109 protein-coding genes, 1 other RNA gene, 2 pseudogenes and 1 riboswitch (2 of these 113 only partly in view) are annotated in these 110,116 nt (G+C 64.7%); of the genes and pseudogenes, 46 read left to right on the top strand and 66 right to left on the bottom strand.

The genetic code is table 11. The features are described from left to right. The 14 genes from ftsA to rsmH form a co-directional block, all read right to left on the bottom strand. A protein-coding gene (ftsA, locus tag IVB42_RS27465) for a cell division protein FtsA (protein ID WP_018454244.1) crosses the window boundary here: on the bottom strand, window positions 1-1,240 show its 5' portion. It extends 83 nt beyond the left edge of the window; the window shows 1,240 of its 1,323 coding nt (coding positions 1-1,240); its start codon is at window positions 1,238-1,240; its stop codon lies beyond the left edge, outside the window. Further along, complete coding sequence (locus IVB42_RS27460; protein ID WP_026232695.1) at window positions 1,237-2,265, bottom strand: cell division protein FtsQ/DivIB; 1,029 nt, start codon at window positions 2,263-2,265, stop codon at window positions 1,237-1,239. The genes ftsA and IVB42_RS27460 overlap by 4 nt, the downstream gene beginning before the upstream one ends. A 350-nt stretch (window positions 2,266-2,615) precedes the next feature. Further along, complete coding sequence (locus IVB42_RS27455; RefSeq protein WP_085349138.1) at window positions 2,616-3,602, bottom strand: D-alanine--D-alanine ligase; 987 nt, start codon at window positions 3,600-3,602, stop codon at window positions 2,616-2,618. 22 nt (window positions 3,603-3,624) lie between these two features. Further along, window positions 3,625-4,545 (bottom strand): UDP-N-acetylmuramate dehydrogenase, encoded by a 921-nt coding sequence (gene murB / locus IVB42_RS27450; RefSeq protein WP_247471374.1) that lies wholly within the window; start codon window positions 4,543-4,545, stop codon window positions 3,625-3,627. Window positions 4,546-4,549: 4 nt separating this feature from the next. After that, window positions 4,550-5,953 (bottom strand): UDP-N-acetylmuramate--L-alanine ligase, encoded by a 1,404-nt coding sequence (gene murC, locus IVB42_RS27445; RefSeq protein ID WP_204513990.1) that lies wholly within the window; start codon window positions 5,951-5,953, stop codon window positions 4,550-4,552. A 138-nt stretch (window positions 5,954-6,091) separates the two neighbouring features. Continuing rightward, a complete protein-coding gene (murG, locus tag IVB42_RS27440) occupies window positions 6,092-7,192 on the bottom strand; it encodes an undecaprenyldiphospho-muramoylpentapeptide beta-N-acetylglucosaminyltransferase (protein WP_085349085.1) in 1,101 nt (366 codons plus the stop codon). Between the two features lie 111 nt (window positions 7,193-7,303). Continuing rightward, on the bottom strand, window positions 7,304-8,455 hold the full coding sequence (gene ftsW / locus IVB42_RS27435) for a putative lipid II flippase FtsW (protein WP_018454238.1): 1,152 nt from the start codon (window positions 8,453-8,455) through the stop codon (window positions 7,304-7,306). A gap of 238 nt (window positions 8,456-8,693) precedes the next feature. Next, window positions 8,694-10,094 carry a UDP-N-acetylmuramoyl-L-alanine--D-glutamate ligase gene (murD, locus tag IVB42_RS27430; RefSeq protein ID WP_018454237.1) on the bottom strand — a complete coding sequence of 467 codons (1,401 nt, stop codon included), beginning with the start codon at window positions 10,092-10,094 and terminating at the stop codon, window positions 8,694-8,696. A 7-nt stretch (window positions 10,095-10,101) separates the two neighbouring features. Next, window positions 10,102-11,205, bottom strand: coding sequence for a phospho-N-acetylmuramoyl-pentapeptide-transferase (mraY, locus tag IVB42_RS27425; protein ID WP_007600847.1), 1,104 nt, complete (start codon window positions 11,203-11,205; stop codon window positions 10,102-10,104). 163 nt (window positions 11,206-11,368) lie between these two features. Continuing rightward, entirely contained in the window at window positions 11,369-12,748 is a 1,380-nt protein-coding gene (murF, locus tag IVB42_RS27420) for a UDP-N-acetylmuramoyl-tripeptide--D-alanyl-D-alanine ligase (protein WP_204512073.1), read from the bottom strand. Further along, window positions 12,745-14,217 carry a UDP-N-acetylmuramoyl-L-alanyl-D-glutamate--2,6-diaminopimelate ligase gene (locus tag IVB42_RS27415; protein ID WP_247337756.1) on the bottom strand — a complete coding sequence of 491 codons (1,473 nt, stop codon included), beginning with the start codon at window positions 14,215-14,217 and terminating at the stop codon, window positions 12,745-12,747. The genes murF and IVB42_RS27415 overlap by 4 nt, the downstream gene beginning before the upstream one ends. 84 nt (window positions 14,218-14,301) lie before the next feature. Continuing rightward, a complete protein-coding gene (locus IVB42_RS27410; protein WP_166517606.1) occupies window positions 14,302-16,056 on the bottom strand; it encodes a penicillin-binding protein 2 in 1,755 nt (584 codons plus the stop codon). Further along, complete coding sequence (locus tag IVB42_RS27405; RefSeq protein WP_247294869.1) at window positions 16,053-16,445, bottom strand: hypothetical protein; 393 nt, start codon at window positions 16,443-16,445, stop codon at window positions 16,053-16,055. Before IVB42_RS27405 ends, IVB42_RS27410 begins: the two co-directional genes overlap by 4 nt. A 3-nt stretch (window positions 16,446-16,448) precedes the next feature. Beyond that, window positions 16,449-17,438 carry a 16S rRNA (cytosine(1402)-N(4))-methyltransferase RsmH gene (rsmH, locus tag IVB42_RS27400; RefSeq protein ID WP_162496556.1) on the bottom strand — a complete coding sequence of 330 codons (990 nt, stop codon included), beginning with the start codon at window positions 17,436-17,438 and terminating at the stop codon, window positions 16,449-16,451. Window positions 17,439-17,961: 523 nt separating this feature from the next. Between rsmH and IVB42_RS27395 the strand changes: the two genes are divergently transcribed. Next, entirely contained in the window at window positions 17,962-18,744 is a 783-nt protein-coding gene (locus tag IVB42_RS27395; protein ID WP_085349089.1) for an N-acetylmuramoyl-L-alanine amidase, read from the top strand. A 120-nt stretch (window positions 18,745-18,864) separates the two neighbouring features. Here IVB42_RS27395 and IVB42_RS27390 read toward each other — a convergent pair whose 3' ends face one another. Next, on the bottom strand, window positions 18,865-20,097 hold the full coding sequence (locus tag IVB42_RS27390; protein ID WP_247294871.1) for an RNA polymerase sigma factor: 1,233 nt from the start codon (window positions 20,095-20,097) through the stop codon (window positions 18,865-18,867). Window positions 20,098-20,119: 22 nt separating this feature from the next. Next, complete coding sequence (locus IVB42_RS27385; RefSeq protein ID WP_018454229.1) at window positions 20,120-20,473, bottom strand: YciI family protein; 354 nt, start codon at window positions 20,471-20,473, stop codon at window positions 20,120-20,122. 149 nt (window positions 20,474-20,622) lie between these two features. Between IVB42_RS27385 and rnpB the strand changes: the two genes are divergently transcribed. After that, window positions 20,623-21,102: RNase P RNA component class A (gene rnpB, locus IVB42_RS27380), an RNA gene on the top strand. 55 nt (window positions 21,103-21,157) lie between these two features. Here the strand turns inward: rnpB and IVB42_RS27375 are convergent. Beyond that, entirely contained in the window at window positions 21,158-21,871 is a 714-nt protein-coding gene (locus IVB42_RS27375; RefSeq protein WP_247294873.1) for an alpha/beta hydrolase, read from the bottom strand. 72 nt (window positions 21,872-21,943) lie between these two features. Beyond that, window positions 21,944-22,378, bottom strand: coding sequence for a DUF983 domain-containing protein (locus IVB42_RS27370; RefSeq protein WP_231190417.1), 435 nt, complete (start codon window positions 22,376-22,378; stop codon window positions 21,944-21,946). A gap of 79 nt (window positions 22,379-22,457) precedes the next feature. On the opposite strand from IVB42_RS27370, the gene IVB42_RS27365 reads away from it, so the two are divergent. After that, window positions 22,458-23,828, top strand: a complete 1,371-nt coding sequence (locus tag IVB42_RS27365; RefSeq protein ID WP_247294875.1) for a PLP-dependent aminotransferase family protein — start codon at window positions 22,458-22,460, stop codon at window positions 23,826-23,828. A 7-nt stretch (window positions 23,829-23,835) separates the two neighbouring features. Here the strand turns inward: IVB42_RS27365 and IVB42_RS27360 are convergent, their stop codons facing one another. Further along, window positions 23,836-24,093: a hypothetical protein gene (locus IVB42_RS27360; RefSeq protein WP_018454225.1), complete on the bottom strand. Its 258-nt coding sequence runs from the start codon at window positions 24,091-24,093 to the stop codon at window positions 23,836-23,838. Between the two features lie 230 nt (window positions 24,094-24,323). Here IVB42_RS27360 and IVB42_RS27355 point away from each other — a divergent pair, with 230 nt between their 5' ends. Continuing rightward, window positions 24,324-25,067 carry a sulfite exporter TauE/SafE family protein gene (locus tag IVB42_RS27355; protein ID WP_085349094.1) on the top strand — a complete coding sequence of 248 codons (744 nt, stop codon included), beginning with the start codon at window positions 24,324-24,326 and terminating at the stop codon, window positions 25,065-25,067. Here the strand turns inward: IVB42_RS27355 and IVB42_RS27350 are convergent. The 5 genes from IVB42_RS27350 to IVB42_RS27330 form a co-directional block, all read right to left on the bottom strand. Then, window positions 24,971-26,332 carry an O-antigen ligase family protein gene (locus tag IVB42_RS27350; RefSeq protein WP_247294877.1) on the bottom strand — a complete coding sequence of 454 codons (1,362 nt, stop codon included), beginning with the start codon at window positions 26,330-26,332 and terminating at the stop codon, window positions 24,971-24,973. The two genes, IVB42_RS27355 and IVB42_RS27350, sit on opposite strands and share 97 nt — an antisense overlap. A 69-nt stretch (window positions 26,333-26,401) precedes the next feature. Then, complete coding sequence (locus IVB42_RS27345; RefSeq protein WP_247471372.1) at window positions 26,402-27,808, bottom strand: MATE family efflux transporter; 1,407 nt, start codon at window positions 27,806-27,808, stop codon at window positions 26,402-26,404. 64 nt (window positions 27,809-27,872) lie between these two features. Next, entirely contained in the window at window positions 27,873-29,672 is a 1,800-nt protein-coding gene (locus tag IVB42_RS27340; RefSeq protein WP_247294880.1) for an ABC transporter ATP-binding protein, read from the bottom strand. Between the two features lie 326 nt (window positions 29,673-29,998). Further along, entirely contained in the window at window positions 29,999-31,585 is a 1,587-nt protein-coding gene (locus IVB42_RS27335; protein WP_085349098.1) for a DHA2 family efflux MFS transporter permease subunit, read from the bottom strand. A gap of 25 nt (window positions 31,586-31,610) precedes the next feature. Continuing rightward, a complete protein-coding gene (locus tag IVB42_RS27330; RefSeq protein ID WP_085361417.1) occupies window positions 31,611-32,927 on the bottom strand; it encodes an HlyD family secretion protein in 1,317 nt (438 codons plus the stop codon). 193 nt (window positions 32,928-33,120) lie between these two features. Here IVB42_RS27330 and IVB42_RS27325 point away from each other — a divergent pair, with 193 nt between their 5' ends. Together IVB42_RS27325 and IVB42_RS27320 are read left to right on the top strand one after the other, a co-directional pair. Then, window positions 33,121-33,756: a TetR/AcrR family transcriptional regulator gene (locus tag IVB42_RS27325; RefSeq protein ID WP_085361418.1), complete on the top strand. Its 636-nt coding sequence runs from the start codon at window positions 33,121-33,123 to the stop codon at window positions 33,754-33,756. A gap of 53 nt (window positions 33,757-33,809) precedes the next feature. Further along, the gene (locus IVB42_RS27320; protein WP_085361419.1) at window positions 33,810-34,145 is read left to right on the top strand and encodes a DUF6665 family protein; all 336 of its coding nucleotides are present in this window, start codon (window positions 33,810-33,812) and stop codon (window positions 34,143-34,145) included. 152 nt (window positions 34,146-34,297) lie between these two features. Here IVB42_RS27320 and IVB42_RS27315 read toward each other — a convergent pair whose 3' ends face one another. The 9 genes from IVB42_RS27315 to IVB42_RS27275 form a co-directional block, all read right to left on the bottom strand. Next, on the bottom strand, window positions 34,298-35,083 hold the full coding sequence (locus tag IVB42_RS27315; protein ID WP_085361420.1) for a potassium channel family protein: 786 nt from the start codon (window positions 35,081-35,083) through the stop codon (window positions 34,298-34,300). A 227-nt stretch (window positions 35,084-35,310) separates the two neighbouring features. Then, window positions 35,311-35,499, bottom strand: a complete 189-nt coding sequence (locus tag IVB42_RS27310; protein WP_085385390.1) for a hypothetical protein — start codon at window positions 35,497-35,499, stop codon at window positions 35,311-35,313. Between the two features lie 285 nt (window positions 35,500-35,784). After that, window positions 35,785-36,513, bottom strand: coding sequence for a Crp/Fnr family transcriptional regulator (locus tag IVB42_RS27305; RefSeq protein WP_018454215.1), 729 nt, complete (start codon window positions 36,511-36,513; stop codon window positions 35,785-35,787). Between the two features lie 32 nt (window positions 36,514-36,545). After that, window positions 36,546-37,940 (bottom strand): amidase family protein, encoded by a 1,395-nt coding sequence (locus tag IVB42_RS27300; protein WP_247294884.1) that lies wholly within the window; start codon window positions 37,938-37,940, stop codon window positions 36,546-36,548. A gap of 62 nt (window positions 37,941-38,002) precedes the next feature. Further along, window positions 38,003-39,013, bottom strand: coding sequence for an ABC transporter substrate-binding protein (locus tag IVB42_RS27295; protein ID WP_085361535.1), 1,011 nt, complete (start codon window positions 39,011-39,013; stop codon window positions 38,003-38,005). A gap of 29 nt (window positions 39,014-39,042) precedes the next feature. After that, entirely contained in the window at window positions 39,043-39,882 is an 840-nt protein-coding gene (locus IVB42_RS27290) for an ABC transporter permease subunit (RefSeq protein WP_085361422.1), read from the bottom strand. Next, a complete protein-coding gene (locus tag IVB42_RS27285; RefSeq protein ID WP_085361423.1) occupies window positions 39,879-41,177 on the bottom strand; it encodes a M20 family metallopeptidase in 1,299 nt (432 codons plus the stop codon). Before IVB42_RS27285 ends, IVB42_RS27290 begins: the two co-directional genes overlap by 4 nt. A 320-nt stretch (window positions 41,178-41,497) precedes the next feature. After that, window positions 41,498-42,703, bottom strand: coding sequence for an extensin family protein (locus IVB42_RS27280; protein ID WP_247294886.1), 1,206 nt, complete (start codon window positions 42,701-42,703; stop codon window positions 41,498-41,500). Between the two features lie 305 nt (window positions 42,704-43,008). Then, on the bottom strand, window positions 43,009-43,857 hold the full coding sequence (locus tag IVB42_RS27275; RefSeq protein ID WP_247294888.1) for a DUF2147 domain-containing protein: 849 nt from the start codon (window positions 43,855-43,857) through the stop codon (window positions 43,009-43,011). Window positions 43,858-44,050: 193 nt separating this feature from the next. Here IVB42_RS27275 and IVB42_RS27270 point away from each other — a divergent pair, with 193 nt between their 5' ends. After that, window positions 44,051-44,821 carry a DUF2147 domain-containing protein gene (locus IVB42_RS27270; protein ID WP_247471369.1) on the top strand — a complete coding sequence of 257 codons (771 nt, stop codon included), beginning with the start codon at window positions 44,051-44,053 and terminating at the stop codon, window positions 44,819-44,821. Window positions 44,822-45,110: 289 nt separating this feature from the next. Next, window positions 45,111-46,496, top strand: a complete 1,386-nt coding sequence (locus IVB42_RS27265) for a FecR domain-containing protein (protein WP_094183504.1) — start codon at window positions 45,111-45,113, stop codon at window positions 46,494-46,496. Between the two features lie 189 nt (window positions 46,497-46,685). Here IVB42_RS27265 and IVB42_RS27260 read toward each other — a convergent pair whose 3' ends face one another. Next, window positions 46,686-47,252: an NUDIX hydrolase gene (locus tag IVB42_RS27260; protein ID WP_247294934.1), complete on the bottom strand. Its 567-nt coding sequence runs from the start codon at window positions 47,250-47,252 to the stop codon at window positions 46,686-46,688. 67 nt (window positions 47,253-47,319) lie between these two features. Further along, window positions 47,320-48,183, bottom strand: a complete 864-nt coding sequence (gene asd / locus IVB42_RS27255; protein WP_247294936.1) for an archaetidylserine decarboxylase — start codon at window positions 48,181-48,183, stop codon at window positions 47,320-47,322. 35 nt (window positions 48,184-48,218) lie between these two features. Between asd and IVB42_RS27250 the strand changes: the two genes are divergently transcribed. Continuing rightward, complete coding sequence (locus IVB42_RS27250; RefSeq protein ID WP_026232679.1) at window positions 48,219-49,883, top strand: aminotransferase class III-fold pyridoxal phosphate-dependent enzyme; 1,665 nt, start codon at window positions 48,219-48,221, stop codon at window positions 49,881-49,883. A gap of 221 nt (window positions 49,884-50,104) precedes the next feature. Here the strand turns inward: IVB42_RS27250 and IVB42_RS27245 are convergent, their stop codons facing one another. From IVB42_RS27245 to IVB42_RS27235, 3 genes are all read right to left on the bottom strand, one after another. Beyond that, on the bottom strand, window positions 50,105-50,764 hold the full coding sequence (locus IVB42_RS27245) for a hypothetical protein (RefSeq protein WP_085349114.1): 660 nt from the start codon (window positions 50,762-50,764) through the stop codon (window positions 50,105-50,107). 124 nt (window positions 50,765-50,888) lie between these two features. Then, on the bottom strand, window positions 50,889-51,578 hold the full coding sequence (locus IVB42_RS27240; RefSeq protein ID WP_085349115.1) for a methyltransferase domain-containing protein: 690 nt from the start codon (window positions 51,576-51,578) through the stop codon (window positions 50,889-50,891). 30 nt (window positions 51,579-51,608) lie between these two features. Beyond that, on the bottom strand, window positions 51,609-52,661 hold the full coding sequence (locus tag IVB42_RS27235) for a glycosyltransferase family 1 protein (protein ID WP_247397501.1): 1,053 nt from the start codon (window positions 52,659-52,661) through the stop codon (window positions 51,609-51,611). A 273-nt stretch (window positions 52,662-52,934) separates the two neighbouring features. Between IVB42_RS27235 and IVB42_RS27230 the strand changes: the two genes are divergently transcribed. Beyond that, window positions 52,935-53,642: a L,D-transpeptidase gene (locus tag IVB42_RS27230; protein ID WP_085385382.1), complete on the top strand. Its 708-nt coding sequence runs from the start codon at window positions 52,935-52,937 to the stop codon at window positions 53,640-53,642. Between the two features lie 113 nt (window positions 53,643-53,755). Continuing rightward, a complete protein-coding gene (locus IVB42_RS27225) occupies window positions 53,756-54,166 on the top strand; it encodes a c-type cytochrome (RefSeq protein ID WP_039799008.1) in 411 nt (136 codons plus the stop codon). Here the strand turns inward: IVB42_RS27225 and IVB42_RS27220 are convergent. Together IVB42_RS27220 and IVB42_RS27215 are read right to left on the bottom strand one after the other, a co-directional pair. Continuing rightward, the gene (locus tag IVB42_RS27220) at window positions 54,142-54,435 is read right to left on the bottom strand and encodes a hypothetical protein (protein WP_039798961.1); all 294 of its coding nucleotides are present in this window, start codon (window positions 54,433-54,435) and stop codon (window positions 54,142-54,144) included. The two genes, IVB42_RS27225 and IVB42_RS27220, sit on opposite strands and share 25 nt — an antisense overlap. After that, window positions 54,428-55,222 (bottom strand): DUF899 domain-containing protein, encoded by a 795-nt coding sequence (locus tag IVB42_RS27215; protein WP_247397504.1) that lies wholly within the window; start codon window positions 55,220-55,222, stop codon window positions 54,428-54,430. The genes IVB42_RS27220 and IVB42_RS27215 overlap by 8 nt, the downstream gene beginning before the upstream one ends. A gap of 147 nt (window positions 55,223-55,369) precedes the next feature. Between IVB42_RS27215 and IVB42_RS27210 the strand changes: the two are divergent. From IVB42_RS27210 to IVB42_RS27175, 8 genes and pseudogenes are all read left to right on the top strand, one after another. After that, a pseudogene (locus IVB42_RS27210) lies at window positions 55,370-56,589 on the top strand (helix-turn-helix domain-containing protein). Between the two features lie 30 nt (window positions 56,590-56,619). Continuing rightward, entirely contained in the window at window positions 56,620-57,258 is a 639-nt protein-coding gene (locus IVB42_RS27205) for a PQQ-binding-like beta-propeller repeat protein (protein WP_085385379.1), read from the top strand. Between the two features lie 137 nt (window positions 57,259-57,395). Further along, window positions 57,396-58,964: a DUF4403 family protein gene (locus tag IVB42_RS27200; RefSeq protein ID WP_247397507.1), complete on the top strand. Its 1,569-nt coding sequence runs from the start codon at window positions 57,396-57,398 to the stop codon at window positions 58,962-58,964. 135 nt (window positions 58,965-59,099) lie between these two features. Then, window positions 59,100-60,239 carry an ABC transporter ATP-binding protein gene (locus IVB42_RS27195; protein ID WP_085385378.1) on the top strand — a complete coding sequence of 380 codons (1,140 nt, stop codon included), beginning with the start codon at window positions 59,100-59,102 and terminating at the stop codon, window positions 60,237-60,239. A gap of 87 nt (window positions 60,240-60,326) precedes the next feature. Further along, entirely contained in the window at window positions 60,327-61,376 is a 1,050-nt protein-coding gene (locus IVB42_RS27190; protein WP_085385377.1) for an ABC transporter substrate-binding protein, read from the top strand. Between the two features lie 33 nt (window positions 61,377-61,409). Then, complete coding sequence (locus tag IVB42_RS27185; RefSeq protein ID WP_247294943.1) at window positions 61,410-62,672, top strand: ABC transporter permease; 1,263 nt, start codon at window positions 61,410-61,412, stop codon at window positions 62,670-62,672. Continuing rightward, window positions 62,669-63,499, top strand: coding sequence for an ABC transporter permease (locus IVB42_RS27180; RefSeq protein WP_018454162.1), 831 nt, complete (start codon window positions 62,669-62,671; stop codon window positions 63,497-63,499). Before IVB42_RS27185 ends, IVB42_RS27180 begins: the two co-directional genes overlap by 4 nt. A gap of 157 nt (window positions 63,500-63,656) precedes the next feature. Beyond that, entirely contained in the window at window positions 63,657-64,868 is a 1,212-nt protein-coding gene (locus tag IVB42_RS27175; RefSeq protein ID WP_018454161.1) for an ABC transporter substrate-binding protein, read from the top strand. 101 nt (window positions 64,869-64,969) lie between these two features. On the opposite strand, the gene IVB42_RS27170 is transcribed toward IVB42_RS27175, so the two are convergent. Continuing rightward, window positions 64,970-65,515 (bottom strand): PRC-barrel domain-containing protein, encoded by a 546-nt coding sequence (locus IVB42_RS27170; RefSeq protein ID WP_018454160.1) that lies wholly within the window; start codon window positions 65,513-65,515, stop codon window positions 64,970-64,972. Window positions 65,516-65,887: 372 nt separating this feature from the next. Then, on the bottom strand, window positions 65,888-66,103 hold the full coding sequence (locus IVB42_RS27165) for a hypothetical protein (protein ID WP_018454159.1): 216 nt from the start codon (window positions 66,101-66,103) through the stop codon (window positions 65,888-65,890). 235 nt (window positions 66,104-66,338) lie between these two features. Here IVB42_RS27165 and IVB42_RS27160 point away from each other — a divergent pair, with 235 nt between their 5' ends. From IVB42_RS27160 to IVB42_RS27125, 8 genes are all read left to right on the top strand, one after another. Then, window positions 66,339-66,887 carry a lytic transglycosylase domain-containing protein gene (locus IVB42_RS27160; protein ID WP_247294945.1) on the top strand — a complete coding sequence of 183 codons (549 nt, stop codon included), beginning with the start codon at window positions 66,339-66,341 and terminating at the stop codon, window positions 66,885-66,887. Between the two features lie 53 nt (window positions 66,888-66,940). Next, a riboswitch (TPP riboswitch) is annotated at window positions 66,941-67,069 on the top strand. After that, window positions 67,057-68,082 (top strand): FAD-dependent oxidoreductase, encoded by a 1,026-nt coding sequence (locus tag IVB42_RS27155; protein ID WP_247294948.1) that lies wholly within the window; start codon window positions 67,057-67,059, stop codon window positions 68,080-68,082. (Overlaps the previous riboswitch by 13 nt.) Beyond that, window positions 68,073-68,270 (top strand): sulfur carrier protein ThiS, encoded by a 198-nt coding sequence (gene thiS / locus IVB42_RS27150; RefSeq protein WP_085349129.1) that lies wholly within the window; start codon window positions 68,073-68,075, stop codon window positions 68,268-68,270. The genes IVB42_RS27155 and thiS overlap by 10 nt, the downstream gene beginning before the upstream one ends. 175 nt (window positions 68,271-68,445) lie before the next feature. Continuing rightward, window positions 68,446-69,228: a thiazole synthase gene (locus IVB42_RS27145; RefSeq protein ID WP_247361152.1), complete on the top strand. Its 783-nt coding sequence runs from the start codon at window positions 68,446-68,448 to the stop codon at window positions 69,226-69,228. Next, complete coding sequence (locus IVB42_RS27140; RefSeq protein ID WP_085349131.1) at window positions 69,215-69,823, top strand: thiamine phosphate synthase; 609 nt, start codon at window positions 69,215-69,217, stop codon at window positions 69,821-69,823. The genes IVB42_RS27145 and IVB42_RS27140 overlap by 14 nt, the downstream gene beginning before the upstream one ends. A gap of 202 nt (window positions 69,824-70,025) precedes the next feature. Then, on the top strand, window positions 70,026-71,924 hold the full coding sequence (gene thiC / locus IVB42_RS27135) for a phosphomethylpyrimidine synthase ThiC (RefSeq protein ID WP_247294956.1): 1,899 nt from the start codon (window positions 70,026-70,028) through the stop codon (window positions 71,922-71,924). Between the two features lie 123 nt (window positions 71,925-72,047). Then, on the top strand, window positions 72,048-72,356 hold the full coding sequence (locus tag IVB42_RS27130; protein ID WP_247294958.1) for a hypothetical protein: 309 nt from the start codon (window positions 72,048-72,050) through the stop codon (window positions 72,354-72,356). A 296-nt stretch (window positions 72,357-72,652) separates the two neighbouring features. Continuing rightward, window positions 72,653-73,171, top strand: a complete 519-nt coding sequence (locus tag IVB42_RS27125) for a mismatch-specific DNA-glycosylase (protein WP_247471363.1) — start codon at window positions 72,653-72,655, stop codon at window positions 73,169-73,171. A 164-nt stretch (window positions 73,172-73,335) separates the two neighbouring features. On the opposite strand, the gene IVB42_RS27120 is transcribed toward IVB42_RS27125, so the two are convergent. After that, window positions 73,336-73,773 (bottom strand): VOC family protein, encoded by a 438-nt coding sequence (locus tag IVB42_RS27120; RefSeq protein WP_085349134.1) that lies wholly within the window; start codon window positions 73,771-73,773, stop codon window positions 73,336-73,338. Between the two features lie 266 nt (window positions 73,774-74,039). On the opposite strand from IVB42_RS27120, the gene IVB42_RS27115 reads away from it, so the two are divergent. Continuing rightward, a complete protein-coding gene (locus IVB42_RS27115) occupies window positions 74,040-74,693 on the top strand; it encodes a glutathione S-transferase family protein (RefSeq protein WP_247294961.1) in 654 nt (217 codons plus the stop codon). Here the strand turns inward: IVB42_RS27115 and IVB42_RS27110 are convergent. Together IVB42_RS27110 and IVB42_RS27105 are read right to left on the bottom strand one after the other, a co-directional pair. Further along, window positions 74,690-75,418 (bottom strand): SDR family oxidoreductase, encoded by a 729-nt coding sequence (locus IVB42_RS27110; RefSeq protein WP_085351856.1) that lies wholly within the window; start codon window positions 75,416-75,418, stop codon window positions 74,690-74,692. The genes IVB42_RS27115 and IVB42_RS27110 overlap by 4 nt on opposite strands. A 117-nt stretch (window positions 75,419-75,535) precedes the next feature. Next, the gene (locus IVB42_RS27105) at window positions 75,536-75,970 is read right to left on the bottom strand and encodes a hypothetical protein (protein ID WP_018454147.1); all 435 of its coding nucleotides are present in this window, start codon (window positions 75,968-75,970) and stop codon (window positions 75,536-75,538) included. Window positions 75,971-76,418: 448 nt separating this feature from the next. Here IVB42_RS27105 and IVB42_RS27100 point away from each other — a divergent pair, with 448 nt between their 5' ends. Together IVB42_RS27100 and IVB42_RS27095 are read left to right on the top strand one after the other, a co-directional pair. After that, window positions 76,419-76,805 carry a RidA family protein gene (locus tag IVB42_RS27100; RefSeq protein ID WP_247294963.1) on the top strand — a complete coding sequence of 129 codons (387 nt, stop codon included), beginning with the start codon at window positions 76,419-76,421 and terminating at the stop codon, window positions 76,803-76,805. Window positions 76,806-76,956: 151 nt separating this feature from the next. Continuing rightward, a complete protein-coding gene (locus tag IVB42_RS27095; RefSeq protein WP_007613673.1) occupies window positions 76,957-77,217 on the top strand; it encodes a hypothetical protein in 261 nt (86 codons plus the stop codon). A gap of 229 nt (window positions 77,218-77,446) precedes the next feature. Here the strand turns inward: IVB42_RS27095 and IVB42_RS27090 are convergent, their stop codons facing one another. After that, window positions 77,447-77,989, bottom strand: coding sequence for a transposase (locus tag IVB42_RS27090; RefSeq protein ID WP_085351857.1), 543 nt, complete (start codon window positions 77,987-77,989; stop codon window positions 77,447-77,449). A gap of 61 nt (window positions 77,990-78,050) precedes the next feature. Continuing rightward, complete coding sequence (locus IVB42_RS27085; protein WP_018454143.1) at window positions 78,051-78,536, bottom strand: molecular chaperone DnaJ; 486 nt, start codon at window positions 78,534-78,536, stop codon at window positions 78,051-78,053. 111 nt (window positions 78,537-78,647) lie between these two features. Between IVB42_RS27085 and IVB42_RS27080 the strand changes: the two genes are divergently transcribed. The 3 genes from IVB42_RS27080 to IVB42_RS27070 all read left to right on the top strand — a co-directional run bounded on the left by IVB42_RS27080 (window position 78,648) and on the right by IVB42_RS27070 (window position 80,510). Then, window positions 78,648-79,415 carry an SDR family oxidoreductase gene (locus IVB42_RS27080; RefSeq protein WP_247294965.1) on the top strand — a complete coding sequence of 256 codons (768 nt, stop codon included), beginning with the start codon at window positions 78,648-78,650 and terminating at the stop codon, window positions 79,413-79,415. A 217-nt stretch (window positions 79,416-79,632) separates the two neighbouring features. Next, window positions 79,633-79,881 carry a helix-turn-helix domain-containing protein gene (locus IVB42_RS27075; RefSeq protein ID WP_018454141.1) on the top strand — a complete coding sequence of 83 codons (249 nt, stop codon included), beginning with the start codon at window positions 79,633-79,635 and terminating at the stop codon, window positions 79,879-79,881. A gap of 113 nt (window positions 79,882-79,994) precedes the next feature. Then, window positions 79,995-80,510 (top strand): collagen-like protein, encoded by a 516-nt coding sequence (locus IVB42_RS27070; RefSeq protein ID WP_247294967.1) that lies wholly within the window; start codon window positions 79,995-79,997, stop codon window positions 80,508-80,510. Window positions 80,511-80,519: 9 nt separating this feature from the next. Here IVB42_RS27070 and IVB42_RS27065 read toward each other — a convergent pair whose 3' ends face one another. Both IVB42_RS27065 and IVB42_RS27060 read right to left on the bottom strand, forming a co-directional pair. Next, window positions 80,520-80,735, bottom strand: coding sequence for a hypothetical protein (locus IVB42_RS27065; protein ID WP_018454140.1), 216 nt, complete (start codon window positions 80,733-80,735; stop codon window positions 80,520-80,522). A 96-nt stretch (window positions 80,736-80,831) separates the two neighbouring features. Further along, window positions 80,832-81,098: a DUF2277 domain-containing protein gene (locus IVB42_RS27060; RefSeq protein WP_018454139.1), complete on the bottom strand. Its 267-nt coding sequence runs from the start codon at window positions 81,096-81,098 to the stop codon at window positions 80,832-80,834. 125 nt (window positions 81,099-81,223) lie between these two features. Here IVB42_RS27060 and IVB42_RS27055 point away from each other — a divergent pair, with 125 nt between their 5' ends. The 4 genes and pseudogenes from IVB42_RS27055 (at window position 81,224) to IVB42_RS27040 (ending at window position 83,719) form a co-directional block, all read left to right on the top strand. After that, window positions 81,224-82,315, top strand: a complete 1,092-nt coding sequence (locus tag IVB42_RS27055) for an alpha/beta fold hydrolase (protein ID WP_247294969.1) — start codon at window positions 81,224-81,226, stop codon at window positions 82,313-82,315. Between the two features lie 145 nt (window positions 82,316-82,460). Beyond that, window positions 82,461-82,805 (top strand): hypothetical protein, encoded by a 345-nt coding sequence (locus IVB42_RS27050; RefSeq protein WP_085351861.1) that lies wholly within the window; start codon window positions 82,461-82,463, stop codon window positions 82,803-82,805. A 67-nt stretch (window positions 82,806-82,872) separates the two neighbouring features. Further along, window positions 82,873-83,065 (top strand): annotated as a pseudogene (locus IVB42_RS27045) (hypothetical protein); the annotation flags it as partial. Between the two features lie 51 nt (window positions 83,066-83,116). Next, window positions 83,117-83,719, top strand: a complete 603-nt coding sequence (locus IVB42_RS27040; protein WP_026232674.1) for an MSMEG_1061 family FMN-dependent PPOX-type flavoprotein — start codon at window positions 83,117-83,119, stop codon at window positions 83,717-83,719. A gap of 83 nt (window positions 83,720-83,802) precedes the next feature. Here the strand turns inward: IVB42_RS27040 and bfr are convergent, their stop codons facing one another. The 3 genes from bfr to IVB42_RS27025 form a co-directional block, all read right to left on the bottom strand. Further along, entirely contained in the window at window positions 83,803-84,291 is a 489-nt protein-coding gene (gene bfr, locus IVB42_RS27035; RefSeq protein ID WP_018454135.1) for a bacterioferritin, read from the bottom strand. Between the two features lie 133 nt (window positions 84,292-84,424). Next, a complete protein-coding gene (locus IVB42_RS27030; protein WP_026232673.1) occupies window positions 84,425-84,697 on the bottom strand; it encodes a (2Fe-2S)-binding protein in 273 nt (90 codons plus the stop codon). Between the two features lie 161 nt (window positions 84,698-84,858). Next, entirely contained in the window at window positions 84,859-85,155 is a 297-nt protein-coding gene (locus IVB42_RS27025; RefSeq protein WP_143274228.1) for a hypothetical protein, read from the bottom strand. Between the two features lie 136 nt (window positions 85,156-85,291). Between IVB42_RS27025 and IVB42_RS27020 the strand changes: the two genes are divergently transcribed. Beyond that, window positions 85,292-85,636, top strand: coding sequence for a hypothetical protein (locus IVB42_RS27020; protein WP_018454132.1), 345 nt, complete (start codon window positions 85,292-85,294; stop codon window positions 85,634-85,636). Window positions 85,637-85,848: 212 nt separating this feature from the next. Beyond that, window positions 85,849-86,133: a hypothetical protein gene (locus tag IVB42_RS27015; RefSeq protein WP_007613695.1), complete on the top strand. Its 285-nt coding sequence runs from the start codon at window positions 85,849-85,851 to the stop codon at window positions 86,131-86,133. Between the two features lie 87 nt (window positions 86,134-86,220). Here IVB42_RS27015 and IVB42_RS27010 read toward each other — a convergent pair whose 3' ends face one another. Beyond that, window positions 86,221-87,447 carry a lytic murein transglycosylase gene (locus IVB42_RS27010; protein WP_085351863.1) on the bottom strand — a complete coding sequence of 409 codons (1,227 nt, stop codon included), beginning with the start codon at window positions 87,445-87,447 and terminating at the stop codon, window positions 86,221-86,223. A gap of 7 nt (window positions 87,448-87,454) precedes the next feature. Beyond that, the gene (ettA, locus tag IVB42_RS27005) at window positions 87,455-89,104 is read right to left on the bottom strand and encodes an energy-dependent translational throttle protein EttA (protein WP_018454130.1); all 1,650 of its coding nucleotides are present in this window, start codon (window positions 89,102-89,104) and stop codon (window positions 87,455-87,457) included. Between the two features lie 232 nt (window positions 89,105-89,336). Between ettA and IVB42_RS27000 the strand changes: the two genes are divergently transcribed. Further along, window positions 89,337-89,552, top strand: coding sequence for a hypothetical protein (locus IVB42_RS27000; protein ID WP_018454129.1), 216 nt, complete (start codon window positions 89,337-89,339; stop codon window positions 89,550-89,552). Window positions 89,553-89,656: 104 nt separating this feature from the next. Continuing rightward, window positions 89,657-90,619 (top strand): D-2-hydroxyacid dehydrogenase family protein, encoded by a 963-nt coding sequence (locus IVB42_RS26995; RefSeq protein ID WP_247294971.1) that lies wholly within the window; start codon window positions 89,657-89,659, stop codon window positions 90,617-90,619. A 4-nt stretch (window positions 90,620-90,623) separates the two neighbouring features. Here IVB42_RS26995 and IVB42_RS26990 read toward each other — a convergent pair whose 3' ends face one another. Continuing rightward, window positions 90,624-91,592, bottom strand: coding sequence for an NAD-dependent epimerase/dehydratase family protein (locus IVB42_RS26990; RefSeq protein ID WP_247361146.1), 969 nt, complete (start codon window positions 91,590-91,592; stop codon window positions 90,624-90,626). Between the two features lie 156 nt (window positions 91,593-91,748). Beyond that, on the bottom strand, window positions 91,749-92,939 hold the full coding sequence (locus tag IVB42_RS26985) for a L,D-transpeptidase family protein (RefSeq protein WP_247294976.1): 1,191 nt from the start codon (window positions 92,937-92,939) through the stop codon (window positions 91,749-91,751). Window positions 92,940-93,260: 321 nt separating this feature from the next. Between IVB42_RS26985 and IVB42_RS26980 the strand changes: the two genes are divergently transcribed. Then, window positions 93,261-94,103, top strand: a complete 843-nt coding sequence (locus IVB42_RS26980) for a hypothetical protein (protein ID WP_018454124.1) — start codon at window positions 93,261-93,263, stop codon at window positions 94,101-94,103. 2 nt (window positions 94,104-94,105) lie between these two features. On the opposite strand, the gene sseA is transcribed toward IVB42_RS26980, so the two are convergent. The 3 genes from sseA to IVB42_RS26965 form a co-directional block, all read right to left on the bottom strand. Beyond that, entirely contained in the window at window positions 94,106-94,957 is an 852-nt protein-coding gene (gene sseA, locus IVB42_RS26975; protein WP_018454123.1) for a 3-mercaptopyruvate sulfurtransferase, read from the bottom strand. 222 nt (window positions 94,958-95,179) lie between these two features. Then, window positions 95,180-95,593 carry a rhodanese-like domain-containing protein gene (locus IVB42_RS26970; protein ID WP_018454122.1) on the bottom strand — a complete coding sequence of 138 codons (414 nt, stop codon included), beginning with the start codon at window positions 95,591-95,593 and terminating at the stop codon, window positions 95,180-95,182. Window positions 95,594-95,635: 42 nt separating this feature from the next. After that, window positions 95,636-96,811: a VWA domain-containing protein gene (locus tag IVB42_RS26965; protein ID WP_018454121.1), complete on the bottom strand. Its 1,176-nt coding sequence runs from the start codon at window positions 96,809-96,811 to the stop codon at window positions 95,636-95,638. 248 nt (window positions 96,812-97,059) lie between these two features. Here IVB42_RS26965 and IVB42_RS26960 point away from each other — a divergent pair, with 248 nt between their 5' ends. Continuing rightward, on the top strand, window positions 97,060-97,902 hold the full coding sequence (locus tag IVB42_RS26960; protein WP_007600695.1) for a MoxR family ATPase: 843 nt from the start codon (window positions 97,060-97,062) through the stop codon (window positions 97,900-97,902). A gap of 408 nt (window positions 97,903-98,310) precedes the next feature. Here IVB42_RS26960 and IVB42_RS26955 read toward each other — a convergent pair whose 3' ends face one another. The 4 genes from IVB42_RS26955 to IVB42_RS26940 form a co-directional block, all read right to left on the bottom strand. Then, entirely contained in the window at window positions 98,311-99,957 is a 1,647-nt protein-coding gene (locus IVB42_RS26955) for a GMC family oxidoreductase N-terminal domain-containing protein (RefSeq protein ID WP_018454119.1), read from the bottom strand. Window positions 99,958-99,973: 16 nt separating this feature from the next. Beyond that, a complete protein-coding gene (locus IVB42_RS26950; protein WP_018454118.1) occupies window positions 99,974-100,567 on the bottom strand; it encodes a GNAT family protein in 594 nt (197 codons plus the stop codon). Between the two features lie 117 nt (window positions 100,568-100,684). After that, the gene (locus IVB42_RS26945) at window positions 100,685-101,611 is read right to left on the bottom strand and encodes an SMP-30/gluconolactonase/LRE family protein (protein WP_085395672.1); all 927 of its coding nucleotides are present in this window, start codon (window positions 101,609-101,611) and stop codon (window positions 100,685-100,687) included. Between the two features lie 135 nt (window positions 101,612-101,746). Further along, a complete protein-coding gene (locus tag IVB42_RS26940; RefSeq protein WP_162496389.1) occupies window positions 101,747-102,580 on the bottom strand; it encodes an AraC family transcriptional regulator in 834 nt (277 codons plus the stop codon). A 177-nt stretch (window positions 102,581-102,757) separates the two neighbouring features. Between IVB42_RS26940 and IVB42_RS26935 the strand changes: the two genes are divergently transcribed. Then, on the top strand, window positions 102,758-103,861 hold the full coding sequence (locus tag IVB42_RS26935) for a mandelate racemase/muconate lactonizing enzyme family protein (protein WP_085395674.1): 1,104 nt from the start codon (window positions 102,758-102,760) through the stop codon (window positions 103,859-103,861). Between the two features lie 9 nt (window positions 103,862-103,870). Here IVB42_RS26935 and IVB42_RS26930 read toward each other — a convergent pair whose 3' ends face one another. Next, window positions 103,871-104,227, bottom strand: a complete 357-nt coding sequence (locus tag IVB42_RS26930; RefSeq protein WP_085395675.1) for a hypothetical protein — start codon at window positions 104,225-104,227, stop codon at window positions 103,871-103,873. A gap of 182 nt (window positions 104,228-104,409) precedes the next feature. Between IVB42_RS26930 and IVB42_RS26925 the strand changes: the two genes are divergently transcribed. After that, window positions 104,410-104,634, top strand: coding sequence for a hypothetical protein (locus tag IVB42_RS26925; RefSeq protein WP_018454113.1), 225 nt, complete (start codon window positions 104,410-104,412; stop codon window positions 104,632-104,634). A 279-nt stretch (window positions 104,635-104,913) separates the two neighbouring features. On the opposite strand, the gene IVB42_RS26920 is transcribed toward IVB42_RS26925, so the two are convergent. Then, window positions 104,914-105,570, bottom strand: coding sequence for a glutathione S-transferase family protein (locus tag IVB42_RS26920; protein ID WP_085395676.1), 657 nt, complete (start codon window positions 105,568-105,570; stop codon window positions 104,914-104,916). Window positions 105,571-105,739: 169 nt separating this feature from the next. Between IVB42_RS26920 and phaZ the strand changes: the two genes are divergently transcribed. After that, complete coding sequence (gene phaZ, locus IVB42_RS26915) at window positions 105,740-106,963, top strand: polyhydroxyalkanoate depolymerase (protein WP_018454111.1); 1,224 nt, start codon at window positions 105,740-105,742, stop codon at window positions 106,961-106,963. Window positions 106,964-107,090: 127 nt separating this feature from the next. On the opposite strand, the gene IVB42_RS26910 is transcribed toward phaZ, so the two are convergent. Further along, window positions 107,091-110,116 carry the 3' portion of an adenylate/guanylate cyclase domain-containing protein gene (locus tag IVB42_RS26910; protein ID WP_247294985.1) on the bottom strand. Its footprint extends 304 nt past the window's final position, so only the last 3,026 of its 3,330 coding nucleotides appear in the window; the start codon falls outside the window, past its right edge; it ends in the stop codon at window positions 107,091-107,093.

Genomic DNA, 110,116 nt, shown 5'->3' with positions numbered 1-110,116 from the left:
GTTCGACATGTTCGTGGTGAACATATTGCGGGTAGACGAGCAGTCCGGCCGGCACCGCGAAGGCGGCGTTCTTCGCCTCGTTGGGCAGCCGGCCGAAACCGAGCGGACGTCCGACCCGCACGGGCCGGCCGAGAATCTGCGTTCCGAGCTCAACGAGACCCGTGAGCTGCGAGGCCCCGCCCGAGAGCACGACGCGGCCGTTCGGCTCCGAGGCGAAGGGCGAGTCCTTCAGCTTGTCCCGAACCATTTCGAAGACTTCCTCGGCACGATGCTTGACGATGTTGGCGATGGTAGCGCGGGAGACGATCTGCGGCAGATCCTGCTCGTCACCGGCTGTCGGTACAGACATCAGCTCACGCGAGTCCGATCCGCCGGTGATGACGGTCCCGTATAACGTCTTGATTCGCTCGGCATCGGCAATGGTCGCGGAGAGTCCGCGCGCCAGATCCATCGTGATGTGTTGCCCGCCGACCGCAAAACCCGCGGCATGCACGAAGTGGCCGCCGGAAAAGACCGCGATCGTGGTGGTGCCCGCGCCCATTTCGACCACGGCGGCGCCGAGATCGGCCTCGTCGTCGGTCAGCACCGACAGGCCTGCCACATAGGGGCTTGCCGCCATTGCTTCGACGTTGATGTGGCAGCGTTCGACCGCCAGCATCAGGTTCCGCGCCACCGTGGCGTCGCAGGTGACGACATTCATGTCGATGCCGAACTGATGCGCAACCATGCCGCGGGGGTCGCGGATACCTTTGACGCCGTCAAGCGTGTAGCCGACCGGCAGCGCGTGCAGCACGGTGCGGCCTTCGCCGGTGGCGTGGCGCATGCCGGTGGAGGTGACGCGGCTGACATCGGCCGGTGTCACGGCGCCGCCGCGGATGTCGGCCGCAGCTTCGACCAGCTGACCGGAGAGCCGGCCGCCGGAGACCGACAGCAGCACGGACTCGACCCGCACCTTGGCCATTTTCTCTGCAAGCCCGACGGCCTGTCGCACCGCCTGCTCGCATTCGCCGAGATCGATCACGGCGCCGGCCTTCATGCCGCGCGACTGAATCTGGCTGTAGCCGATCAGCTCCACCGCATGGGTCCGGTCGCGCAGGGCTTCGCTCGGCGCCGACGGCTTCAGCCGCGCGATCATGCAGGCGATCTTGCTGGTGCCGATGTCGAGGCAGGCGACGAGGCCGCCGCGCTTGTGCGGCATCGGGCGTGTCTTCGGTGTCTGGGTGCGATCAAGACCGGTCATGCAGCGTCCCCGGCCTTTTTCTTCTTCTTGTCCTTGAACAAATCGTCGCGCGCCTTGGCGGCGTCCTCGGACAGCTGCACGACGAGCCGATCGGGCAGGCGCAGGTCGACGGCGACGATGTCGCGGGAGAACAGCCTGTCCTCCTTGTCGAGCCTGGACAGCATCGCAAGCGCGTTGCCGACGTCCTGTTCGGGCAGGCGGATGTCGAGGCCGTCCTTGAGCCTCAGGTTCCAGCGCCGCTCACCGACGAAGATCGCGGCCTTGGTAATGGAATTGACCTGCGGATAGCGCGCCAGCAAAGCGAGGAAATCGCGGGCCTGCGTCTCGGCGCCCTTGCCGACCACGAGCGGCAGCGACAGGAAGCGGCGCGAGACGTAGGGTTCGAGCACGGCGCCGTCATCGGCGATGACGGAGAGCCGGCCGGCCTCCTGCCACAGCGCGAACGCCTTGCGCTCGGTGAGCTCGATCATGAGCTGGCCCGGATAGAGCTTCAGCACGGTCGCATCCGCGATCCAGGGATTGGCCTTGAGCTTGTCGCGCACGGCGTCGGCGTCGAGAAACAGCAGCGAGGATCGGCCGCTGACGCCGCCGATCGCGAGGATCTCGTCCTGGCTGAGCTGCTTGCGACCGTTGATCACGACGGAGGTGATGCGGAAGCCGGCGGAATTGGCCAGCGCGTTGCGGGTGTCGTTGACCGCCGTGATGAAATCCTGGAGATGGCCGCCCTTGACGATACCGAAGCCGCAGCTTCCGATCAGGAGCAGCACCGTCATGCTGATCCCGACCCGGCGCGGCAGATAGCGCTCGACCAGCGCGACCAACCGCGGCGGCGGCTCGCGCTCGACGATGGCTTTGGCCCTGGTCTTTTCCTTGGCGGCAGCACGGGCGCCGAGAACTCTTTCCTGACGCTTGTCCTGCACCCACTCGCGCAGAAGCACGACCGCTCCGATAGCGGCCGCCTTCAGGTCAGCTTGGGGCCTCAGCGATCTGAAAAGCGACCGAGTGAGGCTTCCTGCTCCATCCATTGCACGAGCTCGTCAACAGTTTGCCCGCGACATCGCGCGGGTCCTGGCGAACATGACGTCTCGGACTTGCCGGGCCGGGTGCTGGTCTTCAGCAGAAGAAAACCTCTCCCCTTCAGAGCGTTCGCTGGGGGTGACAACACCCGCAACGGTCCACGCGCCGGCAGCCAAAGCGTCATATGCGCCGCCAGCGTTAACCTTCGGACGTCCTGGTAAACAAAAGGTAAAGTTCGTTAACGACGTGAGCTTTTTGCCCAGGCCTGTGAGGCATTTATGCCGCAATATCCGGCATTTTACCGGTTTTGGGTTCCAAAACCGGCCGTTTCGCCAGTTCGGCCGTTAACCAGTCCTAATTATTTTCGCACACCGGCCACAGCGAGCTCGATCAGGCCGCGCAGGAAGTCGACGAACTCGATGCTCTCGGCCTTCAGCGCCTTGGGGTAGAGCGAGGACTTGGTCAGGCCGGGCAGCGTGTTGGTTTCGAGATAGACCAGCCCCTTGTCCGAGACGATGAAGTCCGAACGGGAATAGCCGGTACACGACATCGCCCGGTGCGCCAGCATCGCCTGGTGCTTCAGCGCGGCGGTGATTTCGGGTGCGAAACGGCCGGGACAGATCTCTTGGGTCGACTTCAAAAGATATTTCGCCGCGTAGTCGAAACTGCCCTCGCCCGGAATGATCTCGATCGGCGGCAGCGAGATGATCGAGCCGTCCGGCCGCTCCAGCACGCCGCAGGTCGCCTCGACGCCGGAGATGTAGGGCTCGATCACGTACTCTTCGTGCTTGGCCGCATTGCGAACGGCGACGAGATCCTGCTTGGCGTTGACGAAGATCAGGCCGTAGCTCGAGCCATCCCTGGCGGGCTTTGCGATCAGCCGGCCGTATTCGGCGAAGGCCTCGTCGATCTGGTCCAGCGCAATGTTGGCCGGCGGCGTCACGCCGCCGAGCGCGGCGAAATGCTTGGCCGCGATCTTGTCGAACGCGAGATGCGAGGAGGCCGAGCCCGATCCGGTGAACGGCACGCCGCGCGCTTCGCACATCACCTGCAATTCGCCGTTCTCGGCACGCCCGCCATGCAGGCCGAGCACCAGCACGCGGTCCTCCGCCCTGGCCTGGTCGAGCGCCTGCTCCAACGGAATGCCCGACGTGCCCGGCTTGAACTCGTCCTCGAACGGGCGGGCATGTTCGAGCAGCTGTTTGGACTGCACGACATGCACCTTGTCCTCGACGTCCCACCACCAGAGATCGGCCTCGGGCAGCGCCTGATGCAGCGCCTGGGCTGAGGCGACGGAAACCAGACGTTCGCGGTTGGAGCCGCCGAAGAGGATGGTGATGCGCATGTTCTCTCGTCGCTTGTCCAAATTAGCCGGGAATTCCGATCCGCTTGATTTCCCAGTGTAGCTCAATTCCGGAATTTGCCTTCACCCGTTCACGTACGGTCTCGCCCAGCGTCTCGATATCGTGCGCGGTGGCATTGCCCGTGTTGATCAGGAAATTGCAGTGCATCTCGGAGACTTCTGCACCGCCGACGCGCAAACCGCGGCAGCCGGCGGCATCGACCAGCTTCCAGGCGGAATGGCCGGGCGGATTCTTGAAGGTCGAGCCGCCGGTCTTTTCGCGGATCGGCTGCGCGGTCTCGCGATGGGTTTGCACTTCCGCCATGCGCGCGCGGATCGCCTCGGCATCCCTGAGCTCGCCGCAGAACCGCGCGGAGGTGAAGATGATGGAGGCATCGACGCCGCTGTTGCGGTAGACAAACTTCATGTCGGCATTGGAGAAGATGTGCTTCGTGCCGTCGCGCCCGACGCCACGCGCCTCGATCAACACGTCCTTGGTCTCGCCGCCATTGGCGCCCGCATTCATGCGCAGCGCGCCGCCGATCGTGCCGGGAATGCCGAAGTAAAATTCGAGCCCGCCGATATTGGCCGACGCGGCGACTTCCGCCACGCGCTTGTCGAGCGCGGCTGCGCTCGCGGTGACGACATCGCCGCTCGCGCTCGCCTCGCCAAAGGCGCGCGGCGCAAGCCGGATCACCACGCCCGCCATGCCGCCGTCGCGCACGATCAGGTTGGAGCCGACGCCGACGACATAGACGGGAATGTCGCTTGCGAGATGCGCGAGGAAATAAGAGAGATCGTCCTCATCCGTCGGCGTGAACAGCACCTGCGCGGGACCTCCGACGCGAAACCAGGTGAGCTCGGCGAGCGACTGGTTCGCCAGCAGCCGGCCGCGAAGATCGGGCATCACGGCTTTGAGGTCGGGTGTGATGTCGGGGAAGCTCACTGCGCTACCCCAGCGCCTTCAATTCGCCGGGCAAGGCATACGCCCATTGCGTGATGTTGCCGGCGCCCAGACACACGACGAGATCGCCGGACTTCGCCACGCCCTTGACGATGCCAGCGAGATCGGACGCCGCGGGCAGCGGGATCACCTCGCGGTGGCCGTGGGCGCGCAGGCCCGCGGCGAAATGGTCGCGATCGATGCCTTCGATCGGCGTCTCGCCCGCAGCATAGACCTCCGCGACGATCACCGCATCCGCATCGTTGAAGCAGGTGCAGAATTCCTCGAACAGCGACTGCAGGCGGGTGTAGCGATGCGGCTGCACCACCGCGACGATCTTACCGTTGGTGGATTCCCGCGCCGCCTTCAGCACCGCCGCGATCTCGACCGGATGATGGCCGTAGTCGTCGATGACGGTGACGCCGTTCCACTCGCCGGTCTTGGTGAAGCGGCGCTTGACGCCGCCGAAGCCGGCGATCGCCTTGCGGATCGCCTCGTCCGACACGCCGAGCTCGCGCGCGACCGCAATCGCGGCGGTCGCGTTGGAGGCATTGTGGCGCCCCGGCATCGGCAGCATGAGATCGGAGATCTCGTGCACGGCGCCCGTCTTGCGATCGCGGAAGGCAACCTTGAACTTCGATCCGCCGCCCGCCGGGGTCAGGTCGACGAAGCGCACATCGGCCTGCGGATTCTCACCATAGGTGATGATGCGTCGATCCTCGATCTTGCCGACAAGGGTTTGCACCACGGGATGATCGATGCACATCACGGCGAAGCCATAGAACGGCAGGTTCTCGACGAAATGGCGGAAGGCGTCCTGCACCGCCTCGAAGGTCTTGAAGTGATCGAGATGCTCGGGATCGACATTGGTGACGATCGCGACCTCGGTCGGCAGCTTCAGGAACGTGCCGTCGCTCTCGTCCGCTTCGACCACCATCCAGTCACCCGCACCGAGACGCGCATTGGAGCCGTAGGCATTGATGATGCCGCCGTTGATCACGGTGGGATCGAGGCCGCCGGCGTCGAGCAGCGTCGCGACCATCGTGGTCGTGGTGGTCTTGCCGTGGGTGCCGGCGATGGCGACGCAGCTCTTCAGCCGCATGAGCTCGGCCAGCATCTCGGCGCGGCGCACCACGGGGATGCGCCGTTCGCGCGCCGCCGTCAGTTCCGGATTGTCGCGCTTGATCGCGGTAGAAACCACGACGACCTCGGCCCCGTCGACGTTCTCCGCCTTGTGGCCGACCGAGACCCTCGCACCGTTCTTGCGCAGGCGGTCGAGATTGTAATTGTCGGAGGCGTCCGAACCCTGCACGGAATAGCCGAGATTGAGCAGCACCTCGGCGATTCCGCTCATGCCTATCCCGCCGATCCCGACGAAGTGGATAGGTCCGATCTCGCGCGGCAGTCTCATGGTGTATCCCGCAGTTCCCTTCGTCATGCCCGGGCTCGTCCCGGGCATCCACGAATCCTTACCACTTCTTGCAAGACGTGGATGGCCGGGACAAGCCCGGCCATGACGGCAAAAGTAGGAATTCCGGCCGATTTCGCGTCAGATTCCCGCGATTTTGGCCACCAGATCGGCCAGCCGCTCCGCTGCGTCGAGCCGGCCGGCGCCGCGGGCGGCCTGCGCCATGGCGGCAAGACGCGCGGGCTCGGCGGCGAAGGCGGAGATCTCGGCGGCGAGGCGATCGGAGGAAAACTCGGTCTGCGGAATGCGGATCGCACCGTCGACCTTGGCCAGCACGCCGGCATTGGCGAACTGGTCCTGGTCGATCGCGCCCGGCAGCGGCACCAGGATCGAGGGCCGCCCGATCGCGGCAAGTTCCGCCACGGTGCCGGCGCCTGAGCGCGACACCACCAGATGGTTGGAGGCCAGCCGTGCCGGAAGATCGGTGAAAAACGGCGCGAGCTCGGCCTTGATCTTCAGTCTGTCGTAGACCGCACGCACGCGCGCCATATCCTCGTCGCGCACCTGCTGGGTGAGGACGAGCCGGCTCCACAGCGCAGGCTCGAGGCGCTCGATCGCGCCCGGCACGATGTCGGCCATGATGCGCGCGCCCTGGCTGCCGCCGACGACGAGCAGGCGCAGCGGACCGTTCACTTCAGGCGCAGCATATGGCACGCCAGCTGCGGCGAGGATCGCCGGACGCATCGGCGTGCCGACCGTCGTGGTCTTGCCTGATAGCGCCGGATCGCGATCGAGCACGCCGGGCAACGACGTCGCGATGGCTTGGACGCGGCTCGACAGGAACCGGTTGGCGCGGCCGAGCACCGCATTGGCGTCATGGATGATGCCGGGCACGCCGGCGAATTTTGCGGCGACCAGCGGCGGCAGCGTCGGATAGCCGCCGAAGCCGACGACGGCGACCGGCTTCAGTCGCTTGATCAGGCTGTAGGCGGACAGCGTGCCGGCCGCGAGCGTCAGGCCGGCATAGGCGAGCTGCAGCGGATTGCGTCCGCGCGCAGTCTCGCTCGAGACGACGTCGATCATGTCCTTGGTGAACAGTCCGCTGTAGCGCAGCGCGCGCTCGTCCGTGACGAGGCGGACGCGGAAGCCGCGCCGGATCAGCTCGACGCCGAGCGCCTCGGCCGGAAACAGATGGCCGCCGGTGCCGCCCGCGGCGAGAAGAATCAGGGGGGAGGTGTCCATGGTGGCGAGTTTTACAAGGACTCTTTCGTCATTGCGAGCGCAGCGAAGCAATCCAGACTGCCACCGCGGAGAGATTCTGGATTGCTTCGCTTCGCTCGCAATGACGAAAAACTATGCGTAGCTGCGCATCGCCTCGGCGTGGCCGCTCGCCTCGACTTCGGTGCGCGGGCGCAGCCGCGTCAGCGCGAGCATCATGCCGACACCATAGGCCAGCGACACGATCGAGGAGCCACCATAGGAGATGAAGGGCAGCGTCATGCCCTTGGCGGGGATGAGCTGGAGATTGACCGACATGTTGATGGCGGCCTGCACGCCGAACAGGATCGCCAAGCCCGAGGCCGCGAAGCGCGAGAACATGTCCTCGTTGGCATAGGCGCGCGACAGCGTCCGGATGACGACGAAAGCAAACAGTGCCAGCATCGCGAGGCACAGGATGATGCCGAACTCTTCGGCGGCAACCGCGAACACGAAATCGGTGTGGCTGTCGGGCAGGCTGCGCTTGGCGATGCCCTCGCCCGGTCCGAGGCCGAACCAGCCGCCATTGTAGAAGGCCTCCATGGCGGTATCGACCTGGAAGGTGTCGCCCGAGGCCGGATTCATGAAGCGCTTGATGCGGCCGGCGACGTGGGGCACAAAAAGATAGGCGCTGAACAGTCCGGCGGCGCCGAGGCCGGCGAGCCCGAACACCCAGATCATCCGCATGCCCGCGATGAAGAACAGCGAGCCCCACACCATCAGGATCAGCATGGTCTGGCCGAAGTCGGGCTCCATCACCAGCAGCGAGACCAGCATCAAGAGCAGCACCAGCGCCATCGAGGTCGCCGGCATTTCTGGCCGCCTAGTGGATTCCGCGAACAGCCAGGCGGCCATGACGACGAACGACGGTTTTGCGATCTCGGAGGCCTGGATATTGAGGCCGAGTAGCGTGATCCAGCGCCGCGAGCCCTTTACTTCGGGGCCGATCGCGAGCGTCAGCACGATCAGGACGATGCTGACCGCAAAGATGATCAGCGCCGAGCGACGGATCGCCCGCGGCGACAGGAAGGACACCCCGAGCAGCACGATGCAGGACGGCACCAGGAATAGCACGTGCCGGCTGAAGAAGTGGAAGGGATCGAGCCCGATGCGGGTCGCAACCGGCGGGCTCGCCGCCAGCGACAGGATCACGCCGGTCAGCATCAGCGCCAGGATGGCACCCATCAGCGGCTTGTCGACGGTCCACCACCACTCGGAAAAGGGGGTGCGTTCTTCACGGGAGAGCATGGCGGCCGCTTTCGGACAGAGGTCGGTCCATTGGTCGCCGAGGTTGGTTACCGGGGGGTTAAGGAAACGGGGATGATTGGAGATGAAGGCGAGCGCTTACCTCAAATGCCCGTCATGCCCCGCGAAAGCGGGGCATCCAGTATTCCAGAGACGTCGAGGGTTCATAACCACAGCCGCGGCGTACTGGATCACCCGGTCAAGCCGGGCGACGACAGCGGAGCAACAACCAGCAGCGTCCCTACACCACCGGCTTCATGCCCGGCAGCGCCTGCACCAGCTCGCGGAACCTGGTGCCGCGAATTTCGAAGTTGCGATACTGGTCGAAGGAGGCGCAGGCGGGCGACAGCAGGACGACCGCGTCAGCGATGCCTGACGCCTCCGCATCGCATGCGGCTTGCTCGACGGCGACGTCGAGGGTCTGGCTGATCTCGTGCGGCACCTTCGTGCCGAGCGTGCCCGAAAATTCCTGCGCGGCCTCGCCGATCAGATAGGCTTTTCGGATGCGCGGGAAGTAGCCGGTGAGGCCGGTGATTCCGCCGGCCTTCGGCTTGCCGCCCGCGATCCAGAAGATGTCCGAAAAGGACGACAGCGCATGCGCGGTGGCGTCGGCATTGGTGCCCTTGGAATCGTTGACGAACAGCACGTTGCCGCGGCGGCCGACCTGCTCCATGCGATGCGCAAGGCCGGGGAAGCTGCGCAGGCCGTTCTGCAAGACGTCGAGGCCGATGCCCATCGCGAGCGCGGCGGCTGCCGCGCACGCCGCGTTCTGCGCATTGTGCAAGCCGCGCAGAGAACCGATGCCGCCGAGCGCCGCGATTTCACTGCGCGCGCCGCCCGAATTGCGCACGATATGGCCGTGCTCGACATGGATGCCGCTGGCCAGCGGATTCTTGACGGAGATCCGCACCACGTTCTTGCCGGCGCGATCGAGCCGGTCGGCGATATCGCGGCAAAAGCCGTCGTCGACGCCGACGATCGCGGTGCCGCCGGCCTGCACACCGGCAACGAGTCGCTCCTTCACCGCGGCGTAATGCGCGATGGTGCCGTGGCGATCGATGTGGTCTTCGCTGACATTGAGCAGAATGCCGACGGAGGGATCGAGTGAAGGCGTGAGGTCGATCTGATAGGACGACATCTCGATGACGTGGACGCGGCCCATGCCCGGCGGCTCCAGCGACAGGATTGCGGTGCCGATATTTCCGCCCATCTGGGTGTCATAGCCGGCGACCTTGGTGAGATGCGCGATCAAAGCCGTCGTCGTCGATTTGCCATTGGTGCCGGTGATGGCGACGAACGGCGCATCCGGCGCGTGCCGGCGCCTTTCGCGGCAGAACAGCTCGATGTCGCCGATCACCTCGATAGCGGCCTCGCGCGCCTTCAGCACGCTCCAATGCGGGACTGGGTGGGTCATCGGCACACCGGGCGCGAGCACCAGCGCGGCGAAATTCGCCCATGAGACGTTGCGCAAATCAGCCGTGATGAAGCCCGCTTGCGCGGCCTTGGCGACATTCTCGGCGCTGTCGTCGGCGGCGATCACCTCGGCGCCGCCCGCTTTCAACGCGTGACAGGAGGCGAGTCCCGAGCCGCCGAGGCCGAACACCGCGACCGTCTTGCCGGCAAAGGACGTGACGGGGATCATCGATCGTTCACCGCAGCTTCAGCGTGGATAGGCCAGCGAGCGCCAGCATCACCGAGATGATCCAGAACCGGATCACGATCTGGGGCTCGGTCCAGCCGAGTTGCTCGAAATGGTGATGGATCGGCGCCATCCGGAAGATGCGTTTTCCCGTCATCTTGAACGACACCACCTGCACGATGACGGAGACTGCCTCCAGCACGAACAGGCCGCCGATCACCGCGAGCACGATCTCGTGCTTCACCGCCACTGCGATCGCGCCCAGCATGCCGCCGAGCGCGAGCGAGCCGGTGTCGCCCATGAAGATCGAGGCCGGCGGCGCGTTGAACCAGAGGAAGCCCAGGCCCGCACCCAGCAGCGCGCCGCAGAGCACGGCGAGCTCGCCGGTGCCGGCGACATATTTGATCTGGAGATAATCGGCGAACACCGCGTTGCCGGCGAGATAGGCGATCATGGCAAAGCTCGCAGTCGCGATCATCACCGGCACGATGGCAAGGCCGTCGAGACCGTCGGTCAGGTTCACCGCGTTGCCGGCGCCAACGATGACGAAGGCGCCGAACACGACGAAGAACCAGCCGAAATGCAGCACGGTGTCCTTCAGGAAAGGAATCGTCAGCGCGGTCGACGCGGGATCGCGGTTCAGCCGCACCAGCGCGTAGCAGGCCACCAGCGCGATCGCCGCCTCGATCAGCAGGCGAAGCTTGCTGCCGAACCCGGTCGTGGTCTGCTTCGTCACCTTGAGATAATCGTCATAGAAGCCGACGAAGCCGAAGCCAAGCGTCACCGCCAGCACGATCCAGACGTAAGGGTTGAGCGGATTGGCCCACAGCACCGTGCCGACCGTGAGACCGGACAAGATCATCAGCCCGCCCATGGTGGGCGTGCCTTTCTTGGCGAGATGCGATTGCGGACCATCGGCCCGGATCGGCTGGCCCTTGCCTTGCCGGATGCGCAGATGGTCGATGATCCAGGGTCCGAACAGGAATACGAACAGCGCGCCGGTGACGACGGCGCCGCCGGTGCGGAAGGTGATGTAGCGGAAGACGTTCAGGAAGGTGCGAACGGCACCGAAGCCCGGAAATGTGTTGGAGAGCTCGATCAGCCAGTAAAACATTCAGACGGTCCTATGGCGCCTTTGCACGCGCCTTGATCTTGGCCTTGTCAACCTGCCTCACGCGCATTCGCTGGTCTTCATCATCGGGTCGGGCGACCTCTAAAGAAAACGAACGGCTTCGCGCCGGAAAGGGGGGATTCGGGAACAGCGCCTTCCAAGCAGTTTACGCCCTTGCCTGCAAGGCGGCCACTAGGCCCGGCACAAACTTGTTGACCCAGAACATCTTCTTGCTGCCCTTGACAACCACGACATCGCCTGCCCTCAGCAGATTTGCGACCTCCCCCGGCTTCAGCGTGACGGGGTCGTCGTGCCAACCGAGACCCTTGCCGGCTGGAAGCACCTCGAACAGGTGACGCATCAGGGGTCCGACGCAATAGACGCCGTCGATGCCGTCGAGATGCCTGGCGAGGTCGATGTGATAGGTTGGTGCGCCGTCGCCCAGCTCCAGCATGTCGCCGAGCACGGCAATGCGGCGGCCACCGGTCGTGTTGCGCGCCTGCAAGCTTTGCAGCGCGGCAGCCACGCTGGCCGGATTACCGTTGAAGCTGTCGTCGATCACGGTGACGCCACCGGCCGCCTGCTCGACGCCACGGCCGCTCATGATACCGACCCGGTCGAGCTTGATCGCAAGCGTCGCCGCATCGAGGTTGGTCGCACGGATCGATGCGAGCGCGGCCAGCGCATTCTGAACGCGATGCGGCGCGCCCGGCGTCAGGCTGAACGCGATCTCCTTCTTGCCGAGCGCGGCCACGACCTGCCAGCTGTCGCCGTGCGGCGCGTGCGCGACTTCATGCACCTCGGCTTTCTCGCCGAAGCGTATGACCTTGCCCTTCCAGTCCGGCGCCTTGATCCCGGCGGGCAGCACCAGCACGCCTTCCGCGGGCAGGCCGAGTGCAATCGACACCTTCTCGCGACGGATGGCTTCGAGCGAGCCGAGCTTCTCCAGATGCACCGGCTGGACGTTGACGACGAGCGCCACCGTCGGCCGCGTCAGTTCGCTAAGCCGCGCGATTTCGCCCGCCTGGTTCATGCCCATCTCGACGACCCAGAGACTGGCATCGGGGCGCGCATTGCACAGCGTCAGCGGCACGCCCCAGAAATTATTGAAGCTCGACGGGCTGGCATAGGCATTAGGATAGGCCGCGAGGAATTCCTTGGTGCTGGTTTTGCCCGCGCTGCCGGTGAGCCCGATCACCGGCCCGTTGAAGCGCGCGCGTGCCGCGCGCGCAAGGCCCCAGAGGCCGTCGATCAGCGTGTCCTTGACGACGATCTGGGGAATGCGGATGCCCGCGATCTCGTGCGGCACGATCATCGCGACCGCGCCCGAGGCTTCCGCCTTGTCCGCGAACTCCCAGCCGTCACGCGCGCTGGCGAAGGCCGAAATGAAGCCGCCGCTTGGCGTGCCGCTCAGCGCGACGAACAGGCTGCCCGGCTTCGCCAGCCGGCTGTCCTGGGTGACGAAGTCGATCGGCGTGTCCGGGAACGATCCGGCGGCGCCCAGCGCGCGCGCCACTTCGGCCACCGTCCATATGGGAGCGCTCATGCAATCCTCGACGCTAATGCGGCGGCGACCGCCTCGTGATCACTGAAGGGCAAAACCTCTCCGCCGACGATCTGCCCGGTCTCGTGGCCCTTGCCGGCGATGAGCAGCGCATCGCCATCTTCCAATTCGGCGATCGCGGTGCGGATCGCCGCGGCCCGGTCGCCGATTTCGCGGGCGCCCTTGGCGGCGGCGAGAATTTCGGCGCGGATCGATTCCGGCTTCTCGCTGCGCGGATTGTCGTCGGTGATGATGACACCGTCGGCGTTGCCGGCGGCGATCTCGCCCATGATCGGACGCTTGCCGGCATCGCGGTCGCCGCCGGCGCCGAACACGACGACCAGCCTGCGCCTGGCGTAGGGACGCAGCGCCTGCAGCGCCTTCGCCAGCGCATCGGGCTTGTGCGCATAGTCGACGAAGATCGGCGCACCGTTGCGCTCGCCGACGCGCTCCAACCGACCTTTGGCGCCTTCGAGATGTTCGAGGCTCGCGAACACGTCCGCGGCGTCGCCGCCGGTGCCGATGGCGAGGCCAGCTGACACCAGCGCATTCTCGATCTGGAACTCGCCGACCAGCGGCAGCCGGATCGTATACCGCTTGCCGCGATGTTCGAGCGCGAGCACTTGCGAAAATCCTTCGACCTCCGCACCGGCGAGACGAATGCCCTCGCCCGCCCCGTCGCCGTTGCGACCGACTGCCATCACGCGCAAGCCGCGCGAATTCGCAGCACTGATCGCCTCCGCCGAGCAATCATGATCGGCGGAGATCACGGCCGCGCCCCCCGGCGGGACAAGTTCGCGGAACAGCCTGAGCTTGGCCGCGAGGTAATGCGCGACGGTCGGATGGTAATCCATATGGTCGCGCGAGAGATTGGTGAAGCCGCCGGCGGACACGCGCACGCCGTCGAGGCGATATTGGTCGAGCCCGTGAGAAGAGGCCTCGAAGGCGAGATGCGTGACGCCCTCGCGTGCGATCTCGTCGAGCTGCCGGTGCAGTGCGATCGGATCGGGCGTCGTCAGCGAGCCGTAGACGGTACGCTTCGGGGAAACGAGCCCGATGGTTCCGATGCTGGCGGAGGCGTGCCCGAGCCGCTCCCAGATCTGCCGGGTGAATGCGGCGACCGAGGTCTTGCCGCTGGTGCCGGTCACCGCCGCAATTGTCGCGGGCTGCGCGGGAAAAAATTTTGCCGCGGCCAGCGCCAGCGCGCGGCGCGGATTCGCGACTGTGATGAACGGCACCTTGCAGCCATCAGGGGCATGGTCGCCGACGACCGCCACCGCGCCGGCGGCAATCGCGGCATCGATGAAGCGCGCACCGTCGGTCTTGCTGCCCGCAAGTGCGAAGAAGAGATCGCCGGGCTTGACCGCGCGGCTGTCGAGGGCGCCGCCGGTCACGTCGAGCGCCGCGACCGCGGGCTCGATTGCGGCATCATTGCCCTGAACGTCCTGATCGAGGAGGTCGCGCAGCTTCATGGTCTTCCAGTCGACATGCCGGACCGGATTGCCGAATCTGCAGGGAAATCCCGACTCAGCAGCGGCAACGGCCCACCCGGTTGATTACTGGGTTGTCCTGGATGCTGCAAGAATAAGGCGCTCGGACGGCGGCAGGTCGAACCGCGGTTCGACGCCCAATAGCGGCGCGATCCGCTCGATCACCTTGCCGCCGGTCGGCACCGCGTTCCAGCCCGAGGTGATGAAACCTTTCGTTTCGGGAATCGCCTGGGGCTCGTCCAGCATGATCAGGATCTGATATTTCGGATCGTCGCAGGGCATGATCGCGGTGAAGGAGTTGAGCACGCGCTTCTTGGCATAGCGGCCGTTGATGACCTTCTCCGACGTGCCGGTCTTGCCGCCAACATAGTAACCCTTGACGTCGGCGGTCTTGGCGGTGCCGATTTCGGCATTGAGCCGCATCAGGAACCGCATCTTGTCGCTGGTCTCCGTCCTGATGACGCGCTTGGCCATCGCCGCCGCTTCGGACTCGCTGCGCTTCATGAAGGTCGGCGGAATCAAATAGCCGCCGTTCACCAGCGCGTTGATGCCCATCACCGCCTGCAGCGGCGCCACCGACATGCCCTGGCCGAAAGCGATGGTGACCGTGTTCAGCTCGCCCCAGCGGCGCGGAATCAGCGGAGCCGCGCTTTCCGGCAGTTCGGTGCGCAGCCGCGTCAACTGGCCCATCTTGCCGAGGAATGCCTTGTGGGCCTCGACGCCCTGGCCGAGCGCGATCCGCGCCGCGCCGATGTTGGACGAGAAGGTGAACACTTCCTTGGTGTTGATGAAGCGTCCGAGCGGATGGCTGTCGTGGATGGTGAACTTGCCGTAGTGCAGGTTTCCGCGTGCATCCCACGATGTGTTCAGATTGATCTTGCCGGAATCGAGCGCCATCGCCAGCGTGAACGCCTTGAAGGTCGAGCCCATCTCGTAAACGCCGGTGGTCAGGCGATTGATGCGGTCGGGATCGTGCGCTTCCTTCGGATTGTTGGGATCGAAGTCCGGAAGGGAGACCATCGCCACGATCTCGCCGGTCTTGACGTTGGAGACGATGCCGGAGGCAGCCTTGGTGTGGTATTTCTCCTTGGCCTTCAGCAGCTCGTCACGCAGTGCGTGCTCGACCCGCAGATCCACCGATAGCTCGATCGGCTTTTGCAGCCGGTCGGTGGCAAAGCCCGCGCGGTGGAGATCGGCGAGCCCCTGATTGTCGAGCCACTTCTCCATGCCGGCGATGCCCTGGTTGTCGATGTTGACGAGACCAATGAGGTGGGCGACCTCGTTGCCGGTCGGATAGACGCGCTTGTTCTCGCGCAGGAAACCGATGCCGGGAATGCCGAGCTTGTGGATGTCCTGCTGCTGCTTCGCCGTAATCTCGCGCTTGAGCCAGACGAAGCCCTTGCGCGTCTTCAGGCGCTCGCGCACCTCGGCCTCGTCGAGGTCGGGCACCGTGGCGGTCAGAAGTTCGATTGCCTCGTCCTTGTCGATGATGCGGCGCGGCTCGCCGAACAGGCTCGAGGCCTTGACGTCGGTCGCGAGAATCGCGCCGTTGCGGTCGACGATGTCGGGCCGCGCGGTCGCGACCACCTCCTGCGCCGCGGCGCGGCGTGCGCCATGGGCGTCGGCGCCGATCGCGAACATCACGAGCCGGCCGCCGATCAGGGCGTAGACCGCGCCGAAGGCGAGCATCGCCAGGCCGACGCGCGCCCGCGCCTTGGCCGCGCGATCGACGTTGCGCCCGTACAGCAGGCTGCGGATCAGCCGCTGCCGCCAGGGCTCAGCGGGCTTTTCTGCAGGTTTGGCCGGGGTCACAGCACTCATGGCTTGTCCTCGGGCTGAGGCACGGAGCCCGTCACATTATCGGGATCGCTGGCGGCTTCGATGGTGTTGAGCATGGCGCCGATCGGATCCGGCTCGCCCGGCCTGAACATCCGCAGCGGACGCTCGGGCAAATTCTTCAGTGAATCATATTGCGTGCCGTTGACCGGCTTGAGCTGCAGATGCCGGTCGGACAGGCCTTGCAGGCGCAGGGGCGCATCGAGCTTGGCCCATTCGGAGCGCAGCGCCGCGATCGCATCGCGCTGCTCGCGGATCTCCGCATGCAGCCGCAGCACCTTTTCGGTGCGCGCCGTGGAGTCCATCTTGATCCTATAGACATAGGCTGCCGCGAAGATCAGCGCGCCGATGACGAGGAGGTGGATGAAGCGCATGCGCTAGCCACCCCTCATGACGTCGGAGAGTTTTGGCCATGACGATTGCTCGCGATCATCATGCGCAGGCGCCGAGGTGCGCTCGCCGGCGCGCAGTTTTGCCGACCGCGCGCGCGGGTTATGCGCGACCTCGTCTTCGCCCGCGATCACCGGCCGCCGCGTCAGCAGCTGGAAGCTCGGCACCGCCTGCGACACTTCCGGCAAATGGCGTGAGCCGCCACCCGTCTTGCTGCGCAGGCTAAGGAAATTCTTGACGATGCGGTCTTCCAGCGAATGGAACGAGACGACAACGAGGCGACCACCGGGCTTGAGCACGCGCTCGGCAGCGATGAGCGCGCTCTGGAGTTCCTCGAGCTCTTCGTTGACGAAGATGCGCAGGGCCTGGAACGTCCGCGTCGCCGGGTGAATATCGCCGGGCTTGGACCGAACCACCCTGCCGACGAGCTCGGCGAGCGCGCGCGTGGTCGTGAACGGCGTCTCCTGACGGTCCGCGACGATAGCGCGGGCGATCCGGCGCGACTGCCGCTCTTCGCCGAGAAGATAAATGATGTCGGCGAGATCGCCTTCCGAGGCGCGCGCCACGACATCGGCCGCAGTCGGGCCTGCCTGCCCCATCCGCATGTCGAGCGGACCATCGAGGCGGAACGAGAAGCCGCGGCCGGCCTGGTCGAGCTGCATCGAGGATACCCCGACGTCCATCACGACGCCGTCGACGCCATCGATGCCTTGAGCCGCGCAGACCTCGGCGAGGTTGGAGAAACGATCTTCAACGAGGGTCAGCCTGCCCGCCGAGCATGCGACGAGCTCGGCGCCGCCCTCGATCGCAGTACGGTCGCGATCAATGGCAATCACCTGAGTTCCCGGCACGTCGAGGATCGCGCGGCTGTAGCCGCCGGCACCAAAGGTCGCGTCGATATAAAGGCCGCCTTCGCGCGGGGCGAGGTGGTCGATGGCCTCGCGGCCAAGAACGGGGATGTGCGGAGCCGAGCTCATGCGCCAGGCCTGCCGATCGCCCCGCCGGACTCCCAAGTGAGATCGGGGACGAACAAGCTCATAACGCCTCGAATGATTCCGCGTCGCGGCGGTTCCACGACCCAACCCCCGTCCGATATGGTTACCGTGCCCGGTCGTCCCGGGCCACCAACCCAGTATTCCCCTTGGAATTTGTCGGGCAGCCATGGGATTTCGAGCCAAAATACGCTTTGGCCGCCTCCGGACGCGGGTCGGCTCTTCATCTCTCAGTAACGGCCCTTAGCGTTAAGAAAGCGTTGATCGGCTCGCGACAAGTCGAAAAGCTGACGCGGCGGTGATGCTTCATCCACACACATGCGCCAAAATGCATCCGTTAACCTCGTCGCGCGGTTGCGCACGGTGGAGGGTAAAGGAATAGTAAAGAAAAGGGCTTGGCCCACTCTCTGTCTGTCTCGAGCTATTTATGTCGTCCGGTTCGTCCACGCCGTCTGGATCTGATTCGAAGCGTCAACGCGTTCTGCCGGTTCCCAAAGCGGCCGCGAACATGCGGACGTTCGAGCCGGATTCCTCGATCGTCTCCGACATCATCCCCTCACCGAACCATGGCGACCGCAACAAGGGCCGCCAACCCGATATGATTGTGCTGCACTACACCGGCATGCCCGACGTCGAAGGTGCGCTGGCGCGGCTCTGCTCCGCGGGCACAGAGGTATCGGCACATTATGTCGTGCTGGAAGACGGCCGCATCGTGCAATGCGTGCCGGAGGCCAGGCGCGCCTGGCATGCCGGCGTCTCGTCCTGGTCCGGCGAGGACGACATCAATTCCTGCTCGATCGGGATCGAGATCGTCAATCGCGGCCACGATTGGGGCTATCCGGAGTTTCCGCTGCGCCAGATCGCCGCCGTGATCGCGCTGTGCCGCGGCATCATGCTCCGCCGCAAGGTGCCCGCGCACCGGGTGCTCGGCCATTCCGACGTGGCGCCGGCGCGCAAGAAAGATCCCGGCGAAAAATTTCCGTGGCATTCGCTGGCCAATTCCGGCGTCGGACACTGGGTCACGCCCGCGCCGGTGGTGCGCGGCGAAAGCCTGATGCTCGGCACCATCAGCGATGAGGTGCTGAGCCTGCAGCAAGCGCTCGCCAGATACGGCTACGGCGTTCCCCTCACCGGCAAATACGACGCCGCGACCATGGAAGTCGTCACCGCGTTCCAGCGCCATTTCCGCCCGGCGCGACTGGATGGGGTCGCGGATCACTCGACGCTCTCGACCTTGCAGGCGCTGTTGGGGAGTCTCCCTCAGGAGACAACGACCATCGTGACGAAGTAGCTGACGTCTTCGAGAACGTGACCTCTTGCTCCGTCATGCCCGGGCTTGTCCCGGGCATCCACGTCTTTGTCGCGCCGGAAGAACGTGGATGGCCGGGACAAGCCCCGCCATGACGGAAACTCAGTTCATCTCCCTCATCCTTCGCGCATAAAGCCGTCGCAGCGGCTCTAACTGCGTCGCCTCCGTCGCAGCGCGATAGGCCTCGCGCGCCTCCTCCTTCCGGCCAAGCCGCCGCAACAAATCCGCCCGCACCGCTGGCAGCAGCTCATAGCCATGAAGCGCGCCGCGTGCGGCGGTCGCATCCACGAGATCGAGCGCGCGCGCGGGCCCATCGACCATCGACACCGCCGCCGCGTGGTTGAGTTCGATCACCGGCGACGGATTGATCCGCAGCAGCACTTCATAGAGCCCGGCAATCTGCGGCCAGTCTGTCTGCTCGTAGCTCGGCGCACGCGCATGCAGCGCAGCGATCGCGGCTTGTACTGCATACGGCTGCGGCCGGCCGGGCACGCGCAGTGCGTCGTCCACCAGGCGCAGACCCTCCTCGATCTGTGCATGGTCCCACTGCGAACGATCCTGCTCTTCCAGCAGCACGATGTCGCCGGCGGCGGTCTGGCGCCCTGCGCGGCGCGCATCGTGCAGCAGCATCAGCGCCAGCAGGCCCTTGATCCCGGCTCGATCGGGTAGCAGCCGGTCGAGCAAGCGGCCAAGCCGGATCGCCTCGGCGGCAAGATCGGGTCGCATCAAATCCGCACCGGACGTCGCCACGTAGCCTTCGGTGAAGACGAGATAGATCACGGCAAGCACACCATCGAGCCGCGGCACCAGCGTGTCGCGCTCGGGGACCTCATAGGGAATGCCGGCGAGCCTGATCTTCTGCTTGGCGCGGACGAGACGCTGCGCCATCGCCTCCTCGCTGACGAGGAAGGCGCGCGCGACCTGCGCCGTGGAGAGCCCGCAGACGGTGCGCAGTGTCAGCGCGACCTGGACTTCGGGCGCGAACGCAGGATGGCAGCAGGTGAAGATCAGCCGCAGCATGTCGTCGTCGAGCATTGCCGGCGGCTCGGCGGGCGCCTGCGCGTTCAGCTCGAGCTCGTGCACGAGCGCCTGCTCCTTGCCGCGGAAAACGGCCTGGCGCCTGATACGGTCGATCGCCTTGTGCCTGGCGACATTGACCAGCCAGGCACGCGGATTGTCGGGGACCTCGCACGCCGGCCAGCGCGCCAGTGCCACCGCAAAGGCGTCCTGGAGCGCGTCCTCGGCGAGATCGAAATCGCCGACGAGGCGGATCAGCGTGGCCAGCGCCCGCCCCGCCTCGTCGCGGAAGATCTTGTCGATCTCGGACAGCGTCATGCGCCGATGCGCGACGGCGCCGTCACTTGTCGTAGACCCAGATCGGCCGCACCTCGATCGAGCCGATACGCGCCGACGGAATCCGCGACGCGATCTCGATCGCAGCATCGAGATCCTTGGCCTCCACCAGGTAATAGCCGCCGAGCTGCTCGCGTGTTTCGGCAAACGGGCCGTCGGTCGTCAGCGTCTTGCCGTCGCGCACGCGGACGGTCGTTGCAGTCGTGGTCGGCTGCAAACGGTCGCCGGCCTTGAAATTGCCGCTCTGGATGATGCCTTGCGTGAAGGTCTGATATTCCGCCGTCATCTGCTGGCCGGCCGCCGGACGCATATTCGCGTACTCGGCTTCGTTCTGGTAGATCATCAGCAAATACTGCATCGCTTAACTCCTGCTGCACGGCTGGATCGCCGACATCCAGTCGAACGGGACACGCGCCCAACGACATCTTCAGGATAAATTATTTCGGGCGAACCGTGCATGGCGATATCGGCTTGCGGAACCGACACAAATGCTTCATGCGTAAGCCGTCAGTCGGCCGGACGGCCGCTCCGGCAAGTGCCGAAAGGCCGCCGGGGAGGAAAGTCCGGGCTCCCTTGACATACGGTGCCGGATAACGTCCGGCGGGGGCGACCCCAGGGAAAGTGCCACAGAGAACGAACCGCCCGCCGTCGCCCCTTCGGGGCTTTGGCGCGGCAAGCCCTCGGGCCTGCCGTGCCGTAGCAGCGCAAGCTGCGTAGGCAGGTAAGGGTGAAAAGGTGCGGTAAGAGCGCACCGCGGCTGCGGCAACGGAGCCGGCATGGTAAACCCCACCGGGAGCAAAACCGAATAGGGACGGCATAGCGGAGTGTTCGCGAAAGCGATAACGCCGCGGGGCGATGTCAGGCCCGCCGTCCGGGTAGGTTGCTCGAGGCCATGTGCAAACATGGTCCCAGAGGAATGGCCGTCACGTATCGTTCGCGCAAGCGGACGGTGCCCTACAGAACCCGGCTTAGAGGCCGGCTGATATCTTCAACGAGGGGTTCGATGCTGACTGCATCGGGCCCCTCACCATTTGGGGGCTTGCTATCCGACGATCTCTTGCAACACACCCATCAGCGCCTCCGGCGCTGTCACATTCGGCGCATGGCTCGCATCGAGTTCGAAAGTGCGCCAGCCATCCTCGGTCTTGGTGCGCTTCGCGAACTGCCCGAACACGTCGCCCGGCGGAATGCGCGTGCAATAGATGTAGCTGCGCGGCATCGCCGGCTCGCCATGTTCGAGTTTCAGCTTCGTCTCGAAACATTTGATCGGCATGTTGATCCGGCGGGCGTTGAGCCAGTCGAGATCGGCCGGCGGCGTGTCCGGCGGCGGCGGGTTCGGCGGGATGCGGTAGCCGTCGCCTGAGCTTGCAGCCTTGCGCATCGGCTCGCGCCCGCCCTCGTGGAGATCGAACAGCGATTGGCCGTCACGCGGCACGAAGGCGTCGAGATAGATCAATTGCGTCACCCGCTCGCGCGCGCGATCGGCGACACCGGTGGCGACCATGCCGCCATAGCTGTGGCCGAGGAGCACGATGTCCTCGAGATCCTCGAACCTGATGACGTTGAGAATGTCCTGGATGTGCGTGTCGAGATCGATCGCGGGACTGGCCAGATGCGCGCGCTCGCCGAGCCCGGTATAGGTCGGCGCAATGAGGCGATGGCCGGCCTTTGCCGTCAACGGATGCATCTTCTTCCAGGCCCACCCGCCGGACCACGCGCCGTGACAAAGCAGGAAGGTTTTTGAGCGTGCGGCCATCGGCGTTTCCATCGTTCTTGTTTGTACGATGGAGTGTAGCGGCCGGTCCCGCGATGTAAACGCTACGGCCCCTTAAGCCGCGCGCGCGTTCACCTTCACGAGGACGGCTGCAGGCCGACCAGCTTCGCGCCGCAGCTTGCCCGCCTCAAAACCATGCATGCCGATCTGCCATTGCAGCCCGACGATGGCACCCTTGGTCGGCTGCAACAGCGCGAGCGAAGCGAACAACGTCACCGGCAGCCACACCACCAGTTGCAGCCAGACGGCCGGCGCATAGGCGGTTTCGACCGCGAGGATTGCCGGCACCACGAGATGGCCGACGACGACCATCACGAGATAGGCCGGGAAATCGTCGGCGCGCTGGTGGAACAGCTCCTCGCCGCAATGGTCGCAGGTATCTGCCACCTTCAGGAAACGGCCGAACGCATGGCCTTCGCCGCAGTTCGGGCACTTGCCGCGAAATCCGCGCCACATCGCCTTTGCCAGAGAGACTGAACCGGTTGCCATGACCCCACCTCTTCCTTTTCTAGGATCCATACAATAATATCTTGTATCCATACATTCAAAGGATATGGGCCTTCATTGCATGGATTGGACCCCTACAATTTCGGAGCTGAGCGGGCCGCGCTATCAGCGCATCGTCGAAGCCATGGAGGCCGACATCGCCGCCGGCCGGCTGGTGCGCGGCCAGCAATTGCCGACGCAGCGGGCGCTGGCAAAGGCGCTCGGCATCGACCTCACCACGGTGACACGCGCCTACACCGAGGCGCGGCGCCGCGGCATCATGGAGGCCCGGGTCGGCCAGGGCTCGTTCGTGTCGGAGACCAGCGCGCGCCGCGTGGTCGATCTGCCGCATCCCGTCGCGATCGACCTCTCGATGAACGTGCCGCCGCAACCTCTCGAAGCGCAGCTCGACGAGCGCATCATCGCCGGGATGGAAGCCATCCGCGCGCAATCGGGCCTGACCGCGCATCTCAACTACCAGCCGCCCGGCGGCAGCGCACACGAGCGCGAGGTCGCGGCGCGATGGATGCGCCCCCGCGTGCCGCATGCGCATGCCGACAGGCTCGTGATCTTTCCCGGCGCACAGACGATCCTGTTCAACCTGCTCGCCCACGTCGCCCGGCCCGGCGACATCGTGCTGACGGAAGCCCTCACCTTCCCCGGCATCAGGGCCGCCGCCGCGCGCCTCGGCGTCAGACTCGTCGGCGTCGCGATGGATGACGGCGGCATCCTGCCAGAGGCGCTGGCAAAGGCTTGCCGCACGCATAGACCGAAAGCGGTCTATCTCATTCCGACGCTGCACAATCCGACCACCGCGACGCTTCTCCCCGAGCGCCGCAGCGCCATCGCCAAGATCATCAACGATGCCGATACGATTCTGATCGAGGACGATGCCTACGGGCTGCTCGATCGCTCGGCATCGCCGATCGCCAATCTCATTCCGGATCAGACATATCTCGCGACCACGCTGTCAAAATGTATGGCGCCCGCACTACGGGTCGCCTATCTGGTGACGCCCGACGGCAGCTCGCAGCGGGAGATGCGTAGCTCTTTGCAGGCGACGGTGCAGATGCCGGCGCCGCTGATGGTCGCGCTGGTGACGCATTGGATCGAGACCGGGATCGCCGACCGCATCATCACCGCCATCAGAAGCGAGGCGATCGGCCGCCAGCAGCTCGCGCAACGGGCGCTCAAGGGATTTGAGTTCCAGGCCAAGCCCGCCGCGCATCATCTGTGGCTGCGGCTGCCGGAGGACCGTCCCGATGTCGCGGCGCATCTGCTGCGGAATGGACTGGCAGTCGTCGCCGGCGAGGCCTTCACCGTCGACGGGACCGCACCACACGCGGCACGCGTCTCGCTAGGCGCGGCGCGCAACCGGGCGGAATTGACGGAGGCGCTGCGCATCCTCATGAGCGCGCTGCACAGGCCCGCCGACACCCGGCAGATCGTCTAGCAAATACCTATCGATGCTGCCGGCGATGGTGGGAGCGCACGACCGGCGCAACAGCCGATGGATAAGCTTGCGATGCGTAGGCATCGCTCGGCTGGCCGAGAGCCCCGCGCGCGGCGGGCGTGAGCTGGCCGCCATTCAGAACGTCGCGGTCGGGATGGGCAGCCTGATAGGCCGCAGGCTCGGAAAACTGGGCCTGCGCCATGGTCGGCATCAAGGCCGCCGCCGACACTAGTGCGGCCGCGACGGCAATCTTCGTGCGGGTCATCGTCCTTCTCCATATCTCATTCGGGAGACTGGCCGATCGAACCGCATGATGGCGTCGAGCGGGCCCCCAGTTTGAAGTACGAGCGTCATGTAGGCCTGTCTTTCGCGAACGCCCGCTGCTGGGGATCACGCTTGCGTGCGGTTTTGAAATTGACCTGCATGGCCGCAGCTGTGCTATGCGAGCGATGGCGATCAACAGTTCGGGATCGTCAAGATAACAGGGACAATCTGTTGGAAATACTCACCTACGGGCTGCTGCTGCTCGGCGCACTGGCCGGGGGCTTCGTCTCGGGCCTTGCCGGTTTCGGCACGGCGCTGATGGCGCTCGGCATCTGGCTCTACGTGCTGCCGCCCTCTCTCGCGGTGCCCCTGGTGCTGATCTGCTCGGTGATCGCGCAGAGCTCGACGCTGCCGTCGATGTGGAAGAGTTTTGATCTCTCGCTGGTCTGGCCGTTCCTGATTGGAGGACTGATCGGCGTGCCGCTGGGCACCATGCTGGTCGCCTCCGCCGATCCAAAAGTGTTCAAGCTGAGCGTCGGCGTGCTGATCCTTGTTTTTTCGACGGCTCTCTATCTGAACAAGCGGCCGCTCGCCGTCACGTTCGGCGGCCGCATTGCCGACGGCGCGATCGGTTTTGCCGGCGGCATCTTGGGTGGCCTTGCCGGACTGTCGGGGCCACTTCCGATCCTGTGGGCAAACATCCGAGGCTGGAACAAGCACGAGCGGCGCGGCATCTTCCAGCTCTTCAATTTCACCGTGCTCGGCGCCGCCTTGGTGTTGCAGACCGCCTCGGGCCTCGTCGCGTTCAAGGTGGTCTGGCTCGCAGTGATCGCATTTCCGGGCACGCTGATCGGCGCATGGGCCGGCGCGCGCGTCTATCATGCGCTGAGCGACAAGCATTTCGGCGATGTCGTGCTCGGTCTGTTGTTCCTGTCGGGCCTCGGCCTGGTCTGGAACAGTTTGGGCACGCACTGACTCCGTATTGTCTTCGCGGCGAGCGCCATGCCGCCGGCAATGCCGACGCCAAGCACGTAGATCCAGCCCTCGGCGAAATCGAACAGATGCGAGTTGAGCAGCGAGGACAGCATGTTCTGCACCACGACCAGAAGGCCGACCCAGCAGGCCAGCCCCTCTCCGCGAAACAGCGAGAGGTGCGCGAACCAGAGCGCATAGAGGATCACGACGCCCGACGCGCCCCACTGCACGGCGACATTGAGCGTCTGGTTGTGCGGATCACCGACGATTTCCGCTCGAACCCCGCTCTCGCCGACAGCCGCGCGCGCGAACAGGCCGCGGATCGCCCCGGTGCCGTGACCGAGCAGCGGCGCGTCCGCGGTGAACGCCAGCGATTTGCGCCAAAACTCCAGTCGTGACCCCATGCCGCTGACATCATTGCCGGCGATGCTGACCTCATAGTCTCCGTTGAATTTGGCGACTGTTGCGCGCAGACGCGGCGAGGCGGTCCACAGCAGCACGGCCAACAGCCCCATCGCGCCGACGGCGAAGAGTGCGGTGCGGCGGCGCAAATGCAAAAGCGCGAAGACCACGATCAGGATCGGCAGCGTCACCAGCGCTGTCCGCGAGACCACGACGAACATCATGTTGGCGAGGAATCCGATCGCGAGCGCCACGAACAGCGCCGCGACGCGGTAGCGGCCTCGTCGCAGCAGCGACACGATCGGGTAGACCAGCGCGATCGCACAGAGCGCGAACTCCTGGCTCTGGTCGATATAATTGCGCACCGCGATCCCGCTTTCGACCTTGTAGGGCCCGCGCGACAGATAGAGTTTCAGCGACAATGCGGGATCGACGGCGACGGCGAAGGAATAGAGCATCAGTGCCGTGCAGGATACCAGGAACGCGGAAAACACCCAGCCGCCAAACGGCCAACGCTCGAACTGGTAGATCAGAAGCGGAATTACCAGCAGCTTCGCCGCCGGGCCGATCGCATGGATTCGGTCCGGCCACGGCGCATCCGACCAGAGCGTGCCGATGGCGGCGAGTAGGACCAGCGCAATCGGCAGCAGGCAGATTGCCCGAAGCAGCGAACGCGGAAATTCGCGAAGGTCGAGGAACGCGAACGCGATCAGCCAGGGAATGAGCGCGAAAATGAGCCCGGTCGTGGTCCACGGCAACAGCAACGCGATCAGCGCGACGGAGCGGGCTGGCGTGCGATAGCGTGCCGCCCAGATCGCGGCGAGCCAGGAATTGGGCCGCTGCTCGTTCAACACCTCGGTCATTTGGCCCCTGCAGCCGATCCCCACGGCGCGGCAAGTTTGCCGGAGCCGTGGGGCGGGGACAAGCGATCGCTACGCTGGCGCGCGTACAGGAGACGCCACGCGCTTGGGCGCAGCCGGCTCCGGGGACTTCTCATGCCGGAGCGTGGCAAGGCGCTTCCTGAATTCACGCCGTAGCAGCCACAAGCTCAGGGCCGCCTGCAGCGTGGTTGTCGCGATCGACAGGTACCAGACGTGCTCGATCCGGAAGCCCGGCCGCGTCGACAGCCAGATCGCCGGCAGCGAATAGGTGAGCACGCGCGTTGCCGAACTCCACAGCACCGGCTTGGTATTGCCGAGGCCCTGGAACATGCTCGAGCAGGTGAAGATCACGCCCTGCGCCACCATGTTGAGCGAGATGATCCGCAGGAACAGGAACGCGATCTCCATGGTTTCCCGGTCGTTCGAGAACCCCGAGAGCAGGAGCTGCGGCTTCAACTGCGCGAGGCACATGAAGCCTATCATCACGACACTGGTGATCAGCGCCGCCTTGACGAAGGTTTCGCGCACGCGCTCGCCTTTTCCGGCGCCCATGTTCTGGCCGGCGATTGGCCCAGCGGCGAGCGCAACTGCAAGCGCCGGCATCTGGATCAGGCCCAGGACCCGTTGTCCGATCCCGAAACCGGCCTGCGCCGCCGCACCGAAATCGCGCAGCACGAAATAGACCACCGCCATGAGGATGAACATCATCGCGAACTCGCCGCCGGCAGGCAGGCCGACATTGAGGATGCGCCTCAGATGCTGCGCCTGCGGACGCCACTGCGCCGGATTGAAGGCGACATAGCGTTCGACCTTACGAAAATGCGCAAGCAGCGTCACGACGCCGATCAACACCGCGATCGAGCTCGCCAGCCCCGCACCGGCAACGCCGAGCGCATGGCCCGTGCCCAAGCCCGCGATCAGAACCGGCGCCAGCGCGATGTTGATGGCCACCGCAAGCGCCTGCACCAGCATCGTGGGACGCACGATGCCGGTAGCGCGCAGCGCGGATCCCATCACCTGGCTCGCGAATTGCAACGCGAGCGCCGGCATGAACCACAGCAGATACGTGGCCCCCGCCTCGATCGTGGCTTCGTCCGCGGCGATCGCATGCATGTAGGCGCGCGACAGCGCCGCGCCTGCGACCAGGGTCAACAGTCCGAACAGCACCGACAGCACGATCGCCTGATTGAAGATCAAATTGGCATCCGGCCGATCCTTGCGTCCCACGGCATGCGCGATCAACGACACCGCGCCGACGCCGAGCACCTGCATCAGCGCGTTGATGAGAAAGCCGGCATTGCCGGCCGCCGCCACGCCCGCGACCGCGGCATCGCCCAAGCGCGAGACGAAGTACAGATCGACCAGCTGGCAAAGCATGATCGTGACCATACCGACCATGATCGGCGGTGCCATGCCCAGAATGTGCTTCGCGACGGAGCCGTTGGTCAGGTCTTTCATTTCACCCATCCTTGACCGATTCCTTGGCGACGCGGCCGACATTGGTCCGCCGGCCGCGCGCCACTCATTCCGCTGCTGCGATCTGTCCGAGCTCCACCACCTGGCGCTCGAACAGGCCGCGATAGATGCCGCCGGGCCTGGCCGCGAGCTTGGCATGCGTGCCTTGCTCGACGATCTCGCCGCGGTCGAACACCAGGATGCGATCGAGGCTCTTCACCGTCGAGAGCCGGTGCGCGATCACGATCGAGGTGCGGCCTCGCATCAGCCGCTCCATCGCCTGCTGGATCAGCGCCTCGGATTCCGAATCGAGGCTCGAGGTCGCTTCGTCCAGGATCAGCACCGGCGCGTCCGCCAGGAAGGCGCGCGCCAGCGCCACGCGCTGCCGCTCGCCGCCGGAGAGCTTGACGCCGCGTTCACCGACCAGCGTGCCGTAGCCCTTGGGCAGGCGCAGGATGAAGTCATGCGCGTTGGCCAGCCGTGCCGCCTGCTCGATCGCCTCCAGGCTGGCGCCGGGCCGGCCATAGGCGATGTTCTCGGCGAGCGAGCGGTGGAACAGGATCGGGTCCTGCTGCACGACCGCGATCTGGCTGCGCAGCGAATGCTGCGTGGCCTTGGCGATGTCTTGCCCATCGATCAGAACGCGGCCGCCGGTGACGTCGTAGAGCCGCTGCACCAGCTTGACGAAGGTGGTCTTGCCGGAGCCGGAGCGGCCGACGAGACCGACGCGTTCGCCGGCGCGGATCGTGACCGACAGTCCATCATAGAGCGGCGCATGATGGCCGCCATAATGGAACGTGACGTCGTCGAACACGAGCTCGCCGCGCTCGATCGCAATCGGCCGCGCGTCCGTCGCATCCGTAATCCCGATCGGCTCGTCGTGGATCGCCACCAGCTCCTCCATGTCATTGACCGAGCGCTGCAGGTTGTTGATGTGCATTCCGACGTCGCGCAAATAGGCATGGATGACGTAGTAGCTCGTCAGCACATAGGTGACGTCGCCGGGCGAGGCTCGCCCCGACATCCACAGCAGCACGGCGCCGCCGATCACGGAGGCACGCAGGGCCAGCAGCACCGAGAGCTGCGCCAGATTGGTGTAGTTGTAGCGCAGCCAGGTCCGCCGCACGCGCACGCGCCAGCGGTTGACGACACGGGCAAGCCGCGCATCCTCGCGCGCTTCCGCGCCGAACGATTTCACCACCGCGTTGCAGGTCAACGCATCCGCCAGCGTGCCGCCGACCTTGGTGTCCCAGGCATTGGAGATGCGCGCGGCCGGCGCGATGTAGCGCGTCGAGAACAGCACCGTCATCGTGACATAGGCCAGCGCGCCCAGCGCGATCACCGCGCCAAGCGAGGCCCAGTGCAGGCCGAGCAGGATCATCGACCCGATCAGCACCAGCAGCGACGGCGCCAGCGCCATCAAGATGGTGTCGTTCAACAGGTCGAGCGCCCACATGCCGCGGGTGACCTTGCGCACCGTGGATCCCGCAAAGGAGTTGGCGTGCCAGTCGGTCGAGAACCGTTGCACGCGCATGAAGGCTTCCTGCGCGACCTCGGACATGATCTTCAGCGAGAACGGCACGATGGCCTGGAGGCCGGTCAGCCGCAGCACCATGGAGGCTGCGCCCAGCGCCACGATACCGCCCAATGCCATCAGCGCCGCGTGCCGCGCGGCGGAATCGGATGGGCCGCGCGTCAGGGCGTCGACCAGATGTCCGGAGAAGACCGGCATGAACAGGTCGGCGATGGTCGCACCCAACAAGCCGCCGGCGACGATGAGGGTACGCCCCGGCTGCTTCAGCCAGTGCCGGAACACGAAGGGCAGCACCACGCGTATCGCCGCGGGCCTTTTTGACAGAGCGGTCATGGCATCATCCGGCCGCTTATGGCGCGGGCCGGCTCCATTGATGGACGCAGGCCGGCCGCGAGGGCCGAGACGGCGTCACTTAAAGTTGGTTTTGACTTGGGAAGCGGGGCGATCGGGACCAGGAGCCCAATCGAAGCTGGCGGAAGAGGCCTCTAGGAGGCCGAGCACATACCGAGCCAGAACATCATCGAGCGCGGGCGTGCGATCTGCGAATGCGACGAAATCATGCAAATCCTCCCGGTTCGATGGAATGAGGTGCGCTTTATAGATGTGTCAGTGGTGATTTGCAACGGGGCTCGCGCGAGATCACGCACGAGTGTTGCAAATTAGTGCGCGTCGCCGCTGGCGCCGAACGGCGAGGCCGGCCTCTTCAACAGTGTGACGAGCAGGGTGAGGCCGAGATAGAACAGCGTCAGGATGAAGAAAGCATCGCCGAAGCCCATCACCACGGCCTGGCGATGCACGAGCTGGCTGAGCTGCTTCATCGCCATCAGCGTGGAATCGCCAAGCCCCTGAAACTTCTGCATGAACATGGTCAGGGTTTCGGTCGCGGTCGCGTTGCCCCAGGTCACACGCTCCTGCAGGCGCGTAATGTGCAGATCGGTGCGGTCATTGAGCACGGTGTTGATGACGGCGAGACCTACGGCACCGCCGAGATTGCGCATCAGGTTGAAGAGGCCCGAGGCGTTCTTCACCCGGTCGGGCGCCAGCGTGCCGAGCGCGATGTTGTTGGTCGGCACCATCGCGAACATCATGCCGATGCCGCGCAGGATCTGCGGAATCAGCAACTCATAGAAATCGTAGTCGCGCGTGATCCAGGTCATCTGGTAGGAGCCGAGCGCGAACACGACGAGCCCGAACGCGATCATGTAGCGCATGTCGTACTTCGCCATGAGACGCCCGACCACCGGCGCGATCAGGAACATGGTGATGCCCGAGACGAACATGGTCTCGCCGATCATCAGTGCGCTGTAGCCACGCACTTCGGCGAGGTAGCGCGGATAGATGTAGGTCAGGCCGTAGAGGCCGATGCCGATGCAGAACTGAAGGACGCAGCCGATCGCGAAATTGCGGTTGGAAAAGGTGCGTAGATTGACGATCGGCTCGGCCGCCGTGAAGACGCGCCAGAAGAAGGCGATCGCCGAGATGCCGCAGATCCAGGCGCAGATCGCGACCGAGGGGTCCTGCATCCATTCATATTGCGGGCCTTCCTCCAGCACGTATTCCAGCGTGCCGAGGAAGCCGGCCATGAACAGCAGCCCCCACCAGTCGAAACGGTCGAGCAACTCGAAATGCGGCTCGTCGAAATCGACCAGCGCCAGCACGCCGATGGTGATGCCGATGCCAGGCACGATGTTGATGAAGAACAGCCAGTTCCAGGACATCAGGTCGGTGATGTAGCCGCCGACAGTTGGCCCGATGGTCGGAGCCAGCGTTGCGACGAGCCCGATGATGGGACCGACGATGTGGAATTTGGTGCGTGGGAAAACGGTGTAGGCCGAGGCGAACACCGTCGGGATCATGCCGGCGCCGAGAAAACCTTGCAGCGCGCGCCAGAGGATCATCTCCTCGATGGTGGTGGCGAAGCCGCAGAGCAGGCTCGATGCCGTAAAGCCTGCCGCCGAGATTGCGAACAACAGCCGCGTGCCGAAGGCGCGCGACAAGAATCCCGACAGCGGGATCGCGATCACTTCGGCGATCAGATAGGCGGTCTGGACCCAGGAGACCTCGCTAGAGCTTGCCGACAGGCCGGCCTGGATTTCACTCAGGGACGCCGAGACGATCTGGATGTCCAGGATCGACATGAACATCCCGAACACCATGATGATGAAAGCGAACAGCCGCTTCGGCGCGATGCGCTCCGAAGCGGGGTCCGCCATCATGGCAGGTGAAGCGGTCGTGGCGTTCGCCATGGTCTGACCTCGCGGCGCAGGCGCGCTACTGCGGATGGATCATGGTGGCGTCGTCGAGATCGACCTCGCTGTCGGCGTCGGCCGCGCCCTTGTTGGTGTCGACCGTTGCAGTGACCGACATGCCGGCGCGGAGCAGGTTTTGCTTCGCGACCGACTTCGGCACGCGGATGCGGACCGGCACGCGCTGCACGATCTTGGTGAAGTTGCCGGTGGCATTGTCAGGCGGCAGCAGCGTGAACACCGAGCCCGCGCCCGCTGCGATGCTGTCGACGACACCGGAGAACTTGCGCATGCCGTAGGCATCGACCTTGATCGTCACAGGCTGGCCGGGGCGGATGCGCTTGAGCTGGGTCTCCTTGAAATTGGCGTCGATATAGACGTTATCGAGCGGCACGACGTTGCCGAGCCGCTGGCCAACCGCGACGAAATCGCCGGCACTGACGAGGCGGTTCGAGAACGTGCCGTCGACCGGCGCGCGCACCGCGGTGAAGGCGAGATCGCGCTCGGCCTTGGCCAGCGTGGTCTTGAGCTCGGCGAGTTGCGCCTGCGCTTCGGCCTGCTGCGCCTTGGCGACGTCGACATTGCTGAGCGCGACGTCGTAGGCGGCCTGCGCAGCCTTGACCGCGGCGGCGCCCTGGTCGCGTCCGGCTTCGGAGCTCTCGAAGGTGGCGCGCGAGGCAAAACCCTTGTTGCTCAGCGCCTGCTGGCGCTCATAATCGAGGTCGGCGCGCTTGAGGCCGGCTTCGGCGGAGACGAGTTGCGCCCTGGCCTGCGCGACCTGGCTGTCGAGCGCCGCGACCTGGCGGCCGATGCGATCGATGGTGGCCTGCTGGGTCGCGATCCTGGTCGCGGCGGCGTCGACGGCGATCTTGTAGTCGCCGTCGTCGACGCGGAAGACGATGTCGCCGGCGCGCACCGTCGTGTTGTCGCCGGCGAGGATCGAGGAGACGTGGCCAGCAACGCGCGCGCCCAGCATGGTGTTGTTGGCGCGGACATAGGCGTCGTCGGTCGCGACGTAGAAGCGGCCGACCAGCGTGTAATAGCCGGCATAGCTCGCGGCCGCGAGCGCCAGCACGAGCCCTACTCCCATCATCACGAATTTGCGCTTGCCGGACTTCGGCGCGCCGGCGGCGGGCGCGTCTGGGGCTGCGGCCGGCTTGTCGGTCACGGGCTTCTCCGGCGCCTCGCTGGGACGGCGCTTGGTTTCCTCGGCCACATGAGAGCGCAACTGCTCGGCGAGAGCCACAGACGTCTCGGTGGCAGCGTCACCACCCGCGGGCGCCGGCGTCTCCACGGCGTCCGGGCGAAGGACGCGCGCAGCCTGGTCTCTCACTACGGCCATGGAGGCCTCCCCAAAAAAGCGCGATGAGGGACAACCCGCCCTACGGCCGGTTCCCTCTCACCCATCCCAAATATCATTGACCGAACGGTTCGGTCAATATAGATAATACCCGAACGGACCCTACCGGCCCGAATCCTTTATTTCGGTTTCATCACCCTGGACCGATGCAAAAACTTTCCGAGACCCTGAACCAATGATTGTACCCGGCCGCGAACATCTCCACGTCGTCCAGGAGGAGGACAGCTCCAAACGCCGCCAGATCCTGGACGGGGCCCGCAAGGTGTTCATGGATCTCGGGTTTGACGGTGCCAGCATGGGCGAGATCGCCCGCGCTGCGCAGGTCTCCAAGGGCACGCTTTACGTCTACTTCGCCGACAAATGCGCGCTGTTCGAAGCCATCCTCGAGCAGGAGGCGCTCCAGCACGGGCAGGTCGCGTTCAATTTCGATCCGGCACGCGATGTTGAAACCACGCTGAAGGATTTCGGCCGGGCCTACAACCGTCTGCTGTGCCGGCCCGGCGGCGGATCGGCGATCCGCACCGTGATGGCGATCGCCGAGCGCATGCCCGATCTCGGCCGCCGCTACTATGCGCGGGTGCTGGACAAGTCGATCAACCGCCTCTCCGACTATCTCAAAGCCCACGCCGCCGCCGGCGATCTCGATATCGACGATTGCGATCTGGCGGCGTCGCAGTTCATGGAACTGTGCAAGGCCTCGCTGTTCCTGCCCTTCGTCTTCCAGGCCGCGCCCGCACCGTCGGAAGAGCGCATGAGCGAAGTCGTCGACAGCGCGACGCGGATGTTCCTGGCAGCGTATCGGGCGAAGTAGCGGCAAGGCGGGCCTGCGTTGCAGGCCGCTCCGGCGGCATTATATTCGGGCTCATGTCCCGTGATCTCCGCCCGCCCGTCGATATCCTCCATTACGAGATTGTCCAGGAACAGGCCTCCGCGCTCGGACGGATGGGCCGCACGCTCGAACAGGCGCTGGCGCGCCTGCGCGAGTTCGACGCCGCCCATGCCCTCCCCGAGGTGCCGGCCGCGATGCAGCCGGCCCGACGCAAGCTGGTGATGGAAGCCGGCCACGCGCTCTGGATGTTGGTGGTGCAGCGTGAGGCATCCGGCTTGCGCGACAGCCGCCACATCATGCGGACCTACAATGTCCCGGCCGAGGTGCAGTGCTGCATGGGGCTGGTGCCGGCAGCGTCGAAGCCGGCCTGAAATGATTTCTACGGGGCGCTAGACAAGGCCGGCCGTTACCACGGCAACGATTGCGATGGCTGCGAGCGCCTAGAAAGAGGCCATGGTCGAATGGCCGCTTGGGCACAGATTCTGATGATGGCAATACGTTTCGATCGCCGAGGTAGCAACAGCTACGCCAAACCTTCATCGGGAATATTGAGAACTGCGCCGCATGCTTTGCAATGCACGGCATCGCTCTCATGCCGCTGCAGTCCGCAAGTTGGGCAAGGAAATCTGACCTTGTTCGGACTCAACAATGCGCGCGCAAGATTGAAGAACAGGGTTACGCCGAAAATCATGATCACGACGGTTATCAAACGACCTATTGTGCCTGGCAGGGTGATATCGCCAAAGCCAGTCGTCGTCAGCGCGGTCACAGTGAAATACAGGGCGTCAGCATAATTCCGAATCTGATCGTTGCGAAACTTCTGGGTCTCGTAAACTATCCCCGTCATGACAAATATGAAAACCGCAAGATTGGTGACGGCAAAGATGACCTCCTCGTTGCGACGGAAGAACGACGAATCCATGCGCAACCTGGCGAGCATCTGGTAGTCACGGAGCATTCCCAGCGTCCGCAAAATCCGCAGAAAGCCGCCAGCCTCGCCAGCGAGGGGCGCCAGGAATGAAACGATGGCGACCATGTCAGCCCATGTCGAGAGGCGGCCGAACTTTCGAAGCGGATGCCGGTGGGCGAGTAGCCGTGCTGAAAAATCGGCCAATATCATTGCGCCGAATAGCAGGTCGAAGGTTTCGATGATCTCACTGGGGTGCAGGAACGACGTTCCGATGATGAACAGTATGGTCACAACATCAAACGCGAGCAAAGCATAGCGGAAACCAACGGCGCTGGGCGTTGTACCCTCGTAGAGGCGACGGACGCGGCTTCTCAGGGAGGTGTGGTTCACAGCTGCCATGCTCGCAGTTTGCACAGATGATTGCAGCTGGGACAACCCTCGCACCCTGGGAGATCTAAGTCAGTGCGACGAGTTCGAGCTAGTTGACGCTTCCGTGACAGTCCGCAGCACCAGCGTCAGGTGGCTGTTACCGGGATGGATTGTCGTCGGCACAACCTCGATGCTATCGGCTCCAAGTTCGCCTGCTTTCTTCCACTGAAACGCAGCGCCGGATCTGCTGTAGACATTCACCCTTTTTGTTTCTCTTCCGCGCTTCTTCCATCCGAGCTTTTGGAGCGTTCTTCGAAGCGGTCAGCGCCCTTCGCTAAATCGTGTCCCGTCTTGCTCTCGTTTTTCGCTTCGTCCTTAGCAGCCGCCTCGCGCAGGCCTTCAGCGGCGCGTTCCCCAGCTTTTGATGATTTTCGTTCGTCATCCATGTGAAGCACCTTTCCTGATAAACAACACGCTTCTCCAGGACTAATCCGTGCCTGTCCCAGATTGGCCATAACAAACTTCAACCGGATCGCTTGGAGATTGTTCCAGTTCGGTTGAAGCTAGTGCGTTTGCTGGCCCAAAGCTGATGTCAGACGAGCCGCGCAGTCCCTGTGCGCTAAAGGACTATCGAAGATTACAAACAGCATGTGCGCTCCGGTCACAAGCGCCCATCATGCTCAAGGCGGAGACTTCCGTTGCGTCGGTAAGCTGACCTTATTGGTTCACGCCTAGTCCGCCACCTGCTTCCTCAACGCAGCGAGATCGTTGACGACCATCTTGGTCGGGCCGGTCCAGATGATGCCGTCGTTCTGGAGGCGGCTGAGGATCAGGCTGATCGATTGGCGCGTCGCGCCGATCATGCGCGCGAGATTGGCCTGCGTGATGCGACCGAGCGAGATCGGGCCGCTCTCGTCCTGGGCTGCGTTCTCGCACAGCTTGACCAGCAGCAGCACCAACCGTTCCGCCGCCTTCTGCCCGGCCAGCGTCTGCGCCAGCATCGAATAGGTCTCGCCCTTGAAGCCGAGGCACTCGATCAGCGCGACTGCGAACGGCGGCGACTGCGCGATCAACCGGCGGACCGCATCCTGGTCGAGATGCAGTGCTTCGACGCGCCCGAGCGCGCGGGCCGACCAGCTGTGGCGGTGATCGCCGAGGATATAGGGCGCGCCGACGAAGTCGTCGGCCTCCCAGGTCGACAGCATCAGTTCGCGCCCCTGCGTGCCGGCATGGGTGCTTTCGACGATCCCGTTCAGGATGATGTGGATGCCGTTTGCGGGCTCGCCCTCCCGCAGCAGATATTCGCGGTTCTGGTAGGTCGCGAGCCTGCCGGTTCGCATCACCAGCTCCAGATCGGGCTTGTCCAACGCCTTCAGCACATAACGTCCGGTCCCGGGCCGTGGCAGGTCGGCGCGCGGCTCAACTGGATCGGCCACCTCATGCGCATCGCTGCGCCCCACGATCGGTCTCCCTTCGAGTGACGGCTCGAAGGCTAGGAGGTCTCCGCTCGGATTGCAACGCGGCGCAGATGTTCTGGCTCGGCCGAAGCCCCCATGAAAGCGCAAGCCAGATCGGTGAGCAGGCGCTCCCGGCCGGCCGGCGCCAGGAACGTGATGCCATAGGGCACGCCGGCTGCGGTGACGGCGTTCGGAACGGCGATGGCGGCCAGCCCAAGCGGGTTGGCGTAGTTGGTGTAATAGCCGTTGTTGAAGTTGGCCGTCAGCGGATCGCGCGCGACGTCGTCGATGCTCAGCACGGTGCCGACCGTCGGCACGACCAGCGCATCATGAACTTGCCAGAAATCGCGCAGCGACCGCTGGACCTCCTTGACCTTGTAGAGCGCACGATAGGCGTCGGCCGCCGTGAACTTGCGGCTGCCGATGACGAGGTCGCGCACGATCTTCACGCCCGCCTCCGGGTTGGCGTCGAGGAATGCGCCGACCGACACGTCCCGCTCGGCGAGGAAAGGTCCGAAAAACATCAAATCGTTGACCGAGATGAACGGCGCGAAATCGACCAATGCGACCGACAGATCGAGCTGCCGCAGCTTGCGGAGTCCATCGCCGAACAGCGCCTCCGTTTCCGCATTGCCGAAGAACCTGAGCTGATCCGGACGCGGCGTTGCGATGTTGAGCGGCCGCGCCGGAGATGCCTGCTCCGTCCATCCGGCGGAATCCACCGGTGAAAAACAGTCCTCGACATCGCGCCGCGCCAACACGCGATAGATCTCGTGGCCATCGCGGGGATCGCACGTGTAGAGCGAGATGGTATCGAAACTACGGCACGCGTAGACCATGCCGCGCTGACTGAAGGCGCCGGGCGCCGGCTTGAAGCCGGTCACGCCACAATAGGACGCCGGCACCCTGCCCGATCCGCCGGTATCGGTGCCGAACGCAAAGGACGAGGTGCCCGTCGCGACCGATACCGCTGCGCCCGAGCTGGAGCCGCCGGGGATGTAGTCGGGGTTGTGCGGGTTGCGGGCGATGCCATAGGGCGAGCGCACGCCGACGAGGCCGGTCGCGAACTGATCCATATTGGTTTTGCCGAGATAGATCGCGCCGGCGGCGATGGCGTCGGCGACAACCGGGCTCGTGTCTTTCGCGGTGTAGGCGAATTCCGGGCAGGCCGAGGTGGTTTGCTCGTCGGCCACATCGATACAATCCTTGACCGAGAACACAAGGCCGTAGAGCGGCAGCTCGCCGATCTCGCCAATGCGGGCATCGAGCGCGCGGGCCTTCGCCATGACGCCTTGCGGATTTGCCGTCGAGATCCAGACGCCGCTCTGGTCGGCGTCATCGAGGCGCGACAACACGTGCGCGGCGACATCGGACGGCTTGAGCTCGCCGCTGCGATAGGCGGCGCGGAGGTGGCGAGGTGCGAGATTCATGTCGGTCACGTGCTTGCAGGAATTGACAATGTGCCGGCGAGGCAAGCCCGCCGGCACCGACCCTAGCGGCCGATCACCTTCTCCAGATAGGCGGGCTGGATGAAGGCTTCGAAGTCGGCGCGCGGCAGCAGCTTCGGCAGGCGCTCCTGCTTCACCAGGAAATCGGCGGTCGAGATCAGCGTGTCGACGAACTTGCCCTTTTTCGCGGATGTGCCGAGATACTCCTCCGTGAGCTGCGTGCTGCAGGGGATCATCCCGGTGCCCTTCATCATTCGCTGCGCGTCCTCGAGAGGCAGCGAAAGCTCTTCCGCGATCATTTCGGCAGTCTTCTCCGGGTTCTTCAGCCAGAAATCGATGCCTTCGCATTCGGCCTTGATGAATTTGTCGACGTAGGACGGATACTTCTCCGCGAACGCGTTCATGACGACGCCGATGTCCCAGGTCGGGTAGCCGCGCTTGGCCATCTCGCCCGAGGTGACGAGGATCTTGCCGCCGTTCTTCACGGCCTTGCCGAGATTCGGCTCCCAGAACCAGGCCGCGTCGATGTCGCCGCGAAGCCAGGCCGCCGCGATGTCCGCCGGCGCGAGGTCCAGAATCTTCATCGAGGCGGGATCGACACCCTCCTCCTTGAGCGCCTGGAGCAGGAGGTAGTGCGTCGTGGAGCCGAACGGCGCCGCCACCGTCTTGCCCTTGAGGTCCTTGAGCGAGGTGATGTTCTTGTCGGCGCGAACCACCATCGACTCGACGTAGTCAAGCATGTTGATCACCAGGATGCCCTTGATCGGCAGGGCGCGGGTCGCGCCGATCGCGGTCGGCGGGTTGCCAAGACCGCCGAAATCGACGTCGCTGCCGGCGATCGCGCGCAGCATGTCACCGCCGCCACCGATCTTGACGTATTTGATGTCGACGCCCGGCATCTCCTTGGCGAGCAGGCCAAGATGCTTGGTGACCAGCTGCGCATTGACCAGGTTCAGATAGCCGACGGTCACCTTCGCCGGCTTGTCCTCGGCGCGGACTGCGGCCGTGAGCGCCAACGTGGTAACCGCGAGCGTCGCAATCAGTCTCTTCATCATGGAGGTCTCCCCTACGATCAGAATTGGATTCAGGCCCACGGCATCAACAGTTTCGCGATGCCGCGCATAAAGAGGTCGAGCACGACGCCGGTGAGACCGAGGACGATCAGCCCCATGATCACGACGTCGGAGAGCAGGAATTTTGCCGCGTCCCAGATCATCCAGCCGATGCCGGCGGAGGCCGCGACGATTTCGGCGGCGACGAGAACGGTGTAGGTGAATCCAAGCGAGATGCGCATGCCGGCCAGAATCAGCGGTCCCGCCGCCGGCAAATAGACGTGAAACAGCAAATGGCGTCGGGTCGCGCCGAGCGACTGGGCGGCGCGCACATAGACCGGGTCCACGCTGGTGACGGCCTGGATCGTCGAGATGACGATGCCCGGCAAGCCGGCAAGAAACAGCAGCGACAGCTTCGAGCTCTCACCGATGCCGAGCCACATCACCAGCAGCGTATAAAGTCCGAGCGGCGGCAGTGGCCGGTAGAACTCGATCAGCGGATTGAGCAGCGCGCGCGCGTTGCGCGACACGCCCATGAGGACGCCGAGCGGGATGCCGATCAGGCAGGCCAGCGTGAAGGCCGTGAGGATGCGATAGAGGCTTGCGCCGAGATGCTGAAGCAGGGTCGCGCCCTGATATCCCTTCGTCATCGTCTTGACGAACGCGGCCCAGACCGCCTGCGGCTTCGGCAGGAACAGCTCGTTGGCCCAGCCCATCTCCGTGACGATGGCCCAGCCGGCCAGCAGCACGGCCACGGTCAGCGTCGAGAGCAGCACCGATCGCGAGACCTTCGGAAGCCGCAGCCGGAAGCTGCCGCGTCGGGTGCGATCCGGCGAGATTGGAATCGTCATGTGGGTCGCCTCGACGCTCATGTCCGCACTCCCAGGATCTGCATGATGGTCAGCGCGTAGATCCGCGTCGCCATCACCGACTTGGTGATCGAGATGTTCTCGTTGTCGACGGCCCAACCGTCTTCTCCGGGACCGAACGTCACCGCATTGATTCCGGCTTCGCGGAAGCGGATCGTGTCGTTGAAGGCATTCTTGCGGTTGACCCCGGGCTCGCGGCCCATCAGACGCCGGTAAACCGCGCGCAAGGAGCGGCAGGGCTCCTCCTCGACCGGCACCGGTTCGGTCGCGTTGACGAACAGCGAGCCCGGCACCTGGCGCACCTCGACCTTGACGTCGTTCACGCCCGCAAAAGTGTCCCGTCCGAGACGCTCGATGTCCGCAATCACGCTCGATAGCGTCATGCCCGGCACGATGCCGACCACGGCGAGCGTGATGGTGCAGGCATCCGGGGAGAACTGCATCTCGCCGGGCAGGCCGGACCGAATCCGCACCACGGCGCAGCAGGGCGGCGTATGCCCCATGAACTTGCTGTGGACATGGGTGAACGCCATGTCCTTCAACCTCGGCAACAGCTTTGCCGCTTCCATGATGGCGTTGACGCTGATGTCCGGTCGCCAGATGTGCGACTTGATGCCGTGAACGGTGAGCTCGATCAGGCAGTGGCCGGAATTGGCCACCGATAGGTTCATGCCCCAATCCTTGTTGACGTCGCCCCAGGCGGTCGGCTCGGCGGTGATCTCGTAGTCGGCGGTCAGGCCAACCTTGTTGAGCATGTAGATGGAGCCTTCGGTGCCGTTCCGCTCCTCATCGACGGTGTAGCAGCACATCAGGGTGCCATCGAACTTCACGCCCGCTTCGGTCAGGGCCTGCACTGCCAGCAACGATGCCGCGAGGTTTCCGCGCGTGTCGGACGTGCCGCGCGCATAGAGCAGATCGCCGTGGCGCGTCGCCTTGAACGGATCGAAATCCGTCATGTGCCATTTCTCGGGCTCGACGGCCGGATAGGTGTCGAGATGGTCGTTGAGAATGAGCGAGGGGGCGCCGTCCCGTCCCTTGAGCACGCCCAGCACGTTCGGCCGGTGCGGCTGCGCGCTGTGCTTGGTGACCTCCATGCCGAGCGCTTCGAGCTTGCCCGCGACCAGCATCGAGATCGCCTCTTCCTCGGCGGGCGGCAAATCGGGATCCAGCGGATTGCCGGAACGGGGCTGGCCGGTGCGGATCAGCTCGGATGCCAGTTCAAGCCAGCGCTCCTCCGTGATGCGCGACAGCACGCGCTGTTCGAGATCCGAATAAGGAGGGCTGACAGGCATCTGCATGACGGGATCCGCTGGCTCACGGCGCCGGCAGCGCCGCTTCGTGGCGGCCTCCTCATTGCAGCGACCGTGCCAACTGCGGGAAAAGCCCGTCGCGGCAGGATTGTATCGATGATTTCAATGGCTTAGGCGAGGTTTGCGCGTGCGCAAATTTTTGCGCCCGAGATGCGCTCTGCCAAAGACGCGGCGTCGACTGAACAGGCAGGGCTCAGCGCGAGGCGGGCCGGCCTGGGGTCGTAGCCCGCATGGAGCGCAGCGGGATGCGGGAACGCCGTCCCCGGAATGCGCTTAGCTCCATCCAGGCTACGGGTCGCACGCGCGCCTCAATCGTCGGCGTACTCGTCCTCTTCGTGCTTGCGCAGCGTGCTCTTGCGCGTACCCAGCGAGCCGGTGATGGTGGGATCGCGCCTGCTGGCGTAAGGGTTGCGCTGCTGCGCCCGCCCGGCGACCTCTTCGCCGGAGACGGCGGCGGGCTGGCAGATCAGCCGGCGGTTGGCGCGGCGCATCAGATCGACGTGGATGTGATCGTAATGATAGACGTTCGAGCCCGGCGCCAGCACCGTGGTGAAATGCACGCACGCGCCCGACTGCACGTCGCGCAGGAAGCCCTGCTCTTCCGGCATGCCGCGCCAGCCATCCTTCACGGTGACGCGGCGGCCGTCGGCGAGCACGAAGGCGGCGATGTCGAGCGCGTTGCCGAAGGCGTGCTCTGAAATATGGGCATGCGAATTGCCGTTCATGCCGCGGCAGGAATAGGCGGAGATCTGCTTGATCTCCGCGACGCGGGTGCCGAACCAGCGCATCGCCGAGGGCTGCACGGTATCGGCAAGCCAGCGGTCGAGCTCGGATACGATCGGACAGGCCAGCGTCGCAACCGGCTTGATCGCAACAGGGCCGACGGCGGTGACGGGATTGCCCTGTGCCGGACCAAGACGCGGCAGCGGTTGCTGCGCAGGCGCCTGCGAGTACGGCGCCGGCCGCGCCGGATAGCTCGGTGCATTCATGTAGCGCGACGCGCCCGCGGCATCGGTGCCCTCAGGCGGCAGATCGATCTCGTCTTCCTGCTGCGCCACACCGGGCGCATTCAGAGGCATTGGACCAGGGGAAGCGCCATAGCCGGAGGGCTGGCGCACCGCGGTCTCGGGATAGTTTGAGCGTTGTGGATAGGACGATGCCGGATAGTTCTGGCTCTGCGGGTAATTCGATCGGGGCTGCGTCACCGGCCAGCGCGGCTGGTTGCCGACGCTACCGGGCGGTCGCAATTCCTCGTCGGCAAAGCCGTAGCTGCTCGAGCCTTCGCCGAGGGCGGCGACTTTGAGCGGAAACTCCGCGCCGCACATGCCCGGCCCGGAAATCGGCTCGATACGGACGAGATCCGGCCCTTCTTTCACCGCGCCTGATTTCAGGCATGCGGCTTCGGCCTCGGCCCGCCACGGTTCACGTTCGGCCTGGAAGACGCCGCGTCCGCAACCCGCTAACGAAACAAGGACGATGGAGCCGACGAGATACAAACGAACTCCGCGCGTCATGCACGCACGTTCGGTGAATTTACTTAAAGACTCTTCAACGTGTTGATTTCAGTGTTCTTTAACCATGTCGGCCGGCGCCAGCAGGAGCGCTGCCGGTGACGAGCGACAGCAAGGCTGACTTTTTCGAAAAGAGACTCTCTGTTAACCGTGATCCTCTCGCGCAAGGCGGCGCGACAGCGGGAGCGACCTCATGACGTTCGCCGGGAGACTGAGCGTTATCACCGCGTACCTCGCCATGGCCTTTGTCGGTGCCATCGTGCTAGGCATGATCTAGCGGCTTCAGCCGGAGGTATCGAACGCTTCCCTTACGACCGCGCGCTCCACTGCCGCGACGTCGTGATCAGCTTCTCCGGCCGCTCTTCGGCTCGCGTCCAGTCGTTGCCGGAACACCAGAAATGGCCCAGTGCGCAGGCTTCGACGTGAAGCTTGCCGGAGCTCTTCAGCGTCATCCTCGCATAATAGGTACTGCCGCTGGAGCGGCTGTAGATGTTGCCGGTCCAGACGTCGTGCGTTTTCGGCTTCATGTTGACGAGCACGCTCTCGCCCCTGGTCGATGCTTCAGTCAGCGCGAAGCCGCACAGTGCAGGACCGCAGCGTTCGATGCGGACCGTGCCCTTGGCGCCTGCGCTCTCCCATTCGCCGAGCGGCAAATAGGAGAGTTCGTCGTCGCCGCGCTCAGGGCTCGTCACGGCCTGCTCGAGCTGCGGCCTTGGCGCGACGACGAGTGCCTCCATGCGCGGCGGATCGAGCGCGACGGTCTTCGGCGGATCCGTCTGCGGTAGCTCCACCCGTGGCGGATTGGAGCTTGGCGCCTGCGGCAGGACAATTGGCTGCGAGGTCGTTGAGGCAAGGACAGGAGCCGTCTGCGCCGTCGCAGGCGCGACCGCAATCGCTTGCGCTGGCCTGACCGGAGCCACGGGATAGAGCGGCTGCGGCGGCGGAAGCACCGGCGCAGGGGCTGGCGTCGTGTCGACGTCAGGCCGAAAGCTGCGATGGGAGGAAACCGAGACACAGGAAGCCGATCGGCAATTCCTGGGCGCCTCGACCTGAAATCGATGACCGGCAATCGAGAACGCGTAAGACCCGGCCTCGGCTGCGGGCGCAATCGCCAGCAGCGCGATCAATGTGCCAAGCGAAGTCACAAGCCGCGTCATCGGCGCCTCCCTCTGTGTGGCGACGACGTTACGCAAATGGAATCGCGACCGAATGTGCGCTGCGTCACCCAGCCGCGGCGAGCCGTTGTGACGTCTATCACAGAACGTCCGGCCAGCCCGGCGTAGGGTCGAACCACGCTTCATCCACCCGCGACTTCAGTCCCATCGGGACCACACATCTTCGGAGGTTGTCATGAACAAGCTCACCATCGCCGCCACCGCCCTCTTCCTCGCGTCCACCGCCGCCGCGCATGCCGGCAATGCGATCTCGTTCCAGATCGAAGGCCAGAACATCCGCATCGAGACGCCACGCAACTGCGCCTCGCTCAATTGCGTGACCATCATCGCGCCGGGCCTCTCGGACAAGCCGATCAAGCTGAACAACATCAACCTCAAGGGCCTTGGCTCCAAAGACGATGACGTCGACACCACGCCGGCTCCTGCCACGACCGCGCAGCCCGCGCCGGCTCCGGTGCAGCAGCATCCCGTGCAGCAGCCCCCGGTGCAGGCGACTGCGCCGGCAGCGCCCGCTATCGCAGCACCGAGCACGACGGTTGCCGCTGTTCCGTCCGTCGGTTACGACGCCACGACGCAGACCGCGCCCGTTGCGGCTCCCACTCCTGCGCCCGCGCCGGTCGCGGTTGCTCCGGCCCCGGTGCCCGCCGCGCCTGTCGCGGTTGCCAACACACCGATCGGCGTCTGGGCCACCGAAGAGAACAAGGGCAATGTCCGCGTCGAACAGTGCGGCGTCAATCTCTGCGGCTACGCCGCAAAGACCAACGAGCGCATCCTGATCAACATGAAGCCCGACGCCGCGAAGTGGAGCGGCCGTATCCACGATCCCGACTCCGGCCGCAATTACGACTCGACGATCGCGATGAAGGGCCCGAATGCAATGCGCGTGCAGGGCTGCGCCTTCGGCGGCATGTTCTGCGGCGGCCAGACCTGGAAGCGCGTGAGCTGACGCCGCAGGCGTCGTCTCCAACACATGCACATTCTTCGTCATGCCCGGGCTTGTCCCGCCTGCGCGGCCGAAGCCGCTTCGGCGAGGCGAAGGCCCGGGCATCCACGTTCTTAGTCCCGCGCTTCAAGGCGTGGATGGCCGGGGCAAGCCCGGCCATGACGGTGGAGAGGCTTGGCCGCAAGCTAGCATCGCGTACCGTTTGAACGTTCACCGCCTCCGTGCGATAGACATTCATCCGCCGTTCAGCTGTACGCGGCTGATATCGGTCGATCTCTCACCGGGATTCTTCGTGACTCTTACCGTGGCCTGGCGCCGCTTCATGTTCGCGCTTGTGCTGCTGGCGTCGCCGCCGGCCGGCGCGAGCGTTGCGTTCGGATTCGATGCGATCGAGCTTGCGCAGGCGCAGCCAGAAGCGCAGCCGTCGCCCGCCCCTTCGCCGACGCCATCGGCTTCACCCGCTCCCGCGACCGAGGCGCAGCCCGCTGCCGTCGAGCCGATCGGCAACGTTGCGACGGTGACGGGCATCGCGACCGTGATCCGCGACAAAAATTCCTATCCGCTGCGCGTGCGCGACGACATCTATCTCAACGACGTCGTGCAGACTTCGTCGAACTCATCGCTCGGCATCACCTTCGACGACGCGACCACGTTCAACCTCTCCGCCAGCACGAAGATCACCATCGACACTTACGTCTATGAGGACGGCGGCAAGCACAACGCAGGCATCTTCGACATCGGCAAGGGCACGGTCGCCTTCGTCGCGGCGGCGGTGGCAAAGACCGGCGACATGAAGATCACGACGCCGACGGCCACGCTCGGCATCCGCGGCACCACGGGCGTGGTCGAGGTGCCGGAAGGCGCGGCCGCGAACAAGACCAACAACGTCAACATCAAGCTCTATCCCGACGCCGATGGCCGGGTCGGACACATCGACGTCGACGACCGCACAAGTGGGACCCGGCTCGGCGCGCTGACGCAAGGCGCGAGCGGTTTTGCGATCCGGCCGGGCGCAGCCGCGGCCGGCGTCATGCGCTTTGCCGCGGTGCCGATCACGATTCCCGCACAGCAGATCGCGCGCGACCGCGGCTTCGTCAGCCAGGTGCATCTGGCGCAAACCACGGGCCGGCAGATCGTCACCGAGCAGCGCGACTTCCGCCGCGCCAATCCGACCGCGAGCCCGCGCATTCCGCGGCCGTTCCAGCCGCCGCAACAGCAACAATTGCGGCCGAACACGGCGCCAGGACAACAGCCGCAACAGCCGCAGCGGCAGGGCCAAGCGCCGGGCCAAGGTGGCGCCGTGCAGCCCGGTACGCCGCGCGTAGGTCAGGGTCAGCAGCAACAAGGCCAGAAACAAGGCGCGGGACGTCCGGCAGGCCCACCGCGCGCCGGTCAAGGCACGCAGCCTGACGGCACCCCGCAAACCCGGCCGCGACGCGGTGGACAGAGTCCGACGCAGCCCGGCGGAGTCGCGCCGCCGCAGCCGGGCGGAACGCAACAGCAGCCCGGTCCGCAGCCGCAACTGCCGCGCACCGGCATGCAACCCGGCCAGCCGCCCGCTGCTCAACAGCCGGGCCTGCAACGCCCGGGCGGATTCCAGCAGCGCCTCCCCGCCGCACAACGCCCCGCAGCGCCGCGACGGCCAGCGCCAGTTCCGAAGGAGAAGGAGCGGCGGTGACTTTCTTCCTTCTCCCCTTGTGGGAGAAGGTGGCGCGAAGCGCCGGATGAGGGGTTCTATCGGCGAAAACTCATCGACAGCTTCACGCGTGGAGAGAGACCCCTCACCCGCCTCGCCGCTTCGCGGCGAGCCACCCTCTCCCACAAGGGGCGAGGGTGCACCGTCAACGCGGGGCGAGGTGAAGAAAACTCACGCCTCTCCGCGTAGCCAGGCTTTCATCTTCTGCAACAGGCCGTGCCGCAACTCGCCCACCGAGGCTGCTTCAGCCGGTGTCAGTGTCTGCAAAGCCGCATCGACATCGTCGGTCGCCAGCGGTGGCGGCTCGGGCGCAGGCGAAGATGCAAGCCCCGCCGCCGCGAGCGCGATCGGGCCAACCTGGGTCAGGAACACGCGCTCATACTCGCGCGACAGGCGCGCGAGCGCGTCTTCCAGGGGCAGCCAGTCGACCGCCTTGATGTCGTTCATCAGCTTGCGGACGGGACCGCCCCCGGCCTCCATGCGCCAGAAATGCACGACCTTGGAGCGGCCACCTGACTGATAGACGAGCGTACCCAAAAATTCGTGGATGGCGACGTCGTGGCCGGTCTCTTCCCGCACTTCGCGATGCGCAGCTTGCTTCGGCGTCTCGCCGTCGTCGAGCTTGCCCTTGGGCAAAACCCATTCGTTGCGCTTGCGCTGGCGCACGACGGCAATCAGCGGCGACGCACCTCGCTGCAGCACAATACCACCCGCCGCCATGACCGGCGCCCGTGCCATCACCCAATCCGTCGTCGTAGAAACGTCCCCACCGACGATATAAGCGGCCGCCGCGGCGGATTGAAGGCTAGTTTTTTCTCAGCAACGCTTGACCTGCGCGAATGCGCGTGCCTTCGGCGATGCCGTCGCAGAAGGTGAAATCGCCGGGCGCGAGAATGATGATGGTCGAGCCGTGCTCGAACCAGCCGAGCTCCTCGCCCTTGCTCACGTTGACGTCGCAGGGAAAATTGACCGGCCCCCTGGCCTGCGCATTCAGCACCATGTCGAGGAAGTGCAGGCGGATGCTTGCCACCAGGATCGCGGCGACCGGCACCAGCGTCACGGCCTCGCCAGTTGATAGATGCGTGCGGATCACCGCGCGCTCGTTCTTGCAGAACAGGCGCTCGACGCGCTTCAGCGCGATCGGGTTGACGTTCCAGACATCGCCATGGATCAGCGTGACGCGCTCGATATGTGCGTCATAAGGCGCGTGGAAGCGGTGATACATGCTTGAGGTCAGCCGCAGCGTGACGAAGGACCCGTTGCGGTGCTGGTCGACCAGCACGGAATCGCCGAGCAAATCGAGCAGCGAGTACGGCGCGCCCTTGACCTGGAACAGCTCGGTATCGGCGATCCGGCCATGGGCGCCGACGATGCCGTCGGACGGACTCGCGACAATGGACGGGTCCGGATCAAAGGGCCGCAGGCCCGGCTTGAGCTCCCGGGTGAAGCAGTCGTGCAGGCTCCGGAAATGGGTTTTGCGTGCCTCCGACAGATCGAGGTCGGAGAACAGCTTCCACAGCGCGATGGAGCCGTCCCGCACCAGCGGGTTCTCGATCTTGGAGAACCAGCCCATGAACCGGGTCAACGCGGCGCGCGGGATGCGGTTGGTCAACAGGAAGTTGAGGTCTTCCTGCTGGGTGAAAGAGGCGATGAGGGCTTTGACTGTCATGAATCTGTCAGCTCGCAGTATTAGCGCTTGTTGTCATGGAAACGACACTCCCGATTCTTTCTTTGTCCGTGGCCGCCGCAGCGTCTGCTGCCGCCGCCTTCCCGAAGATCAAGGCGCGGATCGAATTGTCCCGCGCCAAGCACCGCTCGCTCGCCGGACACTCCAAGATGTCGCGCCGGGTGGCAAAGCTGCTTCCGTTCTACGAATTCGAAGGCGATGCCTACTTTGCCTGCGACGGCGCGCCGGCGAACATCGCAGGCCTGCGCAGGGACGGCTTCTTCCGCCTCGCAAGCCTTTACGCCGAGCGCTACCCCAAGGGCCGCGCGATGACGAAGGAAGCGGCGGAAAAGATCTCCGACCTGCACTTCACCGAGACCTACCGCGTGCCTTTCCAGTTCTCGCGTCTCGTTCGCGAGCATTTGGGCACCTCGACCTTCGTGGAGTCCTCGCGCGGCGTCACCGTCACGGATGTCGACGGCAACACCTCCTACGACCTCACGGGGTCCTACGGTGTCAACATCTTCGGCAACGACTTCTACAAGGAGTGCATCGAAGGCTCCGAGAAGCGGGCGCACGCGCTCGGACCGGTACTCGGACCCTACCATCCCGTCATCCTCGAGAACGTGGCGCGGCTGTGCCAGATCTCGGGCCTCGACGAAGTGTCCTTCCATATGTCCGGCACCGAGGCCGTGATGCAGGCAGTGCGGCTCGCGCGCTACCACACCAGGCGCACGCATCTGGTCCGTTTCGCCGGCGCCTATCACGGCTGGTGGGGCGACGTGCAGCCCGGCGTCGGCAATCCGATTCCCGCGCACGAGACTTACACCCTCGCCGAGATGTCGGAGAAGACGCTGCACGTGCTGCGCACGCGCAAGGACATCGCCTGCGTGCTGGTCAATCCACTGCAGGGCCTGCATCCGAACGGCAACGCGCCCGGCGATTCCTCGCTGGTCGATTCCTCCCGGGGCGGTAATTTCGACCGCGCGGCCTACACCGAATGGCTCAAGCAGCTGCGCGAGGTCTGCACTGAGCGCGACATCGTGCTGATCTTCGACGAGGTCTTCGTCGGCTTCCGTCTCGCTGCCGGCGGCGCCCAGGAATACTTTGGCGTCAAGGCCGACATGGTGACCTACGGCAAGAGCCTCGCCGGCGGCCTGCCGGTCGGCGTGGTCTGCGGCAAACGCGAGCTGATGCGCCGCTTCCGCGACGACCGCCCCGCCGACGTCTGCTTCGCCCGCGGCACCTTCAACTCGCACCCCTACGTCATGACGGCGATGGACGAGTTTCTGAGCCGGCTCGCCAGCCCGAATTTCCGCGCCGTCTATGACGGACTGGACGAGACCTGGAACGGCCGCGCGCAAAAGCTCAACCAAATGATGAGCGATGCCGACCTGCCGGTGCGGTTCGCAAACTTCTCGTCGATCTGGACGGTGAAATACACCACGCCGTCCCGCTACAACTGGATGCTGCAATATTACCTGCGCGCTGAAGGCCTGTCCTTGAGCTGGGTCGGCACCGGCAGGCTGATCTTCAGCCTGAACTACACCGACGCCGATTTCACCGAGGTCGCCGAGCGTTTCGTCCGCGCGGCCGAGAAGATGAAGGCCGACGGCTTCTGGTGGCACGATGGCGTCCTCACCAACAAGACCATCAAGCGGCAGATCCTGAAAGAGATGCTGGCCAAGCGCTTCGGGCGCTGAGGCTGGTTCCTCCAACGGCGTCATGGCCGGGCACAGCCGTCCGAAGGACGGCGTCGCTTCCGCTCGCCTATGCCCGGCCAGCCACGCGTCTCCGCGCGAGACCTCCAAGACGTGGATGCCCGGGCCTTCGCCTCGCCGAAGCGGCTTCGGCCGCGCAGGCGGGACGAGCCCGGGCATGACGCAACCATCAGACATCGGAGGCCTTGGTGAGAACGGCGCGCTCAGGCGTGCTGCTCTTCGAGCGTGGGCTCACCGATGAGGCCCAGCGTGTGCTCGGGCTTGAGATGCAGGCCGGGATCCATCAGCTCGCCACGCATCAGCGCCAGCGGCGCGTTGCGGTAGAGCATCAAATCGTGGAAGGGGTCGGTCAGGATCTTCGTCATCCAGACGAGACCGGTCTCGACGTCGCGGATGAAGAACAGGTGCACCGTGCGGAACATGAGACCGCCGCCGCCGACGACGAGCCAGATCTTGGCCACTTGCCGCATGAAGTCGGTCGCGCCCGCCCAAGGCGTGAACAGTCCGAACAGAGTCGGATCGACCAACAGCACCACCGGCGACAGCGCCCAGATCGACATCAGCACCACCTTGCGCCGAAGGTTGTAGCCGACCTTGATCTCTTCCTTGTGCTCGTGCGTCGCCTGGTTGATCTGGTCGTAGCCATGCGGCTCGAAGAAGAAGTGGCCGGCCTGGCGCGAGGTCATCGAGACCAGCCAGCCCACCAGCGCGGAGACCATGGGGTCGACGAACAGCCAGACATAGGCGAACAGGAAGCTCAGCGCGCTGACAAAGTGCAGGCTCTGATTGATGCGGCTGTGGTGATAGTAGCGATGGTCGTCCCAGCGCTGGATCCGCAGCTGCTCGAGATAGTTCTTGATCATGCTCTCCCCCAAATGCTTTCGGGTTCAGGATTTACAGGGATTCGATGTAGGCCGTGTGACATCATCATTTTGTCATGTGACGATGCGCAGCGGCGCGATGACGCACGGGTTACGTGAGCTTGGATCAAGCCGCCTTGGCGACGTCGATCTTGCGGAATCGCACCAGCGAGAAATGACCGAGCGGCGGGATCAGGCGGCGCTCGGCGAGCTCGATGCCGTCGGCACCGGCCAGCCATTTGGCATAACGCGACCAGGCGAACTCGGCGGTGCGGAAACCGAGCGGACGTACCACCGGCTGCAGCTTCTGCTCGATGAAGCGGCGCATGCCGGTATCGGCGCTGACGCGGGTGAGGATGATCAGCTCCCCGCCCGGGCGCAGCACGCGGGCGAATTCGTCAAGCGCAACTTCCGGATTCGGCACGGCGGTGACGACGTATTGCGCCATCACGACGTCGAAGGAGTTGTCGGGGAATTCGAGCTTCTCGGCATCCATCACCGCGAGGCCTTCGACGTTCTCTAGGCCGCCCTCGACGACGCGCTGGCGCGCCTTGTCGAGCATCGCCTCCGAGATGTCGGTGCCGAAGATGCGCAGATGCGGCGCGTAGAGCGGCAGCGAGATGCCGGTGCCGACGCCGACCTCGAGCACCCGGCCGCCGATCTTGTTGGTGGCCGCGATCGCGGCCTGCCGGCCTTTTGCGAACACGCCTCCGAACACGAGGTCGTAGACCGGTGCCCAACGATCATAGGCCTGCTCGACCGTGCCACGGGTGAGGTCGAGCTGCTGGGTGCCGTCAAGGTTCATGATCTTAGCCATCGATGAGGTTCTCGCTGTGGTCGAACGGGATCAGCCGCGCACCGGCCGCCGCGCCATGCGAGGCGAGGCGCGCAAGACGCGGCTGGGCTGAAGTGAAGTGAGGTTGCCGACGAATTGGCGCGCGCTGTTTTCCCAGGAGCGCTCCAGCGCGAAGTTGCGGCAGGTCTCGCGCGACATGGTCAGTGCGCGCAGGCACGCTTCGCGCAAATCGTGGTCGATCGCGCCGATCGGATGATCTGCGATGACGTCCTTCGGTCCCGTCACCGGAAACGCCGCAACCGGCGTGCCGCAGGCGAGCGCTTCGAGCTGCACCACGCCGAACGTGTCGGTCAGGCTCGGAAACACGAACACGTCAGCGGCGGCGAGGTGCGCGGTGAGGTCAGCGCCCTTCTTCTCGCCGAGGAAGACCACGTCGGGAAATTTCTTTTCAAGGCCGGCCTTCTGCGGACCGTCGCCGATGACGACCTTGGTGCCGGGCAGGTCGAGCGAGAGGAAAGCCTCGAGGTTCTTCTCCACCGCCACGCGGCCCATCGTCATGAAGATCGGCCCGGGCAGATCGAGCTTGGCTGGAGAGTCCGGATGAAACAGCTCGGTGTTCACGCCGCGGGTCCAGAAGCCGAGCCGCTTGAAACCGCGCTCGGACAGCTCCTGCCGCAGCGAGGGCGTCGCGACCATCGTCATGGCGGCGGCATCGTGGAAGTGGCGCAGCACGGCGTAGCCGACGCTCGCGGGGATGCCGGTTCGCACCGAGACGTATTCGGGAAAGCGCGTGGTGTAGGAGGTGGTGAAGGCGAGCCGGTTGCGACGGCAATAAGCCCGCGCCGCCCAGCCGATCGGCCCTTCGGTCGCGATGTGCAGCGCCTCCGGCGCCGCCCTCTCGATCCGCCGCCCAATCTCCCTGCCGCTCGGCAGCGCAATGCGCAGCCCCGGATAGGTCGGCAACGGCCATGACCGAAAGCGGTCCGGCGTCAGGAAGTCGATCTCGACATCCAATGCCTTGGCCGCGCCAGCCAGCGAGGTCAGCGTCCGCACCACACCGTTGACCTGCGGATGCCAGGCGTCAGTCGCGATTAATACCCGCATGGGGAAATCCCGAGATTTTTATGATTCTCGGCTTAGGACCATCAACCACGGATATTTCAGGCGTGTGACGTCATGGAAGTGTCGGCCCGCTGTTTTGTTCGTTAACGGGTCCGCGCAGCCACGAAACCGTCATGAAACAATCCTTTCCGCCATGAAACCGTTTTCGGTTTTCCGCGCAAACGTCCCGAAACTTCTTGCCGTTAGTGATCTAGGCAACAGAGCACCGCAACGGTGCCGGGTGACCAAGAAACACCGCGCAAACAGGGGCGACCGATGATCAATCTGGAGACGTTGAAGACTTATTCGCGCGCCGTTGCGTTTGGCGCAGTGGCTGTCACCGCGATCGCGTTCGCCGGCCCGGCCAAGGCCGCGCCTGTGCAGCTCTTCCCCTTCTTCCAGCCGCTGCCGCCGATCGCAGCGCCGCAGCCGTACCAGCCTTATCAAGCGACGCCCTATCGGGCCGCGCCGTCCGAGGAGCAGGACGCGGTCGAAACGCCGGCCCGCTTCCGCCGCCAGACCGTCTCCTATGCGACGCGTGAGGCGCCGGGCACCATCATCATCGATACGCCCAACACCTATCTCTATCTCGTGCTCGGCAATGGCCAGGCGATGCGCTACGGCATCGGCGTCGGCCGCGACGGTTTCACCTGGTCCGGCACCCAGTCGGTGACCAAGAAGGCGGAGTGGCCGGATTGGACCCCGCCGCCGGAGATGATCGCCCGCCAACCCTATCTGCCGCGCCACATGGCCGGCGGTCCCGGCAATCCGCTCGGCGCCCGCGCCATGTATCTCGGCGGCACCATCTACCGCATCCACGGCACCAACGCACCCGACACCATCGGCAAGCACGTCTCCTCCGGCTGCATCCGCCTGACCAATGACGATGTCGCGGACCTGTACTCCCGCGTCAACGTCGGCACCAAGGTGATCGTGCTGCCGATGACGGAGCGCCGCGCAGAACTCGGAGCCGCAACGCGGTAAGCGACAGGACATTGTGACGCAAGCGGCCCCGGAACCCACCGGGGCCGTTTTCGTTGGCCCTCTGCATACCGATGCGCGCGCGTGCTGCGGCGCGATCCCCGATGGAGGCGCGAATGCAATCACGTCCGCAAACGCCGCAAGGCAAATGCCTGCGCGCGATCGCTGCCGCCGTGGCACTGCTGCTGACCGTGCCCACCTCGCGCGCACAGCAGCCGGGGAGCGACGATGCAGCCCAGCAAGCCTTCAACAATTCCTGCCGCACCTGCCACTCGGTGAAAGAGGGCGACAATCGTCTGGGCCCCAACCTCAACAAAATCGTCGGACGCAAGGCCGGCGCGCTGCCGAACTACAACTATTCTTCGTCGATGAAGGAAGCCGGCTTCGTCTGGGACCAGGACAAACTCACCCGCTTCATGCTCAAGCCGGACGAGGTCGTCTCCGGCAACAAGATGCAGCCCTATGGCGGCGTCTCGGCGGAGGAAGCGGGCAAGATCGTTGCCTATTTGCAGGCGGCTTCGCAGTAGGGCCACCGGCCCCGCCGATCTGCGATCAGCCTCAGCCACGCCGCCGAATGAAACGCGCTCATCAGCAGATACATCGGCACCATCCCGCCGAGCATCGCCCCATGTCCGGAGCCACACAGCATGTCCGCCGGGCCATCAAGCATGGCCGTCAGTACGGCCATGATCGCGAAGGTCGGCGTCGCCGCCAGCCCCAACCATCTGGCGAGGTGGCGCGCAGCCACCACACCGTTGCGGCTCGCGCCGGCCATTGCGCTGACGGGACTAGTCACGTCCTTCAGCCGCCTCCTCGCGAAAAGCCTTCTCGCCCGCGGTCGAGATCTCGACCCATCTCTTGTCGGGCGCCGCACCTTCGGTGTAGCTGTCGTGCCAGTTCCACCATTTGTAGGTCGGCGTCTGCGGATAGCCTTTCGGCGAATCCTCCCAGACCTCCTGCCGTCCCAGCGGCGTGATGTCGAGGTAATTCCAGGTGCCGCCCATCTGCTCGTCGCCCCGGCTCTTGACGAAATAGGTGCGGAAGATCCGGTCGCCGTCGCGGAAGAACACGTTGGTCCCGTGCCACTCGTCGACGCCGAAATCCGCATCGAAACTGTCGGTGACGGTGACCCATGGCATGGTCCAGCCCATCCGCTGCTTCAGCCTGCTGATATCGGCCTGCGGTGCGCGCGAGGCGAACACCAGCGTGGTGTCGCGGGCATTGAGGTGCGCGACATGCGCGACCTGGTCGGCCACCATGGAGCAGCCGCGGCAGGCATGATCCGGCCAGCCGAACACGCCCGGCTCGAAGAACGCACGGTAGACGATCAGCTGCCGCCGGCCCTGGAACAGGTCGTGCAGACTGACCTTGCCGCCCGGCCCCTCGAACGCATAGGTTTTGGTCACTTCCATCCACGGCATGCGCCGGCGCTCGGCCGCCAGGGCATCGCGGGCACGGGTATGCGCCTTTTCCTTCACGAGCACTTGCTGACGGGCGGCCTCCCAGTCCTGCGGCGACACCACCGGCGGTGTTTGCATGGCGGCTTGTCCGTTATTTCCTGCGTTGTCAGCTGATGTCATCATGGCTCTCCAACTTTTCCCGGGCGGCCGTTCCGTATCTCGCTATGCAAGATGCGGAACCGCTCGCCCCTCGCCGCACATTGTCGGCCGTCAACGATCTCTCGCACCGGACGGTTGCGTGGTGGGAGTAACAAGTGTGGCGGGATTTGAATGGAGTCGCTGATCACGGCCGCGGCGCGCGCGCTCCAAGCCGGCGATCCGCTCGGCGCGCTGAACCGCGTTGCGCTGCGCAACGATGCACCTTCGCTGGCGCTGCGCGGCATCGCGATGGCGCAACTCGGCGATCTCGCCAAGGCGAAGACGCTGCTGCGCAGCGCCGCACGTGCCTTCGGCCCGAGAGAGGCGGTCGCGCGGGCAAGATGCGTCGTCGCGGAGGCCGAGATCGCACTCGTCTCGCGCGACCTGAATTGGCCGGCCAACACGCTCGTGGCCGCGCGGGCGACGCTCGCAAGCCACGGTGACCTCGCCAACGCGGCCCATGCGGGTCACATCGAGGCGCGCCGACTTCTCCTTCTCGGGCGCCTTGACGAGGCCGAACGCACGCTGGCCGACATCAAGTCCACGCCGCTGCCCCGGCTGCGCAGGTCGGCCGCGAACTCGTGATTGCCGGCATCGCGATCCGGCGGCTCAGAACGAAAGACGCGCGCGCGGCGCTCGGGCGCGCGGCGAGCGCAGCACGACAGGCCGGCATTCCCGCGCTTGCGGCCGAGGTCGAAGGCACGAGCCGCGTGCTCGACACGCCCGCAGCGCGCTTGATCACGCGCGGGCACGAACGGCCGCTACTGCTCGAGGAGGTCGAGGACCTCGTGACATCGGAGGCGCTCGTGGTGGACACGTTCCATCACGCGGTTCGCAGGCGAGGCATCCTCGTGCCGCTCGGAACGCGGCCGGTGCTGTTCGCACTCGCGCGCATCCTGGCGCAGGCCTGGCCGGCCGATGTCTCGCGGGAAGGGTTGATCACGGGAGCGTTTCAGGCAAGGCACGTCGATGAATCGCATCGCGCCCGGCTGCGCGTCGAAATCGGGCGGCTCCGCACCAAGCTCAAGCCTCTGGCCGACGTCAGCGCGACCAGGCAAGGTTTTGCGCTGACGCCGCGCAACACGCGGCAGGTTCTCGTCCTCGCACGGCCCGTCGAGGAGAAGCACGCCAATGTGCTCGCCTTCCTCTCTGATGGCGAGCCCTGGTCGAGTTCGGCGCTCGCGCTGGCGCTGGGAACGAGCGCGCGCACCGTGCAACGGGCCCTCGAAGAGCTGGCGCGATCGAACAAGGTGCAGTCCTTCGGACACGGACGGGCGCGGCGCTGGATGACGCCGCCCGTGCCGGGTTTCCCGACAGGCTTGTTACTCCCCGGACCGCTCATGAAGACGTAAAGTGGGATTCACACCGCAGGGACCGAGCAGATGAAACGTTCAGCCGCCGAGATCGTCAGGGAATACGGGCCCTATGCAGGCGTCGAAGCCGTGCACGGCGTCACCTATGACGGCAGCCTTATGTGGTTCGCATCCGGCGACAGATTGAACGCGGTCGACCCGGCCGATGGCAAGATCACCCGCTCCATCGATGTCGCCGCGCATGCGGGAACGGCGTTCGACGGCCGCCACCTGTTCCAGATCGCCGAGGACCGCATCCAGAAGATCGACGCTGTGACCGGCAAGGTGCTCGCCACCATCCCGGCACCCGGCGGCGGCGGCGATTCCGGACTGGCCTGGGCCGAGGGCTCGCTCTGGGTCGGACAGTATCGGGAGCGCAAGATCCATCAGGTCGATCCCCAGACGGGAAAAATTCTCCGCACCATCGAAAGCAAGCGCTTCGTCACCGGCGTGACCTGGGTCGACGGCGAGCTCTGGCACGGCACCTGGGAAGGCGAGGACAGCGACATCAGGCGGATCGACCCCGAGACGGGCAAGGTGCTGGAGCAGCTCGACCTGCCCGCCGGGACGATGGTGTCAGGATTGGAGTCCGATGGCGGCGACCGTTTCTTCTGCGGTGGCGGAGATCGCGGCAATGTGAGGGCGGTGCGCCGTCCGAAGCGCGGCTAGGTACGCGAGGACGAATGCGCGGCAACGGTGCGTTCGCGGCCGTTAATATGTTTGCCCCAATTCCACCCCATCGGTGGGCTCTAGCGCCCTCCTTGCCTGCCCTGTAGACTTCTGCCCCGGGGCGGCCTGGGGGATTGATGCGACTGACGCTGAACTTGAAAACTGTCCTGATCGCCGTCGCGGTGCTCGCGGCGTCGTTTTTCATCAGCCTGAAGGCGATGGACTGGCTGTCGCCGCGGGCGACGAATTCCGCGCCGCCGGTCGCGCAATTGCCGCTGCTGCCGCCGGTCTCGAAGAGCTCGATCGTGGTGGCGCCGGTCGCCATCGCGCTGTCGGCGATCCGCGAGCAGGCCGAGAAGGCCGCTCCGCGCAATTTCGCCGGCAAGGCCGAGAACCCGATCTCGCAAATCCTGGAGAACGCCGACATCGGCTGGTCGGCGGTACGCGGACCGATGGCGACTGCCGGCGACAAGGACGTGCTGACGATCTCGACGCCGCTCACGGGCAAGCTGAACGTGACGGGCTCGCTGTCGTCGAAAGCCACCGGCGCGCTCGGCGAGGCGCTCGGCAGCGTGCTCGGCGGCAATGCCGCGAAACAGATCGGCGCGGTCAACATCAAGAATTTGAACGCCAGCGCCGAGATCAAGGGCAACGTCGTCGTTACCTCGCGGCCGAAGCTCGCCGCCAACTGGCATCTCGAGCCCAATCTCGGCGCCCAGGTCAATCTTGGCGATACCAACCTCAACATTTCGGGCGCCAAGGTCAACGTGCCTGCCCAGGTGAAGCCGCTGATCGACAAGACCGTCGGCGAACAGATCAACGCCGTCTCCGAACGCATGCGCAACGATCCGACCTTGCGGGACAACGCGAAGCTGCAATGGGCCAAGGCCTGCCGCTCGATCCCGCTGCAAGGCTCGGGGTCTTCCGCCGCGCTGCCGCCGCTTTGGCTCGAGATGAAGCCGACCCGCGCCATCGCGGCACAGCCGCGCGTCGACGCACAGAACGTGACGCTGCTGCTTGGCCTCGAGCTCGAGACGCGCGTGATCTCGACGCCGACCAAGCCCGACTGCCCGTTCCCCGACAAGATCTCGATCGTGCCGCCGACCGGCACCGGTGTGAACATTGGCGTGCCGATCGACGTGCCCTTCACCGAGATCAACAAGCTCATCGCGGCGCAGATGGTCGGCCACACCTATCCCGAGGACGGCTCCGGCCCGGTCGATGTCACCGTCAAGAGCGTCAACGTGATCCCGTCGGGCGAGCGCCTCCTGATCTCGCTGCTGGTGCGCGCCAAGGAGAAGAAGAGCTGGCTTGGTCTCGGCGCCGAAGCGACCGTGCACATCTGGGGCCGGCCGATGCTCGACCAGGCGCAGCAGACGCTGCGGCTCGCCGACATCCAGCTCGCCGTGGAATCCGAGGCGGCCTTCGGCCTGCTGGGTGCCGCGGCGCGCGCGGTGGTGCCGCAGATGCAGCAGGCGCTGGTGCAGAAAGCGACGGTCGATCTGAAGCCGATTGCCGCCAACGCACGCGAGAAGATCGCCGCCGCGATCGCCGACTATCAGAAGAACGAGGATGGCATCAAGGTCGAAGCGAAGATCGACAGCCTGAGCCTCGCCGACATCGCCTTCGACTCCAAGACGCTGCGCGTGATCGCGGAAGCCGGGGGCTCGCTGAATGTATCCGTGACGAAGCTGTCGGGGATGTAGCGCGCCCCTTTTCCCGACGGGTCCGTGCGCGCAGTCGCTTGCGCCGCTGGCAATCTGGTCGGACGATGCTAAGCTGTTCCTCGCACCCCGGGGACGGGGTGCTGACAGCACTGTGGCTGACAACGCGAGGACGACATGGAAGCCGGCATGGTTACGCCTGCGCCGGCGCTGGTGCGCTTTTCCGGCATTCAGAAGACCTATGATGGCGAGCACCTCGTGGTGAAAAACCTCGATCTCGACATCAGGAAGGGCGAGTTCGTCACCCTGCTTGGTCCGTCGGGCTCGGGCAAGACGACCACCCTGATGATGCTGGCGGGTTTCGAGGTTCCGACCCATGGCGAGATCTTCCTCGCGGACCGACCGATCAAGAACGTGCCGGCACACAAGCGCGACATCGGCATGGTGTTCCAGAATTATGCCCTGTTTCCGCACCTGACGATTGCGGAGAATATCGCCTTCCCGCTCTCCGTTCGCAACACGAACAAGGCCGAAGCGCAGGATCGTGTCAAAGCGGCATTGCGCATGATCAAGATGGAAACTCTGGCGCAGCGGCGGCCCGGGCAGCTGTCCGGCGGTCAACAGCAGCGCGTGGCGCTGGCCCGCGCGCTGGTTTTCAATCCGCAACTCGTGCTGATGGACGAGCCGCTGGGCGCCCTAGACAAGCGCCTGCGGGAGCAGATGCAACTGGAGATCAAGCAGCTGCACGAGACCATGGGCATCACCGTCGTCTATGTCACCCACGATCAAAGTGAAGCGCTCACCATGTCGGACCGCATCGCCGTGTTCAACGATGGCATCGTGCAGCAGATCGACAGGCCCGACGCGCTGTATGAGCATCCGGTGAACAGCTTCGTCGCCCATTTCATCGGCGAGAACAACGTGCTGTCCGGCACCGTCGAGACGGTCGAGAAACAATATTGCCGCGTTGTGCTGGCGGGCGGCGGCGCCGTGACCGCACGAGCGGTCAACGTATCAGGCGCGGGCGCATCGACCTCGCTGTCGGTGCGGCCGGAGCGGATCGCCATCATCCCGGATGGCATCTCCAGCGACGAACCGAACCGACTGCCGGCCAAGGTGCAGAACACCATCTACCTCGGCGACCACGCGCTGGCCGTGCTCGACGTCGCCGACAACAAGGAGTTCATGGTCAAGCTTCAGCCGGGGACACATGACAGCCTGAGAGCTGGCAGCCTTACAGCTGGCAGCCTGAGACCTGGCGATGACGTGTTCATCACCTTCCGCCCGGAGGACTGCCTGGCCCTCGATCCCGTCTGATCCGACCATGCAGCATCGCTCCAAGGTGGGCGGACCTGGACCAACCAAGCTCAACGCAAGTCACGTGAAGAAGAAGGAACAAAGACCATGCTGAAGCGCAAGATTATTCTGGGTTTGGCCGCGGCATTCACCGCCAGCGCGACGCTGGCCACGGTCGCGCAGGCGCGTGACCTCACCGTTGTGTCGTGGGGCGGCGCCTATCAGGATGCCCAGAAGAAGGTCTATTTCGAGCCGTTCAAGAAAGCGACCGGTGTTCCCTTGAATGACGAGTCCTGGGACGGCGGCGTCGGCGTGTTGCGCGCCAAGGTGCAGGGTGGTGCCGCCACCTGGGACGTCGTCCAGGTCGAGAGCGACGAGCTGGCGGTTGGCTGCGAGGAAGGCCTGTTCGAAAAGCTCGACTATTCGAAGATCGGCGGCGAGGCCGCCTATATCCCACCGTCGGTCAATCCTTGCGGCGTCGGCGCCATCCTCTACGATTTCGTTCTCGGCTACGACAAGGACAAGCTCAAGGAGGCCCCGAAGGGCTGGGCCGACTTCTTCGACACCAAGAAGATCCCGGGCAAGCGTGCCCTGCGTCAGGGGCCGAAGACCACGCTGGAGATCGCCCTCATGGCCGACGGCGTCGCGCCAAAGGACGTCTACAAGGTGCTGGCGACCGACGAGGGCGTCGAGCGCGCGTTCAAGAAGCTGGACACCATCAAGGGCGACATCGTCTGGTGGAAGGCCGGCGCTCAGCCGCCGCAATTGCTCGCCTCCGGCGAGGTGGCAATGACCTCGGTCTACAATGGCCGCATCGACACCGCGAACAAGAACGAGAAGAAGAATTTTGGCATGGTCTGGGACGGAGCGCTCTTCACCCTCGACACTTGGGTGATCCTGAAAGGCAGCCCGAACAAGGACGCGGCCTACAAGTTCCTGGACTTCGTCGGCAAGGCTGAGAACCAGTCGAAACTGTCGGAGAACATTGCTTATGGCACCTCGAACAAGGACGCAGCCGCCCTGCTCGCGCCTGCTGTTCTGAAGGACCTGCCGACAGCGCCTGACAACATCAAGAATGCGGTGGAGATCAATGTTGCCTTTTGGCTCGAGAACATCGACCGCCTGACCGAGCGCTTCAACAAATGGGCCGCGAAATAGCGTCCCCACAAAGCTCGACCCAAGGTTAGACCAATGACGGATGCGCTCTTGACCGGCGCCCATGGCCCGACCGAGGTGCCGCTCAAGCGCCGATTGCGGCGGGCGGAGCGAGCACGCCAGGTCAAAGCATTGGCGCTGGTTCTGCCGCTTCTCGTCTTCCTGCTCTTCACCTTCGCTGGGCCCATCGCCGGCATGCTGTGGCGTGCCGTCGATGACCGCGAGGTGCGTCTGGTTCTGCCTCAGACCATCGCGGCTCTCGCCAGTTGGGACGGCAGGGATCTGCCGGACGAAAAGGCCTACGCGGCGCTGGCGGGCGACATCATGGCGGCGCGCGATTCCGGCACCATTGCGATTGCGGCCAAGCGGCTCAACTACGCACTGAACGGCTTCCGCACGATCCTGACCAGCACCGCACGCAATCTGAAGACTGCGCCCGAGCCCGGCACGGCGAGGGAGACGCTGGGCAAGATCAACCCGGCCTGGCGCGAACGCGCCACCTGGACCACGATCAAGGACGCCAGTGGCCCCGTGACCGGCTTCTATCTTTTGTCGGCGCTCGATCTGACGCGGAACGTGGACGGCGCGATTGTCGCAGCTCCGCCCGATCAGGCCATCTACCGCGACGTTTTCGTCCGCACCTTCCTCATCAGCCTCAGTGTCACGGTGCTGTGCCTGATCCTTGGCTTCCCGGTCGCCTACCTGCTGGCGGCGCTGCCGCCCGGCCGGTCGAATTTGCTGATGATCTTCGTCCTGCTGCCGTTCTGGACGTCGCTTCTGGTCCGCACCTGCGCCTGGATCGTTCTGTTGCAGGGCAAAGGCGTCGTGAACGACAGCCTGCTCTGGCTTGGCATCATCGACGAGCCATTGCGCCTGATCTACAACCGCTTTGGTGTCTGCGTGGCCATGACCCACGTTCTCCTGCCGTTCATGATCCTGCCGCTGTACAGCAGCATGAAGGCGATCTCGCCTGCTTACATGCGTGCCGCCGCCTCGCTCGGCGCGCCGCCGCTCACCGCCTTCCTGCGGATCTACCTGCCTCAGACGCTGCCCGGCATCGGCGCGGGAAGCCTGCTCGTCTTCATCCTGGCGCTCGGCTATTACATCACGCCAGCACTCGTCGGGGGCGCCGCCGATCAGATGATCAGCTACTTCATCGCGCTCTACACGACCGAGACGGCCAATTGGGGCCTTGCTTCGGCACTGGGTGCGGTGCTGCTGCTCGCCACTATTCTGCTCGCGCTCGTCTACGGAAAGCTGGTGCAGGGACAGCAGGTCACGGGAGGGATGAAGAATTGAGCGACAATTCCTCCATCCGCACGCCGAGCCAGCGCATTGCGTGGACCGCGACCATCGTGATCTCCACGCTGGTGTTCATCTTCCTGATTGCGCCGATCCTTGCGATCATGCCGCTGTCGTTCAGCTCGGGCTCGTACCTCACCTATCCGCTGCCGGGCCTCTCGCTGCGCTGGTACGACGACTTCATCAATTCGCCGCGCTGGATGAATTCGCTGAAGAACAGCATGATCATCGGTGTCGCCTCGACCCTGCTGTCGATGGTGCTCGGCACGCTGGCGGCGTTAGGGCTGGCGCAGTGGAAGAGCCGGTTCAAGCCGCTCGTGCTGGCCTTCGTGCTGTCGCCGGTCGTCGTGCCCGGGGTCATCACCGCGGTCGGTCTCTATTTCTTCTTCGCGCCGATCGGATTGACCGGCAGCTATCTCGGCTTGATCCTGGCCCACACCGCGCTGGCGACGCCCTTCGTCGTCATCACGGTCGGCGCGACGCTGCAGAGCTTCGACACCAATCTGGCCCGCGCTGCCGCCTCGCTCGGTGCCTCGCCGCTTGACGCCTTCCGCCGCGTGATCCTGCCGCTGATCCTGCCCGGCGTGGCATCGGGGGCCCTGTTCGCCTTCGCGACCAGCTTCGATGAGGTGGTGATCGTGCTGTTCATGGCAGGTCCCGAGCAGCGCACCCTGCCGCGCGAGATGTTCAGCGGCATCCGCGAGAACATCAGCCCGACCATCACGGCGGCAGCGGTGATCCTGACGACGGTCTCGGTCATCCTGCTCGCCACCCTGGAAGGCCTGCGCCGGCGCAACGAACGGCTCAAGGGCAGCAGCGCGTGAGCTTCTTCCTTCTCCCGGGGAGAGGGTGAAAACACTGCCGCGCCCTGCTTATTTCTCAACCCTCCTCGCGCATTCTCGGGCTTTGCTCCGGGGACAGATTGTCGTTAGAACGGTCCCCGCAACAAAACCCAAACAACAACGCTGAGGGAGAAACAAAATGCAAAAGCTCATCGCCGCGATCGCGGCCGGTCTCGCGCTCGCCGCCACGTCAGGCGCCGCCCAGGCGCAGATTTCCGACGACGTCGTCAAGATCGGCGTGCTCACGGACATGTCGAGCCTCTATGCGGACGCGACCGGCAAGGGCTCGCTCGCCGCCGTGGAGATGGCGGTCGCCGATTACGGTGCCAAAGTCGCGGGCAAGCCCGTGCAGGTGGTCTCCGCCGATCACCAGAACAAGCCCGACGTCGGCGTCAACATCGCCCGCAACTGGTACGACAACGACAAGGTCGACGCGATCTTCGACGTGCCGACCTCGTCGGTGGCGCTGCCGATCTCGGCGTTGACGCGCGAGAAGAACAAGATCCACATCAATTCCGGCGGCGGCTCATCCGATATCACGGGCGTCGCCTGCTCGCCCAACACGGTGCACTGGACCTACGACACCTATGCGCTGTCGAACGTCGCCGGCAAGGCGATGGTCAAGCGCGGCGAGGACACCTGGTTCTTCGTCACCGCCGACTACGCCTTCGGCATGGCGCTGCAGCGCGACGCCGCCAACGTCGTCAAGGAGAGCGGCGGCAAGGTGCTCGGCGAGGTCCGCCATCCGCTCAACTCGTCGGACTTCTCCTCCTTCCTGCTCCAGGCCCAGGCCTCCAAGGCCAAGGTGGTCGCACTGGCCAATGCCGGCGGCGACACCACCAATGCGCTGAAACAGGCGGCCGAGTTCGGCCTGACGGAGGGCGGCCAGAAGATGATCGCCTTGCTCATGGAGATCACCGACGTTCATTCGCTCGGCATCAAGTCGACGCAAGGCCTGATCATCACCGACGCGTTCTACTGGGACACCAACGAGGAGACGCGCGCCTTCTCCAAGCGCTTCAACGAGAAGGTCGGTCACATGCCGACCATGATCCAGGCGGGGCTCTATTCCGCGACCATGCATTACCTGAAGGCGATCGACGCCATCAAGACCGACGAGGCACCGAAGGTGATGGAGCAGATGCGCAAGACACCGGTCAACGACTTCTTCGCCAAGAACGGCAAGATCCGCATCGACGGCCGCATGGTCCACGACATGTATCTGTTCGAGGTCAAGAAGCCCGAGGACTCCAAGGGCGAGTGGGACCTCTACAAGCTGATCGCCACCGTGCCCGGCGACGAGGCCTTCCGTCCGCTCGACAAGGGCGGCTGCCCGCTGGTGACGCACTGAAGTTCTTCTCCCTCTTCCCGCTTGCGGGGAGAGGTTGGGAAGAGCACGACAGCGCGCCCGGCAAAAACCGGGCGCGCTTCGTTTAGCCGTTCAGAGCCGCGTTACTCCGAGTATTTGAACTCGGGCATGTTCTTCAGCTCGTCCTTGCTCGCATTGAACACGGCGTGGTCCGGATACCATTTCGACGCGGACGTGGCCGTCGTTGTCGTCGCGGGCTTGTTGTCGGTGCCGGTCGCGGCACCCGTCGTGGTAGTCGCCGCGGGCCGGTTGGCTGCGCTGTTCGGGTTGTTCCCGGCAGCGCCGGTGTAGGCAACCGCCTCGTTGACGAATTTCAGCTTCTCAAAGGGCACCGCAACCAGATGCTCGCCCAGGCCGAGGAAGCCGCCGACGCCGATCACAGCGATCTTGATGTTACCGCTCTTGTCCATCAGCAGATCGTTGATCGAGCCGATGTTCTCATTGGCGTCGTTATAGACCTTGATGCCGTCCATCTTGGACGTACGCCACTGTCCCGACGCGGTCGTGGTGGTCGTCGTCGCCGCGGCAGCCGGCGCCTTGTCGGTGGTGGCGGTCGGATTTTGCGCGAACGCAACGGTTGCGAGCAGTGCGGTACCGGCAAGACCGGCCGCGATCGATTTCATCAACATATTGTCCTCTCCTTCAGCAGAAAACTTGTGCGGAGAAAACAGCTCGGATCAGTCCCAGTTCCGCGCGTGCTGCAATTTCGTCGCGTGCTGCGCGAGCATCTGGGCTGCGTTCAATTGTTCCTAAGTCACTCAGGAACATTTCGCAGCGCACGATTTCGTGGATAAATTCATGCGGCGCGCGCGATCGCGATCGCCCACGGCGGCGAGCTGTCGCTGCACGACCCGGAGCCGCATGGGCCGATCGTGCGGATGCAATTGCCGGTACGGCAGCAGCCGCAGCTTGCGGCTTAAGCCATGATCCGGACCCGAAGGGTCGCGCCAGCGCAAAGTGTGCAGCGGTTTTCCGAAAAGATCAGGCCCGAAGACTAAACCTCAGGCCGCAAGCGGCGGGTGCGCGACGGCTCCCTCATCAAAAATCGCAACCGCCTCGAAGCGATAATTGCAAGCACGGCATGTCCAAAGATAGGAGATGCGTCCGTCGCCCGCCTCGATCCAATCAGGTTGGGGGATCGGCGCGCCGCATTGCGCACAGGGATTTTGCCTGGGAATGTCGCCGATGTGTGCCTTCACCACGTTTGCTTTTGTCATGGCACCTCTCCCGATTTGCGCCGCTCTCTTACTCGCTTTCGGGCCCGCACGCGAATAGACAGGCCCGCTGTCGCGAATGACGGCTTCGTCTGCATGACAAGCCCTACGCCGGCCTTGCGTCCGAATGACGGCTCTGCGCTGCAAAAACGTAATCGGAGGCGTTTCGCCACATCATCGCCGCGTTCGCGGGGCCTAACGCGAGCGGGCGCAGGTGAGCGGTGCCGAGGAACATTTGATGAAAATTTTACATGTCGCCGCGCTGCTCGCGGCCGGACTGACGTTGCCACAGGCCGCATTCGCGGGCCAAGCGGAGTACGCCGAGATGGTCGCGGCCCATGCCCGCGCCAACGGCGTGCCGGAGGCGCTGGTGCATCGCGTCATCATGCGCGAAAGCCGCTATCAGCCCGGCCTGGTCGGCCATGGCGGCACCATCGGGCTGATGCAGATCAAGCTCGCGACCGCGCGCGGGGTCGGCTACACCGGCGACGCCGCCGGCCTGCGCGATCCCAATACCAACCTCACCTATGCCGTGAAATATCTCGCCGGCGCCTATCACGCCGCCAATGGCGATCACGCCCGCGCCGTGCGTTATTTCGCCGGCGGCTATTACTACGCCGCAAAGCGGCAGCGGCAGGAGGCCGTGCAGGTCGCCAATACGAGCGAGGCCAATATGGGCGCCCCTTGGCTCGAGCCGAACGGCAATCCGCAGCCGATATTCGGCGCCGCGCCGCACAGGAAGCTCGCCCAGCGCGTCCGCAACGCCCGGGCGCAGGCGCCCAGGTAAGCGCGGTTCCCGCCCAAGCGCGTTGACCACCCTGCCCTGCTGGCATACATTAGAGCCGTTCCGAGGGGTGCTCCGAGGAGGAGCTGAGATACCGCTAAATGGGCAAATCCGCCCAGGACCGCGGTGACCCTTTGAACCTGATCCGGGTCATGCCGGCGAAGGGACAGGGATGTTGCAGACGACCAAGCGACCGGATTCCCCGGTATCCATCATCGGCGCAGGCATCGCAGGCGCCTGGCAGGCCTTGCTGTTCGCGCAGGCCGGCCACGCCGTCACCTTGCACGAGCGCGGTGACGCCGACATGACCGATGCCACCAGCCATTGGGCCGGCGGCATGCTCGCGCCCTATTGCGAGGCGGAAGTTTCCGAACCGATCATCTCCAGGCTCGGCCTGCGCTCGCTCGACATCTGGCGGCGCGAGCTGCCCGACACGCCCTTCAACGGCTCGCTGGTCGTCGCCCACCCGCGCGAGCGCAGCGACTTCGAGCGTTTTGCCCGGATGACCGAGGGCCATCGCCGGCTCGATGCCGCCGGCCTTGCCGAGCTCGAGCCCTCGCTCGAAGGCCGCTTCCGCGACGCGCTGTTCTTTCCGACCGAGGGCCATGTCGAGCCGCGCCGCGTGCTCCCGAAACTGCACGAGCGCATCCGCGCCGCCGGCGGCACCATCAAGTTCGAAAGCGACGTCGCCGCGGCCGAACTCGCAAAACTTGATCCTGAAGGCATCGTGATCGACTGCCGCGGCCTTGCTGCGCGCGACGAGCAGCCCGGCTTGCGCGGCGTCAAGGGCGAGATGATCCTGATCGAGACCAGCGAGGTGCAGCTTGCGCGGCCGGTGCGGCTGATCCATCCGCGCTGGCCGCTCTATGTGATCCCGCGCGAGGACAATCTGTTCATGCTCGGCGCGACCTCGATCGAGGCCGAGGACACCGGCGTCAGCGTCCGCTCGGCGCTGGAGCTGTTGGGCGCGGCCTATGCCGTGCATCCCGCCTTCGGCGAGGCCCGCATCGTCGAATTCGGCTCCGGCCTGCGCCCCGCTTTTCCCGACAATCTGCCGCGCATCGGCATTCGCGGCAACACGATCAGCGTGAACGGCCTCTACCGTCACGGCTTCCTGATCGCCCCGGCGCTGGCCGAGCTGACGCTTGGCTTTGTCGAGCGCGGCCAGATCGACAATGAGGTGATGCAATGCGCGTGATCGTGAACGGCGAGCAGCGCGAGGTGAATTCGGCCAGCGTCGACGCGCTGCTCAGCGAGCTCGACTACGAGGGCACCCATTTCGCGATCGCGCTCAACTACGACGTCGTGCCGAAGAGCCGCTGGGCCGAGACGGCGCTGAAGCCCGGCGACGAGATCGAGATCATCACGCCGCGGCAGGGAGGGTGATGATGATGGCGCGCTCGCCGAACACTCAGCTGTCATCGCCCGGCTTGACCGGGCGATCCAGTACGCCGCGGCGTCTCGGTTCTAACCGCACCGCCTCTGGAATACTGGATCCCCGCCCCCCGTGCGCAATTTGCGCACTAGGCGGGGATGACAGTGTCATTTGGAGAGACACCCCATGGTGACCTTCTACGGCAAAACCTTCCCCTCCCGCCTCCTGATCGGCAGCGCGCTCTATCCCTCGCCTGCGATCATGCAGTCGGCGATCCGCGCCTCGGGCTCGAACATCGTCACGGTGTCGCTGCGGCGCGAATCCGCCGGCGGCAAGACCGGCGATGCGTTCTGGAATCTGATCCGCGAGCTCGACGTCACGGTGCTGCCGAACACCGCCGGCTGCCGCAGCGTGCGCGAGGCGGTGACGACGGCCAAGCTCGCGCGCGAATTGTTCGGCACATCCTGGATCAAGCTCGAAGTCATCGCCGACAACGACACGCTGCAGCCCGACGTGGTCGGCCTGGTCGAAGCCGCGACCATCCTGATCAAGGACGGTTTTGAGGTGTTCCCCTATTGCACCGAGGATCTCTCGATCGCGAACCGCCTGGTCGATGCCGGCTGCAAGGTGGTGATGCCGTGGGCGGCGCCGATCGGCAGCGCAAAAGGCATCACCAACCGTGACGCGCTCAAGCTGATGCGCGAGCGGCTGCCCGATATCACGCTGGTGGTCGACGCCGGCATCGGCGCGCCGTCGCATGCGGCCGCGGCGCTCGAACTCGGCTACGACGCCGTGCTGCTCAACACCGCCATCGCCAAGGCCGCCGATCCCGTCGCGATGGCCAACGCCTTCCGCCTCGGCGTCGAGGCCGGCCGCACCGCTTTTGAGGCCGGGCTGATGAACGCCCGCGATTTCGCCTCCCCTTCCACCCCTGTCGTTGGGACACCGTTCTGGCATGCCGTATCCTGATCGCTTTTATCCCGTCGTCGACAGCCTCGCCTGGGTCGAGCGCCTGACCAAGCTCGGCGTCGGCACCATCCAGCTGCGCGCAAAGGACCTCGACGACTCGCAATCGCTGCAGATGGTCACCGACGCGCTGGCGATCACCGCGGGCACGCAAGCCAAGCTCGTCGTCAACGACTATTGGCGCGCGGCGATCGTCGCCGGCGCAAAATATCTGCATCTCGGCCAGGAGGACCTTGCCGACGCCGACCTCGCTGCCATCCGCGAGGCCGGCTTGTCGCTCGGCGTCTCCACCCACGACGATGCGGAGCTGGACACCGCGCTTGCCGCCGAGCCCGACTATGTCGCGCTGGGCCCGATCTTCTTCACCACGCTCAAATCGATGCGTTTCGAACCGCAGGGCATTCCGAAGATCACGGAATGGAAGAAGCGCGTAGGCCACATCCCGCTGGTCGCGATCGGCGGCATCAAGTTCGAGCACGCCGCGGAGATCTTTGCCGCGGGCGCGGATTCCATCGCCGTCGTCAGCGACGTCACCCAGAATGCCGACCCGGATGCGCGGGTGCGGCAATGGCTCGGCCTGTCCGCGGAGGCGGCGTGATGCGCCTCACTCTCTCACCCCGCACGCCACTGTCATCGCCCGGCTCGACCGGGCGATCCAGTACGCCGCGGCTTCTCGGCTTGAGCCGCACCGTCTCGGAGTACTGGATCCCCGCTCCCGTGCGCAATTGCGCACTAGGCGGGGATGACAGCCGAATTTGCCTCTCGCATAGCGACATCAACGAATTAAACCGGAGGATCCCATGAACATCCGCTCCAATCCCGACAAGACCGTCCCCGCCGTCACCACCGGCCCGCTGCCCTCGTCGCGAAAAATCTTCGCCTCGCCCGATGCCGCGCCCGACCTGCGCGTGCCGCTGCGCGAGATCATCCTGTCCGAAGGCGCCGGCGAACCGAACCTGCCGGTGTACGACACCTCCGGCCCCTACACCGACCCTAGCGTGACCATCGACGTCAACGCCGGTCTGGCGCGCGGCCGCAAGGCCTGGGTGCTGGAGCGCGGCGGCGTCGAGGAATATCAGGGCCGGCAGATCAAGCCGGAGGACAATGGCAGCGTCTCCACCGACAAGGCCGCGCGCGCCTTCTCGGCCTATCACCAGCCGCTGCGCGGCCGCGACGGCCACAAGATTACGCAGCTCGAATTCGCCCGTGCCGGCATCATCACCAAGGAGATGATCTACGTCGCGGCACGCGAAAATCTCGGCCGCAAGGAGCAGCTCGAGCGTGCGGAAGCAGCCCTTGCCGACGGCGAAAGCTTTGGCGCGGAAGTGCCCGCCTTCATCACCCCGGAGTTCGTCCGCAGCGAGATCGCGCGGGGACGTGCCATCATCCCCTGCAACATCAACCACGCCGAACTCGAGCCAATGATCATCGGCCGCAACTTCCTGACCAAGATCAACGCCAATATCGGCAACTCGGCGGTGACGTCATCGGTCGAGGAAGAGGTTGAGAAGATGGTGTGGGCGATCCGCTGGGGCGCCGATACCGTGATGGACCTCTCGACCGGGCGCAACATCCACACCACCCGCGAATGGATTTTGCGCAACGCGCCGGTGCCGATCGGCACCGTTCCGATCTATCAGGCGCTGGAGAAGTGCGACGGCGATCCGGTCAAGCTGACCTGGGAGCTCTACAAGGACACGCTGATCGAGCAGTGCGAGCAGGGCGTCGACTATTTCACCATCCACGCCGGCGTGCGCCTGCAATACATCCACCTCACCGCCAACCGCGTCACCGGCATCGTGTCGCGCGGCGGCTCGATCATGGCCAAGTGGTGCCTGGCGCATCACAAGGAAAGCTTCCTCTACACCCATTTCGACGAGATCTGCGATCTCATGCGCAAGTATGACGTCTCGTTCTCGCTCGGCGACGGCCTGCGTCCGGGCTCGATCGCCGATGCCAACGATCGCGCGCAATTCGCCGAATTGGAGACGCTCGGAGAACTCACCAAGATCGCGTGGGACAAGGGCTGCCAGGTCATGATCGAAGGCCCCGGCCACGTGCCGATGCACAAGATCAAGATCAACATGGACAAGCAGCTCAAGGAATGCGGCGAAGCGCCGTTCTACACCCTCGGGCCCCTGACCACCGACATCGCGCCGGGCTACGACCACATCACCTCGGGCATCGGCGCCGCCATGATCGGCTGGTTCGGCTGCGCCATGCTCTGCTACGTCACGCCGAAGGAGCATCTCGGCCTGCCCGATCGCAACGACGTCAAGGTCGGCGTCATCACCTACAAGATCGCCGCCCACGCCTCCGATCTCGCCAAGGGTCACCCGGCAGCCCAGCTGCGCGACGACGCGCTCTCCCGCGCCCGTTTCGACTTCCGCTGGAGCGACCAGTTCAACCTCGGCCTCGACCCCGAGACCGCCAAGAACTTCCACGACGAGACCCTGCCGAAGGAAGCCCACAAGGTCGCGCATTTCTGCTCGATGTGCGGCCCAAAATTCTGCTCGATGAAGATCACGCAGGACGTCCGCGACTACGCCGCGACGCTGAACGACCCGAACGGCGTGGGCATGTCGATGAGCGGCACCGCCGAGGACGGCATGGCTAAGATGAGCGCGAAGTTCAAGGAGATGGGCGAGAACTTGTATCTGGATGCGGAGAAGGTGAAGGAGAGCAATCGGGTGTTGTGAGCGGGCCCGTGCGAACTTTGGGGGCGACGATCGTCGCCCCCAAAGTTGGAAACGCAATGCGAACGGCCCATGCGGTCTGAAATACTACCAGGACTACCACCGTACGGACCTCCGGCCATCTCTTTGACCGGACACGGTGAGCGCGAATTTCGGGAAGGTTTGGTTGTCCGCTTCTATCCCAAGGGTTCCGATCCATGGATCGGCAATTTCGTGGGAGGCATCTTCGATTGCACCACTGTGCTCGATCATCCCAACGGAAGGGACGTGATCGTTGTCGCGTGTGGCGATACTTGCATTATCGATCCGGAACACCACGCCATTCGAGATCGCATTGCAAGTGACACCGGACAAGTGATTGCGGTACCGGCTCTTGGACTGGTGGTTTTCCAAGGGTTGGTCGATTTTAGCGCGGTTCGGTCAGATGACCTGTGATGGATTAGTCCGCGGATTTCGTGGGATAGCTTCCGCAGTATCAATGTCCACGAAACCAAACTTACCGGCGAAGCATGGTCTGCAATTGGAGACTCTTGGGTATCATTCAGCCTCGATCTTTTGACAGACCACTGCACCGACGGAGTTTATGAGTTAGATGCGGCTCGGGCGGTGCGTGTGACGCGCAAATCGGACTAGCGCGGGCAAGCGTAGCCCGGATGAGCGCAGCGACATCCGGGTCTTTGCCGCCCCGCATATCACTCCGTTCATGCGGGCTACAGCCGCGGATAATTGACGTGCCGGATACATCCCCTCACCGCCTCCCCGACCAGCTCCTTCCCAACCTCCGTCTCGTCTTCGTCGGCACCGCCGCCTCGACGCGGTCGGCCGAGCTCGGGCACTATTACGCCCATCCCGGAAACCGCTTCTGGCGCGCGATTCATGAGGCCGGGATCACGCCGCGGCGCTATCAGCCGGGCCAGTTCGCAAGCTTGCTCGATCTCGGGATCGGCTTCACCGATCTTTCCAAATCGGGCGCCGGGATGGATCACCAGATCGCGGCGGAGACGATCGACGTGCCGGGGTTCAGGGCCAAGATCGAAAAGTATCAGCCAAGGACAATTGCGTTCACGAGCAAGAAGGCGGCGAGCTTGTTTTATGGCAGGCCGTCAAGCGGGATTGCGCTGGGGCGGCAGCTGCGGGATGAGAGTCTGCCCGAGATGTCCGTGCTGCCCTCGCCGTCCGGCGCGGCGTCCGGGCATTGGACGCTGGAGCCGTGGCGCGAGCTTGCGGCGTGGATCGCTGCAACGGAATAGTCGAGAGTGTCCCCGCTTTGGCCTGCTCGCGTGTCCCGGGCAAGCGAAGCGCAGACCCGGGACCCAGAAGCTCCGGCACGGATGCGGCATGGGCCCCGGCTCTGCAGCGCACCACGCCGCGAAGAGCGGCGCGATGCGCTGCGTCCGGGGCACGGGCACCTGCCTCACCCAGCATACGCCCTATCCAAATCCGCAATCACGATCTTTCTCATCTGCATCATCGCCTGCATGACGCGGTTCGCCTTGCTGCGGTCGGGGTCGCCGAGGTAGCGGCCGAGCGCTGATGGGATCACCTGCCAGGACAGCCCGAACCTGTCCTTGAGCCAGCCGCAGCGGGATTCTTCGCCGCCGTCGGCGGTGAGCCTGTCCCAGAAATAATCGACTTCCGCTTGCGTCTCCACGCTGATGAAGAACGACACCGCTTCGTTGAACTTGTATTGCGGGCCCCCGTTGAGCGCGTTGAAGCGCTGGCCTTCGAGCTCGAACACCGCCATGAAGTCGCTGACGGTCTCAACCTTGGCGTTGGGAAACACCGATTTGTAGAAGGCGACGGCCGCCGGCACGTTGTTGTCGAACCAGAGAAACGGCGTGATGGAGGTCATGAACGGATATCCTTTCGCCTCGGGCGGGCGCGCGGCGGCGCGCCGATGTTCCAAGGACGTGGCAGGTAGGGACGTTCCGACAGCGGCGGCGGGATTTTCTTGTAGCCCGGATGAGCGACAGCGACATCCGGGGCCGGCAGCTGCCCCGCATATCGCTATCGCTCATGCGGCCTACGGGGTCCACGAAAACGCATTAACCTGTCGGAATCCACTCATTCCATTCGTCCTCCGAACGCAAAACGCGATCAACCCCGGAGCCCCTCCCGATGCCCCCCACCATCACCGCCTTCGAAAGCTCGCCCGACCGCGGCAAGGGGCAAGCCCGCGACATGCGGGTGCGCTGGGCGCTCGAAGAGGTCGGCCAGCCTTACGACGTGCGTCTGGTTTCGTTCCAAGCGATGAAAGAACCCGCGCATCTCGCCCTGCATCCATTCGGGCAGATTCCGACCTACGAGCACGGCGATCTCGCCCTGTTCGAGTCCGGCGCGATCGTGCTCCATATCGCCGAGCGTCACGCCGGGCTGCTGCCGACGGAGCCGCACGCCCGGGCCCGCGCGATCGCCTGGATGTTTGCTGCGCTGAGCACGCTGGAGCCGCCGATCGTCGAGCTCGGGATGGCCATGCTGTTCGAGCGCGACAAGAGCTGGTACGCGGAGCGGCTGCCCATGCTGCAGGATCGCGTCCATGTCAGGCTCGGCGAATTGGCCCGTCGCCTCGGCGATGCCGACTGGCTCGACGGCGCGTTCAGCGCCGGCGACCTCATGATGGTGACAGTGCTGCGCAGGTTGAACGCATCAGGCATGCTGGACGAATATCCAGATATCGCCGTCTATGTGGCTCGCGGCGAAGCGCGGCCCGCGTTCAGGCGGGCGTTCGATGCGCAATTGGCGGTGTTCACCGGGGCACGCTTGGCGCCCTAAAGATCGAAATTGGTCGGCAGCATCACCACGTCGCGGATGGTCATGCCGCGCGGCCGCGTCAGCATGAACATCACGACCTCAGCCACGTCGCCGGCCTCCAGCAGGCTTCCCGAGTCCCTGGCTTCCTTCAGCTTCTCCGGCGGCCAGTCCGCGAGCAAGGCGCTGACGACCGGACCGGGCGAAATCGAGCCGACGCGGATGCCGTGCTTGAAGACCTGGCGCCGCACCGTCTGGACGAAGCAGTTCACCGCCCATTTGGACGACGCATAGACCGGCTCCCATGGCGTGGGAAAATGCGCCGCCAGCGAGCTCGTGACGATGATGTCGCCGGTCCCGCGCGCGATCATGTGCGGCAGCACGTCGTGTACGTTCTTCATCACGACGTTGACATTCAGGTTCAGCATCCGGTCGATCGCCATGGTGTCGGCATCGACCAGATCGCCACCGACATACGTCCCGGCATTCGCATGCAGGATATCGAGCTGGCCGGCCTGCTCCAGAACGCGCGGCAGCACCGTTGCACAGTCTTTTGGGTCCAGCAGATCGATGAGCAGCGGGATCACCGCGTCGCCGTGCTTGTCGCGGAGCGCCTTCAGCGCGGCCTCATCGCGGTCGACCATCACCACGCGCGCGCCGGCGGCCAGCATCGCCTCGGTGCTGGCCAATCCGATGCCCGACGCAGCCCCGGTCACGGCCGCCACCTTGCCGTCCAACTCTCTCGCCATGGGATCCCCATCTTGCCGAGGTCACTGGGATCGTGAGTATAGCGACCCCGGCCGGAATTGTCGGGAAGAGATGGTGGGCGCGGCGCTTGCGCCCCATTTCCCCCTACGACATCGGCCTTACCGCAGCGTGATCGCAAGCCCGCTCAGATCCGCATTCGCCATCAGGCCGACCTGCGTGCCGGACAGCTCGAGCACGGCGCCCTTCTGGTTGGTCAGCACGATCGCACGCGCGCCGCGGCCCACTGCGATGCCCGCACCGGCGGCGCCATAGACGCCGGCGATGTCGGAGGGCCGGTTGATGTTGGAGACGCGGCCGCGCAGCACGGTCTTGGAGCCGCCGAAGACGAGGCCGTAGTCGAGCCCGCCGGTCGAGAGCGAATAGGCGCGGCCGCGGAAGTTCAGCACGCCCGAGCCGCCGGAGCCGCCGATGATCCAGCCCGCCTTGTAGATCGTCAGCACCACGGTGCCGCCGTCGGCCAGAGCCGAGGTCGAGAGGCCGGCAAGCGCGGCAATGCCGACCAGCGCGGCGCGGAGGGTGGATGCGAACTTCATGGGAGTCTCCGGGGGCTATTCTTCAAGGAGGGAAACGAATCGAACGAGCGGAATCTATCCGATGGATCGGGGCGGCAACATGATGGGATGGGCGCGAGTCGCGGTCTGTAGCAACACACCCAACTGTCATCGCCCGGTTCAACCGGGCGATCCAGTATTCCAGAGAGAGCGATAGTGAACCGAAACCGCGGCGTACTGGATGCCCCGGTCGAGCCGGGGCATGACGGCGGAGTTTGGCGCGACAAGACGCTCACCCGCCATCATGCCATTCTGCCCCTGTTTTGCCCGACGGAGCAACGATTATTTTGTTTTTCCCGAAGTGAAAAAGAAAGCTCAATGATTCCTGCTAGATGCCTACTGTGCATGGGGTTGTTTTCGCGTTTTTTGTTGGAGGCGCCCCGAGCTGCCGCTACGCTTGCGCTTCCAGCCCTCCATCCGAGGTGATCCCATGCCGATCCAGCATTTCGCGCCCCCGCCGCACGTCAAGGCGCCGCCGCTGTCCTTTGCCACGCGCGCAGGCGATCTCCTGTTCGTCTCCGGCATTCCCGGCTTCGACGCGAACGGCGCGCTGCCCGACGGCTTCGAGGCGCAGTTCGCCAATGTCGCCATCAACATCAAGCGCGTGCTGGCGGAGGCCGGCGCCGAGATCCGCGATCTCGTCAAGGTCAACGTGCTGCTGACCCGCGCCTCCGACGTCGCCGCCATGAACGCGCTCTATGCCGGCGCCTTCGGCCCGCCGCCCTACCCTGCCCGCACCACCTGCGTGATCCACGCACTGCCCGATCCGAAGATGCTGATCGAGATCGAGGCGGTGGCGTCGCTGGCCAAGAGTTAGACGTGTGATCGTCAGGCGATAGTCAAGGGATAAGGGTCGTCCGAACAGCCGACCAACGGCTGACATATCCGTGAACGGTCGCCGCCCCGCTTGCCAGCCACGCAGATTTGCCGCACCAGTTTTCTCTCACGTTCCCATCAGGAGATATTTCATGCGTCGCGTTCTCGCCCTTTGTGCCGTTGCCGGCATCGCCACCTCCGTGTTCGCCGTGCCGGCCTCTGCGGCAGTCGGCTATTACGTGATCCGCTGGGACAACACCGGCATTTGCCAGGTCTGGAACGAGGACCTCAAGTACAAGCCGTTCCAGTGGGGCGTGTCGACCTACAAGGTCGTCAGCAAGCCGCTCCCGACCTTCACGGCCGCCTCGGAGCTCCAGATCAAGCTGCGCGCGGAGCGCCGCTGCACGCTCTAGGCGTGAGGCGACAGACCGGATTTCAAAGGGCGGATCGCGCAAGCGGACCGCCCTTTTCTTTTGGACGGACCACCGGTTTTTCGGCCGACGTCACGCATTTTCCGCGCACACGCTTTGAACCTGGCCGGTTGGCGGACCCACTCACATCTTGTCCGGGGCGCACCAGCGTCCGACTCCAAGTCTGACGTCCGTAGCCCGGATGAGCGAAGCGATATTCGGGAATTCCCGGTCAGCCTCCCTGGGCTCGCTCACCGAAAGCAATCCCACTTTCGCCGGCATCGCCCGCCCAGTCTTCCGAGAGCAATCCCGCCCGCGCATATCGGTGAAAGGACGAATGCGGCCAATCACAAACGCGCTGGACGTAGCGATGCTTGACGGGGTTGAAGTGAATGTAATCCACGTGGCGGGCGAAATCATCTTCGTCGCGAACCGTGTGCTCCCAGTAGCGTCGTTGCCACAGAGCCAATTCTCCATTGGAGTGGCGGGCTACGTCGATACCCGCATGCAGTAGTGCGCTGCTGAAATGCCCCTCGATCCTTCGCCAACGTCCCGCGAAATCGGCGTCATGCGGCGGGAGGCTCATGACGACATGCAAATGGTCCGGAAGGATCACGATCGCATCGACCTCGAACGGGCGCTCCCTGCGAGCGGCCCGGAAGGCATCACGCAGGGCGCCAACGTTTTCAATCAAAATGGTCGATCTGCGGTCGAAGAGCGCTACAGTGAAAAAGTAGGTGCCGCCGGGAAGAAAATTTCTGCGATACAAAACCATGGGCTAGACCCGTCCCGGATGTCGCTTCGCTCATCCGGGCTACAGGATAGCACATGAGCCCTCACGCGTCCTTGTACGCGCCGGGATGGATCAGGAGGTCGCGCGCGGCGGCGAGGTCGATGAACGCTTCCGCGCTGCCGCCCTGGTCGGGGTGCATGCCCTTGGCGGCGCGGCGATACGCCTGATTGATGTCCTCGCAGGTGAGCTGCACCGCGAGCGGCAGGCCGAGCACCTTGCGGGCACGATCCTCGCTGGACAATTTTTTCGGCGCAGCATTGCGGCGCCCGAAGCGCGGCGCGGTCAGGTCGTGAACGACATCGAGCACCACGCCGAGACGGCGCCGTGCCGCCAGCGTGACGCTGTGATCGTCATTGTCCACGGCCTGGCGCAGCACAGGAAGCGCCTGCTCGGCGGCCTGACGCAGCATGGTATCGGTGCTCATCCGCGCGATCTCGGCCACCAGCCGTCCGGCCTCGGCCCAATCGGCGCCGTCCACCGACCGCAGGCGTTCGAGTGCGAGTTTCCAGGATTCGAGCCGTTCCATCATGCGCGCAACGTTTAGCAATCAAGATCAGTATGCCAAGGGCGCCGTTTCCGACCCCTTAATTTCGAGTTAGCCTTTCATGAAACTTCGAAAAGAAATCGGGAGGAAATTGTCATGGCATTGCTCGCAAATCATATCGCCGTCATCACGGGCGCCGGTTCGGGCATCGGCCGGGCCATCGCGGCCGGCTACGCCCGCGAGGGCGCGCAGGTGGTGCTGCTCGACGTCAACGCCGACACGGTCGCGGAAGCCGCCGAGGGGATCCGCAAGTCCGGCGGCAAGGCCGAGAGCTTTGCACTCGACGTCACCAGACGCGACGACTGCTTCGCGCTCGCCAGGCAAGTCGCCGACAAGGTCGGGCAGGTCTCGATCCTCGTCAACAATGCCGGCATCACCCGCCGCAACGCCTTCACCGCCGATACCGAGACGGTGGCGAAGGATTGGAATGACATCATCTCGCTCAACCTCAACGGCGTCTTCAACATGACGCAGGCGTTCCTCGCGCCCTTGCGAGCAGCCAAGGGCCGCATCGTCAATATCGGATCGATCCAGTCCTTCGTGCATCTGCGCACGCCGAGCTCGGCGGCCTACACCACCTCGAAACACGGCGTGCTCGGCTTCACCAAGGCGCTCGCGGTCGAGCTCGGCAAGGAGGGCGTGCGCGTCAATGCAATCGGGCCGGGCTTCATCGAGACTAACATCAACGCCAATGTGCGTGCGACCAATCCGGCGCTGGTGCAGGCTTTCGTCGATCACACCCCGCTGGCGCGCACCGGCAAGCCCGAGGACATCGTGGGTCCCGCGATCTTCCTTGCGTCGGACATGTCGGCCTACGTCACGGGAACGATCGTGATGGTGGATGGCGGATACCGGACGGTGTGAGCGGGAGGGATGCCTGCTTTGCGGGGTATGCTCGCAGGAATATGCAATCCGTGCCAATCGCGGCGGCGCGGCGGCATTCCCAAGGTCAATTCGTGCGATCGCCCGCTGTTAACCTTTCGTTAACCAAACCCGCCCACCGTAGATCTACGGCTTGGGGGTCGTTTGTTCTCGATCCGCTTCCAAAGACGGAAGCGGGCGTTGATCGGGGAGTGTGTCGATGACCACTGTTCATGTCGCTGCGTCCGAACCGGGCGCGTATGTCCTTTCACCGAACCAGATCGTTCCGCTGCTGATCGGCGCGACCGTCGACGAGGTCGAGCGTGAGCTCGTGCTGCAGACGCTCGCCCGCTGCGACGGCAATCGCACGCGCGCCTCACGCGTGCTCGGCCTCTCGGTGCGCACGTTGCGCAACAAGATCAGGCTCTATGCCGCCTCCGGCATAGAGGTGCCGGCCTATCACGACTAGCGCGCGATGTGCCGCCGATTGGTGTTGATCATGCCCAGGCGCGAGCCCGGGCGGAATTGCCGCTGTCGTCAAACGCCGCTAATTAGCTTGCTTCTGGTCGAGGGAGCAGCGGCGTGGCAGACGAACAAAAACGGCAGGGACCTCAGGGACCGCGCGGACGGCAGGGCGAACCGGGGCGGCCGGGACCGCAGGGTCATCCGGGCAAGCGCGGGCCGGATGGCGCGCGTGGCAAGCCAGGACCTCAGGGCAAGCCGGGGCCGATCGGGAAGCCCGGACCGCTGGGCAAGCCTGGCCCGCAAGGCAAGCAGGGCGAAGCGGGACCGCGCGGGGCGCCGGGGACACAGGGACCTGTCGGGCCGCAAGGGCCGGCGGGGCCGCAAGGCCCGCGTGGTGAAGCCGGACCTCCGGGCCAACTTCCGTCGATCGAACAGGTGCTGCCGTGGCTCGATCAGCTGCTCGACGCCTGGGACGAACGCCGCCGCCAGCGCGAGCATGAGGCTGCCGAGCGCGAGGCGCTGGAAGCCGCGGTGCAGGAGACCGACGACGCGCCCCTCGATGACGAAGACGAGGACAGCGAAGGCGATCACAGGAAGAAGAAGAAAAAGAAGAAGCACGGCCACAAGGACTGACGGACGAATCTATTTCGTCCCATTCTCGCGTCGCGGCAGCATGCCCATGCGCTCGAACTGCCAGCGCATGGCGCGGTACCAGAGATAGCCGACCGCTGCGCCGCACAAGGCCAGGATCACGACGTTCGCGCTCGAGAACGAGCCGCTCCACCACGTCATCCACGCGGTCCACAGCAACGTGAAAACGATGGCACCTGCTTTCAGCGGAAGAAGGGGGCGGCTCATGGTCGTGCTCCGGGGTGTCAAAAGCCCGGCGAACATCATCGCGCGCTGAGACCGTTGTCACCGTGAGGCAGGTCACGGAACGGACCTTCGAGCCGCCTAACCGAACCGCAGCCGCGAACGTTCCTTGGCCTTTTCCGCTTCGACCTCACGATCACGCGCCGGCGCATGGGTGTGCAGCGACGTCAGGAGTTTTCGCGCAGCCTCCGAGACCTCCGCCACCGCACGATCGAAGGCCGCCTCGTTGGCCTGCGACGGCTTGTTGAAGCCAGACAGTTTTCGAACGAACTGGAGCGCGCTGGCGTGGATCTCATCCTCGGTCGCCTCCGGCTCGAAGTTGAACAGCGTCTTGATGTTGCGGCACATGCAGTCTCTCCTGACCTTTCCCTCAAGGACGACCGGCGAAAACGAAATCCTACATCCTTCCGGACAGTTCTGCTAAGTTCCGCCGCAACGCGGCCGCCGACCAGAGCCGCACGGGGGAAATCGACATGAAAGCTTCTTGCGCGGCGCTGTCAGCCATCCTGTTGTCCGTCTCGTTGGCGGCCATCTCGACATCCGCATGGGCGGCCGATTATCCGACGCCGAAGCAGGGCGCCTGGATCGCCAGGGATTTCAAGTTCCACACCGGCGAGACCATGCCGGAGCTGAAGCTGCACTACACAACCGTGGGTGAGCCGAGCGGCCAGCCGGTCCTGGTGCTGCATGGCACCGGCGGCTCGGGCGCGAGCATGCTGTCATCAGCCTTTGCCGGCGAGCTGTTCGGCGCGGGGCAGCCACTCGATGCCTCCAAATATTACATCATCATCCCCGATAATATCGGTCATGGCAAATCGTCAAAACCGTCCGACGGGATGAAGACGAGCTTCCCGAAATACGACTACAACGACATGGTCGAGGCCCAGTATCGCCTGGTGACGGAAGGGCTCGGGGTCAAGCATCTGCGGCTCGTCATCGGCAATTCGATGGGCGGCATGCACACCTGGTTGTGGGGCGAGAAATATCCGAAGGCGATGGACGCGCTGATCCCGATGGCCTCGCAGCCGACCGAGATGGCATCCCGAAACTGGATGCTGCGGCGGATCATGCTCGACACCATCCGCAGCGACCCCGACTACAACGGCGGGAATTACACCAGCCAGCCGCGCATGATGAAATACGCCATCACCGCCTACGGCATCGCGAGCATCGGTGGAACGCTGGCCTATCAATCGCAGGCGCCGACGGCGGCGAAGGCCGACAAGATCGTCGACGAGCGGCTGGCCATGCCGATCACGGCAGATGCCAACGACTTCGTCTACCAGTGGGAGTCTTCGCATGACTACAATGCCGGCGAGAAGCTGGAGGCCATCGAAGCGCCGCTGCTGCTGATCAATTCAGCCGACGACGAACGCAACCCGCCTGAGACCGGCATCACGGACGCTGCGATGACGCGGGTGAAGAACAGCAAACTGTATCTCATCCCGGCAAGCACCGAGACGCGCGGCCACGGCACCACCGGAAACGCCAAATTCTACAGCGAGCAGGTCCAGCAATTTCTGCAAGCCGCGCCGCAGCAAACGATCGAATCTGCGCGCCGCTGATTTTGCATCGCATCAACGGCCGTCTAGCCCGCATATTATTTGAGCATGCATTACGCTGACGGCTCGGGCTTAATTGCGTCGATGTCCGAATCGACGCGCGGGATAATCGCGCGCCAACGGCACGACACGCGATGAGGAGGATCGCATGCACAGGCTCGCACTGTGCGTTTGGCTGGCCGCACTGACGGGCGCCGCGTTCGCGTTCGACAACGGGCAATATGATCACGTCCCGCCCGACATCCGCGCCTGGTTCAAGAGCGTGATCGCACCGAACGGCGTGCCCTGCTGTGACGTCTCCGACGGCCATCGCACGGAGTACGACGTGCGCAGCGGTGCCTATTGGGTGCCGATCGAGGGACAATGGATGGAGGTGCCCGAGCGCGCCATCATCCGCGACCGCGGCAATCCGGTCGGCCAGGCCGTGGTGTGGTACGTCCGTCACCGCGGCGCCATCATCATCAGTTGCTTCGTGCCGGCGGATGCGGTGTAGCGCGATAGCGCCTCGACGCGGCGCGTGCTAGCTCGGCCGATAGCTCCTGTGAACGACTGAACGCGAGCTCGCGCTCTATCCGCCTTGCGTGTGGGCGGCAAGCATCAAGCAGGTCCTGGAGGGCCATCGACCTTCCACCCATCCCCAACAGCTGGCTCTATCACGGGCCGCGGCTGGCGCTGCAGCCAGTCCTGATCTGGTGGGCTCTGAACTGCGCTGGCGTGATCGACTGGACGCGGCGGCGTGACAAAGGGGGATAGCGATCGGGCCGAGAGATGATATTCTCGGGGCATTCCACCAGGGAGACCTTCGTGACTGATCTTTGCGCCGAAGACCTCGCCACCATCTATGCCCAGCCGAGCCCGCGCGTGATCGCGAAAGCGCGCCCCGCAATCGACACGCATGCGAAGAAATTCATCGAGATGTCGCCGTTCTGCGTGCTCGCGACATCGGGAGCGGACGGCAGCGTCGATGCCTCACCACGCGGCGGCGGCGTTGGCTTCGTCCACGTCGCCGGCCCCAACCAGCTGCTGATGCCTGATCGCTCCGGCAACAACCGGATCGACAGTTTTCGAAATGTCGTCGAGGGCTCGGGCTTCGTGCATCTGTTGTTCTTCGTCCCCGGCATCGACGAGACGCTGCGCGTCGGCGGCCGCGGCTCGCTGTCCGCCGATCCGGACCTGCTCGCCTCGATGGTGGAGTTTGGCAAGTCGCCGCGCGCGGTGCTGAACGTCGCCGTCAGCGAAGTCTATTTCCACTGCGGCAAGGCACTGATGCGCTCGAAGCTTTGGTCGTCCGAGAAGGTGCCGCGCTCGGTGATGCCGAGCATCGTCGAGGTGGTCCACGAGCAGACCGGCCTTGGTGAGCCGCAGAGTCAGGAGATCGTGGAAGAGCTCTACAAGACGCAGTTGTAGCTGGCGTCCAGGCTGTCGTCCCGGCCTGGTGCGCAATCGCGCATCAGGCCGATACGGAGTTGTGCCATCGCTAACGCGCCGAACTAATGCCCGTCCCCCTCGAGCCCGCCAACGTGCTTCTGGGTGTAGAGTTCGAGGCCGATGCGGCCGATCAGGTCGAGCTGGGTCTCGAGGAAGTCGATGTGGTGCTCCTCGTCGCTCATCAGCTTCTCGAACAGATCACGCGTCACGTAGTCCTTGACGCTGTGGCAGTAGGTCGCCGCTTCCTGATAGAGCGCCCGCGCGCTCATCTCGGCGGCGAGATCGCACTCGATGATCTCCTTGACGTTCTGGCCGATGCGCAAGGGATCGAGCACCTGCATGTTCGGGAAGCCGTCGAAGAACAGGATTCGCTCGGTGAGCTTATCGGCGTGCTCCATCTCCTCGATGGACTCCTTGCGCCAGACCTTGGACATGTCCCGCAGGCCCCAATTGTCGAGGAAGCGGTAGTGCAGCCAATACTGGTTGATCGCAGTCAGCTCGTGACGCAGTGCCTTGTTGAGATAGTCGATAACTTTTGCGTCGCCCTGCATGGTTCACTCCAGCTCTTGCAGTCCAAATCGGCCGTAAACCGAATTTAGAACGCTTCTAAATGAGTTTGAAGACTGGAGCAACCGGCTACGGGGACGCAGCCGGGGAAAAGCTCAGCCAGGGTTGCGGAGCATTTCAGCAGGCCGCGAGGGCGAACTCGGCCGGCTGGGCCGTCTCGTCGTTCGCCGCCACAGTGTGGTTGTGCGGGCAGCCGGAGCAGCAGGACGTGGCACAGGTGCCAAGCGCTTCGTCGATAATGGTCTTGATCGTCCGAGCGCAGCGGCCGCATTCGGCGCTACAGCCGAGACACCCATAGACCTGCTTGGCATGGCGCACAGCGTCGTCGGACTCGGCGACGGCGGCGCGGATGTCGTCATCGCTCAGCACGTTACAGGAACAAACGATCATGGAAGCGGCAGGCCCTTTGGTGATGCGCCATCATCGATATTTAAGGGGCCGGCCGGATGCAAAAGGAAAAAGCGGAATTTGAAGCTATTCCAAACTAGCCCGGAAACAGCCTAGAACGGCTCTAAAATAGGGCCTTGCACTGGATCAAGATTGCGGCGGACCTAGTCGCCCCCACCGCCTCCACCATCGCCGCCGCCCCCGCAATCTCCGCCACTACTGCCGCTATCGCTGCTGGAACAGCTGCCGCCGTCGGTCGCGCAGCCGGAACTATCGCTGGAAAACCAACTCCCAAACGAGAAGCCGTCGCTCGTGCCGGTGGCGGTGTCGCCGCCGCCATTGACGCTGGCCCCGGCGCGGGAGCCGCGCTGGCCGCGGTTCTGGAGATGGGTAATCCAGCCGTAGCCGATCGCGAAGACGATCCCGGCAGCGATCAATGCATTTATCATCGCGTTACCCATCGTCGCCCTCCCCTGGCTGGGCTGCGGTCCCTACCGATTGGTCGCCCCGGCAAAGGTGCCGTTCATTGATCATTCAAACGAAGTATGGAACTTTACCCTCAAAGAGTTCCCGCGTGTTTGCTCGAAAGGTCAGCCAATGAAGAAGTCGCTCCTGGCAATTGCTGCCGTCGCCGCTGTGGCCCTTAGCGCCATTACACCAGCCCAGGCGCAACGCGGCGTCGCCGCGGGTGTGGCAGCCGGAATCATCGGCGGCGCCATTGTCGGTGGGGCGCTGGCCTCTCCGTATTATTACGGGCCAGGCCCTGGCCCGGGCTACGCATATGGTCCCGGATATGGCGCCGGCTACTATCCGCCGCGCTACTATGCGCCGGGCCCGGGCTACGTCGCGGACGACTATTACGGCAACGGCTGCGTCTGGCAGAAGCAGCGCTTCTGGGACGGTTATGCCTGGCGCGTCCGCCGCGCCAGAGTCTGTGGCTGAAGTCGCCCCAAGCCGGCTCATTCCAGATGCGCCGTCCATTTAGGGGCCTGAAAAAGACCGCTTTTTCTCGTCACAGCTCCGTGTGCGTTTACCGCGGATTGACCATTTGCGCGCTTCCTAGCTGCAAGGCCAATTCCATCAGAGTCTGCGTGAACCTTTGAACCCCGGGCGCTCCTAACAAGGAGCATCCATCTCTCAGGAGAGCCAAGAGTATGAAGAAGACTTTAGTTGCCGCCCTCACGGTTGCGACGATCGCCGGTTCGCTGGTGACCGCCACGCCGTCCGCCCAGGCCCATGACGGGGTCGGCGTCGGCATCGCAGCCGGCCTGATCGGCGGCGCGATCGTCGGCGGCGCCATCGCATCGAGCCGTCCCGCCTATGGTGGACCGGTTTATGTGGCCGAGCCCGGCCCGCCGCCCCCGCCCTGCTACTGGCAGCGCCAGCGCTACTGGGATGGCTACGGCTGGACCGTCCGCCCGGTTCGCGTTTGCTACTGATCTGACCGCATGGCGTTCATGAGCGCCGCGATCGAAGCCCGGCCGAGCACCTCGGCCGGGCTTTTTTTCTTTTAGCCAGCCCTGCGCCTATCGCGCCGCCTGGATCGAGCGCAGCACCTCTTCGCTCGGCCAGCAATCGACCTTGAGGCCTGCCGACTTCTGGTAGGCGCCGAGCGCAGCGCGCGTCTGCATGCCCGCCTTGCCGTCGATCTTGTCCTTGTAGAGCCCGACGCGCGTGAGCCCCCGCTGCATCGCCTCGACGTCCTTGGTCCGCAATTGCTTCGAGGCAGACCATGGGGTCGCGAACGGTTGCGGGCTCGTCATGCGGTCGGCGAGATGTCCGACGAACAGCACGTAGAGGTCGGAAAAATTGTATTCCTTGATCACGAAGTAGTTCTTCGTGGTCAGGAAGGACGGGCCGTAGATGCCTTCAGGCTGCAGCAGGGAGGCCGGCTGTGCCTGCTCGGCGGCAGTGAGCTTTTGTCCACGCACCGGTACAAAGCCTTCGCGCAGCCATTGGCCGATCGGCTTCGTCACCTCGGGCACGCCGGCGGTGCAATCGACTTTGGCCGGTGCCTGCACCTCGTAGGCCCAGCGTACACCGCTCTGCCAGCCCTTGTTGACGAGCTGCTGCGCGGCGGAGGCCAGCGCATCCGGCACCGAGTGCCAGATGTCGATGCGGCCGTCGCGGTCGAAATCGACGCCATGCTTGTAATATTCGGACGGCAGGAATTGCGTGAGCCCGGTCGCACCGGCCCAGGACGAGCGCATGTCCTTGCGTGTCACTACGCCGTCACCGAGAATTTTCAGCGAGAGGATGAACTCGTTGCGATAGCTGTCCTTGCGGCGGCCGACATAGGCCTGCGTCGCCAGCACGCGGACGAGATCGTAAGGCAGCGTATAGCGGCCATAGTCGGTCTCGCGGCCCCAGATCGCCAGCATCACGGTAGCAGGCACGCCGGAGTTTTTCTCGATCTCGGTCAGCGCGGGGCGATATTTTTGCAGCAACCGCTGCCCCTCGCCCGCAAGCCGCGCGATCGAGGCTTCCCTGACATAGTCGGCCGGCACCTGCACGAACTCGGCCTGTGACGGCGCCCCCGTTGCGGGACGCCCCGGCAGGATCAGATCCGGCAGCTTGTAGTCCGGCTCGAGCCCGCGCGTCTCTCGCTCGAACGTCGCGCGCGACACGCCGGCGGCCTCCGCCTCCGGCCACAGCGAGGCGATGAACTGCGCGAAGGCGGCGTCGGCAGCGCCCGCGGGCGACAGGCCGCAGGTGATAGCGATCACCGCAGCTATCAGCACCCGCCGCATCATTTTGAGATCACCGCGTCAGCTTCTTGTACTTCACGCGGTGCGGGATGATGCTGTCCTGGCCGAGCCGGCGCATCTTGTCCTTCTCGTAGTCCTGGAAGTTGCCCTCGAACCATTCGACATGGCTGTCGCCTTCGAAGGCCAGGATGTGGGTCGCGATGCGGTCGAGGAACCAGCGATCATGGCTGATGATGACGGCGCAGCCGGCGAAATCCTCCAGCGCCTCTTCGAGCGCACGCAGGGTGTCGACGTCGAGGTCGTTGGTCGGCTCGTCGAGCAGCAGAACGTTGGCGCCGGATTTCAGCATTTTCGCAAGGTGCACGCGGTTGCGTTCACCGCCGGAGAGCGCGCCGACTTTCTTCTGCTGGTCGGCGCCCTTGAAGTTGAACGACGAACAATAGCCGCGTGAATTGACTTCCCTCTTGCCGAGCAGGATCAGCTCGTTGCCGCCGGAGATCTCCTCCCACACGTTCTTGCTGCCATCGAGCGCGTCGCGCGACTGGTCGACGTAACCAAGATGAACGCTCTCGCCGATCGTGATGGTGCCCTTGTCCGGCTCCTCCTGCTTGGTGATCATCCTGAACAGCGTGGTCTTGCCGGCGCCGTTGGCGCCGATCACGCCGACGATACCGCCGGGCGGCAGCTTGAAAGTGAGATCGTCGATCAGCATGCGATCGCCGAAACCTTTGCTGAGCCCTTCGAAGTCGACCACGTTCTGACCGAGTCGCTCGGCCACCGGAATCGTGATTTGCGCGGTCTGTGTCTGCTTTTCGCTCGCCTGTTTCAGCAGTTCGTCATAGCGCTGATAGCGCGCCTTGGACTTGGCCTGGCGGGCTTTCGGCGAGGACGCGATCCATTCCTGCTCTCGGGCCAGCGTCTTCTGATGCGCAGCGTCCTCGCGGCCCTCCTGCTCGAGCCGCTTCTGCTTCTGCTGCAGCCAGGACGAGTAATTGCCCTCGTAGGGAATGCCCTTGCCGCGATCGAGCTCGAGAATCCAGCTCGTGACGTTGTCGAGGAAGTAGCGGTCATGGGTGACGATCAGGATCGCGCCGGGATAGTTGCGCAGATGGCCTTCCAGCCACGACACCGACTCCGCGTCGAGATGGTTGGTCGGTTCGTCCAGCAGCAGAAGCTCGGGCTGGTCGAGCAGCAGCTTGCAGAGCGCGACGCGGCGGCGCTCACCGCCGGAGAGTTTCGACACGTCGGCATCGTCGGGCGGACAGCGCAGCGCGTCCATGGCCTGGTCGACCTTGCTGTCGAGATCCCAGAGGCCCTGGGCCTCGATCTCGTCCTGCAGCTTGGTCATCTCGTCGGCGGTCTCCTCGGAGTAGTTCATCGCCAGCTCGTTGTAGCGATCGAGGATGGCCTTCTGCTTGGCGACGCCCAGCATGACGTTCTCGCGCACGCTCAATGCCGGATCGAGATGCGGCTCCTGCTCGAGATAGCCGACGCGGGCGCCCTGGGCGACCCAGGCCTCGCCGTTGTACTCCTTGTCGAGGCCGGCCATGATTTTGAGCAGCGTCGACTTGCCCGAGCCATTGACACCGAGCACGCCGATCTTGGCGTCCGGGTAGAAGCTCAGATGGATGTTATCGAGCACCTTCCGGGTCGGGTAGCTCTTGGTCAGGCCCTGCATGAAATAGATGAACTGGCGCGCCATCGGTCCCGAAAACCTTCGATTTGAGGAAATTTGCTTGCCGCCGATGTAGCGATCCCGCCCCGAAAGGGCAATGTTTTCCCTCCGTTCACCACGGATGAATACGGGACGGACACCATCCCGCCGCCGATCCGGACAATTGAAACCATCTTTTAATAAATCAGGCCAAAGCTCGGTTTCGCGCGGAAACAGCGCCACCCGCTCAGAATGAAGGGGAGCACAGCGAGACAGCGTCATGGCCATGATCGAGACCAACTCCCTTCCCGTTCCGGCGGAAGCCGGCAGCGCCTCCGCATTTGCCTCGGAGATCAAGGGCTTCTGGAAGCGCTTCTTTGCCACCGCTTTCAACCCCTACCGGCCCGAACTGCATTACATGCGCGGCCCCGGCCCGGCCTGGCGCGCCAAGCACGGCATGAATGCGCCGTTCCGGCTCAAGCCCCGCGACCTCTGAGCCTTTATCACCTGTCGGATTTTTGAAGACGCGAACGGCTTGCGCACGGTCCTGATTGCGCGCAACCATGGCCTGGTTCCACCTCTCGCCATGGAAGAACGCTGATGACGCGGCTGCGCTGTGCAATTCTCGACGACTATTTCAACCTCGCCCTCGACGTCGCCGATTGGCAAAGCCTGTCCGACCGCATCGACGTCACCGTGTTCAGCCATCCCTTCGCCTCCGAGCAGGCCGCGGCGAGCGCGCTGGCTGATTTCGAGATCGTCTGCGCGATGCGCGAGCGCACCGCGTTCCCCAAGAGCCTGTTCGAAAGCCTGCCGAAGCTGAAGCTCCTGCTGACGTCAGGCATGCGCAACGCCTCGATCGACATGGAGGCCGCCAAGGCGCGGGGCGTCACGATCGGCGGCACGCAATATTCGCGCGATCCGACCGCGCCCCTCACCATGGGCCTGATCCTGGAACTGACCCGCGGCATCGGCCGCGAGAACGCGCGCATGCATGCGGGCGAGCCCTGGCAGGCCTTTGCCGGCGTCGAGATCGAGGGATTGACGCTCGGCGTCGTCGGGCTCGGCAAGCTCGGCAGCAAGATGGCTGATATCGCGAAGGCGTTCGGCATGAACGTGATCGCCTGGAGCCCGAACCTGACCCCGGAGAAGTGCAAGGATGCCGGCGTCGGCTACGCCACCAAGGAGGAGCTGTTCGCCAAGGCCGACATCGTCAGCATCCATGTGGTGCTGAGCGAGCGCTCGCGCGGGCTGGTCGGGGCTTCCGATCTCGCGCGGATGAAACCGACGGCCTTCCTCGTCAACACCGCGCGCGGGCCGATCGTGGACGAGCAGGCGCTGCTCGAGGCGTTGCAGCAGAAGAGGATTGCAGGCGCCGGCATCGACGTATTCTCGGTCGAGCCGCTGCCGACGGACCATTCCTTCCGCAAGCTCGACAACCTCGTGCTGACGCCGCACCTCGGCTACGCCACCGAGGACGGCTTGCGCATCCATTACGGCCAGATGGTCGAGGCGATCGACGCCTTCACCAAGGGCAGTGAGCTGCCGCGCAAGCTGGCGTGATGCCTCAGGCCGCCGAGCGCTGGCTGGTGGGCTGCCGTGCCGCATCGGCAAAGCCGTCGCGCCAGGAGGCATGCGCCGGCAGCCAACCGAGCTCGCGCTTGGCCTTGCCGTTGGAGGCTCCACGCACCTCCGTCATCATCGCAACCATATGCTCGCCCGCAAGCAGGCGCCCGAGCCAGGCGGGGATGTGACGCGGCGGCTTGGCACCGAGGAGTTCGGCCAGCGCGGGCAACCAATCCTTCACCGGCGCCGGATGATCGTCGACGATATTGTAGATGCTGCCGGTGCGTCCGCGTTCAAGCGCGGCGAGCGTGGCAGAGGCTGCATCTTCGGTGTGAATGAACGACCACGTGCCGCCGCCGTCACCGATTACCGGCACACGCCGGTGGCGCAGCTGGTCGATCATCGCCGGCGAGAGCGTGCCGGTGCCGGGTCCATAGAAGAATCCATAGCGTAGCACGATGCCCTCCGGCTTCGTCGAAGCGGTGACGATTCGCTCCAGATAGCGGATTGCCTCAAGCGTGCGTCGCAGCTCTCGCGGTGGATTCGAGTCGAGTTCATCGGTCTCGGTCTTGACCGTTCCCCCGGCGCGACTGAAGGTCCAGCCGCAGAAGCTTTGCGCGATGAAGCGCTTGGCGCCGGCCTCGCGCGCGGCGTTGAGCAGAATGTCGGTTCCGCGGGTGCGGAGCTCGTTGGTTCGCTTGAAAGCCCGATCGAAATGCCGGAGGTCCGTGGCGGCCGCGAGATCTGTCATCTGGTGGATGACGGCGTTGGGCTTTGCCGCAATCACCGCAGCGCGCATGCTGTCGGCATCGAGGCCGTCGGCAACGACCGTCTCCGCACCCAATCGCCGCACAAGGTCTGTTTTTGCCGCACTCCGTGTCGTGCCGATCACCGAATGACCCGCGGCGACCAGCGCCTGAACAAGATACTGACCGACCGCGCCGGTCGCGCCCGCAACAAAGATGCGCATCCTGTGCTCCTCAATTCGTTGCAATCCTCCCGGACGTAATCGAGGTGCGGAGCCGTTCAAGTATGCGCAAGTGAGACTTGCACGCATGCGTCAAATGATGACGGCGCGTGACCGAAGGCCACGCGCCGTCATCAGATCAATTCTTGCGAAGCCGATTCAGCGCACGGTGACGGGCGCGGGCAGCGGCGGCACCACTGTCAGCTGGGTGCCTCCGACCGGGCCGGCCTGCGCGGCCATTGGTGCGGGGCCGGCAGTGCCGGGCATGGGCGCGGCGGATGCGGTCGCCGTTCCCGGCGGCGGACCACCCGGCATCACGACCACGCGGGTGCCGACCTTGACGCGATCGAACAAGTCGGAGACGTCCTCGTTCAGCATGCCGATGCAGCCGGACGACACGAACTTGCCGATGGTCGAGGGCTGGTTGGTGCCGTGGATGCGGTAGACGGTCGAGCCGAGATACATCGCACGGGCGCCGAGCGGATTGCCGGGACCGCCGGCCATGAAACGCGGCAGATAGGGCTGGCGCTCGATCATCTCGGTCGGCGGATGCCAATCCGGCCACTCGGCCTTGCGAGTGATCTTCTGCACGCCGGTCCAGGTGAAGCCGTCGCGGCCGACGCGGACGCCGTAGCGGATCGCACGGCCATTGCCCAGCACGTAATAGAGATAGGTGTTCGGGGTATCGACGATGAGTGTTCCGGCCGGCTCCTTGGTCGCCAGCGAGACCTCCTGGCGGCGCAGGTTCTGCGGCAGCTGCGCCGGAGCAGCGTCAGGCTGCTCCTCGGGCGGCAGCGACGCGATCACCATCGGCCGGCCGTCGGCACCAACGGGCGGCTGCCCGGCCTGGACCGTTCCGGTCGCGGCGGGACCACCGACCGCCTCGGGCGGACGCAGGCCGTCACTGCCGGGCGCCTGAGTCGGACGATCGGCGTAGATCACCGCGGGCGGGCCGGCAGGGCGGCCGTAGCGCGGGTCGTCGGGCGACGTCACGGGACCCTGCGGTGGCGCGGCCGAGTAGACGGGGGCACCTGCGGGACGGCCATAACGGGGATCATCGGGCGACATCACCGGACCCTGCGGCGGCGCGGCGGAATACACCGGGGGAGCGCCGGGCGGACGGCCGTAACGCGGATCCGGACCGGGCGGCGGCAGCGCTGCCTGCGGCATCGCGTCATCTTCATCGTCGAGCGCGTCGAAACTCGGCGCGCGGTCGCCGGGCCGATATTCGGCCGGCGGCCCGCCATAGCTCGGCGCCTGCTGGACCGGATAGCTCTGGGCCTGTGCGAGCGAGGTTCCCGCCGCAGCGACTGTTGCGGCAGCGCATATCGTCAGAAAATGTTTGATCATCATCGCTCTTGTATAGTCCCCGGGCCCCGTCCGGACCGTTAACGGCCAGATGACGGAAGATAGCGGCACATTCAAGACATTACAGGCGGATTTGTGCCTGATTTGCCGATTTGTGATCCGCAAGACTACCGTTGCCTCCTTGCATCATGGGGCGAAAATCAGCCCACGCCCGAGATCGCCGGAGTCGCCGGCTCCGTTTTTTACGGAACGGCGCGGAATCGTTGCGGTATGTTCGAATCAGCCTGATTCGCCTCCGCTTTGAGCTTCGATCCCCGCGTGGCGAACGCGGCAAGCAGTACCGTCACCGCGTTCAGATGGCTCATGGGCCCTGGCCACTTCACCGCCGGGGCGGAAATTCGCAATCCCTCGATGCTTCCCGGCTTTCGCTTCCTGTTTGCCGCGATCCTGCTGTCAGCCTCCATCCTGGTATTCGGCCTGGGCGCCGCCGCGCTGCTGCGGGCGAGCCACGAGCAGTATGTCAGCAACCCCTCCTGGCGGAACGGCCCGCAGGAGCAGGTGTTTGCACAAGCTCCCGAGCCGGCCCAGCCGGTGCTCGCGGTCCTCCGCGCCGAGCCGGAAGCGGCCACCGATCCGACGCCGTCGCTGCGCGATCAAGTCCCGACCATCGCACTGCCGATGAGCGAGCCCGAACAAGTGGTCGCGCTGACGACTGAGACCGACGGTCAGCCGCAGGTCGTTGCCCCTCCGGCTGACGTCCCGGCCGAACCGGCCAATGCGAAGACCAAGGCCGAGACGACGACGGACGCCGCGGTGCAGGCCTCAAGCAACACGCTTACTCCGGCCGACGCCAGCGCATCCATCGCCGAGGCCAAGCCCGTTTCGATCGCTCTCGCGAGCAAACCAACACCTGCCGCCCCCAGCGGAGCCTCGGCTTCGTCCAGGTTCGACATGGCGAGCGCGAAGTTCGCCGCATTGAACGACCCGGCGACCACGGCCTGGGAGGGTCCGCCGGCGAAGGCCAAGGCCGGCTCTAAGGCCGACAGCAGGTCGCCGGAGAGCAAGGCGACCAAGCCGCGGGCGCATCGCGTCAAGAAGCGCCGCCGCATTGTCTGGCGCGCGCCGCCGCCGGTTCAGCAACTCGATCCGTTCGGACAACCGCAACCCACGCTCGCCGCAACGACGACCGCGCGCGCACGTCAGTAGGGTTACGCCGGCCCGGTTGCGATCGGCGGTCCCTTTTCCTGGCCCCATTCCGACCATGAGCCATCGTAGAGCGCGGTGTCGGTGATGCCGAGGCGATAGAGCGCCAATGTCAGCACGCCGGCGGAGACCCCGGAGCCGCAGCTCGTCACGATCGGCGCATCGAGCCTGACGCCGGCGTTGGTAAAGGCAGCGCGGAGATCATCAAGCGGCTTCATCGTGCCGGTCGCGGCGTCGAACAGGAGATTGTAGGGCACGTTGCGCGCGCCCGGGATATGGCCGGAGCGGATGCCTGCGCGCGGCTCCGGCGCCCGGCCCTCGAACCGGTCGGCGGCGCGCGCGTCGATCACCTGCTCGGCACGGCTTTCGACGTTGGCGATCAATTGCTGCATGCTGCGCACGCGTTTTGAATCGTAGCTGGCCGTGAACGTCGCAGGCTTCGGCTTCGCCTCGCCACTCTCGACCGGACGCCCCTCGGCGCGCCACTTCTTCAGGCCGCCATTGAGGATGCGCACATTGCCGTGCCCGAAAGCCAGGAACATCCACCACGCGCGGGGAGCAGCGACCCAGCCGCCGGCATCATAGATCACGACGGTGTCGGCATTGGAGATGCCGAGATGACCGACGTCGCGGCCGAACTGCTCGGCACTCGGATACATGTGCGGCAGCGGGTTGGAATGGTCCGAGATCGCATCGACGTCGAAGAACACCGCGCCCGGCAGATGCGCGGCGAGATAATCGTCCTTCGGCAATGGCAGCACACCCGGCAGCTTGAAGCTGGCGTCGAGCACCTTGACGTTGGCGTCATTGATGTGGGCGGCGAGCCATTCGGTAGAGATGAGGGGATCGGTGGGCATGCGAGATCTTTCTATTATTCCGGGCGAGCGCAACGTGAGCGAGGTTGAAGCAGTGCGCATCCAACTCCGCTGTCATCGCCCGGCCAGTGCGCAATTGCGCACTAGGACCGGGCGATCCAGTATTCCAGAGGCGATTGTAATTGAGCCGAGAGGCCGCGGCGTACTGGATTCCCCGCTTTCGCGGGGAATGACGCCGGAGATTGGAGCGGCAGCGCAGCACCCTCACCCCTTCTTCTTCGGCTCCCACTGTTGGGTCGGCCCGCCGGCGTCGCGCCAGGCGGCGTAGCCGCCCGCGATGTGGGCGACGGGCTTGAGGCCCATGTCCTGCGCAGTCTTGGCGGCGAGCGCAGAGCGCAAGCCGCCGGCGCAATGGAAGACGAACTTCTTGTCCTCCTGGAACACCGGCTTGGCATAAGGGCTCTGCGGATCGATCCAGAATTCGAGCATGCCGCGGGTGCAGGCGAACGCGCCGGGGATGCGGCCGTCGCGCTCGATCTCGCGGGGATCGCGGATGTCGACGATGACGACGTCGCCGTTCTTGGAGATCTCGATGGCGTCTTTGGCGGTGAGCGTCTCGATCTCGGCATTGGCCTCGTCGATCAGCGCCTTGATGCCACGGGTGATGGTCTGGGGCACGTGGTTCTCCCTCTTGTAGTCATTCCCGGCGCGGAGCGCGAGCTAGTGCGTTAATTCCTTCATCGCACCTTCAAGTCCCTCGATCGTGATCGGATACATGCGGTTGGCGAAAATGCGTTTGATGATGGTGGTGGATTCCGAATAGTCCCAGTGCTTCTGTTGCACGGGGTTCAGCCACACCGAATGCGGATAGGTACGGATGATGCGGTCGAGCCAGACCGAGCCGGGCTCCTCGTTGACGTGCTCGACCGAGCCGCCGGGCACCATGATCTCGTAGGGCGACATCGAGGCGTCGCCGACGAACACGATCTTGTAATCGTGCGGGTATTTGTGCAGCACGTCCCAGGTCGGGGTGCGGTCGGTAAAGCGCCGCTTGTTCTGCTTCCACACGCCTTCATAGAGGCAATTGTGGAAGTAGAAATACTCCATGTGCTTGAACTCGCTCTTCGCCGCCGAGAACAACTCCTCGACCTGCTCGATATGCGCGTCCATCGAGCCGCCGATGTCGAAGAACACTAGCAGCTTCACCGCGTTGCGGCGCTCGGGCCGCATGTGCACGTCGAGATAGCCGTGATTGGCGGTCTCGCGGATGGTGGTGTCGAGATCGAGTTCATCCGGCGCGCCGGTGCGCGCGAATTTGCGCAGGCGGCGCAATGCCACCTTGATGTTGCGGATGCCGAGCTCGACATTGCCGTCCAGATCCTTGAACTCGCGCTTGTCCCACACCTTGACGGCGCGGTTGTTGCGGTTCTTGTCCTGGCCGATGCGAATGCCTTCGGGATTGTAACCATGAGCGCCGAACGGCGAGGTGCCGGCGGTGCCGATCCACTTCGAGCCGCCCTGATGACGGCCCTTCTGCTCCTCGAGACGCTTCTTCAGGGTCTCCATGAGCTTGTCCCAGCCCATGGCCTCGATCTGCTTCTTCTCTTCGTCGGTCAGGTATTTCTCGGCGAGCTTCTTCAGCCACTCCTCGGGGATCTCGGCCCCCTCCATGGCGTCGAGCAGGCTTTCCAGCCCCTTGAAGACGGTGCCGAAGACGCGGTCGAACTTGTCGAGGTTGCGCTCGTCCTTCACCAGGGAGGTGCGCGAGAGATAGTAGAAATTCTCGACCGAGTAGTCCGCGAGGTCGGCGTCGAGCGCCTCCATCAGCGTGAGGTATTCGCGCAGCGTCACGGGGACCTGCGCATCGCGCAGAGAAGTGAAGAATTGCAGGAACATGGGTGACAGATTGCCCTTTGGATTGTCGGCGTCAAGGGGCGCCTCGGAGACCCCACCCGACGAGCTCTGGGCAGGATTGTCCGCCAGGCGGGATTGGCGGAGCGATTGTGCTCGTCATCCTTTCGCTGATAAAACGGGTCTGAAAGCCTGACCGAACCAGGAACGGCCGCCACGCGCGGCCGTTCCGTTTGTTGGACCAGGGCCATGAAACTGGCAATTCCTGGGACGACGACCAACAAGGACGCGCGATGAAATTTACCGGCACCAAGGACTATGTTGCGACCGACGATCTCAAGGTCGCGGTCAATGCCTCGATCGTGCTGGAGCGCCCGCTGCTCATCAAGGGCGAGCCCGGCACCGGCAAGACGGTGCTGGCGGAGGAAGTGGCGAAGGCGCTGAACGCCCCGCTTCTGACCTGGCACATCAAGTCCACCACCAAGGCACAGCAAGGCCTCTATGAATACGACGCGGTATCGCGCCTTCGCGACAGCCAGCTTGGCGATGCCCGCGTGTCCGACATCAAGAACTACATCAAGCGCGGCAAGCTGTGGGATGCCTTCACCGCCGAGCAGCGCCCGGTGCTGCTGATCGACGAGATCGACAAGGCCGACATCGAATTCCCAAATGATCTCCTGCTTGAGCTCGACCGCATGGAATTCCACGTCTACGAGACCGGCGAGACGATCAAGGCCAAGCAGCGCCCGATCATGATGATCACCTCCAACAACGAGAAGGAGCTGCCGGACGCGTTCCTGCGCCGCTGCTTCTTCCACTACATCAAGTTCCCCGATGCCGACACCATGACCCGGATCGTCGACGTCCACTTCCCCGGCATCAAGAAGCGGCTGGTCGAGGAAGCCCTGCGCATCTTCTTCGAGGTCCGCGAAGTGCCCGGGTTGAAGAAGAAGCCCTCCACCTCAGAGCTTCTGGACTGGCTCAAACTGCTGCTCAACGAAGACATGAGCGTCGAGCAGTTGCGCGAGCGCGACCCGCGCAAGCTGATCCCACCACTGCACGGTGCGCTGCTCAAGAACGAGCAGGACGTGCATCTGTTCGAGCGATTGGCGTTCCTGAGCCGGAGGGAAGTGTAGGTTCGAGCGCACTCCGCTGCCGCCCCACCTTCCGGTGTCATTCCCCGCGAAGGCGGGGAATCCAGTACGCCGCGGCTTCTCGAATCAATCATAACCGCCTCTGGAATACTGGATCGCCAGGTCAAACCGGGCGATGACACCGAGAGTGTGGCGCACTCTCTCCACCTCGTCATTGCGAGCGCAGCGAAGCAATCCAGGCTGCCTCCGCGGAAAGATCCTGGATTGCATCGCTGCGCTCGCGATGACGGAGCAAGGGTGAGCATCGCCCTCTCCAACTCGCGCTTCAAATCGCGAGGGGCGACCAAGGTCGCGTGAGATGGGCCTCCGGCTCTGCAGCGCACAGCTGCACCGGACGATGCTTCGCATCGCCGGGGAAGCGCAGCGCTGCGTCCGGAGCACGAGACCTTGCTACGCCACCGCCGCATCCGGCACGCGCGCGGCTTCCATCGGCTTCTTGCCGCGGATCAAGTCCGAGGCGCGGTCGGCGATCATCATGGTTGAGGCATTGAGGTTCGCCGAGATCATGCGCGGCATCACGGAGGCATCGATGACGCGGAGACCTTGCAACCCGTGAACGCGGAGCTGATCGTCGACCACCGCCCAGGTGGAATCCGCCGGGCCCATGCGGCAGGTGCAGCCGGGGTGGAAGGTGGTGGTGCCGCGCTCGGTGGCGGCCGCCAAAAACTCGTCGTCGGTATTGACGTTGGGTCCGGGGAAATCCTCGTAGGCGTAATAGGGCGACAGCGGCGCGCTCTTCAAAAGCCTGCGCGCGAGCTTCATGCCGCCGACGATGACCCGGCGGTCGAGCTCGGCGTCAAGATAGTTGGTCTGGATGATCGGCGGCGCAAACGGATCTGCCGAGCGGATGCGGACATAGCCGCGGCTCTCGGGGCGCTGCTGCCAGGACGCCACCGTCATGCCGGGCTCGTCCTCGAGCTGGCCCTGCACGCCTTCCTTGTAGCTCGCCGGTGTGAAGGTGAGCTGGAGGTCGGAGCTCTCCGCACTCTCGCCGGAGTGCCAGAAGCAGTAGACCATGGTCGGCGACAGCGACAGCAGGCCTTTGCGCGCGGTCGCCCATTTCATCGCCTCGACCCAGAGACGCCAGCCGCGGCGGAGCTCGTTGATGGTCCTGATGTCCTTGACGCGCGCGACCGTGCGCGGGGCGTAGTGATCTTGCAGGCCTTCGCCGACCGGAAGCGCGTGACGCACGGCGATGCCGTGGGCCTGCAACAGATCCGGTGAGCCGATGCCGGACAACTGGAGCAGCTGCGGCGAATTATAGGTGCCGCCGGAGAGGATCACTTCCTTGTTGGCGCGGACCTCGACCGGCGTGCCGCCATGACCGCCCTTCATGTAGCGCACGCCGACGGCGCGCTTGCCCTCGAAGATGATCTCGGTCGCATGCGCGTGGGTGCGGACATGCACGTTCGGCCGCTTCATCGCGGGCTTGAGGAAAGCGGTGGCGCCGGAGACGCGCAAGCCCTTGTCGATGGTGCGCTGGCAATAGGAGACGCCTTCCTGGGTCTTGCCGTTGTAGTCGGGGTTGCGCGGAATGCCGAGGCTCACCGCGCCTTCCATGAAGGCTTCGCAAAGCGGATCGCGCCAGTTCATGGTGGTGACGGTGAGATTGCCTTCGCGGCCGCGATAAATGTCCTCGCCCTCGCCGACCCGCTTCTCCAGCCGCCGGAAGTAGGGCAGCACGTCGGCATAGCCCCAGCCGCGATTGCCCATCTGCGCCCAGGTGTCGAAATCCATGCGCTGGCCGCGGTTGTAGATGTGGCCGTTGATCGAGGACGAACCGCCGAGCGTCTTGCCGCGCGGCGCGTAGATGCTGCGGCCGCCGGTCCAGGGTCCGACCTCCTGCTGGTAGGCCCAGTTGATGCTCTTCATGTGGAAGGTCTTGATGAAGCCGGCCGGCAGATGGATGTAGGGATGCCAGTCGCTCGGGCCGGCCTCGAGCACGCAAACGCTGGTCGCAGGGTTTTCGCTCAGCCGGCTGGTGAGCACGCAACCGGCGGAGCCCGCGCCGACGATCACATAATCAAATCTGTCCATGGTGCCTCGGCCGCCTCTAGCGCGGCTTGTCGTTGAGTTGATAATTCAAATGCGTTCGCACCGTAGGCCATTCGGCCGCGGTGATGCTGTAGACCACGGTGTCGCGTAGCGTGCCGTTCGGCGCGACCTGGTGGCTGCGCAGGATGCCGTCCTGCTTGGCGCCCAGGCGCTCGATGGCGCGGCGGCTCTGGTGATTGAAGAAGTGGGTGCGGAATTCCACCGCGATGCAGTCCAGGGTTTCGAAGGCGTGGGTGAGCAGCAGCAATTTGCACTGCGTGTTGAGCGGGCCGCGTTGCGCGCTCTTACCATACCAGGTCGAGCCGATCTCGACGCGGCGGTTGGCCGCATCGATGTTCATGTAGGTCGTCATGCCCACGATCTTGCCGCTGCCATCGAATACGGTGAAGGGGAGCATCGAGCCGGCGGCCTGAAGACCGAGCCGGCGGTCGATTTCCTTGCCCATGTTGTCCGGCGTCGGGATTGCGGTGTACCAGATGGTGGAGAGCTCACCATCCTTCACGGCCTCGCTCAGCCCCTCGCGGTGCTGATGCGACAGCGGCTCCAGAGCGGCATGCTGTCCGCGCAGGGTGATGGGATCAGGCCAGGGCATTTGAAACTCTCTCCTTTGTCATTGCGAGGAGCGAAGCGACGAAGCAATCCAGACTGTCACCGCGGACGCATTCCTGGATTGCTTCGCTTCGGTTGCAATGATGGTCACTAGCACCGTTTACTTGTTAAGGAAATTCAACGGCAAACCGCTGCGCGGCCAGTCCATGGCGATCAGCTCGCCCTTGCCGGAGAGGGTGATGTAGGCGGTCTTCAGCTCGGGGCCGCCGAAGGCGATGTTGGTGGTGACGCGGTCGCCGGTCGGGATCTGCTCGACCAGCGTGCCATCGGGCGCGATCACCGAGATGCAGCCGGAGACGAGGGTGGCGACGCAGACATTGCCGTTGGCTTCGACCGCCAGCGAATCGAACATCTGGTAGCCGCCGAGGCCGCAGATCGGTTTGCCCCGCTCGCCGCGATAGATCGCGTCGCGCGGCTTGAGCGTGCCGGGCGCGGAGAGCTCGTAGGCCCAGAGCCGGCCCGTCGGCGTCTCCGCGATGTAGACGGTGGTCTCGTCCGGCGAGAGGCCGATGCCGTTCGCCGGCAACACGCCGTGGACGACCTCGACGATCTCCTTCATGCCGGGCTTGAGATAGTACATGCCGCCGACGTCCATCTCGCGCGCGCGGCGCTTGCCGAGATCGGAGAACCAGAGGCCGCCCTGCTTGTCGAACACCAGATCGTTCGGCCCGCGCAGATCGTGCTCGGCGCATCTGGTCACGACGGTTTCGATCTGGCCGGATTGCAGATCGACGCGCTGGATCGAGCCGCCGAGATAGCCGTCGGGCTGCGGACCCGGCATGATCATGTTGCGGGTCGGGATCCAGGAGAAGCCGCCATTGTTGCAGATGTAGATCTTGCCGTCGGGGCCGAGGGCTGCGCCGTTCGGGCCGCCCGGAATCTTCGCGACGACCTCCTTGCGCCCGTCGGGATGGATTCGGGTCAGGCGCTGGCCGCGGATTTCCACCAGCACGACCGAGCCGTCCGGCATCACGACCGGCCCTTCGGGAAATTCGAGGTCGGTGGCGAGAACGCGGACGTTGGACATGTGGGGACCCTCCCGGCTGCTTGTTATGACTTGCGCGGGATGTCCGGCACGGGCCCCACACGCAAGATTGCCTGCGGTTATGACAAAGTCACCGGGGCTTGCCAAGCAAGCCGGATGGTATGCCAGCGTTGCGCGCTAATCTCGCACGGGTATCCAAATCTCCAGGCCGCCATTGCCGGTGGCGGGATCGAATTTCTCGTCGTAGCGCTCGAAGTTCGGCGCATCGGCAGCCTTCAGGCCGGAGGCCGGCAGCCACTGATTCCAGATCGCGTTGACGGTGCGCCTGATCGAGGCGACGTGGTCGGTGTGGGTGAACACCGCATAGCGCTGCTCGGGGATGCGGATACGGCCGAAGGGGCGCGGCAGTTCGGAGAAATCGGCGACCTCGACGCCGGCAATGTAGTCGAAATTGCCGGCATCGTCGCCGTTGCAGCAGACGCCATAGGCGACCGGTCCAACGCGCGCGGGAATGTCGGCGACCTCCTGGTGGAAGCGCTGCCACAGTCCAGGAATGGCCGCGCCGTTGTCGCAGGAGATGCGCTCGCTGATGCCTGCGACGAGGAAGGCCTTTGTGGTTTCGAAGCGCGGGTTGGCGAGTTTGTCCGAGATGGTTGAATCCATGAGGATCGGCTCCTGAAGCTTGAGATGGCCGGTGCATTGCGCGGCGCGCACCGCTTCGGGCGTGGTGCCGAACTGGTCGCGGAACGCGCGGGTGAATGCTTCGTGCGAGCCGTAATCGGCCTCCAGCGCCAGCGACAGGATGTCCGGCGCGCCATTCGCAAGACTGCGCGCCGCTTCGCTCAGCCGCCGCGCGCGCACGTACCGCATCACCGGCAGGCCGGTGGCTACGGCAAACGCGCGCACGATGTGGAACCGCGACACGCCCGATATCGCAGCGATCTCGTCGAGCGTCATCGGCTCGGCCAGATGGCTCTCGACATACCAGAGCGCGCGCTGGGCTGGGTTCATGGCGTTTCTCGTTCGAAGCGCGACCATGATGCACGGAAGTCCGCGGGTTTCGCTTGATCGGCGTTGCGGTCCCGCAGGAGGATAACGCCGGAACAGCCACTGGCAACGTCCGGGCGTTCATGGCTACACTCGGGACGTCCTTGAAACCGCTCACAAGAAAGCAGGAGGAACCGCGTCATGAAAATCACCGATGTGCGGGCGCACCATATCCGCATCCCCTATGACGCTGGTGTCGCGAGCTTCCGTCAGGGCGCCTCCGCCATCACCGCCCTCGACATGGTGATCCTCGAGGTCACCACCGACGCCGGGCTCACCGGCTGGGGCGATGCCTTCGCCTATGTCTGCCCCCGCACCACGCGCAGTGCCGTCGAGGAAATGATCGCACCACAAGCCCATGGGCTGCAGGTTCCCGATGCCGCCGGCATCCCCGCGGTGATGGACCAGATCCAGCGCAATCTGCATCTGTTCGGCCGTTACGGCATCACCATGTTCGCGATCTCCGGGCTCGACATCGCGCTGTGGGACCTCGCCGCCAAGATCGAGGGCGTGCCGCTGAACCGCCTGCTCGGCGACACCAGGCGCTCGGCCATTCCGGCCTATGCGAGCCTGTTGCGGATCGGTTCGCCCGACAACATCGCCGCCGAATGCAAGAAGGCGCTCGCACTCGGCTATGGCGCCATCAAGCTGCACGAGACCACGGCGCCGGCGGTGTTTGCCGCGCGCGCGGCGATCGGGCCCGGCATTCCGCTGATGGTGGACATGAACTGCCCGCTGTCAGGCGAGCAGGCGGTCGCGTTCGCCAGGACATGCGGGGACGCGCAGCCGATGTTCCTGGAAGAGCCGGTCTGGCCGCCGGAGGATTTTGCGGCGCTCGCCGAGGTCCGCAGCAAGGGCGGGCTCGGCGTCGCCGCCGGCGAGAACGCCTGCACGGAATATCAATTCCGCCAGATGATGGAGGCGGGCGCGGTCAGCCACGCCCAGCCGTCGGTGATCAAGGTCGGCGGCATCACGGAATTTCTGAAGGTTGCGGCGCTCGCGGATCGGCAAGACGTCAAGATCGTTCCGCACTCCCCGTATTTCGGCCCCGGCCTGCTGGCGACCTTGCATCTCCTGGCGGGGCGCGACGACGGGTTGGTCGAGATGTTTTACCTGAAGCGCGAGGCCTGCCTCTGGGGCGGCCGCGCCGATGTCGATGCCACCGGCCATGTCGCGGTGCCGACCGGACCTGGGCTCGGCTATGAGCCCGCCCGCAGCGTCATGGAGCGATATCGCGTCGCCTGAGCGCGGCGCCTATTTCGCCGCATCCTTCGGCGGCGGCGCATCCTGTTTCTTCTTCACATCCTCCGCGGTCTTCGCCTGCGCGGCCTGGAGATCGCCGAGCATCTTCTGCAAGCCGGCCACGGTCGTCTTCAACGCATCGATCTGGCGAGCCGCGGCGTCCAGCTTCTGCTGGTGATCGAGGTTGAACTTGGTGATCGTCTTCTGGAGGAAGTCGACGTTGCTCTGGAGGCAGCTGGTGCGGCGCTCCATGGTCTTCTCGACGGTGCAGATCTCGATACCGGGCACGTCCTGCGCGCGGACCGGCACAATCGCCAGCGTAGCGAGCAGCAACATCGCGAAACAAACGACGGCGCTTCGAAGCAGCATACAGGTTCCTTGTCAAATCAATCACGGCAATGTGCGCTTTTTGCACGCAGCCTGTCGAGGCTACCACACTCGCACCGCATTCTCGCGTTGAGCTTGCGGCTGTTCCCTCGCACGGGGAGCGATGATCTGCACGCGGAGGAAATGGGCACTCTTTCCGCGGCTTTGTTTAAGGGAGTTTTTTGATGGCAACGCGCGACAGACGACTGGCGGAATTCGACGGCGCCGGAGAACCGCCGCCCGGCCTTGCAGTCGAAGTGCTGTGCGAGGACCACAGCGGAACGTATCAGCTGCCGTTCGCCTGCCGCTATATCGAGGGACGCTGGCAGAACCACGCGGCCGGCGTCGCAGTTGAAGCAACCGTCATCGGCTGGCGCGTCCCGCGCATGAAGCATTCGGGCGTGGCCTGAGCACTGATTTCTGTCTCAAAATGCAACGGGGCCGCGTCCCGGCTTTAACCTTCGGAACGCGGCCCGAACGAATCACGTCCGAATCAGCCGTAGCGCCCCGTACGCGCCTGTTCACGGCTAGATGTCGCAACCGGCCAGCGCGCGCATACAATATCTGCACAGCGCGTGAGCGGGCTCAGCCCACCACGGGCGTCAAACGTTAACGCCTTCAATGACATGACCGCGGGGTGCGGCGGTTGGATGCTCGCTCCCAAAACAGGCAGATGGCACCCGGCCTGCCTAATATTCGACCTCGAGCTCCTCGATCTCGGCCGGCTCATCCCGTGCCGCCGCGATCCATTCCTTCATCTCCGGCATGGCGATGATGGTATCGGCATAGGCTTGCAGCTGTGGCTCGAGCTTGACGTTATAGGTCACGAAGCGCGTCACCACCGGGGCGTACATCGCGTCAGCCATGGTGCGGGTCTCGCCGAACAGGAAGGGGCCGCCCGATTTGTCCAGGCAGTCGCGCCAGATCGCCCAGACGCGATCGATGTCGGCCTGCGCGCGCGACCAGATCTTGAAGCCGGGGAAGTGCCCCTTCAGATTGACCGGCAGCGAGGCGCGCAAGGTGGTGAAGCCGGAATGGATTTCGCCGCAGATCGAGCGGCAATGCGCGCGCTGAACGCGATCCGCGGGCAGCAGCCCGGCATCCGGCATCGCCTCGTTGAGATATTCGGCGATCGCCAGCGTATCCCAGACGATCGCGCCGTCGTGCCGCAGGCACGGCACCAGGATCGACGACGACAATAGCAGGATTTCGGCACGCGCCGACGCGTCGTCCGGCGCGGTGACGATCTCATCGAAATCGAGCCCGGAAAATTTCGTCAGCAGCCAGCCACGCAGCGACCAGGACGAATAGTTCTTGCTGCTGATGGTCAGTGTCGCCTTCGCCATATGGCCTTCCCTCACGCCTAAGACTTGCACCCGCCTGGACTGCGGGAGTGCGCACCGCCTGTGCTTCCCGCCAAAAGAGCAGCAAGCGACGTGCCAATCTTGAGGACGGCCCATCTCCGGTTTGGCTCCGATATTGCATAGCAGCACGGGGACAGGTGGGCGTTTCAGTATGATGTCGATGTATTATCAGGCCTTTCAGAACCATATGGACCTGACGGCGCCGTGGCGGTCGGGGGCTTCGTCCGCACTCAAATTCCTCAATCTGGTGCCGCAGGGCTTATCGGATCAGGTCGTCGGCCGGCTGTCGGCCGCGCTGGAGTTGATCTCCCGCTCCACCCTCACCTATCACCGCCCCGCCTACGGCATCGACAGCGTCATGGTCGGCAATCGCGAGGTCGCCGTAACCGAGGAGATCGCTTACGCGACCCCGTTCGGCTCGCTGCTGCGTTTCAAGAAGGAAGGCGTGGGCGAGCAGCCGCGCATGCTCCTGGTGGCGCCGATGTCCGGCCATTTTTCGACGCTGCTGCGCGGCACCGTGAAGACGCTGCTGCAGGATCACGACGTCTACATCACCGACTGGCACAATCCACGCGACATTCCCCGCAGCGAGGGCCGTTTCGGGCTCGACGACTACACCGAGCATCTCATCGACTTCCTCGGCCAATTAGGCCCCCGCCCGCATATGGTCGCGATCTGCCAGCCCTCGGTCTCCGCACTCGCGGCCGCCGCGATCATGTGCGAGGGCAACCATCCTTCGCGGCCGGCGACGCTGACGCTGATGGCCGGCCCGATCGACACGCGCATCCAGCCGACGAGGGTCAACGAATTCGCCAAGAGCAGGCCAATCGACTGGTTCGAGCAGAACCTGATCAACTACGTGCCGATGCAGTGCCGCGGTGCCCTGCGGAAAGTCTATCCCGGCTTCGTGCAGCTCACCGCCTTCGTCTCGATGAATCTCGAGCGCCATATCAAGCAGCACATCGATCTCGCCGATCACATCGCCAAGGGCGAGAAGGAGAAGGCGGCCAGCATCAAGACCTTCTACGACGAATATTTCGCCGTGATGGACCTGCCCGCGGAATTCTACATCGAGACCGTGCGAGACGTGTTCCAGGAGCATCTTCTGCCCCAGGGCAAGCTGATGCATCGGGGACGTCCGGTGAACACCAAGGCCGTCAGCCGCATGGGGCTGATGACGGTCGAGGGCGAGAAGGACGACATCTGCTCGATCGGCCAGACGCTGGCCGCGCAAGACCTCTGCACCGGCGTACGCGCCTACCGCCGCGTCCACCACATGCAGGCCGGCGTCGGCCATTACGGCGTGTTCTCGGGCAAACGCTGGAACAACGAGATCTACCCGCTCTTGCGGGATTTCGTGCACGTGAATTCGTAACCCGTCAGCCCCTGGCCCGTACGTCACGTGCGAACCTCAACGCGCAATTGCAGTGAGGCGACCGGAGATGGGTCAGGATCGAGACGTCTCTCCTGACCAAACGGCTAGCTAAACAAACCGCACGTGCCTAATGCACTTGCTTGAGCAGCTCTCTGGCTTCAACGACTTCGGGAAGATTGCGCTCCGCATCGAATTCAGCGAGCACGGGAGCGAGCACCTCGGATACCGCGCCCGCTCCGCCATTTGTCTTATGCAGGCGTGCAAGTCCAATGGCGCTGCGCAGCTCGAAAGTCTTCACCCGTTGGTGCCGTGCGATTTCAAGCGCTCGGCTTAGCGCAGTTTCGGCCCTGGCTAGGTCCGAAGGATCATGACGCAACAAAAGCTCCCCGTAGACGCGATGCAGCTCGGCATCAAGCCAATGCTGACCGGATTGCCCCGCCCATGCGATCAATCCGCTCAAGATTTCCAGCCCGTTTTCGAGTTGGCCCGACTCTGCATCCGCCATGGCGACATGCATCCCCCAAAACGGCTCACAGAGGTAGCAGTCATTCTCGTGCAGCAAGGTCCAGCCGCGACGCATTTCCGTTAGCCCGGCCATTCCGTCGCCAGCGCGCCACTTGGCCAGGCCATTCAGGTAAGTGCCGGCGGCCACATACAGCGGCATCGTGTGGTCGCGAGCGAGACCAAGCGCCAGGATCGTCTCTGTTTGCTGCAACATGCCCCCGCATAGTCCGTCGAACACAGCTCGATGAACAAGCGCATTGGCCTGAGAAAGCGCCCGTTTTTCTCCGGAAGCCCTTATCGCTTCCGCGGCGAGGCGGCGTGCGCGGGCGATCCTGCCAAGGGGCCAAAGCACCAGGGCAAGAAACCTCATGATCACGAATGGGAGATCCAGCGCCGAGCCCCTGAACGTCGCGGGATCCGGCTCGTCACCATAGATCTCTAGTGCCTTCTCAAGATGTAATCTCGCGTTCAAGTAGTCGCCCCCGAACCAGCAGGTAACCCCGCCCGTCCAATGTGCAACGACGGCGGCCACCGGTGAGGCCGGTCGCCGGTCAGCGGCGTTCACGATGGCATCCACCAGCGCCTGCATCGGCGCGAGTTCGCCGTGTGTCAGGCAGGCATTGAAGAGACCCGAATGGACCGGCGCAAGTTCAACCGGATCATTGATGTCGGCTGCGAACTGTCGGGCGCGCGTCCATGCGGCGACCGTTTCGGGAGCGCTGTGCCCGAGGCTGCCCCGTAATGCACGGCCATATGCGATTTGAAGATGTAGCCTACCCATCATCCGGTCGTGCTCATCGGGCAGGTCATCGGCGATGGCAATCGCCTTGCCGAGATGTGCAATCGCCTCGGAATAAGCGGAGCGTTTCAGCGCCTGCAGGCCCGCCTTGCGCCACCATTCGAGGGCGACCTCGTTCAGCCCCGCCTCAGTGAAGTGGTGTGCCAGAACTTCCGGCTCAGTCTCGGCGACGACTGGAAACTTCTCGCGCAGGACATCGCCGATGCGCTTGTGAAGCACCTGCCGTTTGCTCTTGAGCAGGCTCTCGTAGGCCGCTTCCTGAACGAGGGCGTGCTTGAAACTATAGTTTGCTTCGGGCGGAGCCCCGCGACGCACCAGCAGTTCGGCCTCTTCGAGTTGCGCTAGCGCAGCGCTCAGCGTCAGATCATCGCGTCCCGCCACATATCTCAGCAGCGCGTATGAAAAGTCGCGACCGATGGCGGCGCCTATCTGCGCTAACTCCTTGACGGGGGCCAGCCGGTCAAGCCGCGCCATCAGCGAATCCTGCAGCGTCGCGGGAATAGCGAGCGGCGGGAGCGGATTATCGAGACGATAGCGCCCGGCATCTTCGAGGAGTAGCCCGGACTCCAGCACCATCTTGGTCAATTCCTCGACGAATAGTGGGATGCCATCCGTCCTATCGATGATCTGCTTCATCATCTCGCGTGGCAGCTGGCGACCAACGGCCACCTGTTCGACCAGCGCGCGCGAGTCCCGCCGATCGAGTCGGTCGAGCCGCAACAGACTGACGTTGGCAAGGCCCGACCAGGAGGGCTCGAACTCTGGCCGGGATGTCATGAGCACGAGTATCGGCAGTCCTCTGATACGATCGACCGCGAGATCGAACAGTTCAAGTGTCGTGGCATCGGCCCAATGCATATCCTCGCAGATAATCAGCAGGGGTTGCTCTCGCGCCAACCCCTCAAGCTGATCCAGAAGGGCGGCAAATGTCTGTCGCCGCTGCTGCGCCGGGCTCAAAGCCAGCGGCGGACAATGGTCGCCGGTGGGAATCGAAAGGAGAGCCGCAATGAGCGGTGTCGCTTGGGCGACCTGCTGTGTTCCAAGCGACAGCATTGCCTCGAGCTTGTCGAGCTTTTGCCCAGGCGTGTCGTGCGACCGGATGCCGGCGGCGCGCTCGAGCTGCGCGACAAAGGGATGGAGCACACTGTTGGTATGGTAGGGCGAACACTGATATCGCACCCGGCGGTGCGCCCCCAACGAGGGGCTTTCGGACAGGGTTGCGACAATGCGCGACTTGCCGATGCCCGCTTCGCCAGAAATCAATACCATCTGGCCCTGCCCCTGCCATGCCAGCCGCTGGCGCGAGAGAGTGAACTCGATCTCGTCCCTGCGGCCGACAAAACCGATCGAGCGTACCGCGCGGACCGCCTCGAAGCGACTCTCGGATGCGATCGCCCCCTCCACCGCCCAGACTGCGATTGGTTCGGCTATCCCCTTGACCTCACGGCGGCCGAGATTGCGAAACGTGAAGAGATCACCAAGCAGCCGGCGCGTCGACGAAGCAACGACGACCGCGCCCGGTTCCGCCAGGCTCTGGAGCCGAGCGGCGAGGTTTGGTGTGTCGCCGACGGTTGCCTGCTCCTCTGATGCATCTCCACTGATGAGGTCACCGACCACCACAAGCCCTGTCGCAATTGCGATGCGCAGTTCAACCCGTTCGTCGGCGCCCGTTTTGAGCTGCCCAATTGCGGAGATAGTGTCGAGGGCAGCTCGTACTGCGCGCTCCGCATCATCCTCATGCGCGCGAGGATAGCCGAAATAGACGAGTATTCCGTCGCCAACGAACCTGGCTATCCTGCCGTCATAAGCGGCAATGACGCTCGCGCAGGCGGCGCGGTAGGCCCGGATCA

Origin of the sequence: Bradyrhizobium sp. 45 (genome assembly GCF_023073155.1) — a bacterium.
GTDB lineage: Bacteria > Pseudomonadota > Alphaproteobacteria > Rhizobiales > Xanthobacteraceae > Bradyrhizobium > Bradyrhizobium canariense_D.
This window is presented reverse-complemented; position numbering and strand designations above follow the sequence as displayed.

What these genes read in the sequence shown, in the direction of transcription:
- IVB42_RS27060 (WP_018454139.1), bottom strand. Translation starts at nt 81,098, where the DNA reads ATGTGCCGCAACATCAAGACGCTGTTCAACTTCGAGCCGGAGGCGACC.
- IVB42_RS27195 (WP_085385378.1), top strand. Translation starts at nt 59,100, where the DNA reads ATGGAAGCCGGCATGGTTACGCCTGCGCCGGCGCTGGTGCGCTTTTCC.
- IVB42_RS27455 (WP_085349138.1), bottom strand. Translation starts at nt 3,602, where the DNA reads ATGCGCATCACCATCCTCTTCGGCGGCTCCAACCGCGAACGTCTGGTT.
- IVB42_RS27225 (WP_039799008.1), top strand. Translation starts at nt 53,756, where the DNA reads ATGCAATCACGTCCGCAAACGCCGCAAGGCAAATGCCTGCGCGCGATC.
- IVB42_RS26985 (WP_247294976.1), bottom strand. Translation starts at nt 92,939, where the DNA reads ATGATCAAACATTTTCTGACGATATGCGCTGCCGCAACAGTCGCTGCG.
- IVB42_RS27285 (WP_085361423.1), bottom strand. Translation starts at nt 41,177, where the DNA reads ATGCAGATGCCTGTCAGCCCTCCTTATTCGGATCTCGAACAGCGCGTG.
- IVB42_RS27260 (WP_247294934.1), bottom strand. Translation starts at nt 47,252, where the DNA reads ATGGCACGGGCGCCGGTCATGGCGGCGGGTGGTATTGTGCTGCAGCGA.
- IVB42_RS27320 (WP_085361419.1), top strand. Translation starts at nt 33,810, where the DNA reads ATGTCCCGTGATCTCCGCCCGCCCGTCGATATCCTCCATTACGAGATT.
- IVB42_RS27325 (WP_085361418.1), top strand. Translation starts at nt 33,121, where the DNA reads ATGATTGTACCCGGCCGCGAACATCTCCACGTCGTCCAGGAGGAGGAC.
- IVB42_RS27140 (WP_085349131.1), top strand. Translation starts at nt 69,215, where the DNA reads ATGCCGTATCCTGATCGCTTTTATCCCGTCGTCGACAGCCTCGCCTGG.
- IVB42_RS26920 (WP_085395676.1), bottom strand. Translation starts at nt 105,570, where the DNA reads ATGGCGAAGGCGACACTGACCATCAGCAGCAAGAACTATTCGTCCTGG.
- IVB42_RS27105 (WP_018454147.1), bottom strand. Translation starts at nt 75,970, where the DNA reads ATGAAGTTCGCATCCACCCTCCGCGCCGCGCTGGTCGGCATTGCCGCG.
- IVB42_RS27120 (WP_085349134.1), bottom strand. Translation starts at nt 73,773, where the DNA reads ATGACCTCCATCACGCCGTTTCTCTGGTTCGACAACAACGTGCCGGCG.
- IVB42_RS27340 (WP_247294880.1), bottom strand. Translation starts at nt 29,672, where the DNA reads ATGACCGCTCTGTCAAAAAGGCCCGCGGCGATACGCGTGGTGCTGCCC.
- IVB42_RS26995 (WP_247294971.1), top strand. Translation starts at nt 89,657, where the DNA reads ATGACGCGGCTGCGCTGTGCAATTCTCGACGACTATTTCAACCTCGCC.
- IVB42_RS27240 (WP_085349115.1), bottom strand. Translation starts at nt 51,578, where the DNA reads ATGGCTAAGATCATGAACCTTGACGGCACCCAGCAGCTCGACCTCACC.
- murC (WP_204513990.1), bottom strand. Translation starts at nt 5,953, where the DNA reads ATGAGACTGCCGCGCGAGATCGGACCTATCCACTTCGTCGGGATCGGC.
- IVB42_RS27065 (WP_018454140.1), bottom strand. Translation starts at nt 80,735, where the DNA reads ATGAGCCGCCCCCTTCTTCCGCTGAAAGCAGGTGCCATCGTTTTCACG.
- IVB42_RS27080 (WP_247294965.1), top strand. Translation starts at nt 78,648, where the DNA reads ATGGCATTGCTCGCAAATCATATCGCCGTCATCACGGGCGCCGGTTCG.
- IVB42_RS27370 (WP_231190417.1), bottom strand. Translation starts at nt 22,378, where the DNA reads ATGGCAACCGGTTCAGTCTCTCTGGCAAAGGCGATGTGGCGCGGATTT.
- IVB42_RS27410 (WP_166517606.1), bottom strand. Translation starts at nt 16,056, where the DNA reads ATGAGTGCTGTGACCCCGGCCAAACCTGCAGAAAAGCCCGCTGAGCCC.
- IVB42_RS27000 (WP_018454129.1), top strand. Translation starts at nt 89,337, where the DNA reads ATGGCCATGATCGAGACCAACTCCCTTCCCGTTCCGGCGGAAGCCGGC.
- IVB42_RS27095 (WP_007613673.1), top strand. Translation starts at nt 76,957, where the DNA reads ATGCGTCGCGTTCTCGCCCTTTGTGCCGTTGCCGGCATCGCCACCTCC.
- IVB42_RS27030 (WP_026232673.1), bottom strand. Translation starts at nt 84,697, where the DNA reads ATGATCGTTTGTTCCTGTAACGTGCTGAGCGATGACGACATCCGCGCC.
- IVB42_RS27365 (WP_247294875.1), top strand. Translation starts at nt 22,458, where the DNA reads ATGGATTGGACCCCTACAATTTCGGAGCTGAGCGGGCCGCGCTATCAG.
- IVB42_RS27310 (WP_085385390.1), bottom strand. Translation starts at nt 35,499, where the DNA reads ATGGATGACGAACGAAAATCATCAAAAGCTGGGGAACGCGCCGCTGAA.
- murF (WP_204512073.1), bottom strand. Translation starts at nt 12,748, where the DNA reads ATGAGCGCTCCCATATGGACGGTGGCCGAAGTGGCGCGCGCGCTGGGC.
- IVB42_RS27235 (WP_247397501.1), bottom strand. Translation starts at nt 52,661, where the DNA reads ATGCGGGTATTAATCGCGACTGACGCCTGGCATCCGCAGGTCAACGGT.
- IVB42_RS26940 (WP_162496389.1), bottom strand. Translation starts at nt 102,580, where the DNA reads ATGAACCCAGCCCAGCGCGCGCTCTGGTATGTCGAGAGCCATCTGGCC.
- IVB42_RS26960 (WP_007600695.1), top strand. Translation starts at nt 97,060, where the DNA reads ATGAAATTTACCGGCACCAAGGACTATGTTGCGACCGACGATCTCAAG.
- murD (WP_018454237.1), bottom strand. Translation starts at nt 10,094, where the DNA reads ATGATCCCCGTCACGTCCTTTGCCGGCAAGACGGTCGCGGTGTTCGGC.
- IVB42_RS27230 (WP_085385382.1), top strand. Translation starts at nt 52,935, where the DNA reads ATGATCAATCTGGAGACGTTGAAGACTTATTCGCGCGCCGTTGCGTTT.
- IVB42_RS27275 (WP_247294888.1), bottom strand. Translation starts at nt 43,857, where the DNA reads ATGACGCGGCTTGTGACTTCGCTTGGCACATTGATCGCGCTGCTGGCG.
- IVB42_RS27345 (WP_247471372.1), bottom strand. Translation starts at nt 27,808, where the DNA reads ATGAAAGACCTGACCAACGGCTCCGTCGCGAAGCACATTCTGGGCATG.
- IVB42_RS27280 (WP_247294886.1), bottom strand. Translation starts at nt 42,703, where the DNA reads ATGACGCGCGGAGTTCGTTTGTATCTCGTCGGCTCCATCGTCCTTGTT.
- IVB42_RS27390 (WP_247294871.1), bottom strand. Translation starts at nt 20,097, where the DNA reads ATGACGCTGTCCGAGATCGACAAGATCTTCCGCGACGAGGCGGGGCGG.
- IVB42_RS27165 (WP_018454159.1), bottom strand. Translation starts at nt 66,103, where the DNA reads ATGACAAAAGCAAACGTGGTGAAGGCACACATCGGCGACATTCCCAGG.
- IVB42_RS27155 (WP_247294948.1), top strand. Translation starts at nt 67,057, where the DNA reads ATGTTGCAGACGACCAAGCGACCGGATTCCCCGGTATCCATCATCGGC.
- IVB42_RS27350 (WP_247294877.1), bottom strand. Translation starts at nt 26,332, where the DNA reads ATGACCGAGGTGTTGAACGAGCAGCGGCCCAATTCCTGGCTCGCCGCG.
- IVB42_RS26965 (WP_018454121.1), bottom strand. Translation starts at nt 96,811, where the DNA reads ATGTTCCTGCAATTCTTCACTTCTCTGCGCGATGCGCAGGTCCCCGTG.
- IVB42_RS27145 (WP_247361152.1), top strand. Translation starts at nt 68,446, where the DNA reads ATGGTGACCTTCTACGGCAAAACCTTCCCCTCCCGCCTCCTGATCGGC.
- thiC (WP_247294956.1), top strand. Translation starts at nt 70,026, where the DNA reads ATGAACATCCGCTCCAATCCCGACAAGACCGTCCCCGCCGTCACCACC.
- IVB42_RS27020 (WP_018454132.1), top strand. Translation starts at nt 85,292, where the DNA reads ATGAAGAAGTCGCTCCTGGCAATTGCTGCCGTCGCCGCTGTGGCCCTT.
- sseA (WP_018454123.1), bottom strand. Translation starts at nt 94,957, where the DNA reads ATGCCCACCGATCCCCTCATCTCTACCGAATGGCTCGCCGCCCACATC.
- IVB42_RS27200 (WP_247397507.1), top strand. Translation starts at nt 57,396, where the DNA reads ATGCGACTGACGCTGAACTTGAAAACTGTCCTGATCGCCGTCGCGGTG.
- IVB42_RS27385 (WP_018454229.1), bottom strand. Translation starts at nt 20,473, where the DNA reads ATGCAGTATTTGCTGATGATCTACCAGAACGAAGCCGAGTACGCGAAT.
- IVB42_RS27395 (WP_085349089.1), top strand. Translation starts at nt 17,962, where the DNA reads ATGCGGACGTTCGAGCCGGATTCCTCGATCGTCTCCGACATCATCCCC.
- asd (WP_247294936.1), bottom strand. Translation starts at nt 48,183, where the DNA reads ATGACAGTCAAAGCCCTCATCGCCTCTTTCACCCAGCAGGAAGACCTC.
- IVB42_RS27190 (WP_085385377.1), top strand. Translation starts at nt 60,327, where the DNA reads ATGCTGAAGCGCAAGATTATTCTGGGTTTGGCCGCGGCATTCACCGCC.
- IVB42_RS27115 (WP_247294961.1), top strand. Translation starts at nt 74,040, where the DNA reads ATGCCCCCCACCATCACCGCCTTCGAAAGCTCGCCCGACCGCGGCAAG.
- IVB42_RS27185 (WP_247294943.1), top strand. Translation starts at nt 61,410, where the DNA reads ATGACGGATGCGCTCTTGACCGGCGCCCATGGCCCGACCGAGGTGCCG.
- IVB42_RS26980 (WP_018454124.1), top strand. Translation starts at nt 93,261, where the DNA reads ATGGGCCCTGGCCACTTCACCGCCGGGGCGGAAATTCGCAATCCCTCG.
- IVB42_RS27055 (WP_247294969.1), top strand. Translation starts at nt 81,224, where the DNA reads ATGAAAGCTTCTTGCGCGGCGCTGTCAGCCATCCTGTTGTCCGTCTCG.
- IVB42_RS26990 (WP_247361146.1), bottom strand. Translation starts at nt 91,592, where the DNA reads ATGCGCATCTTTGTTGCGGGCGCGACCGGCGCGGTCGGTCAGTATCTT.
- IVB42_RS27375 (WP_247294873.1), bottom strand. Translation starts at nt 21,871, where the DNA reads ATGGCCGCACGCTCAAAAACCTTCCTGCTTTGTCACGGCGCGTGGTCC.
- IVB42_RS27100 (WP_247294963.1), top strand. Translation starts at nt 76,419, where the DNA reads ATGCCGATCCAGCATTTCGCGCCCCCGCCGCACGTCAAGGCGCCGCCG.
- IVB42_RS27075 (WP_018454141.1), top strand. Translation starts at nt 79,633, where the DNA reads ATGACCACTGTTCATGTCGCTGCGTCCGAACCGGGCGCGTATGTCCTT.
- thiS (WP_085349129.1), top strand. Translation starts at nt 68,073, where the DNA reads ATGCGCGTGATCGTGAACGGCGAGCAGCGCGAGGTGAATTCGGCCAGC.
- IVB42_RS26925 (WP_018454113.1), top strand. Translation starts at nt 104,410, where the DNA reads ATGGCAACGCGCGACAGACGACTGGCGGAATTCGACGGCGCCGGAGAA.
- IVB42_RS26935 (WP_085395674.1), top strand. Translation starts at nt 102,758, where the DNA reads ATGAAAATCACCGATGTGCGGGCGCACCATATCCGCATCCCCTATGAC.
- mraY (WP_007600847.1), bottom strand. Translation starts at nt 11,205, where the DNA reads ATGTTTTACTGGCTGATCGAGCTCTCCAACACATTTCCGGGCTTCGGT.
- IVB42_RS27405 (WP_247294869.1), bottom strand. Translation starts at nt 16,445, where the DNA reads ATGCGCTTCATCCACCTCCTCGTCATCGGCGCGCTGATCTTCGCGGCA.
- IVB42_RS27090 (WP_085351857.1), bottom strand. Translation starts at nt 77,989, where the DNA reads ATGGTTTTGTATCGCAGAAATTTTCTTCCCGGCGGCACCTACTTTTTC.
- IVB42_RS27050 (WP_085351861.1), top strand. Translation starts at nt 82,461, where the DNA reads ATGCACAGGCTCGCACTGTGCGTTTGGCTGGCCGCACTGACGGGCGCC.
- ftsW (WP_018454238.1), bottom strand. Translation starts at nt 8,455, where the DNA reads ATGCTCTCCCGTGAAGAACGCACCCCCTTTTCCGAGTGGTGGTGGACC.
- IVB42_RS27015 (WP_007613695.1), top strand. Translation starts at nt 85,849, where the DNA reads ATGAAGAAGACTTTAGTTGCCGCCCTCACGGTTGCGACGATCGCCGGT.
- IVB42_RS27335 (WP_085349098.1), bottom strand. Translation starts at nt 31,585, where the DNA reads ATGGCGAACGCCACGACCGCTTCACCTGCCATGATGGCGGACCCCGCT.
- IVB42_RS27300 (WP_247294884.1), bottom strand. Translation starts at nt 37,940, where the DNA reads ATGAATCTCGCACCTCGCCACCTCCGCGCCGCCTATCGCAGCGGCGAG.
- IVB42_RS27010 (WP_085351863.1), bottom strand. Translation starts at nt 87,447, where the DNA reads ATGATGCGGCGGGTGCTGATAGCTGCGGTGATCGCTATCACCTGCGGC.
- IVB42_RS27175 (WP_018454161.1), top strand. Translation starts at nt 63,657, where the DNA reads ATGCAAAAGCTCATCGCCGCGATCGCGGCCGGTCTCGCGCTCGCCGCC.
- IVB42_RS27360 (WP_018454225.1), bottom strand. Translation starts at nt 24,093, where the DNA reads ATGACCCGCACGAAGATTGCCGTCGCGGCCGCACTAGTGTCGGCGGCG.
- IVB42_RS27330 (WP_085361417.1), bottom strand. Translation starts at nt 32,927, where the DNA reads ATGGCCGTAGTGAGAGACCAGGCTGCGCGCGTCCTTCGCCCGGACGCC.
- IVB42_RS27085 (WP_018454143.1), bottom strand. Translation starts at nt 78,536, where the DNA reads ATGATGGAACGGCTCGAATCCTGGAAACTCGCACTCGAACGCCTGCGG.
- IVB42_RS27025 (WP_143274228.1), bottom strand. Translation starts at nt 85,155, where the DNA reads ATGGGTAACGCGATGATAAATGCATTGATCGCTGCCGGGATCGTCTTC.
- IVB42_RS27460 (WP_026232695.1), bottom strand. Translation starts at nt 2,265, where the DNA reads ATGGATGGAGCAGGAAGCCTCACTCGGTCGCTTTTCAGATCGCTGAGG.
- ettA (WP_018454130.1), bottom strand. Translation starts at nt 89,104, where the DNA reads ATGGCGCGCCAGTTCATCTATTTCATGCAGGGCCTGACCAAGAGCTAC.
- IVB42_RS27170 (WP_018454160.1), bottom strand. Translation starts at nt 65,515, where the DNA reads ATGTTGATGAAATCGATCGCGGCCGGTCTTGCCGGTACCGCACTGCTC.
- IVB42_RS26930 (WP_085395675.1), bottom strand. Translation starts at nt 104,227, where the DNA reads ATGCTGCTTCGAAGCGCCGTCGTTTGTTTCGCGATGTTGCTGCTCGCT.
- IVB42_RS26945 (WP_085395672.1), bottom strand. Translation starts at nt 101,611, where the DNA reads ATGTCCAACGTCCGCGTTCTCGCCACCGACCTCGAATTTCCCGAAGGG.
- IVB42_RS27295 (WP_085361535.1), bottom strand. Translation starts at nt 39,013, where the DNA reads ATGATGAAGAGACTGATTGCGACGCTCGCGGTTACCACGTTGGCGCTC.
- IVB42_RS27215 (WP_247397504.1), bottom strand. Translation starts at nt 55,222, where the DNA reads ATGATGACATCAGCTGACAACGCAGGAAATAACGGACAAGCCGCCATG.
- IVB42_RS27290 (WP_085361422.1), bottom strand. Translation starts at nt 39,882, where the DNA reads ATGAGCGTCGAGGCGACCCACATGACGATTCCAATCTCGCCGGATCGC.
- IVB42_RS26955 (WP_018454119.1), bottom strand. Translation starts at nt 99,957, where the DNA reads ATGGACAGATTTGATTATGTGATCGTCGGCGCGGGCTCCGCCGGTTGC.
- IVB42_RS27250 (WP_026232679.1), top strand. Translation starts at nt 48,219, where the DNA reads ATGGAAACGACACTCCCGATTCTTTCTTTGTCCGTGGCCGCCGCAGCG.
- IVB42_RS27415 (WP_247337756.1), bottom strand. Translation starts at nt 14,217, where the DNA reads ATGAAGCTGCGCGACCTCCTCGATCAGGACGTTCAGGGCAATGATGCC.
- IVB42_RS27160 (WP_247294945.1), top strand. Translation starts at nt 66,339, where the DNA reads ATGAAAATTTTACATGTCGCCGCGCTGCTCGCGGCCGGACTGACGTTG.
- IVB42_RS27110 (WP_085351856.1), bottom strand. Translation starts at nt 75,418, where the DNA reads ATGGCGAGAGAGTTGGACGGCAAGGTGGCGGCCGTGACCGGGGCTGCG.
- IVB42_RS27245 (WP_085349114.1), bottom strand. Translation starts at nt 50,764, where the DNA reads ATGATCAAGAACTATCTCGAGCAGCTGCGGATCCAGCGCTGGGACGAC.
- IVB42_RS27270 (WP_247471369.1), top strand. Translation starts at nt 44,051, where the DNA reads ATGAACAAGCTCACCATCGCCGCCACCGCCCTCTTCCTCGCGTCCACC.
- bfr (WP_018454135.1), bottom strand. Translation starts at nt 84,291, where the DNA reads ATGCAGGGCGACGCAAAAGTTATCGACTATCTCAACAAGGCACTGCGT.
- murG (WP_085349085.1), bottom strand. Translation starts at nt 7,192, where the DNA reads ATGGACACCTCCCCCCTGATTCTTCTCGCCGCGGGCGGCACCGGCGGC.
- IVB42_RS26950 (WP_018454118.1), bottom strand. Translation starts at nt 100,567, where the DNA reads ATGCCCTGGCCTGATCCCATCACCCTGCGCGGACAGCATGCCGCTCTG.
- phaZ (WP_018454111.1), top strand. Translation starts at nt 105,740, where the DNA reads ATGATGTCGATGTATTATCAGGCCTTTCAGAACCATATGGACCTGACG.
- rsmH (WP_162496556.1), bottom strand. Translation starts at nt 17,438, where the DNA reads ATGAGCTCGGCTCCGCACATCCCCGTTCTTGGCCGCGAGGCCATCGAC.
- IVB42_RS27205 (WP_085385379.1), top strand. Translation starts at nt 56,620, where the DNA reads ATGAAACGTTCAGCCGCCGAGATCGTCAGGGAATACGGGCCCTATGCA.
- IVB42_RS27315 (WP_085361420.1), bottom strand. Translation starts at nt 35,083, where the DNA reads ATGGCAGCTGTGAACCACACCTCCCTGAGAAGCCGCGTCCGTCGCCTC.